Source organism: Cupriavidus sp. FW306-01-F10A, assembly GCF_058782785.1.
This window is the reverse complement of sequence record NZ_JBYSYA010000018.1, coordinates 1-110,339: the sequence shown is the minus strand read 5'-3', so window position 1 is coordinate 110,339 and position 110,339 is coordinate 1. Positions and strand designations below refer to the sequence as shown.

At 66.5% G+C, this 110,339-nt stretch carries 113 protein-coding genes and 1 tRNA gene (1 of these 114 running past the window's edge); 63 read left to right on the top strand and 51 right to left on the bottom strand.

What is annotated here, in order from left to right:
* The 14 genes from hisC to AC3WLF_RS23135 all read left to right on the top strand — a co-directional run.
* A protein-coding gene (gene hisC / locus AC3WLF_RS23200) for a histidinol-phosphate transaminase (protein WP_492320411.1) crosses the window boundary here: on the top strand, window positions 1-108 show its 3' portion. The gene continues 993 nt to the left of window position 1, outside the view; the window shows 108 of its 1,101 coding nt (coding positions 994-1,101); its start codon lies off the left edge, out of view; the stop codon is at window positions 106-108.
* Between the two features lie 4 nt (window positions 109-112).
* Window positions 113-700 (top strand): imidazoleglycerol-phosphate dehydratase HisB, encoded by a 588-nt coding sequence (hisB, locus tag AC3WLF_RS23195; protein ID WP_013958203.1) that lies wholly within the window; start codon window positions 113-115, stop codon window positions 698-700.
* Between the two features lie 92 nt (window positions 701-792).
* Window positions 793-1,416 (top strand): YchE family NAAT transporter, encoded by a 624-nt coding sequence (locus tag AC3WLF_RS23190; protein WP_010812329.1) that lies wholly within the window; start codon window positions 793-795, stop codon window positions 1,414-1,416.
* Complete coding sequence (gene hisH / locus AC3WLF_RS23185) at window positions 1,413-2,066, top strand: imidazole glycerol phosphate synthase subunit HisH (protein ID WP_035813874.1); 654 nt, start codon at window positions 1,413-1,415, stop codon at window positions 2,064-2,066. Before AC3WLF_RS23190 ends, hisH begins: the two co-directional genes overlap by 4 nt.
* Before the next feature lie 138 nt (window positions 2,067-2,204).
* On the top strand, window positions 2,205-2,951 hold the full coding sequence (hisA, locus tag AC3WLF_RS23180) for a 1-(5-phosphoribosyl)-5-[(5-phosphoribosylamino)methylideneamino]imidazole-4-carboxamide isomerase (RefSeq protein ID WP_427311601.1): 747 nt from the start codon (window positions 2,205-2,207) through the stop codon (window positions 2,949-2,951).
* 60 nt (window positions 2,952-3,011) lie between these two features.
* A complete protein-coding gene (gene hisF / locus AC3WLF_RS23175) occupies window positions 3,012-3,782 on the top strand; it encodes an imidazole glycerol phosphate synthase subunit HisF (protein ID WP_492320410.1) in 771 nt (256 codons plus the stop codon).
* Window positions 3,783-3,784: 2 nt separating this feature from the next.
* Window positions 3,785-4,189, top strand: coding sequence for a phosphoribosyl-AMP cyclohydrolase (gene hisI, locus AC3WLF_RS23170; protein WP_010812325.1), 405 nt, complete (start codon window positions 3,785-3,787; stop codon window positions 4,187-4,189).
* The gene (locus AC3WLF_RS23165; protein ID WP_492352798.1) at window positions 4,186-4,557 is read left to right on the top strand and encodes a phosphoribosyl-ATP diphosphatase; all 372 of its coding nucleotides are present in this window, start codon (window positions 4,186-4,188) and stop codon (window positions 4,555-4,557) included. Before hisI ends, AC3WLF_RS23165 begins: the two co-directional genes overlap by 4 nt.
* Before the next feature lie 60 nt (window positions 4,558-4,617).
* Window positions 4,618-5,007, top strand: coding sequence for a DUF4870 family protein (locus tag AC3WLF_RS23160; protein ID WP_492320409.1), 390 nt, complete (start codon window positions 4,618-4,620; stop codon window positions 5,005-5,007).
* 64 nt (window positions 5,008-5,071) lie between these two features.
* Window positions 5,072-5,428 (top strand): histidine triad nucleotide-binding protein, encoded by a 357-nt coding sequence (locus AC3WLF_RS23155; RefSeq protein ID WP_492320408.1) that lies wholly within the window; start codon window positions 5,072-5,074, stop codon window positions 5,426-5,428.
* Window positions 5,429-5,577: 149 nt separating this feature from the next.
* Window positions 5,578-5,811, top strand: coding sequence for a Sec-independent protein translocase subunit TatA (gene tatA / locus AC3WLF_RS23150; RefSeq protein ID WP_010812321.1), 234 nt, complete (start codon window positions 5,578-5,580; stop codon window positions 5,809-5,811).
* A gap of 95 nt (window positions 5,812-5,906) precedes the next feature.
* Window positions 5,907-6,419, top strand: a complete 513-nt coding sequence (gene tatB, locus AC3WLF_RS23145; protein WP_492320407.1) for a Sec-independent protein translocase protein TatB — start codon at window positions 5,907-5,909, stop codon at window positions 6,417-6,419.
* A gap of 140 nt (window positions 6,420-6,559) precedes the next feature.
* Complete coding sequence (gene tatC / locus AC3WLF_RS23140) at window positions 6,560-7,357, top strand: twin-arginine translocase subunit TatC (protein ID WP_035826013.1); 798 nt, start codon at window positions 6,560-6,562, stop codon at window positions 7,355-7,357.
* A gap of 242 nt (window positions 7,358-7,599) precedes the next feature.
* Window positions 7,600-8,700: a porin gene (locus AC3WLF_RS23135; RefSeq protein ID WP_492320406.1), complete on the top strand. Its 1,101-nt coding sequence runs from the start codon at window positions 7,600-7,602 to the stop codon at window positions 8,698-8,700.
* 453 nt (window positions 8,701-9,153) lie between these two features.
* Here AC3WLF_RS23135 and AC3WLF_RS23130 read toward each other — a convergent pair whose 3' ends face one another.
* The gene (locus tag AC3WLF_RS23130; RefSeq protein WP_492320405.1) at window positions 9,154-10,347 is read right to left on the bottom strand and encodes a Do family serine endopeptidase; all 1,194 of its coding nucleotides are present in this window, start codon (window positions 10,345-10,347) and stop codon (window positions 9,154-9,156) included.
* A gap of 20 nt (window positions 10,348-10,367) precedes the next feature.
* Here AC3WLF_RS23130 and AC3WLF_RS23125 point away from each other — a divergent pair, with 20 nt between their 5' ends.
* On the top strand, window positions 10,368-11,114 hold the full coding sequence (locus tag AC3WLF_RS23125) for a Nif3-like dinuclear metal center hexameric protein (RefSeq protein ID WP_013958190.1): 747 nt from the start codon (window positions 10,368-10,370) through the stop codon (window positions 11,112-11,114).
* A 72-nt stretch (window positions 11,115-11,186) separates the two neighbouring features.
* Here the strand turns inward: AC3WLF_RS23125 and mscL are convergent, their stop codons facing one another.
* A complete protein-coding gene (gene mscL, locus AC3WLF_RS23120; protein ID WP_492358893.1) occupies window positions 11,187-11,612 on the bottom strand; it encodes a large conductance mechanosensitive channel protein MscL in 426 nt (141 codons plus the stop codon).
* Window positions 11,613-11,826: 214 nt separating this feature from the next.
* Here mscL and petA point away from each other — a divergent pair, with 214 nt between their 5' ends.
* The 7 genes from petA to AC3WLF_RS23085 all read left to right on the top strand — a co-directional run bounded on the left by petA (window position 11,827) and on the right by AC3WLF_RS23085 (window position 16,520).
* Complete coding sequence (gene petA, locus AC3WLF_RS23115; RefSeq protein WP_492320404.1) at window positions 11,827-12,444, top strand: ubiquinol-cytochrome c reductase iron-sulfur subunit; 618 nt, start codon at window positions 11,827-11,829, stop codon at window positions 12,442-12,444.
* Between the two features lie 2 nt (window positions 12,445-12,446).
* Window positions 12,447-13,850, top strand: coding sequence for a cytochrome b (locus tag AC3WLF_RS23110; RefSeq protein ID WP_492352797.1), 1,404 nt, complete (start codon window positions 12,447-12,449; stop codon window positions 13,848-13,850).
* A 36-nt stretch (window positions 13,851-13,886) separates the two neighbouring features.
* Complete coding sequence (locus AC3WLF_RS23105; protein WP_035826002.1) at window positions 13,887-14,630, top strand: cytochrome c1; 744 nt, start codon at window positions 13,887-13,889, stop codon at window positions 14,628-14,630.
* A 220-nt stretch (window positions 14,631-14,850) separates the two neighbouring features.
* The gene (locus AC3WLF_RS23100) at window positions 14,851-15,462 is read left to right on the top strand and encodes a glutathione S-transferase N-terminal domain-containing protein (protein WP_010812311.1); all 612 of its coding nucleotides are present in this window, start codon (window positions 14,851-14,853) and stop codon (window positions 15,460-15,462) included.
* A 57-nt stretch (window positions 15,463-15,519) separates the two neighbouring features.
* Window positions 15,520-16,008, top strand: coding sequence for a ClpXP protease specificity-enhancing factor (locus tag AC3WLF_RS23095; RefSeq protein ID WP_492358892.1), 489 nt, complete (start codon window positions 15,520-15,522; stop codon window positions 16,006-16,008).
* 52 nt (window positions 16,009-16,060) lie between these two features.
* Window positions 16,061-16,136, top strand: a tRNA-Thr gene (locus AC3WLF_RS23090).
* Window positions 16,137-16,286: 150 nt separating this feature from the next.
* Entirely contained in the window at window positions 16,287-16,520 is a 234-nt protein-coding gene (locus AC3WLF_RS23085) for a type II toxin-antitoxin system Phd/YefM family antitoxin (RefSeq protein WP_492320402.1), read from the top strand.
* A gap of 20 nt (window positions 16,521-16,540) precedes the next feature.
* Here the strand turns inward: AC3WLF_RS23085 and AC3WLF_RS23080 are convergent, their stop codons facing one another.
* Window positions 16,541-18,373: a DEAD/DEAH box helicase gene (locus tag AC3WLF_RS23080; protein WP_492357208.1), complete on the bottom strand. Its 1,833-nt coding sequence runs from the start codon at window positions 18,371-18,373 to the stop codon at window positions 16,541-16,543.
* A 316-nt stretch (window positions 18,374-18,689) separates the two neighbouring features.
* On the opposite strand from AC3WLF_RS23080, the gene AC3WLF_RS23075 reads away from it, so the two are divergent.
* Window positions 18,690-19,604 (top strand): sensor histidine kinase, encoded by a 915-nt coding sequence (locus AC3WLF_RS23075; protein ID WP_492320400.1) that lies wholly within the window; start codon window positions 18,690-18,692, stop codon window positions 19,602-19,604.
* 13 nt (window positions 19,605-19,617) lie between these two features.
* Window positions 19,618-20,379, top strand: coding sequence for a LytR/AlgR family response regulator transcription factor (locus AC3WLF_RS23070; protein ID WP_492358891.1), 762 nt, complete (start codon window positions 19,618-19,620; stop codon window positions 20,377-20,379).
* Between the two features lie 38 nt (window positions 20,380-20,417).
* On the opposite strand, the gene AC3WLF_RS23065 is transcribed toward AC3WLF_RS23070, so the two are convergent.
* Window positions 20,418-20,741: a 2TM domain-containing protein gene (locus AC3WLF_RS23065; protein ID WP_492358890.1), complete on the bottom strand. Its 324-nt coding sequence runs from the start codon at window positions 20,739-20,741 to the stop codon at window positions 20,418-20,420.
* Between the two features lie 296 nt (window positions 20,742-21,037).
* On the opposite strand from AC3WLF_RS23065, the gene AC3WLF_RS23060 reads away from it, so the two are divergent.
* The 7 genes from AC3WLF_RS23060 (at window position 21,038) to AC3WLF_RS23030 (ending at window position 26,328) form a co-directional block, all read left to right on the top strand.
* On the top strand, window positions 21,038-21,772 hold the full coding sequence (locus AC3WLF_RS23060) for a FadR/GntR family transcriptional regulator (protein ID WP_436222769.1): 735 nt from the start codon (window positions 21,038-21,040) through the stop codon (window positions 21,770-21,772).
* 105 nt (window positions 21,773-21,877) lie between these two features.
* Entirely contained in the window at window positions 21,878-23,299 is a 1,422-nt protein-coding gene (locus AC3WLF_RS23055) for an amidase family protein (RefSeq protein WP_492358889.1), read from the top strand.
* Window positions 23,300-23,314: 15 nt separating this feature from the next.
* A complete protein-coding gene (locus tag AC3WLF_RS23050) occupies window positions 23,315-24,319 on the top strand; it encodes a Bug family tripartite tricarboxylate transporter substrate binding protein (RefSeq protein WP_492358888.1) in 1,005 nt (334 codons plus the stop codon).
* 263 nt (window positions 24,320-24,582) lie between these two features.
* Window positions 24,583-24,990 (top strand): hypothetical protein, encoded by a 408-nt coding sequence (locus AC3WLF_RS23045; RefSeq protein WP_492320396.1) that lies wholly within the window; start codon window positions 24,583-24,585, stop codon window positions 24,988-24,990.
* Window positions 24,987-25,445: a DUF2846 domain-containing protein gene (locus AC3WLF_RS23040; protein ID WP_010812293.1), complete on the top strand. Its 459-nt coding sequence runs from the start codon at window positions 24,987-24,989 to the stop codon at window positions 25,443-25,445. Before AC3WLF_RS23045 ends, AC3WLF_RS23040 begins: the two co-directional genes overlap by 4 nt.
* Window positions 25,446-25,654: 209 nt before the next feature.
* Entirely contained in the window at window positions 25,655-25,909 is a 255-nt protein-coding gene (locus AC3WLF_RS23035) for a type II toxin-antitoxin system Phd/YefM family antitoxin (protein WP_078198072.1), read from the top strand.
* Window positions 25,906-26,328 (top strand): type II toxin-antitoxin system VapC family toxin, encoded by a 423-nt coding sequence (locus AC3WLF_RS23030; protein ID WP_492320395.1) that lies wholly within the window; start codon window positions 25,906-25,908, stop codon window positions 26,326-26,328. Before AC3WLF_RS23035 ends, AC3WLF_RS23030 begins: the two co-directional genes overlap by 4 nt.
* A gap of 98 nt (window positions 26,329-26,426) precedes the next feature.
* Here the strand turns inward: AC3WLF_RS23030 and AC3WLF_RS23025 are convergent, their stop codons facing one another.
* From AC3WLF_RS23025 to AC3WLF_RS23005, 5 genes are all read right to left on the bottom strand, one after another.
* On the bottom strand, window positions 26,427-26,897 hold the full coding sequence (locus AC3WLF_RS23025) for a hypothetical protein (protein WP_492358887.1): 471 nt from the start codon (window positions 26,895-26,897) through the stop codon (window positions 26,427-26,429).
* A 5-nt stretch (window positions 26,898-26,902) separates the two neighbouring features.
* Entirely contained in the window at window positions 26,903-27,211 is a 309-nt protein-coding gene (locus tag AC3WLF_RS23020; protein WP_492358886.1) for a DUF4258 domain-containing protein, read from the bottom strand.
* A 167-nt stretch (window positions 27,212-27,378) separates the two neighbouring features.
* Window positions 27,379-27,567 (bottom strand): DUF1484 family protein, encoded by a 189-nt coding sequence (locus AC3WLF_RS23015; protein ID WP_316151686.1) that lies wholly within the window; start codon window positions 27,565-27,567, stop codon window positions 27,379-27,381.
* Between the two features lie 352 nt (window positions 27,568-27,919).
* On the bottom strand, window positions 27,920-29,326 hold the full coding sequence (locus AC3WLF_RS23010; protein ID WP_492358885.1) for an amidohydrolase family protein: 1,407 nt from the start codon (window positions 29,324-29,326) through the stop codon (window positions 27,920-27,922).
* Between the two features lie 3 nt (window positions 29,327-29,329).
* Complete coding sequence (locus AC3WLF_RS23005) at window positions 29,330-30,679, bottom strand: nucleobase:cation symporter-2 family protein (RefSeq protein ID WP_492358884.1); 1,350 nt, start codon at window positions 30,677-30,679, stop codon at window positions 29,330-29,332.
* A gap of 384 nt (window positions 30,680-31,063) precedes the next feature.
* Between AC3WLF_RS23005 and AC3WLF_RS23000 the strand changes: the two genes are divergently transcribed.
* Window positions 31,064-32,071 (top strand): AraC family transcriptional regulator, encoded by a 1,008-nt coding sequence (locus tag AC3WLF_RS23000; protein WP_492358883.1) that lies wholly within the window; start codon window positions 31,064-31,066, stop codon window positions 32,069-32,071.
* Window positions 32,072-32,109: 38 nt separating this feature from the next.
* Here the strand turns inward: AC3WLF_RS23000 and AC3WLF_RS22995 are convergent, their stop codons facing one another.
* Window positions 32,110-33,300 carry a CaiB/BaiF CoA transferase family protein gene (locus AC3WLF_RS22995; protein WP_492320391.1) on the bottom strand — a complete coding sequence of 397 codons (1,191 nt, stop codon included), beginning with the start codon at window positions 33,298-33,300 and terminating at the stop codon, window positions 32,110-32,112.
* Window positions 33,301-33,429: 129 nt separating this feature from the next.
* Window positions 33,430-34,332: a LysR family transcriptional regulator gene (locus AC3WLF_RS22990; protein WP_492320390.1), complete on the bottom strand. Its 903-nt coding sequence runs from the start codon at window positions 34,330-34,332 to the stop codon at window positions 33,430-33,432.
* A 161-nt stretch (window positions 34,333-34,493) separates the two neighbouring features.
* On the opposite strand from AC3WLF_RS22990, the gene AC3WLF_RS22985 reads away from it, so the two are divergent.
* Together AC3WLF_RS22985 and AC3WLF_RS22980 are read left to right on the top strand one after the other, a co-directional pair.
* Complete coding sequence (locus AC3WLF_RS22985; protein ID WP_492320389.1) at window positions 34,494-35,477, top strand: tripartite tricarboxylate transporter substrate binding protein; 984 nt, start codon at window positions 34,494-34,496, stop codon at window positions 35,475-35,477.
* 54 nt (window positions 35,478-35,531) lie between these two features.
* Window positions 35,532-36,008, top strand: a complete 477-nt coding sequence (locus tag AC3WLF_RS22980; protein WP_492320388.1) for a MaoC family dehydratase — start codon at window positions 35,532-35,534, stop codon at window positions 36,006-36,008.
* 33 nt (window positions 36,009-36,041) lie between these two features.
* On the opposite strand, the gene AC3WLF_RS22975 is transcribed toward AC3WLF_RS22980, so the two are convergent.
* The 5 genes from AC3WLF_RS22975 to AC3WLF_RS22955 form a co-directional block, all read right to left on the bottom strand.
* Entirely contained in the window at window positions 36,042-37,130 is a 1,089-nt protein-coding gene (locus AC3WLF_RS22975; RefSeq protein ID WP_492358882.1) for a CobW family GTP-binding protein, read from the bottom strand.
* Between the two features lie 72 nt (window positions 37,131-37,202).
* Complete coding sequence (locus AC3WLF_RS22970) at window positions 37,203-37,799, bottom strand: UbiX family flavin prenyltransferase (RefSeq protein ID WP_492353038.1); 597 nt, start codon at window positions 37,797-37,799, stop codon at window positions 37,203-37,205.
* Window positions 37,796-40,084 (bottom strand): xanthine dehydrogenase family protein molybdopterin-binding subunit, encoded by a 2,289-nt coding sequence (locus AC3WLF_RS22965; RefSeq protein ID WP_492358895.1) that lies wholly within the window; start codon window positions 40,082-40,084, stop codon window positions 37,796-37,798. Before AC3WLF_RS22965 ends, AC3WLF_RS22970 begins: the two co-directional genes overlap by 4 nt.
* Window positions 40,084-40,590, bottom strand: a complete 507-nt coding sequence (locus tag AC3WLF_RS22960; RefSeq protein WP_492320385.1) for a (2Fe-2S)-binding protein — start codon at window positions 40,588-40,590, stop codon at window positions 40,084-40,086. The genes AC3WLF_RS22965 and AC3WLF_RS22960 overlap by 1 nt, the downstream gene beginning before the upstream one ends.
* Complete coding sequence (locus AC3WLF_RS22955; protein WP_492320384.1) at window positions 40,578-41,450, bottom strand: FAD binding domain-containing protein; 873 nt, start codon at window positions 41,448-41,450, stop codon at window positions 40,578-40,580. The genes AC3WLF_RS22960 and AC3WLF_RS22955 overlap by 13 nt, the downstream gene beginning before the upstream one ends.
* A 192-nt stretch (window positions 41,451-41,642) precedes the next feature.
* Here AC3WLF_RS22955 and AC3WLF_RS22950 point away from each other — a divergent pair, with 192 nt between their 5' ends.
* Window positions 41,643-42,566, top strand: a complete 924-nt coding sequence (locus tag AC3WLF_RS22950) for a LysR family transcriptional regulator (RefSeq protein WP_492353036.1) — start codon at window positions 41,643-41,645, stop codon at window positions 42,564-42,566.
* Between the two features lie 5 nt (window positions 42,567-42,571).
* Here the strand turns inward: AC3WLF_RS22950 and AC3WLF_RS22945 are convergent, their stop codons facing one another.
* The 4 genes from AC3WLF_RS22945 to AC3WLF_RS22930 form a co-directional block, all read right to left on the bottom strand.
* Entirely contained in the window at window positions 42,572-43,963 is a 1,392-nt protein-coding gene (locus AC3WLF_RS22945; RefSeq protein WP_492320382.1) for a nucleobase:cation symporter-2 family protein, read from the bottom strand.
* 227 nt (window positions 43,964-44,190) lie between these two features.
* Window positions 44,191-45,633, bottom strand: coding sequence for a UbiD family decarboxylase (locus AC3WLF_RS22940; protein WP_492320381.1), 1,443 nt, complete (start codon window positions 45,631-45,633; stop codon window positions 44,191-44,193).
* Between the two features lie 116 nt (window positions 45,634-45,749).
* Window positions 45,750-46,664, bottom strand: coding sequence for an amidohydrolase family protein (locus tag AC3WLF_RS22935; protein ID WP_153955447.1), 915 nt, complete (start codon window positions 46,662-46,664; stop codon window positions 45,750-45,752).
* 47 nt (window positions 46,665-46,711) lie between these two features.
* A complete protein-coding gene (locus AC3WLF_RS22930) occupies window positions 46,712-47,614 on the bottom strand; it encodes an amidohydrolase family protein (protein WP_492320380.1) in 903 nt (300 codons plus the stop codon).
* Between the two features lie 416 nt (window positions 47,615-48,030).
* Between AC3WLF_RS22930 and AC3WLF_RS22925 the strand changes: the two genes are divergently transcribed.
* Window positions 48,031-48,930, top strand: coding sequence for an endo alpha-1,4 polygalactosaminidase (locus AC3WLF_RS22925; protein WP_492320379.1), 900 nt, complete (start codon window positions 48,031-48,033; stop codon window positions 48,928-48,930).
* Here the strand turns inward: AC3WLF_RS22925 and AC3WLF_RS22920 are convergent.
* Both AC3WLF_RS22920 and AC3WLF_RS22915 read right to left on the bottom strand, forming a co-directional pair.
* Window positions 48,912-49,436: a YgjP-like metallopeptidase domain-containing protein gene (locus AC3WLF_RS22920; protein WP_492320447.1), complete on the bottom strand. Its 525-nt coding sequence runs from the start codon at window positions 49,434-49,436 to the stop codon at window positions 48,912-48,914. The two genes, AC3WLF_RS22925 and AC3WLF_RS22920, sit on opposite strands and share 19 nt — an antisense overlap.
* Before the next feature lie 49 nt (window positions 49,437-49,485).
* Window positions 49,486-49,710, bottom strand: a complete 225-nt coding sequence (locus tag AC3WLF_RS22915; protein WP_010812270.1) for a hypothetical protein — start codon at window positions 49,708-49,710, stop codon at window positions 49,486-49,488.
* 138 nt (window positions 49,711-49,848) lie between these two features.
* Here AC3WLF_RS22915 and ettA point away from each other — a divergent pair, with 138 nt between their 5' ends.
* Entirely contained in the window at window positions 49,849-51,516 is a 1,668-nt protein-coding gene (gene ettA / locus AC3WLF_RS22910; RefSeq protein WP_492320378.1) for an energy-dependent translational throttle protein EttA, read from the top strand.
* Between the two features lie 197 nt (window positions 51,517-51,713).
* Here ettA and AC3WLF_RS22905 read toward each other — a convergent pair whose 3' ends face one another.
* Window positions 51,714-52,859, bottom strand: coding sequence for a metallophosphoesterase (locus tag AC3WLF_RS22905; protein WP_492358881.1), 1,146 nt, complete (start codon window positions 52,857-52,859; stop codon window positions 51,714-51,716).
* A 348-nt stretch (window positions 52,860-53,207) separates the two neighbouring features.
* Between AC3WLF_RS22905 and AC3WLF_RS22900 the strand changes: the two genes are divergently transcribed.
* The 4 genes from AC3WLF_RS22900 (at window position 53,208) to AC3WLF_RS22885 (ending at window position 61,668) form a co-directional block, all read left to right on the top strand.
* A complete protein-coding gene (locus tag AC3WLF_RS22900; protein ID WP_492358880.1) occupies window positions 53,208-55,604 on the top strand; it encodes a carbohydrate-binding family V/XII in 2,397 nt (798 codons plus the stop codon).
* Between the two features lie 219 nt (window positions 55,605-55,823).
* Complete coding sequence (locus tag AC3WLF_RS22895) at window positions 55,824-57,068, top strand: efflux RND transporter periplasmic adaptor subunit (protein ID WP_492357591.1); 1,245 nt, start codon at window positions 55,824-55,826, stop codon at window positions 57,066-57,068.
* On the top strand, window positions 57,065-60,223 hold the full coding sequence (locus AC3WLF_RS22890; protein ID WP_492358879.1) for an efflux RND transporter permease subunit: 3,159 nt from the start codon (window positions 57,065-57,067) through the stop codon (window positions 60,221-60,223). Before AC3WLF_RS22895 ends, AC3WLF_RS22890 begins: the two co-directional genes overlap by 4 nt.
* Complete coding sequence (locus tag AC3WLF_RS22885; protein WP_492321483.1) at window positions 60,220-61,668, top strand: efflux transporter outer membrane subunit; 1,449 nt, start codon at window positions 60,220-60,222, stop codon at window positions 61,666-61,668. Before AC3WLF_RS22890 ends, AC3WLF_RS22885 begins: the two co-directional genes overlap by 4 nt.
* 34 nt (window positions 61,669-61,702) lie before the next feature.
* Here AC3WLF_RS22885 and AC3WLF_RS22880 read toward each other — a convergent pair whose 3' ends face one another.
* The 3 genes from AC3WLF_RS22880 to AC3WLF_RS22870 all read right to left on the bottom strand — a co-directional run bounded on the left by AC3WLF_RS22880 (window position 61,703) and on the right by AC3WLF_RS22870 (window position 64,621).
* Entirely contained in the window at window positions 61,703-63,061 is a 1,359-nt protein-coding gene (locus AC3WLF_RS22880; RefSeq protein WP_492321482.1) for an MATE family efflux transporter, read from the bottom strand.
* Window positions 63,054-63,569: a winged helix-turn-helix transcriptional regulator gene (locus AC3WLF_RS22875; RefSeq protein WP_492321481.1), complete on the bottom strand. Its 516-nt coding sequence runs from the start codon at window positions 63,567-63,569 to the stop codon at window positions 63,054-63,056. Before AC3WLF_RS22875 ends, AC3WLF_RS22880 begins: the two co-directional genes overlap by 8 nt.
* 137 nt (window positions 63,570-63,706) lie before the next feature.
* The gene (locus AC3WLF_RS22870; RefSeq protein ID WP_492357561.1) at window positions 63,707-64,621 is read right to left on the bottom strand and encodes a LysR family transcriptional regulator; all 915 of its coding nucleotides are present in this window, start codon (window positions 64,619-64,621) and stop codon (window positions 63,707-63,709) included.
* Between the two features lie 127 nt (window positions 64,622-64,748).
* Between AC3WLF_RS22870 and AC3WLF_RS22865 the strand changes: the two genes are divergently transcribed.
* The 3 genes from AC3WLF_RS22865 to AC3WLF_RS22855 all read left to right on the top strand — a co-directional run bounded on the left by AC3WLF_RS22865 (window position 64,749) and on the right by AC3WLF_RS22855 (window position 68,182).
* Window positions 64,749-66,242 (top strand): acyl-CoA synthetase, encoded by a 1,494-nt coding sequence (locus AC3WLF_RS22865; protein ID WP_492353214.1) that lies wholly within the window; start codon window positions 64,749-64,751, stop codon window positions 66,240-66,242.
* A gap of 52 nt (window positions 66,243-66,294) precedes the next feature.
* Window positions 66,295-67,293, top strand: a complete 999-nt coding sequence (locus tag AC3WLF_RS22860; RefSeq protein WP_010809870.1) for a Bug family tripartite tricarboxylate transporter substrate binding protein — start codon at window positions 66,295-66,297, stop codon at window positions 67,291-67,293.
* Between the two features lie 154 nt (window positions 67,294-67,447).
* On the top strand, window positions 67,448-68,182 hold the full coding sequence (locus AC3WLF_RS22855; RefSeq protein ID WP_492321478.1) for a hypothetical protein: 735 nt from the start codon (window positions 67,448-67,450) through the stop codon (window positions 68,180-68,182).
* Window positions 68,183-68,221: 39 nt separating this feature from the next.
* Here the strand turns inward: AC3WLF_RS22855 and dapB are convergent, their stop codons facing one another.
* Both dapB and AC3WLF_RS22845 read right to left on the bottom strand, forming a co-directional pair.
* Window positions 68,222-69,031 (bottom strand): 4-hydroxy-tetrahydrodipicolinate reductase, encoded by an 810-nt coding sequence (dapB, locus tag AC3WLF_RS22850; protein WP_492321477.1) that lies wholly within the window; start codon window positions 69,029-69,031, stop codon window positions 68,222-68,224.
* A 45-nt stretch (window positions 69,032-69,076) separates the two neighbouring features.
* Window positions 69,077-69,526: an Lrp/AsnC family transcriptional regulator gene (locus AC3WLF_RS22845; RefSeq protein ID WP_010809873.1), complete on the bottom strand. Its 450-nt coding sequence runs from the start codon at window positions 69,524-69,526 to the stop codon at window positions 69,077-69,079.
* Window positions 69,527-69,654: 128 nt separating this feature from the next.
* Between AC3WLF_RS22845 and AC3WLF_RS22840 the strand changes: the two genes are divergently transcribed.
* The 3 genes from AC3WLF_RS22840 to AC3WLF_RS22830 all read left to right on the top strand — a co-directional run bounded on the left by AC3WLF_RS22840 (window position 69,655) and on the right by AC3WLF_RS22830 (window position 72,692).
* Window positions 69,655-70,836 carry a saccharopine dehydrogenase family protein gene (locus AC3WLF_RS22840; protein ID WP_492321476.1) on the top strand — a complete coding sequence of 394 codons (1,182 nt, stop codon included), beginning with the start codon at window positions 69,655-69,657 and terminating at the stop codon, window positions 70,834-70,836.
* Window positions 70,833-72,350, top strand: coding sequence for an L-piperidine-6-carboxylate dehydrogenase (gene amaB, locus AC3WLF_RS22835; RefSeq protein WP_492358878.1), 1,518 nt, complete (start codon window positions 70,833-70,835; stop codon window positions 72,348-72,350). The genes AC3WLF_RS22840 and amaB overlap by 4 nt, the downstream gene beginning before the upstream one ends.
* Window positions 72,351-72,491: 141 nt before the next feature.
* Window positions 72,492-72,692: a hypothetical protein gene (locus tag AC3WLF_RS22830; protein WP_316151651.1), complete on the top strand. Its 201-nt coding sequence runs from the start codon at window positions 72,492-72,494 to the stop codon at window positions 72,690-72,692.
* A 69-nt stretch (window positions 72,693-72,761) separates the two neighbouring features.
* Here the strand turns inward: AC3WLF_RS22830 and AC3WLF_RS22825 are convergent, their stop codons facing one another.
* From AC3WLF_RS22825 to hemA, 6 genes are all read right to left on the bottom strand, one after another.
* On the bottom strand, window positions 72,762-73,385 hold the full coding sequence (locus AC3WLF_RS22825; RefSeq protein ID WP_492358877.1) for a UbiX family flavin prenyltransferase: 624 nt from the start codon (window positions 73,383-73,385) through the stop codon (window positions 72,762-72,764).
* An 8-nt stretch (window positions 73,386-73,393) separates the two neighbouring features.
* Window positions 73,394-73,705 (bottom strand): Grx4 family monothiol glutaredoxin, encoded by a 312-nt coding sequence (gene grxD / locus AC3WLF_RS22820; protein ID WP_035819727.1) that lies wholly within the window; start codon window positions 73,703-73,705, stop codon window positions 73,394-73,396.
* 121 nt (window positions 73,706-73,826) lie between these two features.
* On the bottom strand, window positions 73,827-74,720 hold the full coding sequence (gene prmC / locus AC3WLF_RS22815) for a peptide chain release factor N(5)-glutamine methyltransferase (protein WP_492358876.1): 894 nt from the start codon (window positions 74,718-74,720) through the stop codon (window positions 73,827-73,829).
* Window positions 74,721-74,864: 144 nt separating this feature from the next.
* Window positions 74,865-75,194 carry a hypothetical protein gene (locus AC3WLF_RS22810; protein ID WP_492353210.1) on the bottom strand — a complete coding sequence of 110 codons (330 nt, stop codon included), beginning with the start codon at window positions 75,192-75,194 and terminating at the stop codon, window positions 74,865-74,867.
* 190 nt (window positions 75,195-75,384) lie between these two features.
* Window positions 75,385-76,467: a peptide chain release factor 1 gene (prfA, locus tag AC3WLF_RS22805; protein WP_010809881.1), complete on the bottom strand. Its 1,083-nt coding sequence runs from the start codon at window positions 76,465-76,467 to the stop codon at window positions 75,385-75,387.
* A 100-nt stretch (window positions 76,468-76,567) separates the two neighbouring features.
* Entirely contained in the window at window positions 76,568-77,872 is a 1,305-nt protein-coding gene (gene hemA, locus AC3WLF_RS22800) for a glutamyl-tRNA reductase (RefSeq protein ID WP_010809882.1), read from the bottom strand.
* A 180-nt stretch (window positions 77,873-78,052) separates the two neighbouring features.
* On the opposite strand from hemA, the gene AC3WLF_RS22795 reads away from it, so the two are divergent.
* Window positions 78,053-78,298 (top strand): hypothetical protein, encoded by a 246-nt coding sequence (locus AC3WLF_RS22795; protein WP_010809883.1) that lies wholly within the window; start codon window positions 78,053-78,055, stop codon window positions 78,296-78,298.
* Window positions 78,299-78,347: 49 nt separating this feature from the next.
* Here the strand turns inward: AC3WLF_RS22795 and AC3WLF_RS22790 are convergent, their stop codons facing one another.
* Complete coding sequence (locus AC3WLF_RS22790; RefSeq protein ID WP_010809884.1) at window positions 78,348-79,148, bottom strand: 5'-methylthioadenosine/adenosylhomocysteine nucleosidase; 801 nt, start codon at window positions 79,146-79,148, stop codon at window positions 78,348-78,350.
* 160 nt (window positions 79,149-79,308) lie between these two features.
* Here AC3WLF_RS22790 and AC3WLF_RS22785 point away from each other — a divergent pair, with 160 nt between their 5' ends.
* From AC3WLF_RS22785 to AC3WLF_RS22775, 3 genes are read left to right on the top strand one after another with little or no spacing between them, the layout of a single operon-like run.
* Window positions 79,309-80,334: a DUF2157 domain-containing protein gene (locus tag AC3WLF_RS22785; protein ID WP_492358875.1), complete on the top strand. Its 1,026-nt coding sequence runs from the start codon at window positions 79,309-79,311 to the stop codon at window positions 80,332-80,334.
* Window positions 80,331-81,449 carry a DUF4401 domain-containing protein gene (locus AC3WLF_RS22780; protein WP_492353457.1) on the top strand — a complete coding sequence of 373 codons (1,119 nt, stop codon included), beginning with the start codon at window positions 80,331-80,333 and terminating at the stop codon, window positions 81,447-81,449. Before AC3WLF_RS22785 ends, AC3WLF_RS22780 begins: the two co-directional genes overlap by 4 nt.
* Window positions 81,446-81,943 carry a GDYXXLXY domain-containing protein gene (locus AC3WLF_RS22775; protein ID WP_492321469.1) on the top strand — a complete coding sequence of 166 codons (498 nt, stop codon included), beginning with the start codon at window positions 81,446-81,448 and terminating at the stop codon, window positions 81,941-81,943. Before AC3WLF_RS22780 ends, AC3WLF_RS22775 begins: the two co-directional genes overlap by 4 nt.
* A gap of 87 nt (window positions 81,944-82,030) precedes the next feature.
* Here AC3WLF_RS22775 and ychF read toward each other — a convergent pair whose 3' ends face one another.
* The gene (gene ychF / locus AC3WLF_RS22770; RefSeq protein WP_492321461.1) at window positions 82,031-83,122 is read right to left on the bottom strand and encodes a redox-regulated ATPase YchF; all 1,092 of its coding nucleotides are present in this window, start codon (window positions 83,120-83,122) and stop codon (window positions 82,031-82,033) included.
* Between the two features lie 112 nt (window positions 83,123-83,234).
* Between ychF and AC3WLF_RS22765 the strand changes: the two genes are divergently transcribed.
* From AC3WLF_RS22765 to AC3WLF_RS22745, 5 genes are all read left to right on the top strand, one after another.
* Window positions 83,235-84,530: a UbiH/UbiF family hydroxylase gene (locus AC3WLF_RS22765; protein WP_492358874.1), complete on the top strand. Its 1,296-nt coding sequence runs from the start codon at window positions 83,235-83,237 to the stop codon at window positions 84,528-84,530.
* Between the two features lie 51 nt (window positions 84,531-84,581).
* Complete coding sequence (locus tag AC3WLF_RS22760; RefSeq protein WP_011616111.1) at window positions 84,582-85,340, top strand: DsbC family protein; 759 nt, start codon at window positions 84,582-84,584, stop codon at window positions 85,338-85,340.
* Window positions 85,341-85,452: 112 nt separating this feature from the next.
* Entirely contained in the window at window positions 85,453-86,457 is a 1,005-nt protein-coding gene (gene acuI / locus AC3WLF_RS22755; RefSeq protein ID WP_492358873.1) for an acrylyl-CoA reductase (NADPH), read from the top strand.
* 76 nt (window positions 86,458-86,533) lie between these two features.
* Entirely contained in the window at window positions 86,534-88,348 is a 1,815-nt protein-coding gene (locus AC3WLF_RS22750; RefSeq protein ID WP_492353389.1) for a M61 family metallopeptidase, read from the top strand.
* A gap of 50 nt (window positions 88,349-88,398) precedes the next feature.
* Window positions 88,399-90,804, top strand: a complete 2,406-nt coding sequence (locus tag AC3WLF_RS22745; protein WP_492358872.1) for an FUSC family protein — start codon at window positions 88,399-88,401, stop codon at window positions 90,802-90,804.
* A gap of 10 nt (window positions 90,805-90,814) precedes the next feature.
* On the opposite strand, the gene AC3WLF_RS22740 is transcribed toward AC3WLF_RS22745, so the two are convergent.
* Entirely contained in the window at window positions 90,815-92,146 is a 1,332-nt protein-coding gene (locus AC3WLF_RS22740; protein ID WP_340521860.1) for an ABC transporter ATP-binding protein, read from the bottom strand.
* Between the two features lie 7 nt (window positions 92,147-92,153).
* Window positions 92,154-93,905 carry an ABC transporter permease gene (locus AC3WLF_RS22735; RefSeq protein WP_492321455.1) on the bottom strand — a complete coding sequence of 584 codons (1,752 nt, stop codon included), beginning with the start codon at window positions 93,903-93,905 and terminating at the stop codon, window positions 92,154-92,156.
* A 211-nt stretch (window positions 93,906-94,116) separates the two neighbouring features.
* On the opposite strand from AC3WLF_RS22735, the gene AC3WLF_RS22730 reads away from it, so the two are divergent.
* Window positions 94,117-94,395, top strand: a complete 279-nt coding sequence (locus AC3WLF_RS22730; protein WP_010809896.1) for an acylphosphatase — start codon at window positions 94,117-94,119, stop codon at window positions 94,393-94,395.
* A gap of 4 nt (window positions 94,396-94,399) precedes the next feature.
* Here the strand turns inward: AC3WLF_RS22730 and AC3WLF_RS22725 are convergent, their stop codons facing one another.
* The 8 genes from AC3WLF_RS22725 to rpe all read right to left on the bottom strand — a co-directional run bounded on the left by AC3WLF_RS22725 (window position 94,400) and on the right by rpe (window position 101,714).
* Entirely contained in the window at window positions 94,400-95,176 is a 777-nt protein-coding gene (locus AC3WLF_RS22725) for a uracil-DNA glycosylase (RefSeq protein ID WP_492321454.1), read from the bottom strand.
* Window positions 95,177-95,207: 31 nt separating this feature from the next.
* Window positions 95,208-95,837: a CYTH domain-containing protein gene (locus tag AC3WLF_RS22720; protein ID WP_492357543.1), complete on the bottom strand. Its 630-nt coding sequence runs from the start codon at window positions 95,835-95,837 to the stop codon at window positions 95,208-95,210.
* 3 nt (window positions 95,838-95,840) lie between these two features.
* A complete protein-coding gene (trpC, locus tag AC3WLF_RS22715; RefSeq protein ID WP_492358871.1) occupies window positions 95,841-96,644 on the bottom strand; it encodes an indole-3-glycerol phosphate synthase TrpC in 804 nt (267 codons plus the stop codon).
* Between the two features lie 11 nt (window positions 96,645-96,655).
* Window positions 96,656-97,681, bottom strand: a complete 1,026-nt coding sequence (gene trpD, locus AC3WLF_RS22710; protein WP_492353337.1) for an anthranilate phosphoribosyltransferase — start codon at window positions 97,679-97,681, stop codon at window positions 96,656-96,658.
* A gap of 62 nt (window positions 97,682-97,743) precedes the next feature.
* On the bottom strand, window positions 97,744-98,313 hold the full coding sequence (locus tag AC3WLF_RS22705; protein ID WP_010809901.1) for an aminodeoxychorismate/anthranilate synthase component II: 570 nt from the start codon (window positions 98,311-98,313) through the stop codon (window positions 97,744-97,746).
* Window positions 98,314-98,333: 20 nt separating this feature from the next.
* A complete protein-coding gene (gene trpE / locus AC3WLF_RS22700) occupies window positions 98,334-99,851 on the bottom strand; it encodes an anthranilate synthase component I (protein WP_010809902.1) in 1,518 nt (505 codons plus the stop codon).
* Between the two features lie 421 nt (window positions 99,852-100,272).
* Window positions 100,273-101,016: a phosphoglycolate phosphatase gene (gene gph / locus AC3WLF_RS22695; protein ID WP_492321451.1), complete on the bottom strand. Its 744-nt coding sequence runs from the start codon at window positions 101,014-101,016 to the stop codon at window positions 100,273-100,275.
* A complete protein-coding gene (gene rpe, locus AC3WLF_RS22690; protein WP_010809904.1) occupies window positions 101,013-101,714 on the bottom strand; it encodes a ribulose-phosphate 3-epimerase in 702 nt (233 codons plus the stop codon). The genes gph and rpe overlap by 4 nt, the downstream gene beginning before the upstream one ends.
* Before the next feature lie 239 nt (window positions 101,715-101,953).
* On the opposite strand from rpe, the gene apaG reads away from it, so the two are divergent.
* Window positions 101,954-102,328 carry a Co2+/Mg2+ efflux protein ApaG gene (gene apaG, locus AC3WLF_RS22685; RefSeq protein WP_010809905.1) on the top strand — a complete coding sequence of 125 codons (375 nt, stop codon included), beginning with the start codon at window positions 101,954-101,956 and terminating at the stop codon, window positions 102,326-102,328.
* 13 nt (window positions 102,329-102,341) lie between these two features.
* Here the strand turns inward: apaG and AC3WLF_RS22680 are convergent, their stop codons facing one another.
* Window positions 102,342-102,557 carry a hypothetical protein gene (locus tag AC3WLF_RS22680; RefSeq protein WP_439671014.1) on the bottom strand — a complete coding sequence of 72 codons (216 nt, stop codon included), beginning with the start codon at window positions 102,555-102,557 and terminating at the stop codon, window positions 102,342-102,344.
* A 115-nt stretch (window positions 102,558-102,672) separates the two neighbouring features.
* Here AC3WLF_RS22680 and mltA point away from each other — a divergent pair, with 115 nt between their 5' ends.
* The gene (gene mltA, locus AC3WLF_RS22675; protein ID WP_492321450.1) at window positions 102,673-103,818 is read left to right on the top strand and encodes a murein transglycosylase A; all 1,146 of its coding nucleotides are present in this window, start codon (window positions 102,673-102,675) and stop codon (window positions 103,816-103,818) included.
* A 57-nt stretch (window positions 103,819-103,875) separates the two neighbouring features.
* Here mltA and paaK read toward each other — a convergent pair whose 3' ends face one another.
* The 3 genes from paaK to paaG are packed head-to-tail and all read right to left on the bottom strand — an operon-like array spanning window position 103,876 to window position 106,547.
* Window positions 103,876-105,180: a phenylacetate--CoA ligase PaaK gene (paaK, locus tag AC3WLF_RS22670; protein WP_492321449.1), complete on the bottom strand. Its 1,305-nt coding sequence runs from the start codon at window positions 105,178-105,180 to the stop codon at window positions 103,876-103,878.
* Window positions 105,181-105,229: 49 nt separating this feature from the next.
* Complete coding sequence (gene paaI, locus AC3WLF_RS22665) at window positions 105,230-105,682, bottom strand: hydroxyphenylacetyl-CoA thioesterase PaaI (RefSeq protein ID WP_010809909.1); 453 nt, start codon at window positions 105,680-105,682, stop codon at window positions 105,230-105,232.
* 40 nt (window positions 105,683-105,722) lie between these two features.
* Entirely contained in the window at window positions 105,723-106,547 is an 825-nt protein-coding gene (gene paaG / locus AC3WLF_RS22660; RefSeq protein ID WP_052181647.1) for a 2-(1,2-epoxy-1,2-dihydrophenyl)acetyl-CoA isomerase PaaG, read from the bottom strand.
* A 266-nt stretch (window positions 106,548-106,813) separates the two neighbouring features.
* Here paaG and AC3WLF_RS22655 point away from each other — a divergent pair, with 266 nt between their 5' ends.
* The 4 genes from AC3WLF_RS22655 (at window position 106,814) to AC3WLF_RS22640 (ending at window position 110,024) form a co-directional block, all read left to right on the top strand.
* Complete coding sequence (locus AC3WLF_RS22655; RefSeq protein ID WP_035819783.1) at window positions 106,814-107,599, top strand: amino acid ABC transporter substrate-binding protein; 786 nt, start codon at window positions 106,814-106,816, stop codon at window positions 107,597-107,599.
* Window positions 107,600-107,710: 111 nt separating this feature from the next.
* Window positions 107,711-108,364, top strand: a complete 654-nt coding sequence (locus AC3WLF_RS22650) for an amino acid ABC transporter permease (RefSeq protein WP_010809912.1) — start codon at window positions 107,711-107,713, stop codon at window positions 108,362-108,364.
* 37 nt (window positions 108,365-108,401) lie between these two features.
* Window positions 108,402-109,154 (top strand): amino acid ABC transporter ATP-binding protein, encoded by a 753-nt coding sequence (locus AC3WLF_RS22645; protein ID WP_492321488.1) that lies wholly within the window; start codon window positions 108,402-108,404, stop codon window positions 109,152-109,154.
* A 93-nt stretch (window positions 109,155-109,247) separates the two neighbouring features.
* Entirely contained in the window at window positions 109,248-110,024 is a 777-nt protein-coding gene (locus AC3WLF_RS22640; RefSeq protein ID WP_010809914.1) for an enoyl-CoA hydratase, read from the top strand.
* 91 nt (window positions 110,025-110,115) lie between these two features.
* Here the strand turns inward: AC3WLF_RS22640 and AC3WLF_RS22635 are convergent.
* A partial coding sequence (locus AC3WLF_RS22635) for a hypothetical protein (RefSeq protein WP_492358870.1) occupies window positions 110,116-110,339 on the bottom strand: 224 nt, incomplete at its 5' end.

Below are 110,339 nucleotides of genomic sequence, written 5' to 3'. Positions count from 1 at the left end.
GTGAGTAAAATGCACCCGTTGCTGGCCAATTGTCTGCGCGTCACGGTCAGCACCCCCGAAGAAAACGCGCAGTTCCTTGAGGCATTCGCAGCGTCGCTGCAGGATTAACACCATGCGTGTTGCAGAGGTCACCCGCAATACTTCGGAAACGCAAATTCGCGTTTCCCTGAATCTCGACGGCAGCGGCCGCCAGAAACTGGCGTCCGGCGTGCCGTTCCTTGACCACATGCTGGACCAGATCGCCCGGCATGGCATGTTCGACCTGGAGGTCGAAGCCACCGGCGACACGCATATCGACGACCACCATACGGTGGAAGACGTGGGCATCACGCTCGGCCAGGCGGTGGCAAAGGCCATCGGCGACAAGAAAGGCATCACCCGCTACGGCCACAGCTACGTGCCGCTGGACGAATGCCTGTCGCGCGTGGTGATCGATTTCTCCGGCCGCCCCGGCCTGGAATTCCACGTGCCGTTCACGCGTGCGCGCGTGGGCAGCTTCGACGTGGACCTGACCATCGAATTCTTCCGCGGCTTCGTCAACCATGCGGGCGTGACCCTGCATATCGACAACCTGCGCGGCATCAATGCCCACCATCAGTGCGAAACCGTGTTCAAGGCCTTTGGCCGGGCACTGCGCATGGCGGTGGAGCTGGACCCGCGCGCGGCGAACACGATCCCGTCGACCAAGGGTACGCTCTGACCTTTCCACCACGGTAGGCGTGCCGGCTGGTTGCGGCGCCCGCTGACCTTCCAAGCCTGAACCTGGCCAGCGATGCTGGCGACCCGCAACCGATGGATACGCTCAAGTCGTTTATTTCGCTGCTGGCGCTGATCAACCCGATCGGGGCGATCCCGTTCTTCATCAGCCTGACCAGCCTGCAGACGGAAGCGGAAAAGCTGCGTACCATCAAGATCGCATCGGTTTCGGTGGCGATCGTGGTGGCGGTGTCGGCCTTGCTGGGGCAGCAGATCATCGAGTTCTTCAATATCTCGGTGGCGTCGCTGCAGGTGGGTGGCGGGCTCATCATGATCATGATGGCCATGAACATGCTGAACGCGCAGACCAGCCGCACCAAGGCCACGCCGGAAGAAGAGGACGAGGCCGAGGTAAAGTCCAGCATCGCGGTGGTGCCGCTGGCGCTGCCGCTGCTGACCGGGCCGGGCTCGATCAGCACGGTGATCGTCTATGCCGGCAAGACCCAGCACTGGTACCAGTTGCTGATCCTGGTCGGCCTTGGCGTGGTGATCGGTGCGGTGGTGTACCTGGTGTTCCGCGCGGCCGACCCGATCGCCCGGGTCATCGGCCGCACCGGCATCAATATCGGCACGCGCCTGATGGGGCTGATCCTGTCGGCGCTGGCCGTGGAATTCATTGTGGACGGGCTGAAGACATTGTTGCCTGTTTTGAAATCATGACTACCATAGCAATTGTGGATTACGGCATGGGCAACCTGCGCTCGGTGGCGCAGGCGCTGCGTGCCGCGGCGCCGGAAGCGGACGTGCGTGTGGTGGATGCCCCCGAAGGCATCCGCTCGGCCGACCGCGTGGTGCTGCCCGGCCAGGGCGCGATGCCCGACTGCATGTCGGCGCTGGGCGCGTCCGGGCTGCAGGAGGCGGTGGTGCAGGCCGCCGCCAGCAAGCCGATGCTGGGTGTGTGCGTGGGCGAGCAGATGCTGTTCGAGTTCAGCACCGAAAGCCGGGCCGGCGCGGACCGTACGCCGGCGCTGGGCCTGATGCCCGGCCAGGTGGTGCGCTTTGCGCTGGACGGCATGACGCAGCCCGACGGCTCGCGCTACAAGGTGCCGCAGATGGGTTGGAACCGGGTGCGCCAGGCCAGGCCTCACCCGCTGTGGGACGGTATCCCGGACGACAGCTGGTTCTATTTCGTCCACAGTTACTATGTGCAGGCGCAGGACCCGGCCCATGTTGCCGGTGAAACGGAATACGGAGTCGTATTTACCAGCGCGGTAGCGCGCGATAATATTTTCGCGACGCAGTTCCACCCCGAGAAGAGCGCGGCCCTGGGCCTGCAGCTGTACCGGAACTTCGTCCACTGGAATCCCTGACCCGATTCGTTTTTTTACCGATCATCGACCGCTAACTCGACCCGTCACCCGACCTGTTTCCGATCGACTATCGACCCGACCTGACCGGCAGCGCCGGTCTCGCTCAATCTCTATCACTCAACCACGCTCGTCACGCATATGTTGCTCATTCCGGCCATCGACCTGAAGGACGGTCAGTGTGTACGCCTCAAACAAGGCGACATGGACCAGGCCACCGTCTTTTCCGAAGATCCCGCCGCCATGGCACGCCACTGGGTGGAGCAGGGCGCCCGCCGCCTGCACCTGGTGGACCTGAATGGCGCGTTCGTGGGCAAGCCCCGCAACGAGGAGGCCATCAAGGCCATCATCGCCGAGGTCGGCGACGAGATCCCGGTGCAGCTGGGGGGCGGCATCCGCGACCTGAACACCATCGAACGCTGGCTGGATGACGGGCTGTCGTACGTCATCATCGGCACCGCCGCGGTGAAAAACCCCGGCTTCCTGAAGGACGCCTGCTCGGCCTTCGGCGGCCATATCATCGTCGGCCTGGATGCCAAGGACGGCAAGGTGGCGACCGACGGCTGGAGCAAGCTGACCGGCCACGAGGTGGCGGACCTGGCACGCAAGTATGAAGACTACGGCGTCGAGGCGATCATCTACACCGATATTGGCCGCGACGGCATGCTGCAGGGGATCAATATCGATGCCACCGTCAAGCTGGCGCAATCGATGTCGATCCCGGTGATCGCCAGCGGCGGGCTGTCCAACCTGGCCGACATCGACAACCTCTGCGCGGTCGAGGGCGAAGGTGTCGAAGGCGTCATTTGCGGCCGCGCGATCTACTCCGGGGATCTCAACTTTGCCGCCGCGCAGGCGCTGGCGGACAAGCTGCGCGACGGGCAATAAGGCAACGCGCCGCGGGCGCAGCCGCCGCCAGACTGGAGCTGGCGGCGGACAAGGAATCTCATGCTAGCCAAACGTATCATCCCCTGCCTGGACGTGACCAACGGGCGGGTGGTCAAGGGCGTCAACTTTGTCGAGCTGCGCGACGCGGGCGATCCCGTGGAAATCGCGCGCCGCTATGATGAGCAGGGCGCCGATGAAATCACATTCCTGGACATCACCGCGACCAGCGACGGGCGTGACCTGATGCTGCACATCATCGAGGCTGTGGCTTCGCAGGTCTTTATCCCGCTGACGGTGGGCGGCGGCGTGCGCACGGTCGAAGACGTGCGGCGCCTGCTCAATGCCGGCGCGGACAAGATCAGCGTCAACTCGTCGGCCATCGCCAATCCGCAACTGGTCTCGGACGCCACCGCCAGGTACGGCTCGCAGTGCATCGTGGTGGCGATCGACGCCAAGCGCAGCTCCGCCCCGGGCGAAGCGCCGCGCTGGGAAGTCTTCACCCATGGCGGGCGCAAGGCCACCGGGCTGGACGCGGTCGAATGGGCGCGAGAGATGGCCGCGCGCGGCGCCGGCGAGATCCTGCTGACCAGCATGGACCGCGACGGCACCAAGAGCGGTTTCGACCTGGAACTGACCCGCGCCGTCAGCGACGCGGTACCTGTGCCGGTGATCGCCTCGGGCGGCGTCGGCGGCCTGCAGGACCTGGCCGACGGCATCACCCAGGGCCGCGCCGACGCGGTGCTGGCCGCCAGCATCTTCCACTACGGGCAACACACCGTGGGCGAAGCCAAGGCATTCATGGCCCGCGAGGGCATTCCCGTGCGGATCTGATCATGGCAAAGAAGTGGCTCAACAAGGTCAAATGGGACGATAACGGCCTGGTGCCGGTGATCGTGCAGGAAGTCGGCTCGAACGACGTGCTGATGTTCGCGTTCATGAACCGCGACGCGCTGCAGCGCACCGTGGAGCTGGGCGAGGCCGTGTTCTGGTCGCGCTCGCGCAAGCGCCTGTGGCACAAGGGCGAAGAGTCCGGCCACGTGCAGAAGGTGCATGAGATCCGCCTGGACTGCGATGAAGACGTGGTCCTGCTAAAGGTGACCCAGATCGACAATATCGCCTGCCATACCGGGCGCCATTCCTGCTTCTTCCAGAAGTTCGAGGGTGATGTGGAGGCCGGCGACTGGCAGACGGTCGAGCCGGTGCTGAAGGACCCTGCCCAGATCTACACCAAGCCATGAGCGACACCCAACTCAGCAGCAACGATGTCCTGGCGCGCCTGGCCGAAGTGCTGGAATCGCGCAAGCCCGCCAACGGCGGCGACCCTGACAAGTCCTATGTGGCGCGCCTGTTCAGCAAGGGCGACGACGCCATCCTGAAGAAGATCGGCGAGGAAGCCACCGAGACCGTGATGGCCGCCAAGGACGCGCGCGCCGCCGGGCAGACTGGCGCCGAGGCCGGCAAGGTGGTCTACGAAGTGGCCGACCTGTGGTTCCATTGCATGGTATTGCTGGCCAACTTCGGCCTGACCCCTGCGGATGTGGTCAACGAGCTCGCGCGGCGCGAAGGGCTGTCCGGCCTCGAGGAAAAGGCCCGGCGCAAGGACTAGGTGGCCCGCGCAGGCTGGTCTTCCGCCTGCCCAAGGCAGGCTCTTAATAAAAGGGCGATTATGGCGAACGACTACACCGGGCAAGTCACCACCCCCAGCGGCGAACAGTTGAGCAGCCTGCGCAAGCTGCTGCACATCCTGTATGCCCTGTATGCGATCTTCTGGCTGACCGGCGGCATCACCGCGCTGATTGCAATCGTGATCAACTACGTCAAGCGCGACGACGCTCGCGGCTCGCTGTATGCCTCGCACTTCGCCTGGCAGATCCGTTCGTTCTGGTGGTCAGTAGTGTGGGGCGTGCTTGGCGGGGTGCTGTTCGCGACAGTCGTGCTGATGCCGCTGGCCTTTGCCGTCTGGGGCGTGCTGTCGCTGTGGATGCTGTATCGTATCGTCAAGGGCTGGCTGTACCTGAATGACAGCAAGCCGATGTACCCGGATCAGCAGTTCTGATGCCGGGCAGGCCGGGGCGCACGAAGCTGACAGCGGGTGCCGCGGCCGTCGCAATGAAATCTTCATGAACGCTCAGGATAATTGCATCTTCTGCAAGATCGTGGCCGGCCAGCTACCGTCGCGCAAGGTCTACGAAGACGACGACATGGTGGCCTTCCACGATATCCATCCCAAGGCCCCGGTACACTTTCTGGTCGTTCCCAGGTTGCATGTCGACTCGCTGGCCGATTGCGGCGCCGGCGAAGGGGCGGTGCTTGCTAGAATGATGCTGAAGGTGCCTGAACTGGCGCGCGCGGCAGGTTGTGCCAACGGTTTCCGGACGGTGATCAATACCGGCCCGGACGGTGGGCAAGAGGTCTACCACCTGCACCTGCATGTGCTGGGTGGGCCGCGCCACGAGTGGAAAGGACCGCTGCCCTGACCGGGCAGCCTTGGCATGGGAGCGCCCGCGGCGTTAACGCCTCGGGGCAGAAGCTGCGCCGGCAACCGTCGCCCGGCGCGGCCATAACGGGACGGAACAACGGGTCCGGGCATATCTGATTACGCCCGCGGCTTCATCAGGAGCAAGAAATGGGTTCGTTTAGCATTTGGCACTGGCTGATCGTGCTGGTGATCGTCATGCTCGTGTTCGGCACCAAGAAACTGCGCAATATCGGCCAGGACCTGGGCGGCGCGGTCAAGGGCTTCAAGGATGGCATGAAGGACGGCGAGGGCAAGGCTGCCGCCGATCCCGCCCAGTCCAAGGAACTGCGCGACTCCACCACCATCGACGTCGAAGCCAAGGAAAAGACCCGCCAGCAGTAATCCGGCGGTGTGTCATCCCTTCGACGCAAACCTCGCTGCCTGCGTGTCGTCCCGCGCCTGCGCTTTTCCGCATGTTGTCCGCATGATGTGTCCGCATGATTGATCTCGGCATTTCCAAGCTGGCGCTGATCGGCGCCGTGGCACTGATCGTGATTGGTCCCGAACGGCTGCCCAAGGTTGCGCGCACTGTGGGCGCGCTGGTCGGCCGGGCGCAGCGCTACATCAACGACGTCAAGGCCGAAGTCAGCCGCGAGGTTGAACTGGAAGAACTGCGCAAGATGCGCACGGAATTCGAGGACGCCGCGCGCGATGTCGAGCGCACCATTCACAAGGAAGTCAGCGAGCAGACCCAGGCGCTGAACGAAGCCCTGGGCGGTGCCGAGGGAACCAGCGGCGGCAGTAGCGCCGACGCCGGTGGCGGCTTCGTGCCAAGCTGGGATGCGGCCCACAAGGCGCACAACGGGCGCAAGAGCTGGCGCGTCAAGCAGGGCGCCCGCCCGCTCTGGTTCAAGCGCCAGCACAATGTCCGCGTCTGGGTGCAGTCGGGCGCGGCGCGCGTCAAGCGCCACCGGCCGGTCACCCGGCCATCCCGATCCTTCTTCGAGTGAGCATGCGCCGCGGCAACACCTTGCCGGCCGTCGTTCCGGCCGCTGCCGTCGTGGCCGCAGTCCTGGTTGCATTCGCGCGCCGCCGCGTTGCGGCCCCATCGATCCACCTTGCCAGCCCCCGCGGCTGAGCGGTTCACGCCATGAGCGACACCCGGTCCCCAGATCCCCAAGACCCGCAAGACGAGTCGCAGCAGGAAACCTTTATTTCCCACCTGGTCGAACTGCGCCAACGCCTGGTCAAGGCGGTGGCCGGCATCATCCTGGTCTTCGTCAGCCTGGTCTACTGGGCCCCGGTGATTTTCAACCTGTTTGCCGCGCCGCTGATGGAGTCGCTGCCCAAGGGCGGCAAGATGATCGTGACCGATGTCACCGGCTCGTTCTTCGTGCCGATGAAAGTCACCTTGCTGGTGGCCTTCCTGATCGCGCTGCCGTGGGTGCTGTACCAGGTCTGGCAGTTTGTCGCGCCCGGCCTGTACCAGCATGAGAAGCGCCTGATCCTGCCGCTGGTATCGAGCAGCTATTTCCTGTTCCTGTGCGGCGTGGCGTTCGCGTATTTCCTGGTGTTCCCCACGGTGTTCCATTTCATGGCGCACTACAACGCCCCGCTGGGGGCGGAGATGTCGACTGACATCGACAAATACCTCAGCTTTGCCATGACCACTTTCCTGGCCTTCGGCATCACCTTCGAGGTGCCGGTGGTGGTGATCGTGCTGGTGCGCTTTGGCGTGGTGGAGCTGGAAAAGCTCAAGCAGATCCGCCCCTATGTGATCGTGGGGGCCTTCATCATCGCGGCCATCGTGACCCCTCCCGATGTGCTGTCGCAGCTGCTGCTGGCCGTGCCGCTGGTGGCGCTTTATGAACTGGGACTGCTGCTGGCGCGTTTTGTCGGCCGTCCGTCCCCTGAAGCGGCTGCTTCAGGGGAAACGCAGCCCGACTAATTCGGCTGAGGTAGGCCTTTCAGGCCTGCCTAGCCCCGTTTTGCACCAAAACGGGGATTTCCCCATCCATTCCTGTTGCTCCCCCACAACAAAAACCGCCAGTAAGCATGGTTTACGCCGAAAAAGCCTTCTGACGGCCGGGGGGGCTGGCACATAATACGCAGCAGACGTGAATGTAAATGCGTCGCCCAAGTACTTGGGCAACCAAGATTTCCCAATCAGTTGACAAGGAAAGTGTCGATATGAAGATGAAACTGTTTGCTGCTGCCGTCGCCGCTCTGGCCGCTGGTGGCGCGTATGCCCAATCGAGCGTGACCCTGTACGGCGTGGCTGACGTCGGCCTCGAGTACGTCAACAACGCCAACGCCGCTGGCGACGACCTGTTCCGCATGTCGTCGGGTAACCAGTCCGGTTCGCGCTGGGGCCTGCGTGGCGTGGAAGACCTGGGCGGCGGCCTGAAGGGCGTGTTCGTGCTGGAAAGCGGTTTCGACCTGGACAACGGCACGTCGGCTCAAGGTGGTCGTCTGTTCGGTCGTCAAGCCTACGTCGGTCTGCAAAGCCAATTCGGCTCGCTGCTGCTGGGCCGTCAGCAAACGTCGTTCTATGACTTCGGTCTGCAGTTCGACCCGATGGCCATTTCGTCGCGCTACGGCATCCTGTCGCAAGACGCTCAATTCGCTGCGCGCGCTGATAACACCGTCAAGTACATCGGCAAGTTCGGTGGCCTGACCGCTTCGGCCTTCTACAGCTTCAACAACAACGGCCAGGAAGTCGCCGGCGCATTCCGCCGCGGCCAACAGTACGGCGCCCTGGTGAGCTACGCAGCTGGCCCGTTCGCAGTTGGTGCTGCTTATGACGAAATCCACGGCACCGTGTCGGCTGGTGGCGTTGACCAAAGCGGCCAGCGCACTCGCCGCGCTACCGTTGGCGCCAACTACGCCTTCGGTCCGGCCAAGGTCTATGCCGGCTATCGCTGGGCCAAGGCCTTCGACGGCGCTGCGCTGCCTGGCGGCACGACGGTTGACAACGGTATCCTGACCACGTCGACGGCTTCGAACCTGTACTGGCTGGGTCTGGGTTACCAGCTGACCCCGGCGTTCTCGCTGTCGGGCGCTGCTTACTACCAAGACTTCCGCAAGAGCGAAGCGGATCCGTGGCAGTTCGTGATCACGGCCGACTACGCGCTGTCGAAGCGTACCGACGTGTACACCTCGCTGTCGTACACCCTGAACGACAAGGGCTCGGCCCTGGGCGTGAACGGTTTCAACACCGCCACCACCACCAACGTTCAGGCGAACAAGGATCAGTTCGGTGCTGTGGTTGGTCTGCGCCACAAGTTCTAATCTGACGCGGGCGTAAGCTCGCTTAGGATTGGCTTGAACCAAAAGGCCGGCATCCGTAAGGATGCCGGCCTTTTGTCTTGTGCGGCACCAAGTGCTGGTACAGGCTGTTGCGCTGCTATTGTGCTGTGCCAGCCATGCCGTGCCTGGATAGCCGGCCGGAGAACGGGTGGCGTGGGCGCAGCGCGGTGTGCCGGCATTCTGCTTCGCGGCGATGTGGATCGGGCGCGGCGTTGCTCGTGCCGATCGTGACCGGTATGCACGTCGATCACGCCCCCGGGCGTGAGTTGCGCCTACCAGTGACGACCCCTGGTTCCACCGCCGCGATCCGGCAGCGCGGCGCGGCATTCCGTGATCGTTGCCTCGATGCCAAGGGCAGCAACTGCGCCAGGCATAAAAAAACCCCGCCATCCAGGGCGGGGCTTCTTCTTCAGGGCCGTGTCGTCGTGCCCGGCCTCACTCTTCCTCTTCAAACGGCAGCGAGCGGCGCGGCGGCGGAGGCCGTTTGCCGATGGTCACCGTCAGGTCCGTTGGCTTGCCGCGGCGGATCACGGTCATCTTGATGTCCACGCCCGGCTTGAGCTGGGCAATCGCGTTGAGCAGCGCGGTCGTGTCCGTGATCGACAAGCCATCCACCTTGGTCAGCACATCGCCGGGCTTCACGCCCGCCTTGTCGGCCGGCCCACCCTGGACCACCGCGGCGATCAGTGCGCCTTCCTTGGCATCGAGGCCGAACGATTCGGCGATCTCGGGCGTCATGTCCTGCGGCTCGACCCCGATCCAGCCACGCGTCACGCTGCCGGTGGAAATGATCGATTCCATCACCTGCTTGGCGGTCGACACCGGAATCGCAAAGCCGATCCCCAGCGAGCCGCCCGAACGCGAGTAGATCGCCGTGTTGATGCCCAGCAGGTTGCCCTGCGCATCCACCAGCGCGCCGCCGGAGTTGCCCGGGTTGATGGCCGCGTCGGTCTGGATGAAGTTCTCGAAGGTATTGATGCCCAAGTGGCTGCGGCCCAGCGCCGACACAATGCCCATCGTCACCGTCTGGCCGACGCCGAACGGGTTGCCGATGGCCAGCACCACGTCGCCTACCTTTACGTTCTCGAGCCGGCCCAGCGTGATCGCGGGCAGGTCCTTGAGCGTCACTTTCAGCACGGCCAGGTCGGTTTCCGGGTCGGAGCCTACCACCTTGGCGTTGGCTTTGCGGCCGTCGGTCAGCGCGATCTCGATTTCATCGGCGCCGTCGACCACGTGGTGGTTGGTTAGAATGTAACCCTCGGCGCTGACAATGACGCCGGACCCCAGGCTGGAGACCGGCTCCTGCCGCTCAGGCAGGCGGTCGCCAAAGAAGAAGCGGAACCACGGATCCTCGGCCTGCGGGTTGGGCGAGCGCTTGTTGCCGTTCTTGCTGGTAAAGATATTGACGACGGCCGGCATGGCCATCTGGGCGGCTTCGCTGTAAGACCCTTCGGCCGCAGGACCGGACACGTTGGGCACGACTTCCTTGAGCGCCACGATGGGCGAACCGGACTGGACCGCGACGCGCCCCCTCTGCAGCCAATCAGGCTTGAGCGTTGCCACGACGAACCAGACCGCCAGCACGACGGTGACAGCCTGGGCAAAGAACAGCCAAAAGCGCCGCAACATATTGGAGTTTTGAGCAGAAAATGAAAACAAAAGAGCTTGAATTGTACTTGAATGACCTGTTGGAAGTTTCCCGCTACAAGGACTATTGTCCCAACGGGCTGCAAGTGCAAGGTCGCTCAGAGGTCACACACGTCGTGACAGGAGTGACTGCAAGCCTGGCATTGGTCGATGCCGCGATCGAAGCGGGGGCCGACGCCATCCTCGTCCATCACGGCTACTTCTGGAAAAACGAAGATGCTCGCGTGGTCGGGCAGAAGCACGCGCGTCTGAAGCGCCTGCTTGGCGCGGACGTCAACCTGTTCGCCTTCCACCTGCCCCTGGATAACCACCCGGAGTTCGGCAACAACGCCCAGCTCGGCCTGCAGCTCGGCTTCACCCCGACCGGCCGCTTCAGCGACGACCAGCTCGGCTGGACCGGCACGCTGCCTGCGCCGATGCCGCTCTCTGCGCTGGCCGCGCATGTTGGTGGCGTGCTGGGGCGCGAGCCGCTGGCCATCGGTGAGCCGGACCAGATGATCCGCACCGTCGGCTGGTGCACGGGTGGGGCGCAAGGTTATTTCGATGCCGCGGTGGCCGCGGGTGTCGATGCCTACCTGAGCGGCGAAGTCTCGGAGCAGACCACGCACCTGGCGCGCGAAAGCGGCGTGGCTTACCTTGCCGCCGGCCATCACGCCACCGAGCGCTACGGCATCCGCTCGCTGGGCGAGCATGTGGCCGAACGCTTTGGCCTGCGCCATACGTTTATCGATATTCCTAATCCCGTCTGATCTGACGAAAAACAAAACGGCCCCATCGGGGCCGTTTTATCTTCCGGGGTCGGCGCGCAGACGGCGCACCAATCAGCGGGTCTTCAGGCTGTCCCGGATTTCACGCAGCAGCACGACTTCCTCGGGCGGTGCGGCGGGCGCTGCTTCCGGTTCCGCGGCGCGCATCCTGTTAAAGGCACGCACCATCAGGAAGATGATGAAGGCCAGGATCAGAAAGTTGACAACGATGGTCAGGAAATTGCCGTAGGCAAACACGGGCACGCCGGCCTTCTTCAAGGCATCGAGCGTAGTGGGTGTTCCGGGTGGGGCATCCGCCAGCACGATGAACATGCTGGAGAAGTCCAGCTTGCCGATCACGCGGCCTACCAACGGCATGATCAGGTCGTTGACCACTGAATCCACGATCTTGCCGAAAGCCGCGCCGATGATCACACCGACCGCGAGGTCGATGACGTTGCCGCGTACGGCGAAGGTTCTGAATTCCGAGATCATGCCCATGGGGGGTTCTCCTTCTTGTCGCTAGCGATGAACGGTTTCAAGCTCGAAGCCTGCCGCATCACTCACCGGAAAGCAAGCACCGAAGCCGCTTTCCGGGTTGCACGTCCGATAATCGCGCATGGCCGTGGCATTTTCTGCCTATCTAGTGCGCTGGTGTCTAAGGTACACTTTATGGTTGACGCAAAATCTAAATTGACTTCCCCTGGGGTTTGGAATGAGTGACCAGCAAGACGTGAAGAGCGTGGATAAGGGTCGCCGCAATTGGTTGATCGCGACATCCGTCGCTGGCGGCGTCGGAGGCGTAGCGGTAGCGGTTCCTTTCGTCAGTACTTTTGCACCATCGGAGAAGGCCAAAGCCGCGGGTGCTCCAGTCGAGGCGGATATTGGCGCGCTGAAGCCAGGCGAGATGATGACTGTCGAATGGCGCGGCAAGCCGGTCTGGATCATGCGGCGCACGGACGAACAACTGGCGTCGCTGAAGAAGACGGACGGCGAGGTGGCCGATCCCAATTCCGATGTGGCATTCACCATGCAGACGCCTGAGTACTGCAAGAACGAAACCCGTTCGCGCGCAGACCACAAGGACGTCCTGGTCGTGGTGGGTATCTGTTCCCACCTGGGCTGCTCGCCGTCGGGCCCCTTCGCCGCCGGTGCCAATTCCCAGCTCGGCTCCGATCCCGGTTTCCTTTGCCCCTGCCACGGGTCGACCTTCGACCTCGCCGGGCGCGTCTTCAAGAACAAGCCGGCTCCGCAGAATCTCGATGTTCCCCCCTACCAGTTCCTGACCGACAGCAAGATCGTGATCGGCAAGGACGAGAAAGGAGAAGCCTGATCATGGCGGCCGAAAAACAAGTCAAGACGACCGGCCTGCTGGGCTGGATCGACGCCCGCTTCCCCGCAACCCAACTGTGGGAAGACCACCTCTCCAAGTACTACGCGCCGAAGAACTTCAACTTCTGGTACTTCTTCGGTTCGCTGGCGCTGCTGGTGCTGGTGATCCAGATCGTCACCGGCATCTTCCTGGTGATGAACTACAAGCCGGACGCCACGCTGAACGCCGCCGGCATTCCCGTGGCCTTCGCCAGCGTGGAATACATCATGCGCGAAGTCCCCTGGGGCTGGCTGGTGCGCTACATGCACTCGACCGGCGCCTCGGCCTTCTTCGTGGTGGTCTACCTGCATATGTTCCGGGGCCTGCTGTACGGTTCGTACCGCAAGCCGCGCGAGCTGGTCTGGATCTTCGGCTGCCTGATCTTCCTGTGCCTGATGGCGGAAGCCTTCATGGGCTACCTGTTGCCATGGGGCCAGATGTCGTACTGGGGCGCCCAGGTGATCGTGAACCTGTTCTCGGCGATTCCCGTGATCGGCCAGGACCTGTCGCTGTTCATCCGCGGTGACTACGTCGTGAGCGATGCAACGCTGAACCGCTTCTTCTCGTTCCACGTCATCGCCGTGCCGCTGGTGCTGCTGGCGCTGGTCATTGCCCACATCATCGCGCTGCACGAAGTGGGTTCGAACAACCCGGACGGCGTCGAGATCAAGGCCAAGAAGGACGAAAACGGTATCCCGCTGGACGGCATCCCGTTCCACCCGTACTACTCGGTGCACGACACGCTGGGCGTTGCCGGCTTCCTGCTCCTGTTCTCGGCCGTGATCTTCTTTTTCCCGGAAGTGGGCGGCTACTTCCTGGAGCACAACAACTTCTTCCCGGCTGACCCGCTGAAGACCCCGCCGCATATCGCGCCGGTGTGGTACTTCACGCCGTTCTACTCGATGCTGCGTGCCACCACGTCGAACTTCCTGCCGATCCTGTGGGTGTTCTTCGCGCTGCTGCTCGGCATGGTGTTCCTGCGCAGCAAGGATGCGCGCGTGAAGATCGGTGCCGTCGCCATTGCGGTGATCCTGGCCGTGGGCTTCTACTTCATCGACGCCAAGTTCTGGGGCGTGCTGGTGATGGGCGGCTCGGTGGTGATCCTGTTCTTCCTGCCGTGGCTGGACCACTCGCCGGTCAAGTCCATCCGCTATCGTCCCGCTTTCCACAAGACCATCCTGACCGTCTTCGTGGTGGTGTTCCTGGTGCTCGGCTATCTTGGCGTGCAACCGCCGTCGCCGGTCGGTGAGAAGGTGTCGCAGCTCGGTACGCTGCTGTACTTCGCCTTCTTCCTGACCATGCCGCTGTGGAGCCGTGTCGGCGAGTTCAAGCCGGTCCCGGAGCGTGTCACGTTCCACCCGCACTGAGCGAAGCGAACCCCGACAAGAGCACAAGGACACAAGATGAAAAAGCTGCTTTCGATCCTCGCGCTGGCCGGCGCCTGCTTTGCCGGCGCGCCTGCCATGGCATCCGAGGGGGGCTTCCCCCTTGAGCCGGCACCGGTGAACACTGCTGACCTGTCGTCGCTGCAGCGCGGCGCCAAGCTGTTCGTCAACTACTGCCTGAACTGCCACGGCGCATCGATGATGCGTTACAACCGGCTCAAGGACATCGGCCTGACCGACGACCAGATCCGCGAGAACCTGCTGTTCAGCGCGGACAAGGTCGGCGAGACCATGACCATCGCCATGCAGCCGAAGGAAGCCAAGGCCTTCTTCGGTGCGCAGCCGCCGGACCTGTCGGTGATCGCCCGCGCCCGCGGCGACGACTGGCTCTACACCTACCTGCGCACGTTCTACCGTGACGACAGCCGCGCCACCGGCTGGAACAACCTGGTGTTCCCGAGCGTCGGCATGCCGCACGTGCTGTGGGAACTGCAGGGCCAGCGCGCCGCCAAGTTCACGGAAGTGGAAGAGCACGGCGAGAAGGTGCACAAGTTTGCCGGCTTCGAGCAACTGAGCCCGGGCAAGCTGAGCAAGGTCGAGTACGACCAGGCCAGCGCTGACCTGGTCGGCTTTCTGGACTGGATGGCCGAGCCCGCGCAGAACCACCGCAAGCGCCTGGGCGTCTGGGTGCTGCTGTTCCTGGGCGTGTTCACCGTCTTTGCCTGGCGCCTCAACGCCGCGTACTGGAAGGACGTGAAGTAAAGGCATGCCAGGGGCCCGAATCCGGGCCCGGACAAGGCAAAGGCCAGGGGTGGCCGCTGCGAAAGCAGCACCGCCCCTGGCCTTTTCTCTTGGAAAACCTGCCGAAGCGCGCCAATAAAGTGCGCCATTTTCCACAAATTTGCTTTCTGATGGTCGACTTTGGCAGAATGACAGACCTTACTGTCCGACCCTGCTTCGGCTAAGCCCAAGGAATCCAACCATGATGGTGTTGTATTCGGGTACGACTTGCCCGTTTTCCCAACGTTGCCGCCTTGTCCTGTTTGAAAAGGGCATGGATTTTGAAATCCGCGACGTCGACCTGTTCAACAAGCCCGAAGATATTTCGGTGATGAACCCGTACGGCCAGGTGCCCATCCTGGTCGAGCGCGACCTCATCCTGTATGAGTCGAACATCATCAACGAATACATCGACGAGCGCTTCCCGCACCCGCAGCTGATGCCGGCTGACCCGGTGCAGCGCGCCCGCGCCCGCCTGTTCCTGTTCAACTTCGAAAAGGAACTGTTCACCCACGTCTACACGCTGGAGAACGAAAAAGGCAAGGCCGCGGAGAAGAACCACGAACGCGCCCGCGCCGCGATCCGCGACCGCCTGACGCAGCTTGCGCCGATCTTCGTCAAGAACAAGTACATGCTGGGCGAAGAGTTCTCGATGCTCGACGTCGCCATCGCGCCGCTGTTGTGGCGCCTGGACCACTACGGCATTGAGCTGTCGAAGAACGCCGCACCGCTGCTGAAGTATGCTGAACGCATTTTCAGTCGTCCCGCGTACATCGAAGCGCTCACCCCGTCCGAAAAGGTGATGCGCCGCTAACCGGCACCGGCCCGAAGGCATCCGCCCTCGGGCCACCACGGCGCCATTGGAAGCACAATGCCTGAAACCTCCACCAAGCCCTACCTGATCCGCGCCATCTACGAATGGTGCACGGACAACGGCTTCACGCCGTACATCGCCGTCTTCGTCGACGCCAACACTAGCGTGCCGCGCGAGTTCGTCAAGAACAACGAGATCGTGCTCAACGTCAGCTTCGACGCCACCAGCGGCCTGGACATGGGCAACGAGTGGATCACCTTCAGTGCACGCTTTGGCGGCGTCTCGCGCAAGATCGACGTCCCTGTCGAGAACGTGCTGGCCATCTACGCCCGTGAAAACGGGCAAGGCATGGCCTTCCCGGTCGAACGCAGCCTGCCGGAAACCCAGGCCGCCACCGAGCGTGAAAACAACCCGCCGCCCAAGCTGGCCCCGGTGGAAGCCGAGACCTCGGCAACTACCACCGACACTGGCCCCGGCGACGACGACACGCCGCCCCCGGTGCCCCGCATCGGCAGCAAGAAGCCCGCACTGAAAGTGGTGAAGTAAGCCATCCCAAAGCGGACCGCAATGCAGTAGAATCGCGGTCTGCACCAGACATGCCGGCTTAGCTCATCAGGTAGAGCAGTTGATTTGTAATCATCAGGTGGCGGGTTCGAGTCCTGCAGCCGGCACCAGAATTTGAAAACGGGCTACGCAAGATTGCGTAGCCCGTTTTGTTTTTGTGGCAAGGGCGCACAGCCGCATCAATGCCGAAAAAAATGACTTATTCATCTAGTCGTTGTGGCGTAGATTTCTGACTAGTAGCAATGACTAGAAGGCAATCCATGGCTGGCAGCCTGATTTCCAAGACCGAGTTCAAGGCGTGCGCCCTCGAGTATTTCCGCCAGATCGAAGCCTCGGGCGAGCCGGTCATTGTCACGGACCACGGCAAGCCCACACTCGAGGTGCGTCCCTATCGCGGGCTGGAGCGTGACCCCCTTCAGGTATTACGCGGCACCGTGGTGCGCTACGACGCGCCGACGGAGCCAGTGGACGTTGAGTGGGAGGCCGAGCGGTGATCGTGCTGGATAAGCGTGCCTTATTCCCTTACTGCACCGAGCGCAGCACCCAGCTTTCCAGCAAACCTCGACCCGTCCCCAAACGTCATCACCAACTGCCGCGTAGCCCGCGTCATCGCCACATACATCAGCCGCGCTTCGTCTTCATCCGCCTCATCATGCTTATGCGGCATCCCCGTGGCCGGAATGCATACCAGCGGAAACTCCAATCCTTTGCTGCTATGCATGGTGATCACCTTGACGCTGTCCGCGCCGGGTGTAAATCGCTTGGTGATTTGGGGACATTCGAACGGAATGCCCTTGCGCGTGAGCGCGCTGGTGACGTGTCCGACCGTGTCCCAATGGCGATAGAGCACCGCCATTTCTGACCAGGGCGTACCAGCCCGATTCTCGTCAGTCAGGATCTGCGCAATGCGCTCAGCTTCCGCCTCTACGTTTGGCAATTCGATCAGCAGCGGTTTGTTGCCGCGGCGCCCGGCACCGACAGGTTGCACGGTAGGCGCTTCGTCTTCGGCTGCCTCGGTCGGCCGCAGCAACTCATCCGCAAAGCTGCGCGCGACGGCCAGTATCTCCTGCGTATTGCGGTAGTTAAGCTTGAGGATGGTCGTACGGCCCCGGGCCTGGATGCCCACGCTGGCAAAGGTCATCCCGCGCTTCCTAGCGCCGCCATAAATGGACTGCGCATCGTCGTAGAGCACCAATAGGGAATTGCTCTCCGGATTCACCATCTGCACGACCAGCTTGAACCACTCCGGCCGGAAGTCATGCCCCTCATCGATCAGCACGGCGTCGTACTGGCCGGCCGGGATCGCTTTCCGGTCCACGCCCTGGATGACGCGATTTACCATTTCCTCAAAGAGCGCATCGCTGGGGCGCCCCTTCGGCCTGTCAATGTTGTAAGTCTCTAGTTGGCGCGAGCACCACGCATGGAAGTTGTGGACGTGGACCTTCTCTTCGATGCCTTTCTCGATCATCGTCGCCGCCAGCTTGGCGGCGAGGGTCTTGTTGTAGCAAAGCACGAGGACTGGCCGTGTGACGATCTTTGCAAGATGCTCAGCCCGGTAGCCGAGGATCATCGTCTTGCCAGAGCCGGCGACGCCATGAATGACCCGGTGGCCTTCGCCGAGGCTGCGTGCCAACTGCTCCTGCTGGAGATCCATGACGCGAAGGATGTCAGGCATATTCAGCGGCTCCGCGGCATCCTCCGGAAAGAGCGCGCGTTGCTCCGGCATGCGGATCTGCGGGAACAGGTGCCAGCGAATCCGCTCGATTTGCGGCAGGGAAAGCTTGAAGGTGAACTTGACCGGGAACATCTCCCACAGGCGCTGCTGGAAGCGTTCCGCGTCGACCGCCTCATACATCTCGTCCTGGCAGATCACCAGGTGCGGGGGCAGGACGTCACCGAGGTTGGTCTTGTCGAACTGGGCACGCGTGATGTTGGACAGGACGACGCCGCAGCCGTAGGGAAAGAAGGGTTTGCCTTTCAACGAGCCGCTAGGCCAGACCAACTGCGGATCGCGCTGCAGCAGGTTGGTGACATAGAACATGTACTGGCGGGCTTGCTCGAGGGGATTCATCTCCCGCACCAGCCCGCGATCCGTCAGCAGCGTGACATCGCGCTGGTCGATTTCCCGGATGGTATCCAGCCTCCAGTCTTTCACCTCCAACACCAACAGACCCCGGCTGGGATGGAAGACGATGAAATCCGGATGCCTGGTTTTCTCTCCGATGGCGACGTCATACCAACACAGGTAGTCGTCCTCCAGCTTTGTCTCCAGACGCTCGGCGAAGCGTCTCTCTCCACTGGTCATGCGCGAAGTGACCGAACCCAGCGCGGGAATCAGCGTGGCCATGCGTTGTTGCTCTTCTTATTGCCCGTTCAGGAACTGCGCTGACCACGGTAGGTGTCGCGGACCCGGTGCGACGGCGGTCAGGCAGGTTTGTTATGCGGCAATTGTAGGCACAAAACGGTAACGGTGGCTATTTCGGTAGTTTTGGTGATTTGCCGGTTGGCGACACTGGCGAGCCGGCGGCTCCGGGGGCTGTCAAGCGGTCTGCGCCGGCTTTCCGGCGATCCGCGCCGCCGATCCGTCGATTCCCGCCACCCCCATATCAGAGCCCGGATCGCAGTGGTAACCTCCCGCTATCTCCGCCCCCAGCCACCCGCCCGTGCACTCCCCAGACTCCCGCATCTGGCGATCCGCCCCCGAGCAGCGCGCCTACGAAGACGCCCGCCGCCGCGTGCGCGCGCTGCGCTTCTTCTACATGCACGCCATGGTCTACGTGGCGGTCAATGCATTGCTGATCGGCTTCCATCTGGTGGGATCGCCGCATCGGCCGTGGTCCGGTGGGCCGCTCATGGGCTGGGGTATCGGCCTGGCGATACATGGCGTGATGACGTGGAGTCGCGTCGGCCTGCTCGGGCGGCAGTGGGAAGAGCGCAAGATCGCGCAATACATGGCGCAGGAACAGGTGCGCACGCTGTCGACGGAGAAGCAGCTGGTCGAAGCCCGCATGCGCCTGCTGCAGGCCCAGATCGAACCGCACTTCCTGTTCAACACCCTGGCCAACGTGGTCAGCCTGATCGAGCCCGCGCCGCAGAAGGCCACGCTGATGCTGGAGCATTTCATCGCCTACCTGCGCGCATCGCTTGCAGCCAGCCGCGCCACGCAAGGCACGGTGGCGCAGGAGGCCAAGCTGCTGCGTGACTATCTGGCGCTGATCCGGATCCGCATGGGGGACCGGCTGCATTACTCGGTCGATGTCGACCCCGAACTCGAATCGATGCCGCTGGCGCCGATGCTGCTGCAGCCCGTGGTCGAGAATGCGATCAAGCATGGGCTGGAGCCAAAGATCGAAGGCGGGCGGCTGCTGGTCCGGCTGGAGCGGCGCGGCCCGCGCATGCTGGCGACCATCGAGGACGATGGCATGGGCTTTCGCCCCTCGGCCGGCGCCGGGGTCGGGCTTTCTAACCTGCGTGAACGGCTGGCTGTGCTGTATGACGGTGACGCCCACGTACGCATTGAAGAACGCTCGCCCGGCACTGCCGTGCTGATCGAAATCCCGCTGCCGCGTACATCCTGAAACGGAGACGCCCATGACGCCCACCGCCCTGATTGCCGACGACGAAGAGCACCTGCGCGCATATCTGCGCAGCAAGTTGCAACGCCTTTGGCCGGAGCTGCAGATCGTTGCCGAGGCGACCAACGGCATCGAAGCCGCCGACGCCATCGCACGGTTGTCGCCGAGCGTAGCCTTCCTCGACATCAAGATGCCCGGCCTGTCCGGCCTGGAGGTGGCGCAAGGGATTGAAACCGATACGCGGCTGGTGTTCGTCACGGCCTATGACGAATTCGCGCTCGATGCGTTCGAGCGCGCGGCCGTCGATTACCTGGTCAAGCCGGTCAGCGAGGAACGGCTCGGCCGCACCATCGAGCGGCTGCGCAAGGCGTTGCAGGAAGCGGCACCCTTGCCGGAACTGGCCCAGCTACTGAGCCAGCTCACACGCGCCCAGCCGCGCGCGGAAAGCGGCGGCCAGCTGCGCTGGGTACGCGCCAGCCGCGGCAATACCACCAGCCACGTGCCGATCCAGGAAGTGATGTACTTCCAGAGCGACGACAAGTACGTGGTCGTGCATACCCGCGATGGCGAGCACCTGATCCGCACGCCGCTGGCGGAGCTGATTGCCGGCCTCGATCCCGAGGTGTTCTGGCAGATCCACCGCTCGTCCATCGTCAACATGGAATACGTGGCCGGAACGCGCCGCGATGAGGCAGGGCGGCTCTTTGTCCGGATGCGCGACAGCGAAGCCGAACTGCCGGTATCGCGCGCGTACATGCACCGCTTCCGGCAGATGTAAGGCGGTCGGCGGCGCCACTGCGCCGCCGGCCGAGGGATTCACTTGCGATCCATGAATTCCTGGATCTTGCGCTGTTCCCAGTCACGCCCGCGGCGCGACAGCCGCATCCATACCAGCAACCCATGCACGGTCAGCGCCAGGCCCCAGGCCAGGGTCGTGGTCAGCGGCCATGGCCAGCCGGTGGCGGCGTAATGCGACCACCGCGGCGACGGAAAGTAGAAGAAGCGGAACCACAGCCAGCCATTGACGACAGCGTAGACCAGCAGGTGGATGTACCAGCCGCGCAGGGCGTGCACCATGCGGCGCGCGCGCCAGTAGGCCATGGCCTTGGGGTCGTCGTTGGGAGGGAAGGCGTGGTGCATGGGATACCTCGTGATCAAGATGGTTGGCTTGCGTCAGGTATAGGCCATCGCCAAGCGCCGCTCCAGGCCCATGGGCCGAATCGACGGATTTCGTTCGCCGGTGGGCGCGCGGACAGCGCGAATGTCGGCGGGTCCGACCCCTCCATGCCCCCCGACTTCTTGCTGCTCTTGACCCGTCTCGCCGGGAATACCCGCATAGGAAAAGTCCAGCCCTTCACCATAATCATAGTAATTATGATCATAAATACGAAGCGATGGATTCCAAGCCGACCCCGCAGATAGAGGGCAGCAGACGCGTGAAGCGTTCGGACCAGGTGGTCAACGATATCAAGCGCTGGATCGTGCAGACGCACCAGAAGGTCGGAGACAAGCTGCCGCAGGAAGCAGCGTTGATCGAACAGATGGGCGTCGCACGCGGGACGGTGCGTGAGGCGCTTGCCTCGCTGCAGGCGCAGGGGCTGATCAAGGTCAGCACGGGGCCGAACGGCGGTGCCACGCTGACGCAGCCGCCTTATGAGCGATGCCTGGAGGCAGTGTCCAACTTCCTGTACTTCCAGTCGGTCGACATCGTCACGCTTTACGCCCTGCGCCGCGCGGTTGAGCCGGAGCTGGCAGCCAACGCCGCCTTGCGCCTGACCGATGCCGACATCGCCGATCTCGAAGCGCTGGTCGGGCTGAGCCACCCGGAACACGGCGGCAGCACGGACTGGAACGAGCGGCGCGAAGCCGACCTGCTGTTCCACGACCGCCTGGCCGATGCCTGCAGCAGCCCGATGCTGGCGTTGTTCTGCCGCCTGCTCAACGACATCATCCGCCGCGTCATCGTGGTGCGTAATGCGCAGGATGATTTCGACGACTTTGATGAAGAGATCTTCCACAGCCACAACGCGCTGATCGAAGCCTTCCGGTCGCGCGACCCGGAGCGTGCGCGTGCCCTGATGCAGGAGCACATGGAGCATGCCGAATCCTTGGCCCTGGAGGCCGAGTCCCGGGTGGACCGCGGGAGCTTGCTGATGAGCCCGGTCGACTGATCCCCTGACGCGCTAGCGTCCCCCTTTTTCTGCACACCCAACCGCCATCGTGGCATCCGACACGGCGGGTGGGATTCCTATTGCCTGAATCCTGGGAGCCTTGACGTGAAACCTGCTGAATTGCTTTGGCGCTGGAGCGCTGTCGATATTGCCGATGCCGTGCGGCGGCGCGAGATTTCCTGCCGCGAGGTCACGGCCAGCGTGCTGGCTCGCATCGATGACCTTAACCCTCGCCTGAATGCGTTGCCGGAGGTGCTGGCAGAAGGGGCGCTGGCCAGCGCGGATGCCGCGGACCGCCAGGTCGCTGAGGGCGCAGAGCTGGGGCCGCTCCATGGCGTGCCGGTCACGATCAAGATCAATGTCGACCAGGCAGGCCATGCCACCACCAACGGCGTGATTCCGCTGAAGCACAACATCGCGCGTGAGGATGCCCCCGTGGTCGCGAACCTGCGCAGTGCCGGGGCCATCATCGTCGGGCGCAGCAATACGGCTACCTATTCCTCGCGCTGGTTTACCGACAACGGCCTGCACGGGCGCACGCTGAACCCGTGGGATGCGGATATCACCCCCGGCGGCTCCAGCGGCGGTGCCGCGTCCGCGGTCGCTTCCGGCATGGGGGCGCTGGCGCATGGCAATGACATCGGCGGCTCCATTCGCTATCCGGCCTATGCCTGCGGTGTCGCCGGCTTGCGGCCGACGACGGGGCGGGTGCCCGCGTACAACCCGTCGGCCACTGCCGAGCGCAGCATCACGCCACAACTCATGTCCGTGCAAGGGCCGCTTGCGCGCAGCATTGCCGACCTGCGGCTCGGCTACCACGCCATGGCCCGTTATGACGGGCGCGACCCGGCCTGGGTGCCGGTGCCGCTGGAACTGCCGCTGCCGCCGGGACCGATCCGCGTGGCGCTGTTCCGGCGTTGTCCGGGCATTCCCGTCGATCCCGCGGTCAGCGCAGCGCTGGACAGTGCCGCGCAATGGCTGCAGCAAGCGGGCTACGCCGTCGAGGAAGCCAGCCTGCCTGATTTCATGGAAGCGGCAGCGCTGTGGCGCACGCTGACGGTCGACGACAGCCGCCGCAACATCATCGCGGGCGTTGACCAGCATGGCGACGAGGCCATGCGGCAAAGCCAGCGCAACATGCTGGACGGGATGCAGGAAACCGACCGCGATGGTTTTCTGGATGCCCTGGCACGGCGCCAGGCGATTGCACGAAGCTGGTCGGTGTTCATGCAAACCTATCCGCTGGTGCTGATGCCGGTGTCGTGGCGGCGCCCGAGCGTGCAAGACGCGGATATCCGCACGCCAGAAGAGAACCGGGCCTTGCTGGACGCACAGAGCCCCATGCTGGCAACAGCGATGCTCGGCATGCCGGGGCTGTCCGTGCCGACGGGCATGGCCGGCGGCGTTCCGGTCGGCGTGCAGCTGATGGCATGGCGCTTCCGCGAAGACCTGTTGCTGCGCGCCGGCCAGGCGATTGAAGACGCGGCGCGTTTTACCCCTTACACCGACGTGCAAACCGGCATCTAGACCCAGGAGCTTCCCATGAACGAACGCAAACCTGCTTACGCCCCACGGCTGTCGCGCCGCGCCATGCTGGCCGGAACCGCTGCCGCCCTGTGTACCGGTGGCCTGCTCTCCAGGGCCGCATGGGGGCAGACCGTATCGCGCATCATCGTGCCGTTTCCGCCGGGCGGTCCGGCCGACTACATGGGCCGCCTGCTGTCCGAGAAGCTGAAGGACGCCATGGGCCGCACCGTCATCGTCGACAACCGGCCCGGCGCCGGGACGCGCGTGGCGGCCGAAGGGCTGAAGAACGCCCCGGCCGACGGCACCACCGTGCTGCTGGCACCTGTCGATCCGATGTTCATCGGGCCGCTGATCTACAGCAATATGCGTTTCAATCCCGCCACCGACTTCACGGCGATCACCGATGTGACGGGCGTCCAGTTCGGCATTGCAGTCAGCGCCAGCTCACCCATCAAGACACTGGCCGACTTCGTCAAGGCCGCCAGGGCCAAGCCGGCTGACTATTCGATCGGCATCAGCACGGTTGGCACGCTGCTGCATTTCCTTGCCGTGGAGTTCGTCAGCCAGTCCCGCGCCGGCAGTACGCTGGTACCGTATCGCGGTGGCGCGGCGATGGCAACGGAAATGATGGGCAACCAGATCGCGGCAGGCATGGACGCCATCACGACTTTTACCGAACTGCATCGCGGCGGCAAGCTCCGCGTGCTGGCCGTGGCAGGGGAAAAGCGCGCCGATGCCTTGCCGGATGTGCCTACGTTTGCGGAGTCTGGCTTTCCCAACCTTGTGACCTCGTCGCGCTACCTGCTTTATGTCCGCGCCAACACGCCGCCCGACGTGACCGCGCAGTGGTATCAGGCCGTGCGCAAGGTGCTGGCCATGCCGGACGTGCGCGAGAAGCTGGCGCGCGCTGGCTATGACATCTTGCCGGGCGGCACTTCTGATGAGGTTGCCAGGTATGCGAGCGCGCTTTCGGCACGGTGGACGCCGGTGATCAAGGCGTCGGGTTTCAAGGGGGATTGAGAGGAATTTCGTAGCCGCAGCCAAACTCGGCTGGAGACGATTTCCATTTGTGCCAGCTAGCTGGGGATTTCCTGCGGCACCCTCCTCCTGTAGGGTGCCGCTTTGTATTAAGCATGTCTGTCCCAGTGTCGTAATTAGCCTCAGAAGACAACCTGGGCGGCGCCAAGGGAAAGTGCCAATGGCGCCGCATCGTGCCGACTGGCGCAATTGCTGTGGGGCGCAGCCGCTCAGGCTGTGAGCCATACACCCGAGCGTATCCAGCCATGACCTCCTCCTCTTTCCGCGCCCGCCGCCTGTGGCTCGCCACAGGCGTTAGCCTGGCACTCTCCGCCTGCGCCCCGATGATCGCGACCACCCCGGCAACAGTGGAGCTCATGCAGCCAGCTGCCACGGCCAAGCGCGTCCAGCTTCTGGCGCCGGCGCAGGTCAAGCTCGACACCGGCTATTCCCGAGACCTCGCTGCCAAGTCGACCTGGTCGCAGGTCGGGCGCCTCCCGCAAGGCGATGTCTACCGCCCCGTCGGCACCATTCTCACAATCGAGGGCCGCCACGTTCATGAGGCCTACCTGGTCGTCCGCAACAAGACGCTGGTGGGCTTCTATCTGCCTGGGGAGCAGAACTACTCCCCGCTAACGACAGCAGTACCTTTGAACTTGGGAGAATCGGAATGAAACGGGTTGCGCGCATGCTGATCGCCGGACTGGCGGTGTCATCGCTGCTGGCGGGATGCGCTTCGGGCGTGAAGCACGCCGAGATGGCGGCTTCGATGCCCACGCTGAAGCCGGGCGAGGGTCGGATTTATTTCCTGCGTTCGGCGTCGATGTTCGGGGCGGCTATCCAGCCGGATATTCGCCTGAATAGCCAGGTCGTTGGCGAATCCAAGCCCGGCGGTTTCTTCTTCGTGGACCGCACGGCCGGCAAGTATGTCGCGGCGGCCTCGACCGAAACCGAGAAGACGCTCAGCTTCGTGCTGGATGCCGGCGAAACCAAGTACGTGCGCAGCTCCCCGTCGCTGGGGCTGATGGTGGGCCGCGTGGTGCTGGAGCTGGAAACGCCGGAGAAGGCGAAGGAGGAACTGGCTTCGCTGAGCTACACCGGGGACCAGGTGAAGACTGCGGCGAAGTAAGTGGATTGACTCAGCCGCGTTGCGGGCTGAGTCGCGTTGACGACGCCGGTGCGTCGTCAATTGACCCATCGGAATTCCGCATGGCTTGCAGCTCAGCGCGGGCATATCAACGTAGGCAAGGCACCTCCTCGTGATCTTGGCAAAGCAGGGTTGCGTCGTCCTTTTCATTGTAGTAACGTAACTACATTGAAGTGGACGGGAGTGCCATCATGACGATCACAACCCTATCGAGCCGAGAACTCAATCAGGACGTGACAAGAGCCAAGAAGGCGACGAAGGACGGTCCGGTCTTCATTACGGACCGCGGCAAACCGGCGCATGTGCTGTTGAGCTTCGAGGAATATCAGAGGCTCACCCAGCAGCGCCGCAACATTGCAGACGCACTCGCGATGCCCGGCGTTGAGGACATCGAGTTCAATCCGCCACGTGCCAACATCAAATTCCGGCCCGCTGATCTCACATGATGTTCGTGCTCGATACCAATGTCGTTTCCGAACTGCGCAAGGTCCGAGCCGGTAAAGCTGATGCAAACGTTGCAGCGTGGTCTGCCAGCGTTGATGCAGCTTGGCTCTTTGTGTCGGCGGTCACCATCATGGAACTGGAAACCGGTGTCTTGCAGATCGAGCGGCGGGATGCCCGCCAAGGTGCGCTGCTGCGGGCGTGGCTGGACCACCATGTATTGCCCGAATTCGCAGGCCGCGTTTTGCCCATTGATACCGCCGTGGCCCTGCGTTGCGCTCGGTTGCACGTACCAGACCGGCAATCGGAGCGGGATGCGTTGATTGCCGCCACAGCAATCGTGCATGGTATGACCGTCGTTACACGAAATGTCGCCGACTTCATGGCAACTGGCGTCAGCATCCTGAACCCTTGGGAGGCCTGATCGTAATTCGCCGTCGTTTCCCAGTTGCCGAAACTATAGAAGTTCTCGCCCCTGAGTCGGCAGCCGGCGGTGAAGGCGCTTTTCGCGCGCACCGCTTCTTATGCCGCAATGCCTTCGCCACTGCCCTGTGACTCGACCTTAGACGCCCACCCGGACTTCGCCGCGCGTAGCACGATCTTCTGCTTCTCCGCGCGCTCGACTGCGTTGATGCGTTCGATGACTGAGGCAATAGGGGCACTGCCTTCTGCGCGCGCAAGGTAAAGCAGGCGTACCAGTTTGTCGGCCCACCTTGGCAACTTGCCAGTCTTCTCCCAACGAGCGACGGCCTGCTCATTGTTCCCAAGCAGTTTTGCCAGACCGGCTTGCGATTGCATCAAGCCTGCGCTGCGGATGTAGCGGAATTCGGTACCGGTGAGAGGGGATGGCTTCTTGGCCAGGGCGAGGCAGATGGCGACGCAAAGACCATCCAGGTCTTCGATCGATACGCCTTCACCGTAGGGCGTGCTCTGGATCTTGTATCCATTGACCAGCCACACGTTTTTGAGACCGCCGTCTGTGTAGTGGTACATCTTCCTTACCCTTTGGTCACTTCCATTACCGTAATGACCGTCAAATCGGGGGCTGGGTGATCGACCAGCACAACGACGCCAACATTGACCCCTGAAACATAGCGCTCCATCACGCAGCGAAGTCCGGATGCTCGCATGTCGGGCTCCGGTTCGCGCAAGATGACGCCCTTGCGGAGGGCTTCGAGCACCATCGGGTCATTGATCTTTCGTAACCGCATTCGGTCGCGCGCATGAGCCACGAACACAATGTTCGACGTTTCCTGTGCGCATGCGTGGATATGCTTTTCCAGCTGACGTGTTGACGGGTGCCTCACCAGGTCACCTATTATTTTGATAGGTTGAAGTGTACCGAGTTGGCTTGCTGCCGTCCAATGAGTGATGTATGCGGCATATATGTGGTCCGCAATGTGCGAGGCAAGACGGGTAAGAGAGGCTTCCCGACGTTACAGTCATCAACGCGTTTACCGGGAAGCCATCCTCGTTAAGACGCAGGCAGCTCATCCGCCAACACACTCTCCAGCTGCGCTTTCACCAGCCCCAACAAGCAAAATGCACTAAAGCAGCCCTCGAATTGCACACTCTGCTGTTCCAGCAGGGTAAGCACACCATCCATACCAGCCGAAACTGACTGAAGACTGTACCGCGCCGTGGATAGATCGATTTCCGACATAGGACCTCCTATCGTTGAGTGAAGGTCCGCCGCACGACGTTAGGGGAGGGCGGCGGGCCTGACGACGAGGGTGGAAAACCGGTGCTTCACCCAATCCCGGTCAGCCTTGCGGCTGCCTCGTCCGGCCCGCCATATGGAGAAATGGCGCGTACGCGGAAGAGGGCAATCGCATGCAGCGATCGCCCTGGATGAAGCTGTCGAGTTTCCACACTCGGTCACCGTTGTTCGATGACAGCCCCAGTCTCCCGCGTCATGGCGCTCGACTCGATAAGACACTTCGCATTCCCACACGGACGCCGCATCCTGCCCGACCCCCGCACGCCGGCAAATAGCCAAACGCCTAAACCCCTCCTCAATCCACCAGCGTCGCCAATGCCTCCCGCGCCGCCCGGCGCAGCTTCTCCAGATCCAGCCCCACAATTTCGCCATTGCGCACCACCTGACGCCCGCGCACCAGCACATCCCGCACCGGCGTAGGCTCGCCAGCCGCCACCGGCGCCGTACCGATGTCATGGAACCCATGGAACCGCAGCCCGCTCACGTCATAGATCGCGAGGTCGGCCGACTGCCCGGTCGCGAGCGTGCCGATCCCCGGCAGCCCCAGCACCTGCGCACCGCCTGCGGTGCCCCAGTGGATGACCTCTTCCACGCGCGTTTGCGCGGCGCCGCCCAGCGCCCGGTGCACCAGCCAGGCGAAGTTGGCTTCATGCACCATGCTGCCCGATTCATTGGACGCCACCCCATCCACGCCCAGCGAGATCGGCACGCCCGCATCCGCCATCGCGCGCACCGGCGCGATACCGCTGCCGAGCCGCGCATTGCTGACGGGGCAGTGAGCCATGCCGGTGTTGGTCACGGCGAGCATGCGAATTTCTTCGGGATTCACGGTGACCAGGTGGGCGAACCAGACATCGGGCCCCAGCCAGTCGTGGTCGGCCACGAACTGCACCGGCGTGCACTGGTACTTCTCCCGGCAGAACTTCACGTAGTTGTCGGTCTCGGACAGGTGCGAATGCAGCCGCAGGTCCATGCCGCGACCGAAGGCGGCCAGCTCGCGCAGCAGGGCGGGCGGCAGGGAGAAGGTCGGCGTAGTCGGCGCGACCACCACGCGGCGCAGGCCATCTGCTGAGGCATCGTGGTAGCGGGCCTTGAGCCGTTCGATATCGGCAAGCATCTCGTCCAGCGTCTCCGGCACCAGTGCAGTCGCGCGCATGCCGGGGTGATCTGAGGCTGACTGGATGGCGCCGCCGCGGCACAGCACCAGGCGCATGCCAAGCTCCTCCGCTACCTCGAACAGCACGTCGCCGGTCTCCGCCCCATGGCCGTGGTGATACAGGTAGTGGTGATCGGCGCAGGTGGTGGTGCCGGACAGCAGCAGTTCGGCCATGCCCAGTCGCACGGCGGTACGAAAGATCTCCGGCGTGAAGCGCGCCAGGCGCGGGTAGGCGACGGAGGCCAGCCATTGTTCCAGCCCCACGTTCATGCCGCTGGGCACGGCCTTGAGCAGGTTCTGGAACAGGTGGTGGTGGGTGTTGACCCAGCCCGGGTAGACCACGCAACCGGTGGCGTCCAGCACAGCCTCGCCGTCGTGGCGCGGCAGGGCTGCACCGATCTCGGCGATGCGGCCGTCGCAGATGCGGATGTCGGCGGCGCCCGCTCGCGCGGCATTGCCGGTGCGGCCGGTCATCACGGCGGCGGCGTTGCGGATCAGCAGGTCGCCGGCGGGCGCGGCGCTGGTGGTGTTGGTGTTCTGCACCATGTTTCAGACCCCTTGGACGTTGTCGGCACTGGCGGGCAGCTCGTCGGCTTCACGGGCGGGCACGCCATTGAGAATCAGGTTGAGCAGCACGGAGACCACGCAGGCGATGATCACGCTGCTGTGGACAAAGGGCTGCAGGAAGCCGGGCAGCTTCTCCAGCATGCCGGGCAGCATCACGGGCATCATCGCGCAGCCGAGCGTGATGGAGACGATGGAGAGGTTGTTGGGATTGCGCTCGTATTCGACCTCTCCCAGCGTCTTGATGCCGGCGGCCACGACTACGCCGAACATGACCATGGTTGCACCGCCCAGCGCCGCGGCCGGGATCGAGGCAAACAGCGCGCCGATCTTGGGCACCAGCGCCACGGCGCACAGCATCGCGCCGCAGGTGGCCACTACCCAGCGGCTGCGCACGCCGGTGACGATGACCAGGCCCACGTTCTCCATGAAGGCGATATACGGGAACGCCGCGAACATGCCGCCGATGGCGCTGGCCAGGCCGTTGGCACGCAGGCCGCGGGTGGCATCGCGCTCGGTCAGGGGGCGCTTGACGATATCGCCGACGGCGATGAACAGGCCCATCGATTCCACCATCTGCACCACCATCACGATCACCATGGTGGTGATGGCGCCCACGTTGAAGGTGGGCATGCCGAAGGCGAACGGCGTCACCATGGTGAACCACGGCGCGCGCGCGACTTCATCGAAGCTGCCCATGCCCAGCATCCACGCCACCGCGCCGCCGACCAGCAGGCCGATCACCACGGACAGGTTTCGGATCAGCTCGCCGCCGTGCCGGTTGATAAACAGGATCAGTGCCACTACGCCGAAGGCAACGATGAAAAAGATGGGAGCGCCGAAATCCGACGCGCCCCTTCCGCCTCCAAACCAGTGAAACGAAACCGGGAACAGCGACAGGCCCACCGCGGTGATGGTGCAACCGCTGACAACCGGCGGGAAGAAGCGCTTGAGCTTGCCAATGATCGGCGCAAGGAACATCGCGATCACGCCCGCGGCGATGATGGCGCCGCAGACGCCGTTGAAGCCCAGCGACGGATCGGTGCCGATGGCGATGACGGGGCCCACGGAGCTGAACGCCACGCCCTGCATCAGCGGCAGGCGCACGCCGAACTTCCAGAAGCCGACGGTCTGCAGCAGTGTGGCGATGCCGGAGGTGAACAGCGCGGTGCTGATCAGCATGGTGGTCTGCGCCGGCGTCATCTTGAGCGCGCCGGCCACGATCATCGGCACCGCGATGGCACCGAGATAACTGACCAGCATGTGCTGGAAGCCGAGCGTCGCCATGGCGCGTGCCGGCAGGACCTGGTCGACGGGGTGAACCGCTGCTTGCATGATGTTGTCTCCTGCCGCGTGCTGGGGGAAAGTGCGCCATGCCGGCGGCGGCTGGCCCGGTCTGTTGGTTGCCGGGCTCGGTCCGTCACGGTGCCATGCGCGGCGCATGGCCGACGCATGCCTTGCACAGTAGTGATGCGTGGCAGGCCGTCATAGCGTTATTGCGAAGACACTGGCACCGGGCCGCAATCGCGCTTGCAAAATGCGCGCCCGGGGCATCAGGGGTTTCCCTTGGGTTGCGTGAGGGCGGGGGTGGCCATAGGATGGATGCGCTTGCCACGGCCGCTGGTTTGCTCCCCTCTCCCGCGCGCGGGAGAGGGGAGAACGCCGCCGGATGTTGATGCGTCGGTCGCGGTTGATCCTTTCACTTCTTTCTCCAACGCCATGTCACCCACCGCAGGATGGTTAGCTGCTGCCTCCCGCTCGCCATTCAGCCGCGGCGGTGACCTCGACCGCATCCAGTCGCTGTCCGGCCGCGTGTTCGGCCCTACGCGGCTGCGCGCGACCGAGGCCGATGCGGCGCTCGATGCCCGTATCGACACCAGCACCATCGGCCGGCTGACGCTGGTCACCATTGCCTATAACCAGGCAGTGCAGATCGAGCCGCAGCCCAACAAGGATGAGTTCGTGATCCAGACCGTGCTGGCGGGTACGTGCCGCGTGGAGACCCCGCGCGGTGCGATGCTGATGCCGCCGGGGGCGACCTTTGTGTTTTCGCCCACCGTGCCGGCCACGTTGTCGCTGGATCCGGGCTGCGAGCGCTTCAGCGTGGTGATCCGCCGGCAGCTGATCGACGAGGCGTTCCGCCAGCAGTTCAGCTTCGAGCCGCCGGTGCCGATTGAATTCGACATGCAGCCGGTGGCGGACGATGGCCGTGCCGCGCGCTGGCAGGCGCTGGTGAGCTACCTGCGCGCGGAAACGCGGGTGCGGCGCGAAGGCAGCGGCGTGCCGGCGGTGGATGGCGGCATTGAGCGCATCGTGCTGTCGACACTGCTGCTGGACCGCTTTGCCGCGGATGGCAATATGCTGCCGCGCCGGTTCGAGGCTGTGCTGCCTGACTATGTGCGCAATGCCATCGCCCACCTGCGCGCCAATCTTGACCAGCCGCTGACGCTGGAGCAGATCGCCGCGCATTGCGGCGTATCGGCACGCACCTTGCAGCTGGGTTTTCGCAAGAGCAAGAACACCACGCCGATGGAGTACCTGCGTCTGCTGCGCCTGCATGGGGCGCGCGCCGATCTGCAACGGGCACGGCAAGAGAAGGGGATGGTCAGCGCGATTGCGCTGCGGCACGGCTTTACCCACCTGAGCCTGTTCTCGCGCGAGTACCGGCGCCAGTTTGGCGAGCTGCCGTCACAGACCTTGCGGGCGGCAGCGCAGCAGGGGGGCTGACGGCGAGCCAGGCCCCTGTTGCTCAGGACCTTCAGCACTCAGATCGTGCCCGCGGCCGCCAGGGCTTCGATCTCTGCCTCGTTCATGCCGAGCGACTTCAGGACAGAAGCAGAGTGCTCGCCGACTGCCGGCACATTCCCCATGGCAGCCGGTACGCCCGACAGCGTTGCCGGCGGCAGGAGTGCCTGGATGGCGCCACCCGGCGTCTGGACTTCCCGCCAGCGATTGCGTGCGGCAAATTGCGCGTGCTGCCACACATCATGCATGTCGTTCAGGGGCGAGTTGGCAATACCCCCGCGATCGAGACGCTTGACCAGCTGCTCCCGGGTCATGGAGCGGAGATGACTGGCGATCTCCTGGTCCAGCGCAGCGCGATTGGCGACGCGTTGGAGATTGGAGTTGAAGCGGGCATCCGCCGCCAGGGCCGGGTCCTCCAGCACCTCGGTGCAGAAGCGCTGCCATTCCCGTTCATTCTGCAGCCCGAAGATGACGCTGGCCCCATCGCCGGTCTGGTACTGGCCATAGGGGGCGATACCCGGATGCGCAACACCGTTGCGTGCGGGCGGCGTGCCGCCATAGTGAGCGAAGTTCAGCGGATATGACATCCATTCGCTCAACGCCTCGAGCATGGTGACTTCAACCCTGAGGCCGGCGCCAGTCCGTGCGCGCTGCAGCAAGGCGGACAGGATGCCGGTATAGGCGTACATGCCAGCGGCAATATCCGCGATGGAAATGCCGGTGCGCGACGGCGCAGGGTCCGTACCGGTTACCGAAATCAGCCCTGCAGCGGCCTGGATCAAGAGGTCATAGGCCTTCTTGTTGCGGTATGGCCCGCTGTCGCCATACCCCGAGATATCGCAAACGATCAGCTCAGGATAGTCGGCATGCAATGACTCGAAGTCCAGCCCCATGCGTTGGGCGGCGCCTGGCGCCAGGTTCTGGATGAATACGTCCGTTTCGGCGAGCAGCTTGTGCACGATCGTCTTGGCCTCGGGCTTCTTGAGATCCAGTGTAAGGCTTTCCTTGCCGCGATTTGCCCAGACAAAGAACGACGACTGGCCGTGCACGGAATGATCATAGTCGCGGGCGAAATCGCCAACGACCGGGCGTTCCACCTTGATGACGCGGGCGCCGAGATCGGCGAGCTGGCGGCTGGCAAAGGGCGCCGCTACAGCGTGCTCGAGCGCCAGAACGGTGATGCCATCAAGGGGGCGTAGGCTGGGTTTCATGGAGGGGAGTGAAGAGACCTGGCGGCACATGGGCCGGACGACAAAGTATAGGAACGGTCCTCTTCCCCCGAACAGTCGAGAATTCCTAAGGCGGCTTCGAAGTCTTCGAAACCGGCCGCATGCTTAGCCTTACGGTGCAGCGTCCGGTGCGCCCCATTCAGCGACATAGCGGATAAAGTCGCGCGTATAGGCCGGGAGCGCCTTCTGGCTCCGCACGACGATCCGCTGCTCGCGCCGGGCCCACGGCTCGTCCAGGGCCACCCCTTCCACCACCCCTTGCTCGATCAGGGGACCCGCTACCGAACGTGGCACGAGCGAAATGCCGGCGCCTTCCTGTACGCAACGCATGGCCGCGGCAAAGTCGGGTGCATGCACGCGAACGCGTGGCTTGATGCCGGCACGCGCTGCCATGTCATTGAGGAAGAGGAAATTGCTGCTCTTGCTGCCGACGGATACCAGGTCGTACACCAACGCCTGTGCAAGGGACATCTTGTCGAGCAACCCGGACGGGTGGCGTGCCGGAACCACGAACATCAGCTCATCGACGCCATATCGAATGAATTCCAGGCCCCGCATGTCGATCGCGCCGGCCACCAGTCCGACGTCCGCACGGTCTTCGATCACTGCCCGCACGCTGTCCTCGCTGAGGTGCTCCTCCAGGTCGACATTGACATTCGGGTACGCCGCCAGGAACCGGCTAAGCGCGGCGGGCAGGCTGGCCATGGTGCTGCTGTTCGCGTAGACGCGGATATGCCCTTCAATACCGTCGGTATGGCGCCGCATCTCCGACTGCAGGCGTTCGACGTTCTCCATGATCGCCTCGGCGTAGCGCAGTACCGTATCGCCCGCCGGCGTCAGGGCCATGCCCTTCTGTGTCCTGTTGAACAACGGAACGCCCATTGCCTGTTCGAGGTTCTTGAGGCGGTAGCTGGCCGAAGGCGCTGTCAAATGCATATCTGACGCTCCTGCCGTCACACTCTTGGCCTGCGCAATGGCGAGGAATACTCGCAGATCGGTGAGTTCGAAACGCACGCTTGTCTCCGTTGCTTGCCCGACAGTTCCCGGGGGTGTTTAGAAAAATTCTAACGACACCCCAGGAGCTTTCGACTGGTGTCCTTGTAGGGTCCGATTCTATATTTCGGCTCGTCACCGCAGCTATCGCTGTGCTGCGCGAAAAAGAATCGGAGACCAACATGACCATACTCTTCCGCAGGATCGCCAGTGCGTTGGGCAGCGCCGCGACACTCCTGGCCTGTGCGTCCCCTTCAGTGGCGCAGACCGACTACCCGGTGCGGCCTGTCCGACTCATCGTTCCGTATGCCGCTGGCGGGCCGACGGACACCTTCGCCCGATCGCTGGCTGCGAGCTGGAGCCGCAAGCTGAACACCTCGGTGGTTGTCGAGAACAAGTCGGGGGCCGGCACGATAGTCGGCACCGAGCTCGCGGCGAAAGCCGCACCGGACGGCTATACGTTGCTGCTGACCACTGTAGCGCATGCCGTGAACCCAAGCATTCACGCCGGCCTGCCGTATCGCACGATCGAGGACTTTGCGCCAGTCGGGCTGGCGGCTCGTGCGCCGCTGGTGCTGGTCGTGAACAAGAGCGTTCCGGCGAAAACACTGCCGGAATTCATCGCTTATCTGAAGTCGCGTCCCGGCCAGGTCAACTATGGCTCAGCGGGAGTTGGCAGTGCCCCGCATCTCGCCGGGGAACTGCTGAACTACACGGCAGGAACGAAAGCGGTCCATGTCCCGTATCGGGGGAGCGCGCCTGCCATGGCCGATCTTATCGGTGGCCATGTCGAATTCATGATCGACAGCGCACCGACAGGGCTGGCGCAGGTGCGGGCAGGAACGGTGCGCTTGCTGGGAACGTCGATGGAAAAACGCCTGCCGCAGACCAGGGAGACGCCGGCGATTGCGGAAGCCGTATCCGGCTATGAAGCATACACCTGGAATGCGGTATTCGTGCCAGCCCGAACACCTTCGACAGTTGTCCAGAAGCTGGTCTCGACACTTGGCGATGCACTCAGCGATCCCGCCCTGCAAAGCAAGGCCTTCGAGCTCGGGTTGCAGCTGGAGACCCAGCCTACACCAGCGGGGCTCGACAAATTCCTGCGCGCGGAACTGGAGAAGTGGAAGCGGGTGGCCGTCGCCACGAATATGAAAGCCGACTGAGCGAAACCCGCGCAGGCCAGCGCCGGAACCAACCATCAGGCATACGGAGAAGCCATGAACGCCTATCAACTTTGTCCGCAGCGCTACTTTGAGGATTTCGAACTCGGAGAGCACTTCAACCTGCCGTCCCGCACCATGACCGACGCGCTGTTCGCGGCGTTCCAGCTGGCAAGCGGGGACAACCATCCGGTTCACTACGACGTCGAGTACTGCCGTGCTCACGGCATGCCGCACATGCTGGCGCACGGATTCCAGGTCGTGATCCAGACTGCCGCGGGGGCGGGCCTGTTTCCCCATATGGTCGAGGAGTCCCTGAAGGGCTTCATCGAGCAGAGCAGCCGCTTCCTCGCGCCTGTCTACGTCGGCGATACGTTGTACTGCCGCCTCACCGTCACCGAGCTGGTTCCCGGCCGTACGACCGGCGTGCTGGCGATGCGGTCGGAGGTGCGCAACCAGAACGACGTTTGCGTCATGGAGGGGACGCAAAGGTACTTGCTGCGCAAGCGCGTGCCGGGCAGCAACGGGGACTGACGGGAGGTCAGCCTCCGCTGCCGGCCAGGACCGTCAGGCTGCCTGAGCCACGGGCAGGCAGACCTTCAGCAGCGTCTGCAAGCGCAGCTTGTCGAGGTGCCGGCCGATAAACACGAACTTGCTTTGCGCGGCTTCCGGCCCCCAGGCGTCGGCGGGATGAAAATCCATCAGCCGGTGCACGGCTTGCAGCACGTAGCGGCGGTCATCGCCCTCCACGGCCACGATCCCCTTCATCCGGAACACATCGTCCCCTTGCGCCGCGAGCAGTGCCTTCAGGCCGTGCTCCAGGCGCTGGCGGTCGAACGGCTGGTCGAACACCAGCGATACGGACGTGACCGACGGATCGTGGCGGTGGCCATGCGCGTCGTCATCGTGCACGTGGTCGCAATGCTCGTCGCACACGTGGTCGTGATGGTCGTGGTCGTGCGCATGTTCGTGGTGGTCATCGTGCGCGTCCGCCTGGATCGTGCCCGTGGTAAAGCCGCCGATGCCGAGGATCTTGCCCAGGTCCACCTGGGCAAAGTTTGAGCGCAGGATCTGCGCGCCCTCGTTCAGCCGGTGGATGCGTGCCTCCAGCCTGTCGAGCTGCGCGGCGTTCACCAGGTCGGTCTTGTTGAGGATCACGCGGTCGGCCGCCACGATCTGGTCGACGGCCTGGTTGTCGAAGCCGGTCAGCTGAGGGTCATCGAGGTGGCTTTCGATATGCACCGCGTCCACCAGCGTCAGGATGCCGTCGAGCGTGACCTGCTTGGCGACTTCATTGTCCATGAAGAAGGTGGCCGCCACCGGCGTGGGATCGGCCAGGCCGCTGGTCTCGACCAGGATATGGTCGAAGCGCTCGGGCTGCTCCAGCAGCTTCTGCAGGATGCGCACGAGGTCGGTGCGCACATCGACCACGCAGCAGATGCAGCCGTTGGTCATCTGGTAGATCTCCTCGTCGGAGGTCATCACCAGGTCGGAATCGACATCGACCTCGCCGAACTCGTTTTCGATCACGGCGATGCGGTGGCCGTGCTTCTGCGTCAGGATGTGGTTGAGCAGCGTCGTCTTGCCCGAGCCGAGGAAGCCGGTAAGGATGGTGACCGGGACGGGCGGCTGTTGTGCGACGGCAGGTGCGTTCATGTTGTCTCCTGATTTGTACCAGTTGGGTACTGCGTTCCCCGCAATCGCGGGGCGAAAGTTCTCGTGTTCTCTTCAGGCGGTGGCCACGTTGGGGCGCAAGCCTTGCCAGCGTTCCACCAGCCCGTCGTGCGGCACGTCGAACAGGTCCAGCACGCGCCCCACGGTGTGGTTGACGATGTCGTCCACTGACTGCGGATGTGTGTAGAAGGCCGGCACCGGCGGCAGCACGATGGCGCCCATCTCGGTCACCGTGGTCATGTTGCGCAGGTGCACCAGGTGAAAGGGCGTCTCGCGCGCCAGCAGCACCAGCCGGCGGCGCTCCTTGAGCATCACGTCGGCGGCGCGGGTGACGAGGTTGTCGGCAAGCCCGGTGGCGATGGCGGCCAGCGTGCGCATGGAGCACGGCGCCACCACCATGCCGTCGCAGCGGAACGAGCCGCTGGCGATGGTGGCGCCGATATCGCGCACGTTGTGCACCACGTCGGCCATGGCTTCGATCTGCGGGCGCTGCAGGCCCAGCTCATGGTGCGCGGTCAGCAGGCCGGACGGGGAGCAGACCAGGTGGGTCTCCCAGCCGTCCAGCGCCGACAGTGCCTGCAGCAAGCGCACGCCGTACACCGCGCCGCTGGCGCCGGTGATGGCGACCACCAGGCGTTGCTTGCGGGTCATGGGGTGGCGCCTTCCTTCGCTGCCTTCTCCGCCAGTGCCTGCAGCACTTGCTCTGGCTTGATCGGGTAGTGCCGGAAGCGCACGCCGATGGCATCGAACACCGCATTGGCAATCGCCGGTCCGATCGCGACGATCGGGTCCTCGCCCACGCCCTTGGCGCCGAACGGGCCGCCGGGGTCGGGCGCCGCCTCCAGGATCACCGTGTGGATGGGCGGCATGTCCATCGCCAGCGGCATCTTGTAGTCGACGAAGTTGGCGTTGAGCGAGCGCCCGGTGCGCATGTCGATCTGGTAGTCCTCATACAGCGTATGGCCGATGCCTTGCTGGATGCCGCCTTCGATCTGCCCTGCGGCAGCCACCGGGTGGATCACCTTGCCGACGTCATGCACCGGCACCACCTGCTGCACGGTGATGAAGCCGGTTTCGGTATCGACCGCCACCTCGACGAAATGCGCGGCGAATGAATACGACTTGGTCGGGTGATAGGTGGCGGTGCCCACCAGCTGCGCGGCGGGGATGCCCTTGCGCGGCATCACGGCCTCGCGCACGGTCAGGGTCGGGCCGTCGCGGTCGCGCACGGCGATCACGCCGGCGGTGAGCGTCAGGGCCTCGGGCTCGCATTCCATCAGCTTGGCCGCGCGATCGAACAGCTGGCGCTTGATCTCGCCCGCCGCCATCTGCGCGGCCTTGCCGACCATATAGGTGGTGTGGCTGGCAAAGGCGCCGATGTCCCAGGGCACCACGTCGGTATCGCCGTGCACGACCGCCACCGCTTCGAACGGCAGGGTCAGTTCTTCTGCCACGATCTGGGCGAGGGCGGTATGCGCACCGGTACCCAGCCCGGCCGCGCCGGTCAGCAGCACCACGGTGCCATCCTCATTCATCTTGATGATGGCGTTGCCCTGTTCCTTGATGCCGGGATAGGCGCTGCTGCCGTGCATCTCGCAGCCCAGGCCCCAGCCGGTGCGGATCGGGCCGCTGGTGTCGCGCGGGCGGCGGCGCAGCGCGGGCCAGTCGACCAGTTCCATGCCCTTCTCGATGCAGGCCTCCAGGCCGTGCCCGATCAGCGGATGGTTGGACGGCGCAATGTCGCCTTCGCGCACGGCGTTCTTCAGCTTCAGCCCGGCGGGGTCCAGGCCCAGGTGCTCGGCGGCCTCGTCCATCTGCACGTCGAGCGCGTAATAGGTCTGCACCACGCCATAGCCGCGGAAGGCGCCGGCGATGGGGCTGTTGGTGTAGACGCAGCGGCCTTCGAGCAGCACGTTGTCGCAGCGGTACAGCGAGACCATGGCGGCAGTGCCGACATTGGTCACGCCCGGGCCGTGCGAGCCATAGGCGCCGGAGTTGAACACCACCTTGGCCTGGCGCGCGGTGATGGTGCCGTCGTTGCGGAAGCCTTGCTTGAGCCAGATCTTCGCCGGATGGCGCGTGCGGCCGCCGAGGAAGGTTTCCTCGCGCGTGTATTCCATGCGCACCGGGCGGCGCGTCTCGCGCGCCAGCAGCGCGCACAGGAACTCCTGCTGGAACAGGTCCTGCTTGGCGCCGAAGCCGCCGCCCATGTGGTCGACCAGCACGCGCACCTTGTGCAGCGGCAGGCCCAGCACCTCGGCCATGATGCCGCGCACCATGAAGGCGGTCTGGGTGGAGATCCACACCGTCAGGTTGCCGTTGCCGTCCCAGCTGGTGGTGCAGACGTTGGGCTCCATGTAGGCGGGGGTGGGACGGCCGCCTTCGTAGATGCCTTCGAGGATGAAGTCCGCCTCGGCAAAGCCCGCTTCCACGTCGCCGCGTTTGATGATCACCGGCGGCAGCACCAGGTTGCCGCCGGGTTCGCGGTCGTGGATGCGCGGGGCGTCGGAGCGCTCGGCGTCCTCGGTGGTGAAGACGGCGGGCAGCGTTTCGTATTCGACTTCGATCAGCTCGACCGCGCGCTCCGCGATCTCTTCGCTGATGGCGGCCACCGCGGCCACGCCTTCGCCCCAGTAGCGCACCTTGTCGTCCAGGATGTACTGATCGCAGGTCACCGAGGCGGAGCGCGGGTGGGGCGAGCCGGCGTGCAGCACGCGCGGCACGTTCTCATGGGTCAGCACGGCCTTGACACCTGGCAATGCCAGCGCACGCGAGGTGTCGATGCGGCGGATTTTCGCGTGCGCGAGGTTGCAGCGCTTCATCTTGCCGAACAGCAGGCCGGGGAAGGGCATGTCGGCAACGTATCTGGCGTTGCCGGTGACCTTGTCGAGCAGGTCGGTGCGCTTGACGCTGTGTCCGATCACGGCGTGGGTCATCATGCCTCCTCGCTGGCGCGGGCCTTGCAGCCCGCGAATTCCATGGCCTCGGCGGTCCTCTCGATGGCCTCGATGATCTTGGTGTAGCCGGTGCAGCGGCAGATATTGCCAGCAATGGCAAAGCGGATTTCGTCGCGCGTGGGACGCGGGTTCTCGTCCAGCAGCGCCTTGGCCATCACCACGAAGCCCGGCGTGCAGAAGCCGCACTGCGCGGCGCCGCACTGCATGAACTGCTCCTGGATCGGGTGCACGGTGTCGGGCGCGGGCTGCACGCCTTCGATGGTGGTGATGTGGCAGCCGTGCGCTTCGGGCGCCAGCACCAGGCAGGAATTCATCGGCTGGCCGTCGATGATGACGGTGCATGAACCGCATTCGCCCACGTCGCAGCCCTTCTTGGTGCCGGTCAGGCAGGCGTCGTTGCGCAGGGCGTCGAGCAGCGTGCCGTGCGGCTCCACCGCCAGTTCGCGCGGCTCGCCGTTGATGACGAGTTCGATCATTTTTCGCATGTTGCGGCCTCCAGGGCTTGTTCCAGGGCGCGGCGGGTCAGCACGCCGACCATCTGCCGCCGGTAGGCTTCGCTGGCGCGCACGTCGCTGATGGGGCGGGCTTCGCCCATGGCGGCGTGCGCGGCCTGCAGGATCAGGGCATCCGTCACGCGCTGGCCGCGCAGCACCTGCTCGGCACGCACGGCGCGTACCGGGGTCGGGCCGACCGCTGCCAGCACAATGCCGACCTCGGCGCAGTGGCCGTTCTCGACTGTCAGCGATACCGCCACGCCGACGGTGGCCAGTTCCATCTGCACGCGGCGGCCATGCTTGAGGTAGACCTTGCCGGTGTGGGCGCGCGGCGCCGGCACGGTGATGCGGGTGACGATCTCGTCCGGCGCGATGGCGGTCTTGCCGACGCCGGTGACGAAGTCCTCGACGCGCAGCTCGCGCGAGCCGGACAGGCCATACAGGTGCACCGAAGCACCGTCCGCCACCAGCGGCGCGATCGAATCGGCCGACGGTGACGCGCGGCAGACGTTGCCCACCACGGTGGCGCGATGGCGCACCTGGATCGAGGCGAAGTCCGTCACGGCTTTCGCCAGGCTGGCGTAGTGGCGCTGCACGAAGCCCGAGGTCTCCACCGCGCGCGTGGTCACCAGCGCGCCGATGCGCAGGCCGTTGACGGGGTCGAACGTCAGCACGTCCATGCCCGGGATCTTCTTGATGTTGATCACCTGCTCGGGCTTGCGCACGGACTCCTTGATCTGGACCAGCAGGTCCGTGCCGCCGGCCAGCACGCTGGCCTTGCCGCCGCACCGGTGCAGCATGGCCGAGGCTTCCGCCAGCGTTGCCGGTTCGAAATATTCAAACGCTCTCATTGCTCCTCCTGGTCTGTGCCATCGGCGTCTGCCTGTCGTGTGGGGCGCGCACCGTTGAAGTCATCATGGGCGGATGGGCTTCATCGGTAAAGGCCCGGAAACGGATTAATTGATCGTGTTACCCTCTGAATCAGACGCGCCGGCCAACCTGGCAAAACAAGCGCGCACCCCGACATCCCGGAGGTAGACAACGTGCCCAACATCAGCAACATGAACGTGTCGCTGCGCCAGCTGCGCGCGTTCATCGCCGTGGCGCAGGAGCGCCACTTCACCCGCGCGGCCGAGAAGCTGGACCTGTCGCAGTCGTCGGTCAGCGCGCTGATCCACGAGCTGGAAGGCAACCTCGGCCTGAAGCTGTTTGACCGCCACACGCGCCAGCTGCACATCACACAGGCGGGCGCGGAGCTGTTGCCGCTGGTGAAGAAGGCGGTGGCCGATATCGACAGCGTGATCGAGAACTCCAGCGAGCTGCGCACGCTGGGTCGCGGGCGCGTGTCGATCTCGGCGTCGTCGATCCAGGCGGCGCTGATGCTGCCGCGCGTGATCCGCGAGTTCTGCGTGAGCCATCCCGGCGTGAAGGTGGAACTGCACGACGTGTCCGAGCATGAGGTGACCAAGATGGTCAGCTCGGGCGAGGTGGATTTCGGCATCGGCACCATCCCAGAGGGCCAGCCCGACCTGAGCGCGCAGCGGCTGATGTCCGATCCCTTCGTGATCGTGATGCCGGCGCATCATCCGTTGCGCCGGCGCAAGACGCTGCGCTGGGAAGACGTGGCGGGCCTGCCCGTGATCGGGCCGCACAAGGGCAACCCGATCCGCGACTGCCTGGATACCGCGCTGGCCGCGCGCGGCATTTCGCTGCAGCGGGTGCACGAGGTGTTCCTGCCGCTGACCATGGTGGGCATGGTGGATGCCGGGCTGGGCATCGCGGTGATGAGCGCGGCGGTCACGCGGCTGACTTCCGCGCTGGGGCTGGCCACGGTGATGCCGACCGATCCGGTGATCCACCGCGAGATCTCGCTGCTGGTGCACGCGGACCGGTCGCTGTCACCGCCGGCCCAGGCTTTCCGCGATCTGCTGATGCGCTATCGCGCCAAGCTGGCCGACGCAGGCTGACTACTTCATGCCGGTTCCTTCGCCAGCCCGTGGGCCTGGGGGACCGGCGAGCGGGCGTTGAACAGCAGGTTCAGCAGCACCGCGGTCAGCGTGCCGAGCAGGATGCCGTTCTGGCAGAACTTGGCCAGCAGCTCCGGCATCTGCGCGAAGAACTTGTCCGACACCAGCGGGATCATGCCCAGCGCCACGCTGACGGCGACGATATAGGCGTTCTTCTTGTTCTCGACAAAGTCCACATGGCCGAGGATGCGCACGCCCGTGGCAGCCACCATGCCGAACATCACCAGCGCCGCGCCGCCCAGCACATATTGCGGGATCGAGGCGGCAAAGAAGGCGAGCTTGGGCAGGCAGCCCAGCACGATCAGAATGCCGCCGGCGGTGGCGCAGACCCAGCGGCTGCGCACGCCGGTGACCTGCACCAGCCCCACGTTCTGCGCGTACGAGGTGTAGGTGAAGGTGTTGAACACCGCTCCCACCAGCGCGCCCACGCCGTCGGCACGCAGGCCGCGCGCGAGGTCGTCGCTGCCCACCGGGCGGCCCACGATTTCGCCCAGCGCCAGGAACTGGCCCACGCCCTCGATCATGATCACGATCATCACCACGCACAGCGTGACCGCGGTCATGGCATCGAAGGTGGGCCAGCCGAAGTGGAAGGGCGTGATGAACTCCACCCAGTGCGCGTTGTGCAGGCCGTCGAAGTTGACCTTGCCCAGCGACAGCGCGATCACGAAGCCCACCGCGATGCCGATCAGCACCGCCACGTTGCACAGGAAACCCCTGGCAAAGGCCACCAGCGCCAGCACCGTGCACAGCACCGCGGTGGCGATGGCGATGTTCACCGGCAGGCCGAAGTTGGGATTGGGCACGGGGCCGGCCGCCGTGTTGATGGTCGGGTTGCCGCCCGCCGCCCAGTTGATGCCGACGCGCATCAGCGAGACGCCGATCACCAGCACCACCGTGCCGGTCACTACCGGCGGGAACCAGCGCACCATCTTGCCGACATAGGGCGCGGCAATGTAGGTGAAGATGCCCGCCACCATCACCGCGCCGAACACGGCCGGCAGGCCCAGCGACGGATTGGAGCCGGTGGCGATGATCGGCGCGATGGCGGTGAAGGTGACGCCCATCATCACCGGCAGGCGGATGCCGACCTTCCAGATGCCGATGCTCTGGATCATCGTCACCAGGCCGCAGCAGAACAGGTCCGCGGCGATCAGGAAGGCCACCTGGTCCTTGGGCAGCTTGAGGGCGCCGCCGATGATCATCGGCACGGCAATGGCGCCGGCATACATCACCAGCACGTGCTGCAGGCCAAGGGCCAGCAGGCGGGGCGGGGGCAGGACCTCGTCGACGGGATGCACGGGGGCATTCCCTTGCGTAGGCAGGGTGGGGTTCATGCTGTCTCCTTTGGTCGGTATCACGCCGGTTGCGCATTGCGCTAACGTGTCGCCAAGGTCGCCGGCGTTTCCTCTTCGGGATGGTCAGTTGCCATCCTCTCGTGCGAAGCCCGCGCCTGTCCTGTCTTATAAGTCAGCATGACAGCGGCGGCGGGAAGGTACAACGTTTGGGGCGGATTTATCGATCGGGTGAAACGATGAATCCGCCAGTTTCAGCGGGTTATCCCTTACGGCATGTGGGAGCCCGCGCGTTCCAGCCGCTTCAGCAGTGCTGCCGCGCGCGCCATCGCGGCAGGGTCGATGCGCGCGCGGATACCGTCGAAGGCAGGTCCGCGCGTGGCGTCCAGCCCCATGCGTGACGTGGTGCCCACACCCGAGGCCGAGGGGTCGAGTGCGCTGCCAGGCAGGCCGTCGACCACCACCACGTCCAGGTGCGGTTGCAGGTGTGTGGCCATCGCCCACAGCACTTCTTCATCGCGGGTGATGTCGACGTCCTCATCCACCGCGACCACCGTCTTCAGGTACGGATCCCAGCCGAGCAGGCCCAGCATCACCTGGCGCGCCTCGCCTGGGCGGCTCTGGCGCAACGCCACGTAGGCGTGGAAGTGCGTACCGGAGCTGGGGTAGTGCACGGCGGTGACGCCGGGAAAGCGCTCCCTGAGCTTTTCGACCATCTCCGATTCACGCGGGATGCGGCCCAGGTTCAGGTGTTCGGCCGAGTTGCCGCCGACCACGTCGACCAGCCATGCATCGGTGCGGCGCATCACGCTTTCCACGCGCAACAGGTTGTTGGTTGAACGGTCCGACGAATAGCCGGTGAATTCACCGAAGGGGCCTTCGTCGACGCGCGCTTCGGGATCGATCACGCCTTCAAGCACGATCTCCGCATGCGCTGGCACCAGGATGCCGTGGCGCGGTGTGCGTACCGCTTCCAGCGGCGCGCCGAACAGGCCGCCGGCAACGTGGCGCTCGTCCACGCCGTAGGGCAGCCGCGTGGCGCCGGCCAGCATGAACAGCGGATGCGCGCCGATCACCATGGCCACCGGCAGGGGCCGGCCCAGTTCGGTGGCGCGCTGCTGCATGCGCCACAGGTGCCCGCGCGAATGGAGGCTGGTGGCGATCTCGGTGGGCGAGTGCAGCATCGAGCGGTGGTAGCTGGCGTTGCCGATACCGGTGTCGGGATCTTCCGCGATCAGGATCGCGTTGGTGATGTAGGGGCCGCGGTCGCTGGCGAAGTGCTTGATCGCCGGGATCGTGCGCAGGTCGATGTGTTCAGTCTCGACATGGCCGGTGACGGCGCCGCTGTCCAGCACGCGCGGCGCCACCATGCGGCGGCTGCGGGCCTGGTATTCGGCATGGATGCCGGCGGGCGCCACGCCGCCCAGCATGCGCCCCACGCGCTCGCGCGAGGCAAAGAGGTTGGTCGCCAGCGACGTGCCCAGCCCTTCGACGTGGTCGAACAGCAAGGCCGGATGGCGGCCCTGCGCGGCCAGCGCCCACACCAGTGCGGTCGGGTCCTGGTCGGCGCCGACCGGCTCGCGGATATGCAGCACGTCTTCGGGAAAGGCCTCGCGGTAGGCGGCCAGGAACTGGTGGAAGTCCTGCGAGGTGTCGTGAAACGGCTTGCGCGCCGATGCCGCTGAGGCGAAGGGCGCTGAGGGTGAGTTCATGGATCGGCTCCTGTGGTCAGGGTTGGCCAGGGCGAAGGCTGCCCCGGCGGCCGGGAATGGTCCCGGCCGCCGTGCCGTGCCTGCCTGCCGAACAGCTATCGGCTAGCGACTACGTGTCAGCGCGTGCTGGCGTACGTATCCTTCAGCCGCGCCAATGCCTCTTGCTGCGTCTTGGGCGGCGCCGTGGTCTCGATGCCGACCAGCCGGGCGATGTTGTTGCCCATGTAGTCCTCCAGCCCGTCCTCGTCCAGGTCCATGCCCTGCGGCGCGGGGCCGCACAGCATCTCCAGCTCGCGCAGCCACATGCCGGGCTCGTTGGGCGGGGTGTCGGTGCCGAACACGATCTTGTCGCGCGGCAGCTGGCGCGCGAACTCGACGATGCGCGACTGGAAGCACCAACCAGATTCGCAATACACGTTGGGCGTGTCCATTGCCATCCAGAAGGCCTCGAACGAGTAGTTGCCGCCGGTCTGGATGCCGAAGTGGCCGATGATGAAATTGACCATCGGGAATTCGCGGATGATCGGGTAGAACATCGTCGGGATGGTGTACGGGCCGTCGCCGGTGTGGATCAGCACCACCACGTTGTACTTGGCGCAGACCTTCATCGCCGGGCGCAGCCAGTCCAGCGCGCGGTCGGGGCGGTAGCCGTGCATGTTGGCATGCAGCTTGAGCATCTTGAAGCCGTATTCCTTGACGTGGAATTCCAGCTCCTGCGCGCCTTCTTCCGGGCCCCAGCGCGGGTTGAAGGTGAAGTTGCCGATAAAGCGGTCGGGGTACTTCTGGCAGAGCTCCGCGATATAGGCCATGTAGTCGCGGATGCCTTCGCGCCCGCGGCGGTTGCCGTCGCGGTAGCCGGTGTTGCCCGGCGGCGGCTGGATAAAGCCCATGTCGATGCGGCGCGGCTTGCCGTTGATCATGTAGGGGCCGTCCATCATCTTGAGCATGCGCTCGCCGTTGAAGGGCTCGCCGGTGTGGCGCCAGGCCTCGTCGACGAGATTGGTCGGGTGCAGATGGGTATCGATAATCATGTTGTGTGCTCCGGAGTCCGTTGTCGGTGGCGCGGGCTTGTGTGCGCTTACGCGGCCAGGCGTGCTTTCGCTTCTTCGAGCGTGCGCGGGACCGGCGTCGGTTCCAGGCCGATCATCCGGGCGACGTTGTTGCCGAGGTAGTCCTCCAGCGTGTCTTCATCCAGGTTCAGGCCCTGGGGCGGCTCGAAGCACAGCACTTCCAGCAGGCGCAGCCACATGCCGGGCTCGTTGGGCGGGGTGTCGGAGCCGAACAGGATCTTGTGCTTGGGCAGCACCTTGGCGAACTCGACGATGCGCGACTGCAGGCACCAGCCCGATTCGCAGTACACGTTGGGCATGTCCATGGCCATCTGGAACGGCTCGAAGCAATACACGCCGCCGGTCTGCACGCCGAAGTGGGCCATGATGAAGTTCACCGTCGGGAACTCCTTCATCATCGGCACCCATTCGGTCGGGATGCTGTAGGGGCCGTCGCCGGTATGCAGCTTGACCAGCACGCCCAGCTCGGCGCACTTCTGCAGCGCCGGGCGCAGCCAGTCGAGGGCACGGTCCGGGCGGTAGGCATGCATGTTGGCCTGGAACTGGACCATCTTGAAGCCCAGCTTCCTGACGTAGTGCTCCATGGCATTGACGCCGTTCTCGACGCCGCAGCGCGGGTTGTAGACGAAGCAGCCGATAAAGCGTTCCGGGTACTTATTCACCATCTCCGCGGTGTAGGCCATGTACGCGTCGATAGACTCGCTGCCTGACTTCACGCCGTCGGTGTAGGTGTAGATGGTGTTGCCCTGCGGGGGCTGGATAAAGGCTTTATCGATGCGGCGCGGCTTGCCGTTGATGGTGAACGGGCCGTCCATCATCTGGATCAGGCGCTCGCCGGTGAACGGGTCGCCGTCGTGGCGCCAGGCCAGGTCCACCAGGTTGGTCGGATAACAGCTGGTGTCGATGATCATGGGAGATCCCCTAACAATGACTAGGTTGGACACGCATGCGGCGGGCGTGCGCGAACAACGCCGCGGGGCCGGCCTTGCATGCTGCTATCGGGAGTCTTTGTCAGGGGAGCTGTTGGACCACTGCGCCACCGACGAAACACTCCGTCAGTGAGCAATCTCCAGTTGAACCTCGCGGCATTGCACCGCTGCTGTCCAATCGACCGCTTCTACCCACGCGCTCTTTATACATAGCGCCCGAGCGTTGCGTCAAGCGCATCATGTGTTGCGCCGCACGAACAGCGGGTGCACGTGCATTCCAACCATGGTACGAATCCGCTACATTGCAAGAACCGTGGTGGCAGGCCCGCCGGCGCGGGGCAGGGAGAACTCGGGCCGATTGCTTTGAACGGGGTTTATCACGGGGAAGGGGTGAAAACATGCACGGCAACTTTGCGGTGATGGCGGGGGCCATGCTGTCTGTTGCGCTGTCAATGGCGCTGGGCGGCTGCGGCGGGGATGGGGGCCAGACGGAAATGGTGTCGCCGACTGCGACGACCACGGCGGCCACGACAACGAAATACGGGGTAACGGCAACCACCACCAGCGCCACCACGCGCTGGGCACCGGCGCTCACCGACACCTGGCAGATCCAGCTGACCGGCAAGCTCAACACCAGCTATGCGGTGACCGCCTACGACTTCGACCTGTTCGATACGCCGCAGGCCACCATCGCCGCGCTCAAGGCCCAGGGCCGGCGCGTGATCTGCTATTTCTCCGCGGGCAGCTCCGAGGACTGGCGCCCCGACTACAACCAGTTTGCCGCCGCCGACATGGGCGCGCCGCTGTCAGGCTGGGCGGGCGAGCGCTGGCTGGACACGCGCTCGGCCAACGTGCGCCGCATCATGCAGGCGCGCATGGACCTGGCGGTCAGCAAGGGCTGCGACGCGGTCGATCCGGACAATGTCGATGGCTATACCAACAGCACCGGCCTGCCGCTGACGGCCGAGACCCAGCTCGACTACAACCGCTTCCTGGCGGCCGAGGCGCATGCGCGCGGGCTGGCGGTGGGGCTGAAGAACGATGTGGAGCAGGTGGCCGACCTGGCGGCAAGCTTCGATTTCGCCATCAACGAGCAGTGCTTCCAGTACCGGGAGTGCGGCGCCTATACGGCGTTCACGGGGCAGGGCAAGCCGGTGTTCCAGATCGAGTACGCCACCAAGTACAGGGACGCGGCCACGCGCGCCGGGCTGTGCGCCAAGGCGCAGGCCGCCAACCTGCGCACGCTGGTGCTGCCCAAGACGCTGAACGGCTCGTTCCGCTACGCCTGCGACGCCTGAGTGCCTGCGCCGGCGGGGGCAGCGCGTTCCAGCTCCCGCCAGGCCAGGTAGAGCCGGGTATCGAATTCCAGCTGGTGGTAGCGCGGCTCCATGTGTTCACAGAGCCGGTAGAAGGCCTTGTCGTGATCGCTCTCTTTCAGGTGGGCGAGTTCGTGCACGACGATCATGCGCAGGAATTCCGGCGGCGCTTCCTTGAACAGCGACGCCACGCGGATTTCCTTCTTGGCCTTGAGCTTGCCGCCCTGCACGCGCGAGATCGCAGTGTGCAGGCCCAGCGCACGCTGGGCCGAATCGAGGCGCGCATCGAAGCCGACCTTGTGCAGCGGCGGCGCGCTGCGCAGGTATTCCTGCTTGATGTCCGTGGTGTATTCGTACAGCGCGCGGTCGGTCTGCACGGTGTGGCGCCCGGGGTAGCGCCGGGCGATATGGTCCCCGAGCCGGCCGGCGGCGATCAGCTCGCGCACCTGGTCCAGCACGCCGGGCGGGTAGCCGCCCAGAAAGCGCATCGGGTCCTTGCCGGCGGGGCGCCAGGTTTCAGTCACGGCAGTGGCCTGCTCAGTGGTGGTGGTGATGGTGGTGCATCCAGCTGTTGTCCAGCGAGTTGACGAAGGACTCGACCGCATCCTTGTCGCCGGTGGCGTGGCGCATCATCTCGCCGCACTTGCAGAAGCCCTGGTATGGGGTGATGTGCGAGCAGGCCGACGTCTTTTGCAGGTACAGCGTGACGGGTTTGGTGCACTTCTTGCACTTGAACTTCAGGGTCAGGGCGGGTTTGCTCATGGCGATGGCTTGGGAAGTCGGCGAAAAATCGAACCTGTCATTGTACCGGCCAGGGCGGAATCAAGCAGGACCGCCTCAGCGCGCCGCACCTGCCTGATACACTCCCGCCATTCCCGAACAACCCTCCAACACGCACCCATGGCACAGTACGTTTTCACCATGAACCGCGTGGGCAAGATCGTCCCGCCCAAGCGTCACATCCTGAAGGACATCTCGCTGTCGTTCTTTCCCGGCGCCAAGATCGGCGTGCTGGGCCTGAACGGCTCGGGCAAGTCCACGCTGCTCAAGATCATGGCCGGCCTCGACAAGGAAATCGAGGGCGAAGCCACGCCGATGCCCAACCTGAACATCGGCTACCTGCCGCAGGAACCGCAGCTCAATCCCGAGCAGACCGTGCGCGAGTCGGTGGAAGAGGCCCTGGGCGGCGTGTTCGAGGCGCGCAAGAAGCTCGACGAGATCTACGCGGCCTATGCCGAGCCGGACGCCGACTTTGACGCGCTGGCCGCCGACCAGGCCAAGTACGAAGCCATCCTGGCCGCCAGCGACGGCAACAATGTCGAACTGCAGCTGGAAATCGCCGCCGACGCGCTGCGCCTGCCGCCGTGGGAGGCAACGATCGGCAACCTGTCCGGCGGTGAAAAGCGCCGAGTGGCGCTGTGCCGCCTGCTGCTGTCGCGCCCCGACATGCTGCTGCTGGACGAGCCGACCAACCACCTGGATGCGGAATCGGTGGAATGGCTGGAACAGTTCCTGACGCGCTTCCCGGGCACCGTGGTGGCCGTGACCCACGACCGCTACTTCCTCGACAACGCCGCCGAGTGGATCCTGGAACTGGACCGCGGCCAGGGCATCCCCTGGAAGGGCAACTACAGCTCGTGGCTGGACCAGAAGGAAGCGCGCCTGAAGCAGGAAGAGGCCAGCGAATCGGCACGCCAGAAGGCCCTGCACAAGGAACTGGAGTGGGTGCGCCAGAACCCGAAGGGCCGCCAGGCCAAGTCCAAGGCGCGTCTGGCCCGCTTTGACGAACTGAACAGCCAGGACTACCAGAAGCGCAACGAAACCCAGGAAATCTTCATCCCGGTGGGTGAGCGCCTGGGCAACGAGGTGATCGAGTTCGACGGCGTGAGCAAGGGCTACGGCGACCGCCTGCTGATCGACAACCTCAGCTTCAAGGTGCCGCCGGGCGCCATCGTCGGCATCATCGGCCCGAACGGCGCCGGCAAGTCGACCTTCTTCCGCATGCTGACCGGCAAGGAACAGCCCGACAGCGGCGAGATCAGGATCGGGCCGACCGTGAAGATGGCGTTCGTCGACCAGAGCCGCGATGCGCTCGATGGCACCAAGACCGTGTTCGAAGAGATCTCGGGCGGCTCCGACATCCTGACGGTGGGCAGGTACGAAACGCCGTCGCGCGCCTATATCGGCCGCTTCAACTTCAAGGGCGGCGACCAGCAGAAGCAGGTCGGCACGCTGTCGGGCGGCGAACGCGGCCGCCTGCACATGGCCAAGACGCTGATCGCTGGCGGCAACGTGCTGCTGCTGGACGAACCGTCCAACGACCTCGACGTGGAAACGCTGCGGGCGCTGGAAGATGCGCTGCTGGAATTCGCGGGCTGCGTGATGGTGATCTCGCACGATCGCTGGTTCCTGGACCGGATTGCTACCCACATCCTGGCGTTCGAGGGCGACTCGCATGTGGAGTTCTTCCCGGGGAACTACCAGGAGTACGAGGCGGACAAGAAGCGGCGGCTGGGTGAGGAAGGGGCCAAGCCCAAGCGGATTCGATACAAGCCGATTGTGCGGTGATGGGCTCTGTTTGCGATAGAGTGCCGGCCTGCGCGCCTGCACGTTGCTGACAACCTTCACACGCAGCGGGTTTGCTCCCTCTCCCGCTTGCGGGAGAGGGAGCACACAAGTGGCGCTTCGAAACCGAGGCGCCGCCACAAGCAAGGCCCCGACTCAGTTGAGCGGGGCTTTTTGCTTCGCCTCAGCGGCAATCATGCCTACGCCCGCACCAGCCTGACCCGCGTAATCTCCGACGGCGCCCCAAGCCGCTTCGGCGGTCCCCAATACCCGGTGCCACGGCTGATATAGATCCACAGCGAACCATGCCGCACCAGTCCGGCGGTGTATGGCTGCTGCATCGGCACGAACAGGTTCCACGGCCAGAACTGGCCGCCGTGGGTATGGCCGGACAACTGCAGGTCGAAACCGGCTTCCGCCGCGGCGGCAGCGGTGCGTGGCTGGTGGGCCAGCAGCACGCGCGCGCCGGCGTGTGCCGGGGCGCCGGCGATGGCGCGGTGCGGGTCGCTGCGGTGGCTTTCGTGGAAGCGGCCGGCGGAGTAGTCGGTGACGCCGCCGAGTACCAGCACGTCGCCGTCGTGCTGCAGCACCACGTGTTCGTTCATCAGCACGCGCACGCCCAGGCGGCGCAGCTCAATGATCCACGGCTCCGCGCCGGAGTAGTACTCATGGTTGCCGGTGACGAAGTAGGTGCCGTGGCGCGCCTGCAGCCGGGCCAGCGGCGCGGTGTGGGCGGAAAGTTCGCGCACGGTGCCGTCGACCAGGTCGCCGGTGATGGCGATGGCGTCGGCCTGCAGGCTGTTGACGCGGTCGACGATGCGGTCGAGGTAGGGCCGCTTGATGGTGGGCCCGACATGGATGTCGCTGATCTGGGCGATGGTGAAACCATGCAGGGCGTCAGGCAGGCCGGCCACGGGCACGTCGACTTCGACCACGCGTGCCAGCCGGCGGGCATTGATATAGCCGGCCAGCGTGACCAGCAGCGCCAGCAGCGGCACCGCCACCGCACTGCCCGCGGACAGGCCGGGCGCGTGCCAGCCGAGCAGTTGCCCGGCCAGCCAGGCCGCCGCCAGCGCCACGTCGCGTACCAGCGTCAGCACCAGCAGGGATGAGAAGAATCCCATTGCCAGCATGCCGATCCAGGAAACCAGGTCCGACCAGGGCTGGCTGACGCGCCGCGCCAGCAGCCCGGCCGGCAGCAGGGCGCAGGAGAGGGCCAGCCAGATGACGGCCAGTGTCTTGACCGCCATCGGCACCGGCATCGCCGGCAGCAGGCGCAGCCCGATATAGCCGTGCAGCAGGGCTGTCACGAGGGCGGCGGTCAGGATGGTGGTGCGTGGAGGCATGGGGACGGGGGCCAGGGGGAGTCTTTGAAGATGAGGCCGCGGGGGGCGGCTTCAAGGGGCGATGGGGTGGCATCAGGCCAAGCAAGATGCACACCCGCCTCGCCCGCGCGCGTCGCAACGGCGCATTGCGGCTTGACATGGCGGCCCGCCGCCCCGACTCCTACTTGTATGAAGGCCGCTGTCGAGGCCGGCTGATCTGTCTTTTTTCTGGCAGATCCTGAATGTTTTCGAATCAGATTGTTCGCCTTTGCGGCCTAATTTAGATTCGCGGGAAGGGCCGCCTGTTGTGCAGCATCGTGCCCGCGGTGCCGGCCCGCCGGCGCAGGCGGCTTCCTCCCGGAGAAACCCATGTCTTTTCGCCTGAAGCAGACCAGCGCCCTGATCGCCGCGGCGTGGCTTGCACTCGCCCCGCTCAGCCCGCACGCCGCCACGCCGGCCAAGCCAGCCGCGGCTGCCCTGAGCTGGCCGCGCAACTTCGACGCCGCCAACGATCACGTGGAGCTGTACCAGCCCCAGATCGAGACCTGGGACGGCAACCGGCTGTCCGGGCGCGCGGCGGTGGCGGTGGGCGAGAAATCGGGTTCGCCGACCTACGGCGTGGTGCATTTCTCGGCCACCGGCGATATCGACAAGCCTTCCGGGCTGGTGCAGCTGACCCGGATCACGGTGGACAGCGTCGAAGTGCCGACGCGGCCCGACGCCGCCGACCGGGTGCGCCAGGCGCTGGTGTCGCGCCTGCCGGCCAACGGGCTGACGGTGCCGCTGGACCAGCTGCAGGCCAGCTATGCGGTATCGCAGCAACTGGCCAAGGCTGGCCGCGTGGCGGTGCGCAATGACGCGCCCCAGATCCTTTTTGCCACCACGCCGACGCTGCTGGTGCTGGTCGACGGCGACCCGGCCTGGCGCGCCGTGCCGGGCACGCAGTACGAACGGGCGCTGAACAGCCGTGCGCTGCTGCTGCGCGAATCCGGCGGCGAGCTGCACCTGAAGGCGGCCGGCTACTGGTATCGCTCCGAATCGGCCGGCGGCGCCTGGGAAGTGACGACGACGGTGCCCAAGGCGCTGGAGGGCGCGGCCACCAAGGCGGCGGCCGGCATGAAGCCCGACACGATGCTGCCGGCCGACGGCAAGCGGCCGGCCAGGGCGCCGGCGATCCTCTTTGCCACGCAGCCGACCGAGCTGGTCATGACCAGCGGCGCGCCGCAGATGACGCCGGTCAGCGGCGTCAGCCTGCTGACGATGTCCAATGCCGACCACGCGGTCTTTGTCGATCCGGCCGCCAACCAGTATTACGTGCTGGTCTCGGGCCGCTGGTTCCGCGCGCCGATGCTGACCGGGCCGTGGGAGTACGTGCCCGGCAGCCAGCTGCCGGCAGACTTCGCCAGGATCCCGGCGACCGATCCCAAGGCCAACGTGCTGGTCTCGGTGCCCGGCACGCCGCAGGCACGCGAGGCCGAGATCGCCGCCACCATCCCGCAGACCGCCACGGTGTCGCGCAGCAAGGCCAGCCTGGCGGTGGCGTATGACGGCGCGCCGCGCTTCACGCCGATCACCGGCACCTCGCTCAGCTACGCGGTCAACAGCGGCACGCCGGTGATCGAGGTCGACAGCAGCCACTACTACGCGGTCGCCAACGGCGTCTGGTTCACGGCGCCGGCACCGTCCGGCCCGTGGCATGTGGCCACCGAGGTGCCGTCGGCGATCTACACCATCCCGCCGACTTCGCCGGTGTACTACGTGACCTACGTGCGCATCTATTCGGTCACGCCGGAGACCGTGGCGGTGGGCTACACCCCCGGCTACATGGGCGTGGTGGTCAGCGCCGACGGCACGGTGGTGTACGGCACCGGCTATGTCTATCCGCCCTATGTGGGCGCGGTCTACTACGGCTACCCGGCCACCTATGGCTACGGCGCCGGCTTTGGCATCGGCATGGCCGAGGGCTTTGCCTTCGGCTTCGCCGCGGGCGCGTTCTGGGGCGCGGCCTCGCCGTACTGGGGCCCTTATTGGTGGGGCGGCGCGTACAACTGGAACTACGTCAACGTGAACCAGGCCAATTTCTACGGCCGCTGGGGCCAGGGTACCGTGACCCACGCCCAGGGCTGGAACGCCTGGACCGGCACCGAATGGCGGGGCACCGCCGGCGCCGGCTACAACCCCGCCACCGGGGCGCGCTACCAGGGCAGCCGCGGTGCGGCGTTCAATCCCTATTCCGGCAACTATGCGGCGGGCCGCCAGGGCTCGTTCGCCAATCCGTCGACCGGGCGCGAGGGCGCCGCGCGCGGCGGCGTGGCCGGCAACACTTACACCGGCAACTATGCCGCCGGCCGCCAGGCGGCGGGCTACAACGCGCAGACCGGCCGCGTCGGCGCGGCCGAGGCGGGCATTGCCGGCAATACGCAGACCGGCCAGCACACTGCCGGCAGCCGTGGCTTTGTCGCCAATCCGGACAAGAACAATGCGGTGGTGTGGAACAACGGCAACGTGTATGCCGGCCACGACGGCTCGGTGTACCAGCACACCGACGACGGCTGGCAGAAGCACACCCCCAGCGGCTGGCAGCCGGTGCAGTCCGGCAACGATGCCACGGCACGGCTGGAGCAGCAGCGCCAAGCGCGCGAGGTTGGCCAGCAGCGCTTCCAGGGCACGGCCCAGCAGTGGCAGGGGCGCGGCGGCGGTGGCGGCTTTGGCGGCCGTGCCGGTGGTTTCCGCGGCGGCGGCTTCCATGGCGGGTTCCGCCGCTGAGCCAGGGCCCTGGCAGCCCGCGCGGGCACCTGCGCGGGTGCGGGCGAAAGCAAGTCGAAAGCAGTAAAGACGCCTACAAAAGAATTGAATTGGCGCCCGCAGGGCCGAGCCTTACCCTGCCGGTAAAGAGGCGAGTGCGGCCACCGGTCCGGCGCGACGGAAGGTCGCCAGCGTGCGCGCGCGGCAATCGCGTGCATAACCATGGCGGGAGAGGGATCCGTGAACACTGCTTTCCATTGGCGCGGCGCGCTCTGGCTGGCCTGCGCGATGACGCTGGCCGCCTGCGGCAAGGACAAACCGGCGCCCAGCGCACCGCCCGCGGCCGAGGTCGGCACGATGACGGTGGCGCTGCGCGATGTGCCGATCGTCTATGACTTCGTCGGCCAGACCCAGAGCTCGCAGCAGGTGGAGATCCGCGCGCGCGTCAATGGCTTCCTGGACCGGCGCGTCTATACCGAGGGCGCGGTGGTCAAGGCCGGCGAGACCATGTTCCTGATGGATCCCAAGCCGTTCGCCGCGGCGCTGGATGCGGCCAATGCCGAAATGGCGCAGCAGGTGGCGCGGCTCAAGACCGCCAATGCCGACCTGGCGCGGGTGCGCCCGCTGGCCGAGCGCAACGCGCTGAGCCAGCGCGACCTGGACGACGCCGTTGGCAAGCAGCAGGCCGCCGCGGCCTCGGTCGAGGCGGCCCGGGCCAATGTCACCAATGCCAGGCTGAACCTGGGCTATACCACGATCAAGTCACCGGTCACCGGCGTGTCGAGCTTTGCCAAGAAGCAGGCGGGCAGCTATATCGATCCGTCGAACAGCCTGCTCACCTACGTGGCCAAGCTCGACCCGATGTGGGTCAATTTCAGCCTGTCCGAGAACGAGGTGCTGTCGTCACGCTCGGAGCAGGAGTCCGGCGCGCTCAAGTTCCCGCCCAAGGGCGCCTTTGACGTGGTGATCGTGATGGCCGATGGCAGCCAGTTCCCGCATCACGGCAAGATCACCTTTGCCGATGCCTCGTTCAGCGCCGAGACCGGCACCTACATGATCCGCGCCGAGGTCGCCAACCCTGACGGCACGCTGCGCCCCGGCCAGTTCGTGCGCGTGAAGCTGCATGGCGCCGAGCGCACCAAGGCCGTGGCGGTGCCGCAGGAAGCCGTCATCCAGGGCCCGCGCGGGCAGATGGTGTGGGTGGTCGGCGCGGACAACAAGGCCCAGCAGCGCGTGGTCGACGTGGGCCAGTGGACCGGCGACAACTGGGTGATCCGCTCCGGCCTGAAGCCGGGCGAGCGCGTGGTCGTCAGCGGCGGGCTGCGGCTGGCGCCCGACGCGCCGGTCAAGGCCACCGAGGTCGCGTCCGGCCAGAAGCCCCCGGCGGGTGCGGCGCCCGCCAGCGCACCGGGCGCACCGGGTGCGCCAGGCGCGTCATCCCCCGTCCAGGCCGAGAGCACGCAGAGCGCAGGGAGCAAGCCATGAAGCTTGCCCACTTCTTTATCGACCGACCCATCTTTGCGTCGGTCCTGTCCATCATCATCGTGGTGGGCGGCCTGGTCGCGCTGACCAAACTGCCGATTGCCCAGTTCCCGGACGTCACGCCGCCGTCGATCACGGTGACGACTCGATACCCGGGAGCCAGCGCGGAAGTGGTTGCGCAGAACGTCGCGGCGCCGATCGAGCAGCAGGTCAACGGCGCGGACCGGATGATGTACATGAACTCGACGAGTTCCTCGACGGGTGACCTGACCCTGACGGCGTATTTCGAGATCGGGACCGATCCGCAACTGGCGCAGGTGGATGTGCAGAACCGGGTCAACCTGGCGCTGCCGACCCTGCCTGAAGCGGTCACGGCGCAGGGCGTTTCCGTGCAGAAGCGCTCGTCCGCGTTCATGATGGTGATTGCCATCTTTTCGCCGGACAACAGCTACGACCAGACCTTTGTCGGCAACTACGCCAACATCTATGTGCTGGATGCGCTCAAGCGCATTCCCGGCGCCAACCAGTCGGCGATCTTCGGCAATCCGGACTACGCCATGCGGCTCTGGCTGCGGCCGGACCGGATGGCGTCGCTGGGCATTACCACGGAAGACGTCAAGAACGCTGTCAGCGCGCAGAACCAGCAGTTCTCCGCCGGCCGTATCGGACAGTCGCCGACCACGGATCCCGTGCTGCAGACGTTCCCGATTGCGACCAAGGGCCAGATGACCGAGCCCGCCGAGTTCGAGAACATGATCCTGCGCGCGCAGTCGGGCGACGCCGCGCTGGTGCGGCTCAAGGACATCGGCAGGGCCGAACTCGGCGTCAAGGACTATTCGCTGCGCAGCCGCTACAAGGGCAAGACCGCCACGCTGCTGGCGGTCTACCAGCAGCCGGGCGCCAATGCGCTGGACGTGGCCAAGCAGGTGCGCGGCACGCTGGCGGAACTGAAGAAGTCGTTCCCGCCGGGGCTGGAATATGAAGTTGCGCTCGACACTACCGAGTTCGTGAACGAATCGATCGACGAGGTGGTGCACACACTGCGCGATGCGGTGATCCTCGTGATCCTGGTGGTCTACCTGTTCCTGCAGAGCCTGCGCGCAACCATCGTGCCGATCCTGGCCGTGCCGGTGTCGATCATCGGCGCCTTCGTCGGCATGAGCATGTTCGGCTTCTCGGTCAACATGCTGACCTTGTTCGGGATGGTGCTGGCCATCGGCATTGTGGTTGACGACGCGATCGTGGTGATAGAGAACGTCGAGCGCAATATGGTGGAGTTCAAGCTGCCACCAAAGGAGGCGGCCAAGCGTGCCATGGACGAGGTGAGCGGCCCCGTGGTTGCGATCGTGCTGGTGCTGCTGGCGGTGTTCATCCCGGTGGCGTTCCTGTCAGGCATTACCGGCCAGCTCTACAAGCAGTTTGCCGTCACTATCGCGGTGTCGGTGGTGCTGTCCGGGGTGGTGGCGCTGACATTGTCGCCGGCGCTTGCGGCAATCCTGCTCAAGCCCGGCGAGCACAAGAAGAACCGGTTCTTCCAGTGGTTCAACAATTCGTTCGATCGCCTGATCCAGGGGTACGACAAGTCGCTGCAGGTCGTGATCAGGCGGACCGTGATCTCCATCGTCATCATCCTTGTCATGATCGGGGTGAGCGTGCTGATGTTCGTGCGGATACCGTCGTCGTTCCTGCCGGTGGAGGACCAGGGCTATCTGTTCGGTGCCGTGGTCATGCCGGATGCGGCCAGCCTGGACCGCACCGGCAACCTCTCCTCCCGTGCCGAGGCCTGGTACGCCAAGCAGCCCGGCGTCAGCTCGGTGGCGTCCGTGGACGGGTACAGCCTGATCGATTCGCAGAACAAGGCCAATGCTTCCACCCTGTTCATCACGCTGAAGGGCTTCCATGACCGCAAGGAGGGCGAGAGCGCGGTGGATCTGATCGCCAAGGCGAAGAAGGAGTTTGCGGGCTACCAGGACGGTGTAAGCATTCCGATCAACCCGCCCTCAATCCCGGGCCTGGGAACCACCGGTGGTTTTGAGTTCTGGCTCCAGAGCACGGCGGACGGCACCTACCAGCAGCTGGAGGAGCGGGTGCATGCCTTTATCGCCAAGGCCCGGCAGCGGCCAGAGCTGACCGGGATCAATTCCACTATCAACACGCGCTCGCGCCAGTTGCTGGTGGAGGTGGATCGCGAACGTTCCGAAACCCAGGGCGTGCCCGTCGAGCAGGTCTATTCCGCGCTGCAGACCATGTTCGGTTCGCTCTTCGTCAGCCAGTTCCCGAAGAACAGCCGGCTGTTCCAGGTGATCCTGCAGGCCGAGGCCGACTACCGCTCGCGTCCGGAGGATCTCGACAAGGTCTACGTGCGCAACCGCACTGGCGAAATGGTGCCGATCAAGGCGGTGACGACATCCCGGTATGTCCCGGGCGCCGATATCATGACCCGTTTCAACAATTTCCCGGCCGCCAAGATCATGGGCGATGCCGCGCCGGGCTACAGCTCCGGCCAGGCGCTTGCGGCCATGGAGGACGTGGCGCGGGAAGTGCTTGGCCAGGGCTACAGTTTTGCCTGGAGCGGACAGGCGTACGAGGAGAAGACCGCCGGATCGACGGCAGCGATGGTCTTTGCCTTTGCCTTGCTGATGGTGTTCCTGATCCTTGCGGCGCAGTACGAAAAATGGACGCTGCCGTTCGGTGTGCTGCTGGCGGTACCGTTTGCGCTGTTCGGCGCACTGGTTGCCATCCTGTTGCGTGGCATGCAGAACGACGTCTACTTCCAGATCGGGCTGACGGTGCTGATTGCATTGGCGGCGAAGAATGCCATCCTGATCTTCGAGTTCGCGGTGGAAATCCGGCACAAGGAAGGCCTCAGTGCCTACGACGCGGCCTTGCATGCGGCCAAGCTGCGCCTGCGTCCGATCATCATGACCTCGCTTGCCTTTATCCTCGGCTGCGTGCCGCTGGCGATCGCGAGCGGCGCGTCGGCGGCCAGCCGACAGTCGCTGGGCACCGGCGTGATTGGCGGGATGCTCGGCGCCACGGTGATTGCGCTGTTCTTCATCCCGATGTTCTTCTGGGGGCTGGAGGTAATGTCCGAGCGCAAGCCGAAGCCCAAGGTCGGGGCCGCAACCACCACGCCACCGGCCGGAGAACCGTCATGAGCGCACGCCACCGGCTGGCCGGTGCCTGTCTGGCCGCAGCGCTGGGCGGCTGTGCCATCGGCCCGAACTATGAGCGCCCGGCCACGCCCGAGCCGGCCCAGTACCGTATCGATACCGGGGTGCTGTCCGTGGCTGCGGACAGCGCCTGGTGGGACAGCTTCGGCGACCCGGTGCTGAACACGCTGGTCGAGACGGCGCTGCGCAACAGCTACGACGTGCGCATCGCCGCGGTCCGCATCGATGAGTTCCGCGGCCAGCTGATGGTGGTGCGCTCGGGATTCTTCCCGCAGGTGAACCTGTCTGCGGCGGCCACGCGCCAGCGCGCCGGCACCTTCAACGGCACGCCGTTCGCGTCGCTCGATGGCCCGCGCAACTCGTACCAGCTGCTCGCCAATGCCAGCTGGGAGATCGACCTGTGGGGCCGCATCCGGCGCCAGGCGGAGTCCGCCGAGGCCAGCCTGTGGAACGCCGAGTACGCGCGCCGTGGCGTGGTGCTGTCACTGGCGGCATCGGTGGTGCAGGGCTATGCCACGCTGCGCGGGCTGGACGCGCAGCTGGAGATCGCGCAGCAGACACTGAAGGCGCGCGGGGCTGGACTGGATATCTTCCGGCAGCGCTATGAGGGCGGGGTGATCTCGCAGGTTGAGCTGTCGCAGGCCGAGAACGATTTCTACGTGACCGAGGCGACGATCCCGGTGCTGCGCAGCGGCATCGCGCAGACCGAGAACGCGCTGTCGGTGCTGCTGGGCCGCGAGCCCGGGCCGATCGAGCGCGGCAAGCCGGTCAATGAACTGCAGCCTCCGCCGGTGGGTGCGGACCTGCCAGCGGCGCTGCTGTCGCGCCGGCCGGACGTGCTGCAGGCCGAGCAGTCCGCCATCGCCGCCAATGCGCAGCTGGGCGCCGCGCAGGCGTTGTACCTGCCGGCCGTCAACCTGAGCGGGCTGTTCGGCGCCATTGCCAGTTCGCCGGCCGGGTTGTGGCACAGTGCCTCGCAGGTGTGGGGCATCGGTGCCGGCCTGACCCAGCCGATCTTCCAGGGCGGCGCCATCCGTGGCCAGGTGCAGACTGCCTCGGCGCAGCGCGACCAGGCCATGCTGGCCTACCAGGGCACCGTGCTGTCGGCCCTGGCCGACGTCAACAGTGCACTGTCCAACGGCATCGAGACCCGCAACCGCCTGGTCAGCCTGCGCCAGCAGGAGAAGAGCCTGGTGGTCTATGCCGACCAGTCGAGCGCGCGCTACGAGGGCGGCTATTCCAGCTACCTGGAGGTGACCACGGCGCAGGAGAAGCTGTTCGCCGCGCAGCTGTCGGCGGTGCAGGGGCAGGTGGACGTGCTGACCGGCACCGCGGCGTTGTACAAGTCGCTCGGCGGCGGCTGGCCGTCGGTGCCGCAGGATGTGCGCGACGCGGGGATGCAGGGGGATGCGAAGGTGTTGAGGCGGTAGCAGGGGCGGCTGGCGCCTGCCAGCCGCATCGCACTTACCGCGCCGACCATTCCCCTTGCCGCACCCCCAGCGCCGTGACCACGCCATAGGCCGTAATCCCCAGCGCCACCCCCAGGAAGTGTCCGTCAAGCCCCATCCCGAACACGTTCGCCAGCAGCCAGCCCCCGCCCACCGCCAGCGCGATACGGCACAGCCCCGCGGCCACCGGCCAGCGCATGCGGCCCGCGCCCATCGAGGCAAAGTACAGCGCCATGCCCAGGCCGAAGCCGCCGAAGGCCGGCCCTACCCATGACAGCGCGCGCGCGGCGATGGTGATCACTTCGGCGTCATGGGTGAACAGGCCGGCAAAGCGCACCGGCGCCAGGCCCACGGCGGTGCCGGCGGTGCCGGCGATAGCCAGCGCCAGGAACGCGCCGACCCATGCCGTGCGGCGGGCGGTATGCCAGTCGCCGGCGCCCACGGCGCGGCCGACCAGCGCGGTCAGCGCCGAACCCACGCCAAAGGCCAGCGGGATCATCAGGAATTCCAGCCGCGCCGAGATGCCATAGGCCGCCACTGCCGCAGTGCCGTGGTGGCGCAATTGCGCGGTGACCAGGATGGTGGTCAGGTTGGCCACCGAGGCCAGCGCGCACGCCACCAGCCCGACCGACAGGATGCGCGCGAACAGCTCCCACGACGGCCGCACCCGCAGCACCGGCACGAAGCCCGCGCCGCCGCGCGCCACCACGATCGCCATGGCCAGCGCCGCGGCCCACGACACCGCCGCCAGCGCGGCGCCGATGCCGGCCAGCCCCATGCCGGCAGGCTCGGCCAGCAGCCACGACAGTGCGGGGAAAGCGACCCACATCAGCGCCAGCACGCGTGCGGCCAGCGCATGGCGGCCGCCGCCGCGCAGCACCGAGGCCAGCGTATTGGCCAGCCACGCCGGAATCGCGCCGGCACCGAACAACCAGATCGCATAGTTGGCAGCGGCCTCCGCCGCCGTGGCGCCGGCCACCGCGCCCAGCACGCTGCGCGGGAAGCCCGCCAGCACCACCGCAAAGGCCAGCCCGGCGGTCACTGCGATCAGCAGCGCGTGCATGACCAGCGAAGATGCTTCCTCGCGCTTGTTGGCGCCGAGCGCGCGGGCGATGGCCGCGACCACGCCGCCGCCCATCGCTCCGGTCGACATCTGCTGCAGCAGCAGCGCAAACGGCAGCACCACCGCCCAGCCGGCCAGCGCCGCCGTGCCCTGGCGCGCGGCCAGCCAGGTTTCGATCAACTGGGCCGCGGCCTGCAGCACGGCGATCAGCGCGGTCGGTCCGGCCAGCTTGCCGATGCGGCGCGCAATTTCAGTGGCCGGTACCGCCTCGGCGGGCAGGGCGCCCGCGGGCAATGCGCGCGTGTCAGTCATGGCGGGCCTCCCCTGGCTCGCCAACGGTCCCGGCCTCGCCAAAGCGCTGCCGCAGGAAGCGGCCGGCACCCGGGCCGGGCAGGACACGCACATCGTCCAGCGTGATCGCGCTGCCGTCGGCGCGCGCCAGCGCCGGCTCGGCAATCTCGGCGCCGGTGCGGCGGTCCTGCAGCAGCGTCAGCGGACCCTTTTCATCGGTCATCCAGCGGTCGGCCCAGGCCTTGAGCGCGACATAGGCCGGAAAGAAGTCGCGGCCCTTGTCGGTCAGCTGATAGATGTGGCGAGCACCGCCCTCGGGCGTGACGCGGGCCAGCAGCCCGTGCGCCACCAGCGTCTTCAGGCGCGCGCTGAGGATATTGGGGGCGATGCCAAGGTTGCGTTCGAACTCGTCGAAGCGCGTGCTGCCGTAGAAGGCCTCGCGCAGCACAAGGATGGCCCAGCGTTCGCCCAGCACGGCCATGGAGCGGGCCACGGGGCAGGGCATCGAGGTGAAATCGGTAGGGGGCATGGTCTCCGCCGTTCTGGTCCTGTCGGTTTGCTTGCAAAGTGCAAGTTTTCTGGAGCATAGCTTGCAAAACGAAAGTTTGCAGGGCGGGCTGCCACCCTAGGTCCGGAAAGCGTTCGTTCACCGGCCGGCGGTGCCGGCTACGCCACTGCGTCGCGGAACACCTCAAGCTTGTCCAGTTCCTCGCGCAGGAACCCGATCAGCGCGCGGGTGGCCATCGACGGGTGCAGGTTGGGCGTGGTGATGATGAAGAGCTTGTTGCCCAGCCCCTCCGGGCGCCAGTCGGGCAGCACCGGCACCAGCCGGCCGGCGCGCACTTCCTCCCAGCCGATGTAGACCGGCAGCATGCCGATGCCGTGGCCCTCGCGCACGGCGCGCGCCAGGAACAGGAAGTGTTCGGACTGCAGCTTTGGCGTCAGGGCCACGTCCACGCGCTGGCCGTCGCGGTACAGCGACAGCGGGAACTGGCGCGGCGGGTACGGCGGGCACAGGAAGTTGCAGCCGGTCAGGTCGGGCGGCGCTTGTACCGGCGGGATGCCTGCGAGGTACTCCGGCGATGCATACAGTTGCCAGCGGATGTCGCAGATTTCACGTGCCACATGATCCAGCGGCGGCGCCGAGGTGACCTTCAGCGCGACATCGATCTCGGCCGCGATCAGGTCGTTGACGCGGTTGGCGAAGAACACGCGCAACGTAATGCCGGGGTGCTTCCGCGCAAACTGCAGCAGAAGCGGCGCGATATAGGCATCGCCCAGCCCGGTGGGCACGCTCACGCGCACATGGCCGCGCAGGGTCCGGCCCAGGCTGTCGATCTCGGCCTGCGCCGAGGCCACTTCCTGCAGGATGCGCACGCCATGCTGGTACAGCGCATGGCCGGGCCCGGTCAACTCCAGCCGGCGCGTGGTCCGGCGCAGCAGCTGGGCGCCGGCCTGGTGCTCCAGCTCACGCAGCTGGCGGCTGACCTGCGAGCGCGTCACGCCGCGGCGCCGGCCGGCTTCGGCCAGGTTGCCCGCGTCGACGATGTCGACGAAGGCCTGGATCAGGTTGAGGTCCATCGGGGATTGCCTGCAGGATTGTCGCGTCTGGTGCAACATTGTGATTCCGATGCGCGTGATTGTCGATGCACGGCTACGCCGATACAGTGGTCGGCTGACAGAACGGATCGCATACAGGAGACAACAGATGGCCACGGACCTCTGGTTTGAAGACATGCACCGCAGCGGCGAAGAACTGCTGGCGCGCGGCGCCCGCCTGGCCGGCGGCCTGCGCGCGCTGGGCGTGCAGGAGGGCGACGTGGTCGCCGTGCTGCTGCGCAACGATCCGGCCTATGCCGACGTGGTCCATGCCTGCCGCACCGCGGGCTGCTACTACTGCCCGATCAACTGGCACTTCACCGCCGAGGAGGTGCGCTTCCTGCTGACCGACAGCGGCGCCAGGGTGCTGCTGGTGCAGGCCGACCTGCTGCCCGTCGTGCGCGACGCCGTTCCGGCCGGCATGACGGTGTTGTCGGTGGGCGGCCCCGCCGAAGGCGCCATCGACTATGAAAGCTGGCTGGCGCAGCAGCCGGCCTACGACGGCCCGCGCGTGGCGCCGCGCGGCCATATGGCCTACACCTCCGGCACCACCGGCCGGCCCAAGGGCGTGGTGCGCCAGCCGCTGCCGCTGGACCGGCTGGAGGAACAGCTCGCGCGCATGCGCTCGGTGGTGAGGCAGACCTATGGCATCGAGCCGGGCTGCCGCACGCTGATGTCGGCGCCGCTGTACCACAGCGCGCCGGGCTCGTTTATCCAGAACGCGCTGCAGATGGCCGAACGCCTGGTGCTCACGCCGCGCTTTGACGCCGAGCAGGTGCTGGCGCTGGTGGAAAAGCACCGCATCGACGTGCTCTACCTGGTGCCGATCATGTACGTGCGCCTGCTCAAGCTGCCGCCCGAGGTGCGCGCGAAGTACGACCTGTCTTCGATCCGCTTCGTCGCCTCCACCGGCTCGCCGTGCTCGCCCGAAGTAAAGCGCGCGATGCTGGAATGGCTGGGCCCGGTCATCCATGAAACCTACGCCTCCAGCGAAGCCGGCATGATCACCGTGGCCACGCCGGCCGATGCCGCCGCGCGCCCGGGGACCGCCGGCAAGCCGGTCGATGACGCCCAGCTGCGCATCCTCGACGAGAACGGCCGCCCGTGCGCGCCGGGCGAGGTCGGCCTGGTCTACGTGCGCCAGCCGGCTTACCCCGACTTCAGCTACCGCAACAATGACGCCGCGCGCGCCGCCATCGACCGCGACGGGCTGGTGACGCTGGGCGACATGGGCTATGTCGATGCCGACGGCTACCTGTTTATCTGCGACCGCGCCTCGGACATGGTGATCTCCGGCGGCGTGAACATCTACCCGGCCGAGATCGAGCATGAGCTGGTGCGCTACCCCGGCGTGGCCGACTGCGTGGTGTTCGGCATCCCCGACGACGAGTACGGCGAGCGCCTGCTGGGCATGGTGCAGCCGATGCCGGGCGTGGAGATCCGCGAGGCCGAGGTGATCGACTGGCTGCGCCAGCGGCTGTCGGGCTTCAAGGTGCCGCGCAGCATCGTGGTCGAGGCGCAGCTGCCGCGCGATGAAACCGGCAAGCTCGCCAAGCGCCGGCTGCGTGACCGATACTGGGAAGGCCGCCAGCGCCGCGTCTGAGCGCGTGCCCGGCCTGGATCGATCACGACCGATAACAACAGGAGGAGACGCGATGCAGAACAAACCAAGCGGACGGCGCGCCTGGCTCGCCGCGATGGCAGCCGGCGCGGGGTGTGCGCTGGCCATGTGGGGCGGGGCCGCGCAGGCCGCCTATCCCGATCGTCCGATCAAGCTGGTCGTGCCCTACACCCCCGGCGGCTCGACCGACCAGTTCGGCCGCGCGCTGGCCGACGGCATGTCGCGCCAGCTGGGCCAGACCGTGGTGGTGGAAAACCGCCCCGGCGCGGCCACCATGATCGGGACCACCAGCGTGGCGCGTGCGCCCGCAGACGGTTACACCATGGTGCTGGCCACCAACGGCAGCATGGTGCTCAACCCGATGCTGTACAAGAAGATCAACTACGATCCGCCCAAGGACTTCAAGATCTTCAGCATCGGCGCCGAGGTGCCGCTGGTGGTGGTGACCAACAGCAAGGTGCCGGCCAGCAATATCCGCGAGTTCGCGGCCTACGCCAAGGCCGCGGGCGGCAAGCTCAACTATGGCTCGGTCGGCCTGGGCAACGCGCTCCAGCTGGCCACCGAAATGCTCAAGACCGAGCTGGGCATCAGCGTCACCCACGTGCCCTACAACGGCAGCGCCCCGGCGCTGTCGGCGCTGCTGGCCAACGACGTGCAGCTGATGGTGGATGTGGTCAGCACCTCGCTGCCACATATCAAGGCAGGCAAGCTCAAGGCGCTGGCGGTCACCGGCCGCACCCGGCTGGACGTGCTGCCCGACGTGCCGACCGTGGCGGAAGGCGGCTATCCCAACTTCCAGGCCGCCACCTGGTTCGGCCTGGCCGTGCCCGCGCAGACGCCGCCCGATGCGGTGGCCAGGCTGCAGGCCGCCGCTGCCCACGTGCTCAAGGACGCGCAGTTCCGTTCCACCTTCAGCGCGCTGGGCTTGGTCGTGCAGGCCCCGCGCACGCAGGCCGAGATCGACCGATATATCGAAGCCGACCGCGAGCATTGGGGCAAGGTCATCAAGGCCAATAACATTTCGTTGGACTGACTGGAAGTGCGGGAGCCGCCAGGGCCATGGGGTAAGCTACTGCTCGCCCCTGGCCCGGCAGGCCGCCGGTGACTTTCCCGTCACCGCCTGCGCCCAGCAGGAACAACCCGGCCGGGGCGGGCTCCAACCCGGAGCCGTTCATCAGGAGTCCGATTTGAAATTCCCCGTTGCCGGGCTGGCGTTTGCCGGCCTGCTGGGCGCCGCTGCCGGCGCCATTGCCGCGCCCGCTTCCGCCCCTGCCGCCAAACCAGCCCCCGCACCGGCCAAGGCCCAGGCCAAGGTCGAGAACAGCGCGCTGTCGCCGCTGCTGGCCATGCTGGAAATCGGCAACCCGCTGCCGGCCTTGCCGGATTGCGCCGACAAGCGCACGCCCGATGGCCGCGACGTCACCGGATTCTGTGTCGAACTGAAGGGCGATGGCCTGATGCGCCAGGTCGGCGTGCCGCGCGCGCAGCGCCCGTCATTCATGGACGGCCCCTTTGTGCTGGCCTTTGTCGACCGCAATGCGCTGGTCGGCCTGGTAGTGCCGACCGCCGGCGCCAACTCGCAGCAGGCCGCGGCCGACAGCGTCAGCGCGCTGTACGGCAAGCCGTTCCGGCAGGAGCAGGTCGACATGCCCGACAAGGCTGGCAAGAGCGTCAAGACGCTGCACGCCGGCTGGATGCACAAGCCGCTGACGGTTGAGCTCTACGCCATGCCGGAGGACCCCAACACCGGCACCATCGAAATGCTGCTGCCGCAGGCGCGCGTGCTGATGGCGGACAAGGATGCCGAGGTGGACAAGCAGCTCAATCCGGCCTCGGCACCCGCGGCCAAGGGCGGCAAGGCTGCCGCCGCCAAGCCCGCGCCGAAGCCAGCCGCCAAGCCGGAGAAGCCTGGCAGCTGGTAACACCCGCAGCAGGCGGCCTGGCCGCCTGCGCACCTGGCCTCAGAGCCCTTCCATCACCTTGTCCAGCCCCCGCACCACGCCGCGCACGGTGTTGACCTTGCGGATCGCCAGCAGCGCGCCGGCGACATAGGGCGTGGAGCCGTCGCCGGCCTCGTGCTTCAGGTGCAGGCGCTGGCCGTCGGCGCCGAAGATCACTTCCACGCCAAGCTGGTAGCCCGGCAGCCGCACCGCGTGCACCTGCGTGCCCGACATGGTGGCGCCGCGGGTTTCCTTCGGGCCCTTGACCTGGTCGACCGGCACCGCCTGCGCGGCGGCCTTGACCTGGCCGAGCCGGTAGGCCAGCTCGCGCACGGTGCCGGAGGGCACGTCGATCTTGCCGGCCTTGGCGTAGTCGATGATCTCCCAGTGCTCCAGGTGGCGCGCGGCCATCTCGGCAAACTTCTGCAGCAGCACCACCGTGATGGCGAAATTGCCGCAGGCGAGCACGCCGCGGTCGGCCTGGCGCGCGGCCGCGTCGATCTCGGCATAGTCCTCGTCGGTCAGCCCCGAGGTGCCCACCACCACGTGCGCGCCGTGCGCCAGCGCCTGCAGGATGTTGTGCTTGGCGATGCCCGGCTTGGTGTATTCGACATAGACGTCGTAGGGCGTTTCCCCCAGGGCCTCGATGCTGGCGGCCGCCACGCCCGGCGTATCGGCATGGCCGGTCAGCTGCGCCAGAGGTTGCCCGGCGGCGCCGCGCGACAGGCCGGCCACCAGGGTCATGTCGGCCGCATGGGCCACGCCGCGCGCCAGTTCGCCGCCGGCCCAGCCGGTCACGCCGCCCACGGCGACACGGATCGGGTTGTTCATGTTCTGTTTCTCCGCAAAGGCTGATGGGTTTGGCAGCATACCGCGTCAGCCGGCGGCGCGCCGGCGGTCGAGCTTGCGCGCCAGCACGATCGAGGTGGTGGTGTGGTTGACGCCGTCGAGCATGCCGATCTCGTCGAGCAGCCGGTCCAGCCGGTCATGCGTGTCGCAGCGGATCGCCACCAGGTAGTCGACCGGGCCGCTGACGGAATTGACCTCTTCGATCTCGGGCAGGCGCTGCAGCGCGCGCAGGATGGCGGGCGCGGCCTTGGGCTGCACCGACAGGCCGCAGTAGGCCAGGATGGCGTTGTCTTCCATGCGCTGCCCCAGCCGCACGCCGTAGCCGGCGATCACCCCGCTGCGCTCCAGCCGCGCAATGCGCGCGACCACGGTGGTGCGGGCGATACCCAGGTGCCGGGCGAGGTTGGCGGCGCTTTCACGGGCATTGGCCTGCAGCAGCGACAGCAGGTGCCGGTCGGTGGTGTCGAGTTCGGTCATTGCGTCGGGATGATTCGTCGTTTCGTTCGATTATGGCGGTTTTTCGTCGTTATTGCGGCTTCATTGTGTCGCGCGCGCTATCCATACTCCAGTCAACGGGACAACCTTTTCTTGTGGACGGAGACACCATGCAAGCCTCGAACCTGGGCCGGCAGGCCCCGCGCGACCTGCCCAAGGCGACCCGCCCGCTGCACGTGGCGGTACTGGGCGCGGGCAAGATCGGGCGCACCATTGCCACCATGCTGCATGACAGCGGCGACTACCGCGTCAGCGTGGTCGACCATGACGCACGCCGCCTCGACGGCCTGCCGCGCGGCGTGCTGGCGCGCGCCGGCGACCCCACCGAGCCCGGCACCTGCGCCGCGCTGCTGGCCGGCGCCGATGCCGTGCTCAACGCGCTGCCGTTCCATGCCGCGATCAGCGTGGCTTCGGTGGCGGCGCGCCTGGGCGTGCATTACTTCGACCTGACCGAGGACGTGGCCGCGACCCAGGCCATCCGCCAGCTGGCGCAAAGCGCGCGCTCGGTGCTGATGCCGCAGTGCGGGCTGGCGCCGGGCTTTATCGGCGTGGTCGGGCATGACCTGGCGCAGCGCTTCCTGCGCGGCGGGGGGGAACTGCTGGACCTGCAGATGCGGGTCGGCGCGCTGCCGCGCTACCCCAGCAATGCGCTCAAGTACAACCTGACCTGGAGCACCGAGGGACTGATCAACGAGTACTGCAACCCGTGCGAGGCCATCGTCGATGGCCGTCGCGTGGAACTGACGGCGCTGGAGGGGCTGGAAAGCTTTGCGCTGGACGGCATCGAATACGAAGCCTTTAATACATCTGGCGGCCTGGGCACGCTGCCCGAGACGCTGGCCGGCCGCGCGCGCCATGTCGACTACAAGTCCATCCGCTATCCCGGCCATTGCGCGCTGATGAAACTGCTGCTCAACGACCTGCGCCTGCGCGAACGCCGCGAATGGCTGCGCGATATCTTTGATCGCGCCATTCCGGTGACCGACCAGGACGTGGTGATCGTGTTCGCCACCGCCACCGGCTACCCGGCCGGGGGCGAACGCGGGCGCGGGCCGCTGACGCAGGCTTCGTTCTCGGCGCGCATCGGCGGGGTGGATGGCAAGGGTGGCCATGTCAACGCGATCCAGCTGACCACTGCCGCGGGCATCTGCACCGCGCTGGACCTGGTGGCCACCGGCGCGCTGCCGCAATCCGGCTTCGTGCGGCAGGAGTCGATGCCGCTGGACGCCTTCCTTGCCAATCGCTTCGGCCGCCATTACACGCAGCATCCGCTCCAGGAGACCGTCATATGAAAGCGCAAGAGTTCGCTGCCTGCTGGGATTCGCTGGGTCTGCCGCGGCCGTGGCGGGAGGGCACGCCGGCCGGCGCCGTGACGGTCCGCTCGCCGGTCGATGGCGAGGCCATCGGCCATGTCACGGCCTGCACGCCGGCGCAGGCCGATGCGCTGATCGCCCGCGCCCACGCGGCCCAGACCACCTGGGCGCTGCTGCCCGCGCCCGCGCGCGGCGAGATCGTGCGGCGCTTCGGCGAGGTGCTGCGCGAACACAAGCCGGCGCTGGGCCGGCTGGTCTCGCTGGAGTCCGGCAAGATCCTGCAGGAAGGCCTGGGCGAGGTGCAGGAGATGATCGACATCTGCGACTTCGCGGTCGGGCTGTCGCGCCAGCTGCACGGACTGACCATTGCCTCCGAGCGCCCGCAGCATGCGATGCGCGAGACCTGGCATCCGTATGGGCTGTGCGGCGTGATCTCGGCCTTCAACTTCCCGGTGGCGGTGTGGGCGTGGAATGCGGCGCTGGCGCTGGTGTGCGGCAACGGCGTGATCTGGAAACCCTCGGAAAAGGTCTCCCTGTGCGCGCTGGCCGCGCATAGTCTGCTGGAGCGCGTGCTGGCCGCGGCGGCGCCGCAGCACGCCGGCATCTCGGCGGTGCTGCCGGGCGGGCGCATGCTTGGCACCCACCTGGTGTCGCACCCGGCGGTGCGGCTGGTCAGCGCCACCGGCTCGACCCGCATGGGGCGCGAGGTCGGCATTGCCTGCGCCGGGCACTTCAAGCGCAGCATCCTGGAGCTGGGCGGCAACAATGCCGCCATCGTCGCACCCTCGGCCGACATCGAGCTGGCGGTGCGCGCCATCACCTTTGCCGCGGCCGGCACGGCGGGCCAGCGCTGCACCACGCTGCGTCGCTGCTTTATCCACGCCGACCTGATGGACACCATGGCGAGCCGGCTGATCACGGTGTTCGACCGCCTGCCCGTCGGCGACCCGCTCGCCGACGGCACCCTGGTCGGCCCGCTGATCGACACCGCCGCGGGCGATGCCATGGCCAATGCGCTGGCCGCCTGCCGCGCCCAGGGCAATATCGTCACCGGCGGCGAACGGCTGCTGGCCGACCGCTACCCGCATGCCTGTTACGTGCGGCCCGCGCTGGTGATGACCGACGCCCAGCACGACACCATGCTGACCGAGACCTTCGCGCCGATCCTGTACCTGATGCCGTACACCACGCTGGATGAGGCCATCGCGCTGAACAATGCCGCGGCGCACGGGCTATCGTCGTGCATCTTCACGGAATCGATGCGCGAGGCCGAGCGCTTCCTGTCCTCGGCAGGCAGCGACTGCGGCATTGCCAACGTCAACATCGGCACCAGCGGCGCGGAGATCGGCGGCGCCTTCGGCGGGGAAAAGGCAACCGGCGGGGGCCGCGAGTCGGGATCGGATGCGTGGAAGGGCTATATGCGCCGCGCCACCAACACCATCAACTATGGCGATTCGCTGCCGCTGGCGCAGGGGATACGGTTCGAGATCTGATGGCATCCCTGGATGTGTTACAGGGCGCGTAGGGAACGGTAACAAGCCTTACACGCCTTTGACGCCGTATTACGGCTTCTGCCCGTATAACGTCAGCAGGGCAGGCACATGCCCGTTCCGACCCAAGGACGAAAGATGAGAATGCTGACGATTGGACTGGCTGCCGCTGCGGCATCCGTCACCCTGCTGGGCGGCTGCGCCGTCTATCCCACGCCTGCCGGCCCCGCGGTCGGCCCTGCGCCGGTGTACGTGGCGCCCGCGCCGGTGGTGGTGGCGCCGCGGCCGTATTACTACGGTGGCTATGGCTATGGCTATTACGGGCGGGGCTACCGCCGCTGGTAATGAGCGCGGTTGGCACGACAATGCGGGAGGATGCCGGCGCGTAGAGAGAGGCCGCGCGCCGGCCGCAGTTCAGTTGCCGGCCGCGTCGCCGGTGCGGGTATTCAGCCCGCCCCAGCTGGGCGCGAGCGTCTGCCCGATCTCCGGCAAATCCACCAGGTCGAGCACGCGCCCGACCGTATGGTCGACCAGTTCGGCAATGCTTTGTGGCTTCTGGTAGAAGCCCGGCACCGGCGGGAACACGATCCCGCCCATTTCCGTCACCGCCGTCATATTGCGCAGGTGCGCAAGGTTCAGCGGCGTTTCCCGCACCATCAGCACCAGCTTGCGCCGCTCCTTGAGCGTGACGTCGGCCGCGCGCGTGATCAGGTTCTCTGACAGGCCGTGCGCAATCGCCGCCAGCGTGCGCATGGAGCAGGGGGCCACCACCATTGCCTGTGCGCGGAACGAGCCGCTGGCGATGGTCGCGCCAATGTCGCGCACGTTGTGCACGACGCTGGCAAGCGCCTCCACCTCGGCACGGCTGATGTCCAGCTCGTGCTGCAGGTTCATCACGCCAGCCGGCGAAATCAGCAGATGGGTTTCCACCGAAGGCGCCGCGCGCAGCACCTGCAGCAGGCGCACGCCGTAGATGGCGCCGGTGGCGCCCGTGATGGCGACGATCAGCCGTTTGGGTGTGCCGCCAGTCACGGACATAAAGGAACTCAGCCCTTCAGCAGGGTTTGCAGTTCGCCGTTCTGGTACATCTCCATCATGATGTCCGAGCCGCCGATGAACTCGCCGTTCACGTAGAGCTGCGGGATGGTCGGCCAGTTGGCGTATTCCTTGATGCCCTGGCGGATGCCTTCGTCATCCAGCACGTTGACCGTGGTCGGCGCGTCCACGCCGCAGGCCTTCAGGATCTGGATGGCGCGGCCCGAGAAGCCGCACATCGGGAATTGCGCGGAGCCCTTCATGAACAGGACTACCGGGTTGCCCTTGACGATCTGATCGATCTTTTGCTGCACGTCGCTCATGGTTTGCTTTTCAGTGGGGCGATGCCGTGTCGCGGGCGCCGCCTGGGGAGAATGGGACACCACGCGGCCTGGCCGCGTGGCGGGGATCTGACGGCGATTTTACCGGAATCGCCGCCGGGCTTCAGTGAGCGGCAGTGGTGCCGCCGGGCCGGGCGCCTGGCCAGCGTCCGCCGGTGCAGCGTTCCAGGCCGGCCAGGTCGCGGGCGGTGAAGACCTCGGTGAAACCGGCGGCTTCCAGCAACTGGCGGGTGGCCTGTGCCTGGTCGTAGCCATGCTCCATCAGCAGCCAGCCGCCAGGCAGCAGCCGGGCGCCAGCACCGCCGACGATGGCCCGCAGGTCGGACAGGCCGTCGTCGTGGTCAGTCAGCGCATCGATCGGTTCGAAGCGCAGGTCGCCTTCGGTCAGGTGCGGATCGCCCGCGGCGATGTAGGGCGGATTGCTGACGACCAGGTGAAAGCGCAGGCCCGGCGGCAGCGCCGCGTACCAGTCAGACACCAGGAAGTGGATGCGGTCGGCGCCGAGCGCGCTGGCGTTGTCCTGCGCCACCATCAGCGCGCCGGGCGAGATGTCGGTGGCCCAGACTTGCGCATCCCGGCGCTCGCGCGCCAGCGTCACGGCCAGGATGCCCGAGCCCGTGCCCAGGTCCAGCACGTTCGGCTGCGGCACCTCGGCCAGCCGCGCCAGCGAGGCTTCGGCGGCGACCTCGGTATCGGGTCGCGGGATCAGCACATCAGGCGTGACCCGGAACTTGCGGCCGAAGAACTCGCGCTCGCCGATCAGGTAGGCCATCGGCTCGCCCGCCAGCCGCCGTGCCAGCAGCGTGGCATAGGCGTCGCGCTGGGCGATGGTGAGGGTGTCGGTGTCGCGCGTGATCAGCTGGGTGCGGCTCAGGCCGGTGACATGCGTCAGCAGCATGCGCACTTCCAGGGCAGGCAGCCCGGCCATGGCGGCGAGGGTCTGGGCTTCGCGCAGCGTGGGGGTCGCCGGCAGCGCGGCAGAGTTTGGGGAAGACATCGAAAGGGCGGGGACGGTTCTTTTGCCGGCTACAAAAAACCCCACCGGCGCAAAGGCCTGGCGGGGCTTTGGGGCGGGACTTCCAGCTTGCCGCCAGTGTACCGCTCATCGACAGCGGGCGGCGCAATGCCCCCGCCGGGACGATTACTTATTGACGGCGTCCTTGGCCTTGTCGGCACCCGTGTTGACGGCATCCTTGGCGGCCTGCTTGGCATTTGCCATGGCACTGGCGGCGTCTTCCTTGGCCTTGTCGGCGGCAGCCGAGACGTCGGCCGCAGCACCGCTGGCGGCGGACTTGGCGGCGTCTGCGGCGCTGCTGGCGGCAGCGGCGGCATCGCTCGCGGCGGCCTTGGCGGATTCAGCGGCGCTTTGCATGGCGCTCTCGGCGTTCGAGGCGGCAGGCGGGGCTTCTTCCTTCTTGCTGCACGCGGCCATGGCCGCGGTGATCATCAACAGCGCGAGCAGTTTTTTCATGATTTCGTCCTAGGTATGTTCTCGGGAGTGACTACCCGGCACCATTCTCCGTTTGCCGGTCGAAATCGATTATAGACAGCGGGCTTACCCCTACCAGTGCTGTTTCAAGCATTTACAAGAAATACAAAGATATCGGCGACTTTACGCGGTGTTCGGGGCGGAAGGCCGGCTGCATGACATTTTGTGGTGCTTACGACTCTTCGCCAAGTGCGGCAAGCTGATCAGCCTGGTGTTCTGAGGCCAGCGCCGACAGCAGCTCATCCATGTCGCCGTCCATGATCATGTCGATCTTGTACAGCGTCAGGTTGATGCGGTGGTCGGTGACCCGCCCTTGCGGGAAGTTGTAGGTGCGGATGCGGTCGCTGCGGTCCCCCGAGCCGATCAGGTTGCGCCGCGTGCTGGCCTCCTTGGCCTGGGCGGCGCGCGTCTGCATGTCCTTGATGCGGGCCGCCAGCACCTTCATCGCCTTGTCCTTGTTGCGGTGCTGGCTGCGGTCGTCCTGGCACTCGACCACGATGCCGGTCGGCAGGTGGGTCAGGCGCACCGCGGAATCGGTCTTGTTGACGTGCTGCCCGCCCGCGCCCGAGGCGCGGAAGGTGTCGATGCGCAGGTCGGCCGGGTTGATCTCGACCTCGCCCACTTCATCGGCTTCTGGCATCACCGCGACCGTGCAGGCCGAAGTGTGGATGCGCCCCTGTGCCTCGGTCGCCGGCACGCGCTGCACGCGGTGGCCGCCGGATTCGAACTTCAGCCTGGAAAATGCAGCATCGCCGGCGATGCGCACGATCACTTCCTTGTAGCCCCCCAGGTCTGATTCCGATTCGCTCATCACTTCGACCTGCCAGCGCTGGCGTTCGGCGTAGCGCGTGTACATGCGCAGCAGGTCGCCGGCGAACAGCGCGCTCTCCTCGCCGCCGGTGCCGGCACGGATTTCCAGCAGCAGGTTGCGGTCGTCGTTGGGGTCCTTGGGCAGCAGCAGGCGCTGCAGGCTGGCTTCCAGGGCTTCCAGCCGCGCGCGCGCGCTGGCGATCTCGTCGGCGGCAAAGTCCTTCATCTCCGGATCGTCCAGCAGCGCCTGCGCGGTGGCCAGGTCGTCCTGCGCCTGGCGGTACTGGCCGTACTGCTCGGCCACCGGCGACAACTCGGCATGTTCGCGGCTGAGCTTGCGGTACTGGTCGATCTTCGCGGTCGCGTCTTCGCGCGCGAGCAGGGCGTTGACTTCATCGAGTCGCTCGGCCAGTTGGTCGAGCTTGGCAAGCATGCTGGCTTTCATCGGGTGCGGGGGAAAGAGGTGGGCCAGGGGCCGGGGCTACCCGCGGGCGGGCGGCGGCGTGCCGGCGCGGCAGGGCGCGCGCGGCGCAAGGGCAGAGCGGCTAGCGCTCGGAGTGGCTGCTGTGGCGGAACAGGCCCGGCACCAGGCGCAGCAGCGCCTCGCGGTCCTCGCCCTGGGTGTGGTTCAGTGCGTGGGTGGGGCCATGCAGGAACTTGCGGGTCAGCGCACCGGAGAGGGCCTCCAATACGGCTTCGGGGTCGTCGCCGCGTGCCAGCATGCGGCGCGCGCGTTCCAGTTCAGCCTGGCGGATGGCTTCGCCGCTGGTCTGCAGTTCGCGGATGACCGGCACCACGCTGCGGGTTTCCAGCCAGTGCATGAAGTTCTGCACCCGGCTTTCGATGATGGCCTCGGCCTGCGCCACCGCGGCCTGGCGCATCGCATTGCCTTCACGCACGATCGCGCCGAGATCGTCGACGGTGTACAGGAAGACGTCGTCCAGGCGCGCGACTTCGGGCTCGACGTCGCGCGGCACGGCCAGGTCGACCATCATGATGGGGCGGTGCTTGCGGCGCTTGACCGCGCGCTCCACCGCGCCCAGGCCGATGATCGGCAGCGAGCTGGCGGTGCAGGACACCACGATATCGAATTCATGCAGGCGCTCGCCCAGGTCGGTCAGGCGGATCGCGTTGGCGGTCAGGCCCTGGCCGGAGAGCTGCTCGGCGAGCTTTTCGCCGCGCTCGACGGTGCGGTTGGCCACCACGATCTGGCGCGGCTGCTGCGCGGCGAAGTGCGTGGCGCACAGTTCGATCATCTCGCCCGCGCCGATAAACAGCACGCGCTGGGTCGAGACGCTTTCAAAGATCCGCTGCGCCAGCCGCACCGCGGCCGCGGCCATCGATACCGAATGCGCGCCGATCTCGGTCTGGCCGCGCACTTCCTTGGCCACCGCGAAGGTGCGCTGGAACAGCTGGTTCAGGTACGTGCCCAGCGAGCCGGCCTCGCCGGCGGTGCGCACGGCGTCCTTGAGCTGGCCCAGGATCTGGGTCTCGCCCAGCACCATCGAATCCAGGCCGCTGGCCACGCGGAAGGCATGGCGCACGGCTTCGGACTGCGGCAGCGCGTACAGGTGCGGCGCCAGTTCGCCGGCGGGCACGTTGTGGTGCTGCGACAGCCAGCGCAGGGTGTGCTCGAAACCATCCGTGCCCGGCGTCAGGACGTCGGTCGCGCAGTAGATCTCGGTGCGGTTGCAGGTGGACAGGATGGCGGCTTCGGTGCCGCTGCGCCCCGACAGGTGGGAGCGCAGCGCACCCAGCGCGGGCTTGATCTGCTCGAGCGGAAACGCCACCCGCTCGCGCAGCGAGACGGGTGCCGTTGTGTGATTGATGCCGATCGCGAGCAGTTGCATTTGTAGGGGACGGGTACGGTCCGGAGCGTGGCCGGACCGGATGCCATTATACCGCCGGGATCGCTAATTGCAGGGTGCTGGGCCATCCGGGCCGGGCGGGGGCATGGCAGCGGCCCCGGATTGCAGTATCGTTACGCCGCAGCCCTTGCGGCTGTGATGCTGACAACACAGGAGAAGCGGATGCTGGGCACCTTGATCGTGGGTTTGCTGGTGGGGCTGGCGGCGCGCCGGCTGCATCCGGCAGGGCGCGTGGTGACCCTGCCGGCCGCGCTGGTGCTGGGTGCGGCGGGTGCGGCGGGCGCTTTCTACGGCGGCCGGGCCTTGCACCTGTTTATCGACGGGCAGCTCAGCAGCTGGCTGGCGGTGATCGCCGGCTCGGCGCTGCTGGTGGGGGCCTGGGGCGCGCTGCGGCCGCGCGGGCGGTAAGAACAGAACTGACCGCGGCGGCGGGAATCCGCTCGCCGCTTGACTTCGATCAGAAGCGGACCGGCGTTTGAACAGTGTCGGCCTTGGCTCTTCCCGCCAGCAGCCGGCGCAGCACGCCGCTGGAATAGTGACTGGCCACATCCTTCAGGAATGCCGCGAAGTCCACATGGGCGCTATCGTCGGCCCGGTCCGAAATGGTCCGCATCACGGCATACGGCACGCCGTATTCGTGGCAGACCTGCGCCACCGCGGCGCCTTCCATTTCCACCGCCAGCAATCCGGGCAGCCGCTCACGCAACTCCGTCACCGCCGCCGGTGAGCCGATGAACTGGTCGCCGCTGGCGATCATGCCGTGGTGCAGCGCCGGCGCGGCCACGCCGAATCGTTCCAGCACCTCGCGCGGCACCTCGGCAGGCAGGTCCAGCTGCAGAAATTCGCGCGCGGCGGCTTCCAGCTCGGCGGTCAGCGCCGGGTCGGCCGGGAACTCGGCACGGTCCAGCAGCGGCACTTCATGGCGGCCGAAGAACGGACGTGCGTCGAGGTCATGCTGGATGGTGCGGTCGGCGATGACGATGTCGCCGACATTGGTGCCGGCGCCAATGCCCCCGGCCAGCCCGGTGAAGACGATCTGCGTCGCGCCGAACTCGCGGATCAGGGTGACCGTGGTCGCCGACGCCGCCACCTTGCCCATGCGCGCCAGCACCAGCACGCACGGCTGCCCGAGCAGCTGGCCGGCATAGTAGTCGCGCATGCCGATGGTACGCACCGTGGCGCGGCTGTCGTCATGGCGCATGGCGGCCACCAGGCCATCGACTTCATCATGGATGGCGGCAAGGATTCCGAGAGTCATGGAGCGGGCGCAGGACGAAAAAACCACAGCATACCGGCCCGCGCAGGCCGGGCATAGATCAGAGCGCGACCGCACCGCACCGCACCCTCCCACGGAACAGGTGCGGCCCCCGCGCCGCTTTGCTAAAGTCCCCGTCATCTCAGCACGTAAGGACACTTACATGCAAGGCACACCCACCGTAGCCACCGGCGAACGGCGCGCCATCCGCCGGGCACTGGCCGACTGGCGCGCACTGGGGCGCCTGGACGCGGCCGGCGTCCCTGCGCCGTGGGCGCGCACCGAGCCCGTCGCCACCGACTGGCGCCGCTGGCTGGACACGGCGCTGATGGCGCTGGGCACCGCGCTGCTGTGCGCGGGCGTGATCGTGTTCTTCGCCTTCAACTGGCAGGATCTCCACAAGTTTTCCAAGTTCGGCCTGCTGGCCGGCGCGCTCACGCTGCTCGCCGCATTTGCCTGGCTGCGCCCGGCTGGCGACACCGCGGGCCGGGCCGCGCTGGGCGGCGCGCAGGTCGTCGCCGGCGTGCTGCTCGCGGTGATCGGGCAGATCTACCAGACCGGCGCCGACGCCTGGCAGCTGTTTGCGCTATGGGCGTTGCTGGCGGTGCCCTGGGCGCTGGCGGCGCGCGCCGCACCGCACTGGTGGCTGGTGATCGTGGTCGGCAACGTGGCGTTGCTGCGCTACTTCAGCATCCGCTTCGGTGTCGAAGGCGTGTTCGCGCTGTTGTTCGATACCCGCCATATGCGCACCGCCACGCTGGCGCTGCTGGGCGCGGTGGTACTGCAACTGGTGCTGTGGCAGCTGCTGTGCGCCCGCGCGCCGGCGCTGGGCTTCCGTGGGCAGACCGGCAGCCGCATGCTGGCCGCGCTGGCCTGCGTGCACGCCGGCTCGCTGGGGCTGGCCAGCCTGCTGGACAGCCATTTCGACGGTGCAGCATTCGCGCTGGCCTTGGTGGTACTAGCCGCCCTGGTCTGGTGGTTCCGCCAGCGTGCCTTCGACATCGTGGTGCTGAGCCTGGCCTGCCTGACCGGCATCGTGCTGGCGGTGGCCGGCATTGCCAAGGTGCTGTTCGAGGGCAAGGACGATTTCGGCGCCTTCCTGCTGCTCGGGCTGGTAACCATCGGCCTTGCCGCCGGCGCGGCCACCTGGCTGATGCGTGCCTGGCGCGGCCAACTGGAGCAGGCATGACGACCGAACTGCAGACCGGGCAACGGCTCTGGCAGGACCTCGCCGCACGCGGCGAGGTACAGGGCGAGCGGCCCGACCATACCCACACCCCCTGGGCCGTGCGCTGCCTGATGGGCGCGGCGGGCTGGCTCGGTGCCTTGTTCTTCCAGCTCTTCCTGGTCGGCACGGTCTTCGTCGCCGCGCGCGAGAACGGCATCGCCATGGCGGTGACCGGCCTGGCCATGATCGCGCTGGCCGCGCTGCTGTACTGGCGTGGCGGCGGCATTGCCGCGGGGCAGTTCGCGCTGGCCGTGAGCCTGAGCGGGCAGGGCATGGCCGTGTTCGGGCTGGTCGAGGCCCTGGGCTTCACGCGCGTCACCGAGAGCGCAGGCTTCTGGGCCGGGCTGGCGCTGTTCGAGGCCGCGCTCGCCTTGCTGGTCCCGAACCGGCTGCACCGGCTGCTGTGCGCGGTGGGCGCATGGATCGGGCTGGCAGGCGCCGTGCATCTCGTCCTGGCCGGCAGCGAGCCGGACGACTGGCTGTTGCTGACGTGGTCCCTCGGCTGGCTGGTGCCGCTCGGCTGCGCGCTGGTGACGGGTTTCGCGCTGGCCGAAGCACGCCTGTGCGCGGCCGGCCGCCACACGCTGCTGGAACCGCTGGCCGACGCGACGCTGCTGTTCACGCTGGCCGTCGCACTGGTCGTCACCGGCATGAGCCATCCGCTGGCCTGGCTGGGCGGCCCGGAAGCCGGACGCATCCCGCTCGCGCACTGGGTCGCGGGCGGGCTGGCCACAGTGGTGCTGGCCGGCTTCGCGCTCGTCGAATGCCGCCGGCTGGCGCTCAGCCCCGCCCTGCAGGGCGCCGTCCTTGCCGGCGTGGCGGCCTTCGGCGCGCTGATGGCGGCCGCGCCCGCGGTCGTGGCAGGAGTTCTCGCGCTCGGCCTGGCGCTGCGCCGCGCGTCGATGCCGTGGCTGGGCCTGGGCATCGCCAGCATCGCTGTCGGCTTTATCTGGTACTACAGCGCGCTGCACTGGACCCTTGTGGCCAAGTCCGCCACGCTCGCCGCGGCCGGCGCACTGTTGCTGGCCGGCCGCTACTGGCTGCTGCGCACCCGCACCGGCAAGGAGGCCGCATGAAACGCTGGATCCTGATTGCCTGGGCCCTGACGCTGGCACTCGCCGCCGCCGGCATCGCCGGCAAGGAGCGCCTGCTGGCACGCGGCGATACCGTCTACCTCAAGCTCGCCCCGGTCGACCCGCGCTCGCTGATGCAGGGCGACTACATGGCGCTGAACTTTGACATCGGCAACCAGATCCGCACCGCTCAGACGCAGGACGACCGGCCATCCCGCGACGGCGTGGCCGTGATCCGCCGCGATGAACAGGGCGTGGCCAGCTTTGTGCGCGTACACGGCGGCGAGCCGCTGGCGGCAGGGGAGCAGCTGCTGCGCTACCAGGTCGCCCGCTCGCGCTGGGGCGGCACGCAGGTGCAGGTGTCGACCGATGCGTATTTCTTCCAGGAGGGGCAGGGCGAGCGGTTTGCACAGGCGCAGTATGGGGAATTTCGCGTAGGGGCGGACGGGCAGGCGCTGCTGCTGGGGTTGCGGGGGAAGGGGATGGAGAGGTTGTGAGGCGAAAGTGATAATCGCCCGGCCCAAAGAAAAAAGCCACCGCATGCGGCACCGCATGCGGTGGCTTTTTCATGACGTCTGGCGGTCTTAGACGTTGAACAGGAAGTTCATCACATCCCCATCCTTCACCACATACTCCTTGCCTTCCGCCCGCATCTTGCCGGCTTCCTTCGCGCCGGTCTCACCCTTGAAGCTGATGAAGTCTTCATAGGCGATGGTCTGCGCGCGGATAAAGCCGCGTTCGAAGTCGGTGTGGATCACGCCGGCTGCCTTGGGGGCGGTGTCGCCGACGTGGATGGTCCAGGCGCGCACTTCCTTGACGCCGGCGGTGAAGTAGGTCTGCAGGCCGAGCAGCTTGAAGCCGGCACGGATCACACGGTCCAGGCCGGGTTCTTCCATGCCCAGGTCGGCCAGGAATTCGGCCTTGTCGGCGTCGTCCAGGTCGGCGATCTCGGCTTCGATGGCGGCGCAGACGGACACCACGGGGGAATTGGTCAGCTTGGCGTGCTCGCGCACGGCGTCCAGGTGCGGGTTGTTCTCGAAGCCGTCTTCACGCACGTTGGCGACGTACATGGTCGGCTTGGCGGTGATCAGGCAGAACGGCCGGATGGCTTCCCACTCTTCGGGCGCCAGGTCCAGGGTGCGCACGGCCTTGGCCTGGTCCAGCACGGCTTGCGCCTTTTCCAGCACGGCGACCAGGCGCAGGGCTTCCTTGTCGCCGGCGCGGGCCGGCTTGATGTAGCGGGCCAGGGCCTTCTCGACGGTGGCCAGGTCGGCCAGCGCGAGTTCGGTGTTGATCACTTCGATGTCCGACAGCGGGTCCACCTTGCCGGCCACGTGGATCACGTTATCGTCCTCGAAGCAGCGCACCACGTGGGTGATGGCGTCGCATTCGCGGATATTGGCCAGGAACTGGTTGCCCAGGCCTTCACCCTTGGAGGCGCCCGCCACCAGGCCGGCGATATCGACGAACTCGACCGTGGCCGGCAGCACGCGCTCCGGCTTGACGATCTCCGCCAGCTTGGCGAGCCTCGGATCCGGCACTTCGACCACGCCCACATTGGGTTCGATGGTGCAGAACGGGTAGTTTTCGGCGGCGATGCCGGCCTTGGTCAGGGCATTGAACAGCGTGGACTTGCCGACGTTGGGCAGGCCGACGATGCCGCATTGGAGGCTCATGGTAGAAGGCGGGAAATTGCAAAACCCGTATTCTAGCGGATGGGGGCCTCGCCATCGGCCGGGTTGAGCCGGCGTGGGGCGGGGCCAGGAGTGACGTGGCTATAATCCAGCCATGACCCGATCCCACGCGTCCGCGCGCCCGTCTGCGCGCAACTCCTCCGCTTTCCAGGTTGCTGTCGTCGGCGGCGGCATCGTCGGCAAGTCCTGCGCGCTGCTGCTGGCCCAGCAGGGCATGGACGTGGCGCTGGTCGCGCCCAGGCCGCCCCGCGCCAGCGGCCGCACGGCGGCGGGGCCGGATGACTGGGACAGCCGCATCTACGCCTTCTCGGCCAGCTCGCAGGCGCTGCTGGAGCGCATGCGGGTGTGGGAGGCGCTGGACCCGGCGCGGATCCAGCCGGTGCGCGACATGCGCGTGTTCGGCGATGTCAGCGCGGCCGAGACCTCGCCCAGCCTGGACGGGGACCTGCATTTCTCGGCCTACGCGGCCGCGGTACCGCAGCTGGCGTGGATCATCGAATCCAGCCACGTCGAGCGCGCACTCGACACGGCGCTGGGCTTCCAGCACCAGGTGACCTGGCACGACGCCACGGCGAGCGCGTTCGAGCGCGATCCTGACGGCGTCACGCTGACCCTGGGCAATGGCGAGAAGCTGCGCACGGCCTGCGTGGTCGGTGCCGACGGGGCGCGCTCCTGGCTGCGCCAGCAATGCCACATCGGCGTCAGCACGCGCAAGTACCGCCAGCTGGGCGTGGTCGCCAATTTCGCCTGCGAGCGCCCGCACCAGGAAACCGCGTGGCAGTGGTTCCTGGGCGCGCCCGAAAAGCTGATGGCCGACGAGGAACCCGCCAACGGAGAAGTGCTGGCGATACTGCCGCTGCCGGACAACCATGTGTCGATGGTCTGGGCCGCCGAAGAGGCCCACGCGCGCGAGCTGCTGGCGCTGTCGCCCGAGGCGCTCGCCGCCACGGTGATGCAGGGCGCCAGCGGCGCGGTCGGCGCGCAGTTCGGCGCGCTGCGCTGCGTGACCCCGGCGCAGGGCTTCCCGCTGGTGCTGCAGCGTGCCGACCAGTTCGTGCAGCCGCACGTGGCGCTGGTGGGCGACGCCGCCCACGTGTTGCATCCGCTGGCCGGCCAGGGCATGAACCTGGGCCTGCGCGATGTCGCGGAACTTGGCCGCGTGATGGCCGACAAAGAACCTTTCCGCAGCGAGGGCGACCTGCGCTTGCTGCGCCGCTACGAGCGCGCCCGCGCCACCGATTTGCTTGCGCTGACCGCGGCCACCGACGGGCTGCACCGGTTGTTCTCGTTGCCGGGCGGCGTCGCGCGCGTGGTGCGCAACACCGGCATGCGCGCGGTCGGCGGCCAGTCCTTGCTCAAGCGCTTCCTGATCGCGCGCGCGCTTGGCTGACCGCGGCCGCACCAACGTTCCGATCCCTTTACCGAATACTCTGGAGTCCACATGTTCCCATTCCTGCGCCGCCGCCCCGCCATGAGCGCCGCGATCACCGCCATTGCCGGCGGGCTGGCCGCGGCGGGCTTCGCGCTGCATGCCATGGCCGCGGGCGAGCCCGGCACCGACCGCATCAAGGAGTCGCTGCAGAAGATGGTGGGCGGCCGTGCTGAGGTGAAGAGCGTGAGCAAGACCCCGGTGCCGGGCCTGTTCGAGGCCAATATCGGCGGGCAGGTGGTCTACACCGACGCCTCGGGCCGCTACATCCTGAACGGCGAGATGATCGACACCCGCACCGGCACCAACCTGACCGAGGAGCGGCTGGCCGAGATCAACCGCATCAAGTGGTCGGACCTGCCGCTGGCGCGCGCGATCAAGTGGACCAAGGGCGATGGCAGCCGCCAGGTGGCGGTGTTCTCCGACCCCAACTGCGGCTATTGCAAGCGCATCGAGCAAACCTTCCAGCAAATGGACAACATCACCGTGTACACCTTCCTGTACCCGGTGCTGTCGCCGGATTCCGAAACCAAGGCCAAGCAGGTCTGGTGCGCGTCCGACCGCACCAAGGCCTGGCGCGACTGGATGCTCAAGCAGGTGGCGCTGACCGGCAACGGCAGCTGCAAGACCCCGCTGGAAGAGAACCTGGCATTGGGCCACAGCATGAACGTGACCGGCACTCCGGCGGTGTTCTTCACCGACGGCACCCGCATCCCCGGCGCGGCAGACGTCGCCACGCTGGAACGCAAGCTCGCCAGCATCAAGAAATAAGCGCGCGCCGGACCTGTACCGGCCCGATCGACGGCCGGACTTGTCCGGCCGTTCTGCTTTCTGCCTATCCCCTTATCCCATGCGATCGCCGACAGGCGACAAAGGAGACACCATGACCTTCCAGGCATTGCTGCTGACCCAGGCCGACGGCGCCACCCAGGCCAGTATCGCCACGCTCGACGACGCGCAGCTGCCCGCCGACGGCGACGTGCTGGTTGCCGTCGACTACTCCACCATCAACTTCAAGGACGGACTGGCGATCACGGGCCGCTCGCCGGTGGTGCGCAAGTGGCCGATGGTGGCGGGCATCGACGGCGCCGGCACGGTGCTGGAATCCGCGCACCCGCGCTGGAAGGCTGGCGACAAGGTAGTGCTCAACGGCTACGGCGTAGGCGAGACGCATTGGGGCTGCCTGGCGCAGCGCGCGCGCCTGAAGGGCGACTGGCTGGTGCGCCTGCCCGACGCCTTCACCACGCGCCAGGCCATGGCGATCGGCACCGCGGGCTATACCGCGATGCTGTCGGTGCTGGCGCTGGAGCGCGGCGGCGTCGACGGCCCGGTGCGCCCCGGCGATGGCGAGGTGCTGGTGACCGGCGCCTCGGGCGGAGTGGGGACGGTGGCGATCTCGCTGCTGAGCAAGCTCGGCTACAAGGTGGTGGCCTCGACCGGCAAGACCCGGGAGGCGGATTTCCTGAAGGCGCTGGGCGCCGATGATGTGATCGACCGTGCTGAGCTGGGCGTACCCGGCAAGCCGCTGCAAAAGGAGCGCTGGGCCGCGGTGGTCGACTCGGTCGGCTCGCACACGCTGGTCAATGCCTGCGCCCAGGTGCGCTACGGCGGCGTGGTGACGGCGTGCGGGCTGGCGCAGGGCCTGGACTTCCCGGGGTCGGTGGCGCCGTTCATCCTGCGCGGCATCACCTTGCACGGCATCGACAGCGTGATGGCGGCGATGCCGCTGCGCGAGCAGGCCTGGCAGCGCCTGGCCGGCGACCTGGAGCCGGACCGGCTCAATGCGCTGACGCGCGAGATCGGCCTGGGCGATGCGATCGAGGCGGGCCGCAAGATCATGGAAGGCGGCATGCGCGGGCGCGTGGTGGTGGATTTGAATCGCGGCTGATCGCGCACCGTCGCCCTGATGCACCACCGCGTAGGCGCTGCATCCGTGTCCTAGCGCCGACGTTACAATCCTGCCCATGACGCCGATCCGCTACGCCATCGCCCCGCTTCAGCCTGAAGCGCACCTGTTTGCCGTCACCGTCACCGTGAGCGAGCCCGATCCCGCCGGCCAGTGTTTCTCGCTGCCGGCCTGGATCCCTGGCAGCTACATGATCCGGGACTTCGCGCGCAATATCGTGCGCATCCGCGCCGATGCGGGCGGGCGCGAGGTCAGGCTGACCAAGCTCGACAAGCAGCGCTGGCAGGCCGCGCCAGTCAGCCTGGCCGACGGCCCGCTGACGCTCAGCTACGAGGTCTATGCCTGGGACCTGTCGGTGCGCGCGGCGCACCTGGACAGCACCCACGGCTTCTTCAACGGCAGCTCGGTGTTCCTGGGCGTGGACGGGCAGGCCGAGCGGCCATGCACCGTCGATATCCATGCGCCCGTGGGCGAGGCCTATCGCGGCTGGCGCGTCGCCACCGCCATGCGCGAAGCGCCGGGCCGCGCAGGCGCCAAGCGCTACGGCTTCGGCCGCTACCAGGTGGCCGACTACGATGAGCTGGTCGACCATCCGGTTGAGATGGGCACCTTCCAGCTGGCCAGCTTCCGCGCCTGCGGCGCGCAGCACGACGTGGTCTTCACCGGGCGCGTGCCGCAACTCGACCTCGAGCGCGTGTGCCGCGACCTGAAGCGCATCTGCGAACAGCAGATCCGGCTGTTCGAGCCCAAGACCGCGCAGGCGCCGTTCCTGGACAGCAACCGCCGCTACGTCTTCATGACGATGGTCACCAGCGACGGCTACGGCGGCCTGGAACACCGCGCCAGCACCGCGCTGATATGCGCGCGCAATGACCTGCCGGTGCGCGGCGACAGCGATACCAGCGAGGGCTACCGCACCTTCCTCGGGCTGTGCAGCCACGAGTATTTCCACACCTGGAACGTCAAGCGCATCAAGCCGGCCGCGTTCGTGCCGTACCGGCTGGCCGAGGAAACCTACACGCCGCTGCTGTGGCTGTTCGAGGGTTTCACCAGCTATTACGACGACCTGGTGCTGGTGCGCTCCGGCTGCATCACCGACGAGCAGTACATCGAGATGCTGGCCAAGACCTGGAACGGCGTGCTGCGCGGCAGCGGCCGCACCAAGCAGAGCGTGGCGGAAAGCTCCTTCGATGCCTGGACCAAGTACTACCGCCAGGACGAGAATGCCCCCAACGCCATCGTCAGCTACTACACCAAGGGTTCGCTGGTGGCGCTGGCGCTGGACCTGACCATTCGCGACAAGACCCGCGGGCGACGCTCGCTGGACGATGTCATGCGCGCGCTGTGGCGCCGCTACGGCCGCGGCTTCTACGCGCCGGGCGCGGTGCAGCGCGGCGTGACCGAGGCCGAGGTCCATGCGCTGTTCGATGAAGTCACCGGCCTGCGCATGGGGCCGCTGCTGCGCTCGCTGACCGAAGGCACCGGCGAGCTGCCGCTGCCGGCGCTGTTCAAGGTGTTCGGCGTCAAGGCCGAGGCGCAGAAGCCGGCGCGCACCGCGGCGCTGGGTATCAAGGTCAAGAGCGATGAGGGCTGGGTGCGCGTGGCGCAGGTGTTCGACGGCGGCGCCGCGCAGGCCGCGGGCCTGTCCGCCGGCGACCTGCTGGTGGCGATCGACGGCCTGCGCGTGGCGCCGGGCCAGATCGACAAGCTGCTGGCGCGCTACCGTAGCGGCGACCGCATCGAGCTGCACGCCTTCCGCCGCGACGAGCTGCAGGTGCTGCCGGTGACGCTGGCACGCGAGCCGGCTGCGCAGTTCAAGGTGAAGCTCGAGAGCGGACGGCACGCGGCGCGCTCGCGCTGGCTAGGCCAATGAACTAGTTTTCCGCTGCCACACCCGCCACCGCACGCCATCGCCCCCGCTGCATGCAATACGCGCACGATCCCCGCACCTTCCTGTATTCGCACTACATCTACCGGGGGCTGCGCTCGGCCACCGGGGTGATCGGCGCCACGCTGATCGCGCTGCACTTCAGCGACCTGCCCACCGCGATGGTGGTGTCGATGGGGGCGCTGTGCACCAGCCTGATGGACCTGCCCAGCCCGCTGAACCACAAGTTCAACGAGATGATGGCCAGCGTTTTGCTGTGCAGCGTGGTCACGCTGGTGGTGGCGCTGGCCACGCCGTTCCCGCGCGTGATGCCGTTCCTGCTGGTGCTGGTGACGTTCCTGGCCGGCATGATGACGGTGTACGGCAACAAGACGCTGCCGCTGCAGTTCGCGGCGCTGTTCGTGATGACGCTGACCATCAACGAAGACTTCCTGGTGCGGCGCGCGCTGGAGCACGCGGCGCTGTTCAGCATCGGCGCGGTCGCTTATCTCGGCTATGCGATGCTGGTGAGCTGGATCACCGAGCGCCGCACCAAGCAGCAGGTGCTGGCCGAATCGTTGTATGAGCTGGCCGGCTATCTCGAGATCAAGGCCGGCTTCTACGATGCCGGCAACGACTACGAGGCCCAGTTCAACCAGCTGGTGCGCCAGCAGATCGTGGTGGCCGAGCGCCAGCAGGCCGCGCGCGACCTGGTGCTGCGCGGCAACCGCACCCCGCACGACGGGCTGCTGGTGCAGGTGCACCTGCGCATGCTCGACCTGTACGAGTACATCCTGTCGACCAACACCGACTATCCGCTGCTGCGCCAGACTTTTGCCGGCACGCCGGTGCTGGACCACCTGCGCGGGCTGGTGCTGCAGATGTGCAAGGACGTGGAAGAGATCGCCTACGAGGTCACGCGCGGCCGCGCCTCGTACGCCACGGTGGAATATCGCCAGGGCCTGCGCGCGGTCGAGGCCGAGATCGAGCAATTTCGCCACCACCATATCAACCCGGCGGCGATGACGGCGCTGGTTGATACGCTCGACATGATGCGCGGCGCGATCACGCTGGTCGGCCAGCTGCACGAAGCGTCGCGCACGCCGGTGGAGCCGGCCAGGGTGCTGCCCGGCTCGGACATGACGCCGTTCCTGACGCGCCAGAAGTATGAGTTCAGCGTGCTGCGCGACAACCTGAAGTGGAGTTCGCCGGCGTTCCGCTTCTCGCTGCGGATCTCGATGGCGGTGTCGCTGGGGCTGTGGATTGCCGAGCACCTGCCCTATGTGTCGCACAGCTATTGGATCCTGCTGACCATCATCGTCATCCTGAAGCCCAACTTCAGCATGACCAAGCAGCGCTACAACGACCGCCTGATCGGCACGCTGATTGGCTGCGTGGTCTCGGTCGCGATCCTGAAGGTGGTGCACCAGCCGCTGATCCTGCTGGGCGTGCTGTTCCTGTCGCTGGTGGCCAGCGCAGCGTTCGTGACCATCAAGTACCGCTACACCGCGATTGCCGCCTGCATCCAGGTGCTGATCCAGATTCACCTGCTGATGCCGGGGAGTCCCACGGTGGCGGGCGAGCGGCTGGTGGATACCGTGATCGGCGGCATCATCGCCTCGCTGTTCAGCTTTGTGCTGCCGAGCTGGGAATACCGCGCCATCCCCAAGCTGGTGGAGGGCGTGCTGCAGGCCAACCGCCGCTATATCGGCGCCACGCGCGACCTGCTGCTGCGCCGGACCAAGGATGACTTTGCCTACCGCGTGCAGCGCAAGCAGTTCATGGACAACCTGTCGGCGCTGATCTCGTCGTTCCAGCGCATGCTGGACGAGCCCAAGAGCCGGCACCGCGCGGTGGACAACCTGAACCGCTTTATCGTGCAGAACTACCTGGTGGCCGCGCACGTGGCGGCGGCGCGCATCCAGGTGCGCCAGCACTATGACGAACTCGATATCCCGGCCGCGGAAGCCGCGATCGAGCAGGCCACCGAGGCCGCCAGCCACAGCCTGCAGGTGGCCAGCGAGCGGCTGCATGCCGATGAGCGGGGCGGCGGCCGTGGCGCGGGCTTTGTCCGCAGCGGGAAGACGCCGGTGGAACGCAAGGAGGCAGCGCCTGCCGCCGCGGACAAGGCGGACGAAACCCCCGCTGAAGCTGTCGCCGGTGCCGAACCAGTGGCGGCCACCGTCAGCGCAGAAGTCGCCGAGGCCGCCGAGGATGCCGAGGATGCCGTTGCCGAACGCCGCGCCCGCCTGGCCGATTCGGCCGACAAGCGCCGCACCGACGTGCTGGTGCACGCGGCCGCCGCCGGCGAATCCAGCCATGAGGCTGGTCCCACCGCCAGCTCCACCGGCCGTCCGGCCAATGCGGTGCTGGACCGCCGCCTGCGCGCGTTGCGCGAGGATGCGGCCAAGATCGCGCTGCGCACGGGGGCCATCGGGCGCGCCATACGGGCGCGCGTCTGAGCCTGGTGGCTTAAGGCGCCTCGGGCAGCTCTTCCTCGGGCAGTGTCAGCATGCCGCTGTTGTAGCGGTACTCGTAGATCTCGCCGTAGCGCCCCCAGCCGATCGCCACGCTGAGCACGCGCTCGGCCTCGGCGGGCTTCAGGAACTGCTCCAGTTCGTGCAGCACCTGTTCCTCGCGGATCTCGCCGGCCTCGCTCGCTACCAGTTCGCGGCGGATATGCGCGGCCAGTGCGACGTTGCCCAGCAACTGCTGGCCGAACATCACCTTGCGTTGCTGCGGCCCGGCGGCGTACCAGGCGCGGCCGGCCTCGGTGGCGGCGATGTCGCCGCGCTCGATCGACACCAGTTGCACCAGCTGCAGCGCTTCGCACGCAGGCAGCAGTTCGTCGTCGGTGAGGCCGGCTTCGTCGGCCAGGTGGGGCAGGTCGGCGCGGCAGTTGAAGGGTGCCTCGCACAGCAGGTCGAGGATGGCTTCCATCTGGCTGATGTCGGCGTCCGGCAGCCGGTAGGCGATCTGGCGCGCGGGCGCTTGCGCGGGCAGGCGCGCTTCCGCCGCGGGGGCGGTCATCAGCGCGTAGATCTCGTCGACCAGCGCGCGCACCTGCGCGCTGTCGCGGTTGCGCGGGCGCGGCAGCGCAACCGGCACTTCGGCGCGGATGCGGCCCGGGTCGCTCGACAGGATCACGATGCGGTCGGCCATCATCACCGCCTCTTCGATATTGTGCGAGACGATCAGGATGCTCCTGATATTGGCACGGCCGCTTTCCCACAGCGCCAGCATCTCGTCGCGCAGGGTCTCGCCGGTCAGCACGTCCAGGGCTGAGAAGGCTTCGTCCATCAGCAGCAGGTCCGGCTCGGTCACCAGCGCGCGCGCAATGCCCACGCGCTGGCGCATGCCGCCCGACAGCTCGCGCGGCAGCGCGCTGTTGAAGCCGGCCAGCCCGATCATGTCGATCGCGGCCTCGGCGCGGCGCTCGCGCTCGGCCCTGGGCACGCCCTGGGCTTCGAGCCCCAGCTCGACGTTCTGCTGCACCGTCAGCCACGGGAACAGCGCGAACGACTGGAACACCATGGCGATGCCCTCGGCGGTGCCGGCCAGCCGTTCGCCGCGAAAGTGCACCTCGCCGCGGTCGGCGCCGACCAGCCCGGCCATGATGCGCAACAGCGTGGACTTGCCCGAGCCGGACTTGCCCAGCATGGCGACGATCTCGCCCTCGCGCAGCGTCAGGTCCACGCCTTCGAGCACGGCGCGGTCGCTCTGGCTGGCGGTGCGGAAGATCTTGCCGACGCCGCGCAGCTCGATCACGGCGGGGGCGGCGGTGGATGCAATGTTCTCTGCCATCGTTGCCTTACAAGCGAGTGCGCTCTTGCGCGAGTTGATACAGGCGGTTCCACAGCAGCCGGTTGAAGCCGACCACGAACAGCGCCATCACGACTATGCCCAGCGCAATGCGCGGGAAGTCGCCGCGCGCGGTGGTCTCGGCGATATAGCTGCCGAGCCCGGTGGCAACGATGGTGCGGTCGCCCCAGGTCACGTACTCAGACACGATGCTGGCGTTCCACGAGCCGCCGGCGGCCGTCACCAGCCCGGTCAGCAGGCTCGGGAACACCGCGGGGATCAGGAAGCGCTTCCACAGCAGCCAGCCACGCAGGCCGAGATTGCGCGCGGCGAGCTTCAGTTCGGTGGGAATGCCCGACGCCCCCGCGACCACGTTGAACAGGATGTACCACTGCGTGCCGAAGATCAGCAGCGGGCTCAGCCAGATCTCCGGGTTCAGCCCGAAGCGCACGATCAGCATCACCGCCAGCGGGAACATCAGGTTGGCCGGGAAGGCGGCCAGGAACTGCGCAATCGGCTGGGCAATGCGCGCCAGTTCCGGGTTCAGGCCGATGCGGATGCCGATCGGCACCCACACCAGCGCCGCCAGCGCGATCAGCACCACCACGCGCACCATCGTGATCGTGCCGAGCCACAGCACATGGCCGACTTCGGCCCAGCCCACCTCGCTGTGCACGAAGTAGCCCACGCGCAGCAACGCGGCCAATGCCACCAGCACGATCACGGCGTCGCGCACGCGGCAGAACCACAGCGCGCGCCGCGGATTGTCCGGCTGTGCCGGGGCCTGCCCGCGGCGCGCGCCCCACGCCAGCGTGCGCCCGGCCAGCGCCGCCGTCTGTGCCAGCACTGCACCCACCCACGCCGAGCGGCGCAGCAGGTCCAGCAGCCACGACTGCGGCAGCTTGTCCTGCGCCAGGGTCTCGAAGCGGAAGCGGTCGGCCCATGCCACCAGCGGGCGGAACAGCAGCTGGTCGTACAGCAGGATGCCCGCCAGCATCGCCAGGATGGCCCAGCCGATCGCGGCCAGGTCCTGCTGCTGGATCGCCAGCGCGATATAGGAGCCGATCCCAGGCAGGCGGATGTCGTGGCCCGATACCGAGATCGCCTCGGACGCCACCACGAAGAACCAGCCGCCGGACATCGACATCATCATGTTCCACAGCAGCCCCGGCATGGCGAACGGCACTTCCAGGCGCCAGAAGCGCTGCCACGGCGACAGCCGGAACATGGCCGCCGCTTCCAGCAAATCGCCCGGGATGGTGCGGAACGACTGGTACAGGCTGAACGCCATGTTCCACGCCTGCGAGGTGAAGATGGCGAAGATGGCCGCGCACTCCACCCCTGCGATATTGCCGGGAAAGAGGGCGATAAAGCCGGTCACGGTGATCGACAGGAAGCCCAGCACGGGTATCGACTGCAGGATGTCCAGCGCCGGCACCAGCACCTTCTCCGCTGTGCGGCTCTTTGACGCCAGCGCGGCAAACGCCAGCGAGAACAGCAGCGACGCCGCCAGCGCCGCCAGCATGCGGATGCTGGTGCGCATCAGGTAGTAGGGCAGGTAGGCCACGTCCAGGTGCACCGCCAGCTGCTGGTCGGGCTGGAACGGGGCGTTCATCTGCTGCGCGGCGAACGCGATCATCACGATCACGGCCAGGATGATCGGCAGCAGGGCCAGGTCGAAGCGGTTGGGCGGGGCGCGCAGCAGCTGGCTGTCAAAGCCAGGGGCGGGCGGGGCCGCGCGGCGGTCGGCGGGTGGCATCATGGGCGCTTCTCGGGCTGTATCGAGCTTGGATGGCAAGGCTTGTGGCCCAGCCCTGATTCGCGGCCCCGGTGGACAATGGCAAAGCCCGCATGCCGCCGGCTTCACGCCGGGCGGCGCGCATCCCTTTGTAACGCCCGGCATGGCGGTCTAGTTTACTTGGTGTGGATGACAGATCGCGCACGCTGCAGGCGTGCGCCCAAAGGGAAAAGCCATGAAGAAGGAAACCTGGCGCCTGGTCGCGCATGGGCGCGTGCAAGGCGTGGGCTACCGCGCCGCCTGCGCCGACGCGGCGGACGACCTTGAGCTTGGCGGCTGGGTGCGCAACCGGCTCGACGGCACCGTCGAGGTGATGGCGCACGGCACGGTCAGGCAGCTCGAAGCCCTGCAGGCGTGGATGGAACAGGGCCCGCCGGCCGCGCAGGTGACGCTGGTCGAGGTCGGGCCTGGGGAAGGGGAGTTTGCCGGTTTCGAATTCCGGCCGACGATCTGACGGACTAGGCCGCGGTCCAGTCGACCGGCGTGCGGCCGTTCGCTTCCAGCCAGCGGTTGGCCTCGCGGAAGTGCCCGCAGCCCAGGAAGCCCCGGTGCGCCGACAGCGGCGACGGATGCGGCGCTTCCAGCACGCAGTGGCCGGCGCCCAGCAACGGCTTCTTGGCCTGCGCGTGGCTGCCCCACAGCATGAACACAAGACTCGGGCGGCTGGCGGCGAGGTTCTGGATCAGGCAATCGGTGACGGCTTCCCAGCCTCGCCGCGCATGGCTGGCGGCCTGGCCCTGTTCCACCGTCAGCACGGTGTTGAGCAGCAGCACGCCCTGGCGCGCCCAGCCTTCCAGGTTGCCGGAGGTGCGCGGCGCGCCGTTGCCGTTGGCGCCGAACTCGGCGGCGATTTCCTTGAAGATGTTGCGCAGGCTGGGTGGCACCTTGATGCCTTCCGGCACCGAGAACGCCAGCCCGTGCGCCTGCGGCAGCTCAACGCCGCCGACCGTGCCGGTGCCGTGGTAGGGGTCCTGGCCCAGGATCACCACCTTGACCGCGTCGGGCGGGGTCAGGTGCAGCGCGTGGAAGACATGGTGCGGGAATACCGGCTTGCCGGCGGCACGTTCGCCGTCGACAAAGGCGGCCAGGTCCTGCCACGCCGGCACGCGGATGCACGGATCCATCAAGGTGCGCCAGGCGGCGGGCAGGGCGTCGGCCTGGGCCTGCAGGCTGGCGGCAGGGGACGGTTCGCCGGGGGCGCGGGGGGCTTCGGCGGCGAAGAGATCGGCTTGCATGCGTGAGGAAAGCTCGGCGGGAAAACCGCGATTATGAGGCCTTGCCTTCGGCGATTCCCGCCAGGCGGTAGCCGCGGGCGGCTTTGCTGAGGTCCGAGGGTGCCAGCGCGGCAACGGTGGCCAGCCGCGCGGCAAAGGCGCGCAGGGCATCGGCCGCGTGCGCGGCGTCGCCATCGAGCCATTCCAGTTCGAGTTCCTGGATGGGTTCCTGCGCGGCGCTGGCCGGCGCGGTGATGGTGCCGGTGTCGAGCGCGGCCTCGATGCGGGCGCCGTCCTGCGTGACCAGCCAGGTGCGGCGGACGAAGTCGGTGCGGAACACCGGTGCCAGCCGGCCGATCAGTGGCGCGAGCACGGTTTGCGCTTCCGCGGGAAAGGTTTGCAGCTCGATGGCCTCGCCGGCGATCTCTGTCTCCCATTCATGGCGCGTGGCCAGGCCGCCCTGGCTGCTGCCGGCGGTCTTCAGCGTCTGCAGCCATTGCGCGCCTTTGCGGCGCAGCCGCAGCGCGGCGCGCGCCTGTGCCAGGTCGCATTCCGGGGTATCGAGGTAGACGTTGAGCAGCGTGGCTTCGCCCTGCGGGGCGCCGTTGGCGTCGAGCCAGGCGGCCAGCGGGGCCAGGGCGTCGTCGGGGATGGCCAGCTTGAGTTCGATTTCCTGGGCCATGGCTCAGGCAAACAGCCGTGCCAGCTCCACCCCTGGATCCGGTGCACGCATAAACGCCTCACCCACCAGGAACGCATGCACGTTGGCATCGCGCATGCGCTTTACGTCCGCCTGGCCGAGGATGCCGGACTCGGTCACCACCAGCTTGTCGGCCGGCATATGCGGCAGCAGGTCCAGCGTGTTGTCCAGCGACACCTCGAAGGTGCGCAGGTTGCGGTTGTTCACGCCGAGCAGCGGAGTCTTCAGGCGCAGCGCCGCGTCGAGCTCGTCGTCGCCGTGCACTTCCACCAGCACATCCATGCCGAGCTCAAGCGCACAGGCTTCCAGTTCGGCCATCAGGCCCGGGTCCAGCGCGGCGACGATCAGCAGGATGCAGTCGGCGCCCCAGGTGCGCGCTTCATAGACCTGGTACAGGTCGACCATGAAGTCCTTGCGCAGGGCCGGCAGCGGACAGGCGCTACGGGCGCGCTTCAGGTAGTCGGCGTGTCCCTGGAAGAAGTTCACGTCGGTCAGCACCGACAGGCAGGCGGCGCCATGGCTGGCGTAGCTTTCGGCAATGGCCTCGGGCACGAAGCGCTCGCGCAGCACGCCCTTGGACGGCGATGCCTTCTTGACCTCGGCGATCACGCCGGCCTGGCCGGCGGCGATCTTCTCGCGCAGCGCGCGCTCAAAGCCGCGCGGTGCCAGGCCCGGCTCAGTGCGCAGGCTTTCGGCCTCGGCGCGCAGGCTGGGCAGGTCGCGCTTCTTGCGCGCGGCGGCGACTTCGTCGGCCTTTACGGCCAGGATCTTTTGCAGGATGTCGGACATATTCGCGTCTCTTACTTGAACTGCTGGGTGGCGCGCACGAACTGGTCGAGCTTCTCGTGCGCCGTGCCGCTAGCAATCGCCTCGCGCGCGCGGCGGATACCGTCTTCGACGGAGTCGGCCACGTTGGCGGCGTACAGCGCGGTGCCGGCGTTCAGCGAGACGATCTCGCGCGGCGTGCCCGGTACGTTGGTCAGCGCTTCAAGCAGCATTTCCTTCGACTCCGTCGCATCGGCCACCTTCAGGCCGCGGTTGGAGATCATCTGCAGGCCGAAGTCCTCGGGGTGGATCTCATATTCGCGCACCTCGCCGTCCTTCAGTTCGCCCACCAGCGTGGCGGCGCCCAGCGAGACCTCGTCCATGCCGTCCTTGCCGTACACCACGATGGCGTGCTTGGCGCCCAGGCGCTGCATCACGCGCACCTGGATGCCGACCAGGTCGGGGTGGAACACGCCCATCAGGATGTTGGGCGCATCGGCCGGGTTGGTCAGCGGGCCCAGGATATTGAAGATGGTGCGCACGCCCATCTCCTTGCGGATCGGCGCGACGTTCTTCATCGCCGGGTGGTGCGTGGGCGCGAACATGAAGCCGATGCCGGTCTCTTCGATGCACTGGCCGACCTGCTCGGGCGTCAGCATGATGTTCACGCCCAGCGCTTCCAGCACGTCCGCGCTGCCCGACTTGGAACTGACGCCGCGGTTGCCATGCTTGGCGATCCTGGCGCCGGCGGCGGCGGCGACGAACATCGATGCGGTCGAGATATTGAAGGTGTGCGAGCCGTCGCCGCCGGTGCCGACGATATCGACGAAGTTCTCGCGATCGGCCACCGGCACCTTGTTGGCGAACTCGCGCATCACCTGCGCGGCGGCGGAGATCTCGCCGATGGTTTCCTTCTTGACGCGCAGGCCGGTCAGGATCGCGGCGGCCATCACCGGCGAGATCTGCCCCTGCATGATCTGCCGCATCAGGTGCAGCATCTCGTCATGGAAGATTTCGCGGTGCTCGATGCAGCGCGTCAGGGCTTCTTGCGGCGTGATCATGGCGTTCTCGTTGACAGTCTGGATGGCGTGGTGCGGGCTGGAAGGTGCGGAATCGAGCAGTCTCATCGCGGCGCCTTGACGAAGTTGGCCAGCAGCGCATGGCCATGCTCGGACAGGATCGACTCGGGATGGAACTGCACGCCTTCAACGGCGAGCGTCTTGTGGCGCACGCCCATGATCTCGCCGTCCGGGGTCCAGGCGGTGATCTCCAGGCAATCGGGCAGGGTTTCGCGCTCGATCGCCAGTGAATGATAGCGCGTCACGTCGAAGTGCCTGGGCAGTCCGGCGAACACGCCTTGCTGGGTGGTCTCGATGGTGCTGACCTTGCCGTGCATCACCTGCTTGGCGCGGATCACCTTGCCGCCAAAGGCCTCGCCGATGGCCTGGTGGCCCAGGCACACGCCCAGCAGCGGGATCTTGCCGGCAAAGTGCTGCAGCGCCGCCACCGAGATGCCGGCTTCCTTCGGGCTGCACGGCCCGGGCGAGACGCAGATGTGGTCGGGCTTGAGCGCCTCGATCTCCTCGATGGTGATCTCGTCGTTGCGGTAGGTGCGCACGTCTTCGCCCAGTTCGCCGAAATACTGGACCAGGTTATAGGTGAACGAATCGTAGTTGTCGATCATCAGCAGCATGGCGTCTGTCTCCTGTTCTCTCAGATGTCGGAGTCCAGGCCATCCTGGACCTGCTCGGCGGCGCGGATCACGGCGCGCGCCTTGGCTTCGGTTTCCCTCCATTCGGCTTCGGGATCCGAGTCGGCAACGATGCCGGCGGCGGCCTGCACGTAGAGGTTGCCGTCCTTGACGATGCCGGTGCGGATCGCGATCGCCAGGTCCATCTCGCCGCCGAACGACAGGTAGCCCACCGCGCCGCCATAGATGCCACGCTTGCGCGGTTCCAGCTCGTCGATGATCTCCATCGCATGGACCTTGGGCGCGCCCGACAGCGTGCCGGCCGGGAAGGTCGCGCGCAGCACGTCCAGGTTGCTGATGCCCTCGCGCAGCGTGCCTTCGACCGAGCTGACGATGTGCTGCACGTGCGAGTACTTCTCGATCACCATCTTGTCGGTGACCTTGACCGAGCCAGTCTCGGCGATGCGGCCGATATCGTTGCGCGCCAGGTCGATCAGCATCACGTGCTCGGCGATCTCCTTCGGATCCTGCAGCAGCTCGGTGGCCAGCTGGGCGTCCTTCTCCGGCGTATTGCCGCGCGGGCGCGTGCCGGCCAGCGGGCGGATGGTGACGATGTGTTCGCTGCGCATGTCGCCGTTGGTGCCGACCTTGCGCTCTTCCTGGCGCACCAGGATCTCCGGCGAGGCGCCCACCACCTGGAAGTCGCCGAAGTTGTAGAAGTACATGTACGGCGACGGGTTCAGCGAACGCAGCGCGCGGTACAGCGACAGCGGCGCGTCGCGGTAAGGCTTGACCAGGCGCTGGCCGATCTGCACCTGCATCATGTCGCCGGCCATGATGTATTCCTTGGCCTTGTGCACCGCGGCCAGGTAGTCGGCCTTGGCGAATTCGCGGTAGACCTCGGTCTGCACCGACGGGCTGGTGACCGGCACGTCCACCGGCTGGCGCAGCTTCATGCGCAGCTCGCGCAGGCGCTGGCGCGCGCGCGAATAGGCTTCCGGCGTGGTCGGGTCGGCGTAGACGATCAGGTAGAGCTTGCCCGACAGGTTGTCGATGACGGCCAGTTCCTCGCACAGCAGCAGCTGGATGTCCGGCAGGTTCAGGTCATCGGGCTTGTGCGTGTCGGCGAGCTTCTTCTCGATATAGCGCACCGCGTCATAGCCGAAGTAGCCGGCCAGGCCGCCGCAGAAGCGCGGCAGCCCCGGGCGCAGCGCCACCTTGAAGCGCTGTTCGAACTCGGCGATGAAGTCGAGCGGGTTGCCTTCGTGGGTTTCCACCACCTTGCCGTCGGTCACCACCTCGGTGCGGTTGCCGAAGGCGCGCAGCAGGGTGCGGGCATGCAGGCCGATAAACGAAAAGCGCCCGAAGCGCTCGCCGCCCACCACCGATTCCAGCAGGAAGGTGTTGACGCCGCGCGTCTGCGACTGGGCCAGCTTCAGGTACAGCGACAGCGGCGTTTCCAGGTCGGCAAAGGCCTCGGCGATCAGCGGGATGCGGTTGTAGCCCTGGTCGGCCAGCGATTTGAATTCCAGTTCGGTCATGTCGGTCCTCTTGTGCGGCGCGCGCTGCGCGGTGGAGGGGCGCGGCGCCGCTTATCGGCAATCAGGCTGGAGCGAATGGATACCCGCCCCGTTGGCGGGCCGTGGTGCAAGCGGCTTGCGGACAAGACTGCACACGGCCGGGGAAGGGCGTGCGGCGCGTTCTTGAGCTAAACGTAGCACACGAATATGGCGGCTACGCTGGCTTGCGGCGGGTTTTGGTGGGAATGCCCGGCAGCTAGGCCGGTGTGGCGAGGCCCTCGGGTCGAGGGCTCGTCAGCAGACTCGCGAACGCACTTTACGCCTGTTGGGAGGCGCGCCAGCGACGCCAGGGCCAAGCCTGCCGATCACTGCCAGAAGAGATGCGTTTGCGGTTGAGAAACATGAAATGTTTGGGATTTGGTCGGGATCGACGAAATTCGGACTATCGATGACCTGCCCAGTGTGCTGCAAACAGCGCTGCGGCGTGGGCAATGGAGTCGACTATACCATCGGCGTCAACGCCTTGTACAGGGTTGCCATGGTTGTAGCCATAGGGCACCAGCAGCACGCCCATGCCGGCCGCGCGGGCCGCCTGCGCGTCGTTTTCCGAGTCGCCCAGCGCCGCCATTGCCGACGGCTCCAGACCGAAGGCGTCGGCCACTTTCAGCAGCGGGAAGGGGTCGGGCTTGCGCAGCGGGAAGGCGTCGCCACCGTAGACCAACTCGAAGTACTGGGCGAGGCCGGTCTTGGCCAGCAGCGGCTCGGTGAAGCTGTAGGGCTTGTTGGTCACGCAGGCCAGGCGCAGCCCGGCCGCCTTCATCGCCGCCAGGCCTTCGCGCACGCCGGGGTAGACCTGCGAGAACTGGCCGTTGATGCGGATGTACTCGCGGTCGTACAGCGCATAGGCGTCGGCGAACAGGCTGTTGGCGTGCAGTGGCGAGAAGCGCGCGTCCAGCACGCGCCGGATCAGGTTTTCCGAGCCCTTGCCGACATAGCTGACGATCTCCGCCTCCGACATCGGCGCTGCCGGCCCCAGGTTGGGGTGCTGGCGGCCCAGCGCCAGCAGCATGGCGTTGATCGAGGCGTGGAAGTCGCCCGCGGTGTCGACCATGGTGCCGTCGAGGTCGACGATCACGCCTTCGATGCCGCGCCAGTCGTTGCGGCGCAGGAACACGCCCTCGGTCATTGCCCGGCCTTGGCCAGTTCGCCGCGCAGCGCCGAGATGATGCCGCGGTAGCCGCCGTCCGCATCCGGCTTGCCGAACACGGCCGAGCCCGCCACGAAGGTGTCGGCGCCGGCCGCCGCGATCTCGGCGATGTTGTCGACCTTCACGCCGCCGTCCACTTCCAGCAGGATGGTGCGGCCGGTGCGGGCGGTGTACTCATCGATGCGCTGGCGCACGGCGCGCAGCTTGTTGAGCGTCTCGGGGATGAACGACTGGCCGCCGAAGCCCGGGTTGACCGACATCAGCAGGATCACGTCCAGGCGGTCCATCACGTGGTCCAGGTGGTGCAGCGGCGTGGCCGGGTTGAACACCAGGCCGGCCTGGCAGCCGTGGTCGCGGATCAGCGCGAGCGAGCGGTCCACGTGCTCGCTGGCTTCCGGGTGGAAGGTGATGATATTGGCGCCCGCCTTGGCAAAGTCCGGGATGATCCGGTCCACCGGGCGCACCATCAGGTGCACGTCGATCGGCGCGGTCACGTGCGGGCGGATCGCCTCGCACACCAGCGGGCCCACGGTCAGGTTGGGCACGTAATGGTTGTCCATCACGTCGAAGTGGATCCAGTCGGCGCCGGCCTCGGTCACGCGGCGCACTTCCTCGCCCAGGCGGGCAAAGTCGGCGGACAGGATGGACGGGGCGATGCGGTAGGTGGGCGTGCTCATGTCGGCGGCTAGCATGTGGGGTGCTGGGGAATGCTGTTTGCGTCTCCGGCGCGCCCAGGGGCGGGCGCCAGAGGGGATCAGGCGGGGGCGTCCGGCACGGCCCGGCCCTGAAAGGGCTATATTCTACCGCTGCCCCGGCGCGCGGTGATCTTGCCGGTGCTCTTGCCCGTGCCGCGGCCATCCCGCACAATGCGGCTACCCACTTCCCTGCCTGGCGCCTCAAGCCGGCCCTGCCCACGATGAGCGAGTACGCTTTCTCCGTCTCGGTACGCACCCAGTACCTGCCGGACCAGTCAGAACCTGAGCGCGGGCGCCATGCCTTCGCCTACACCATCACCATCCACAATACCGGCGAGGTGGCGGCGCAGCTGATCTCGCGCCACTGGGTCATCACCGACAGCGACAACGGCACGCAGGAAGTGGCGGGCCTGGGCGTGGTCGGCCACCAGCCGCTGCTCAAGCCGGGCGAGCATTTCGAATACACCAGCTGGGCCACCATCTCGACCCCGGTGGGCTCGATGAAGGGCGAATACTTCTGCGTGGCCGAGGACGGCCACCGCTTCGAGGTGCCGATCCCTGAATTCGCGCTGGTGCTGCCGCGCATGCTGCACTGACCCTGCCGGGAACCTATTGGCGCGATGCGCTGTCCTGATCCTGCGGCGGCGCTTCAGCGGCGCCCTGCGCCGGCTGGCGCGACGGATGCCCGGACGGGGCGCGCGTGGGACGCGGGTTCTTTTTCGCCGTGCCCATGGTCCAGACCACGATAAAGATCAGCAGGAACAGCGCCACGCCGGCTTCCAGGGCGAACAGCAGCATGGGATGGGCTTCGAAGAACTTGCTCATGGCGGATGCGGCGCAGGCCCACGGGGGCGCAGGCGGTGGTTGAAGGATGACGGTGGGATTGTAGGGGCAATCGGCCCCGCAAGCTGCGCCGGCCCGGACTTTGAACAATAGCAAGATGGCATACGCAGACTCTTTCCCGATTTCCCGGATTTCCCCGGTTTCCCCCTGGCGCTCGCTGCGCATGCGCGGCTGGCTGGCGCTGTCCGGCGCGGCCGTGCTGCTGGCCGGCTGCATGAGCGGCCCGCCGCCGCGCATCGAGACCGGCCCGGCCGGCACCACGCCGCCGACGGCCTCGTCGCAGAAGGGCAGTCTGCAGGCCGCCAGCTGGACCGAAATCGGCGGTTGGGCCCAGGACGACGTGCGCGCCGCCTGGCCCGCGCTGCAGGCCAGTTGCCAGGCGCTGAAGAAGCGCGCCGAGTGGAGCCGCGCCTGTGCCGCCGGCATGATGGTCGATGCCGGCAACCTCAACGCCATGCGCGCCTATTTCGAAAGCAACTTCCAGCCGTACCGCGTGGTCAACGGCGATGGCACTGACTACGGCCTGATCACCGGCTACTACGAACCGATCCTGCACGGCTCGCGCACGCGCCAGGGCAAGTTCCAGGTGCCGCTGTACCGCAAGCCGGCACAGTTCGGCAACCGCCCGCTGCCGGCCCGCGCCGAGCTGCTGCAGAACCCGGCCATGCGCGGCAGCGAGCTGGTCTGGGTGGATGACGCGGTCGAGGCCGCCTTCCTGCAGATCCAGGGCTCGGGCCGCATCCGCATGGCCGATGGCAGCATCATGCGGGTGGGCTTCGGCGGCACCAACGACCAGCCGTTCCGCTCGTTCGGCAAATGGCTGCTGGACCGCGGCGAGATCACGCCGGCACAGGCCACCATGCAGGGCATCAAGGCGTGGGCGCGCGCCAACCCGGGCCGCGTCGACGAGATGCTCAACATCAACCCGCGCTTTGTCTTCTTCCGCGAGCTGCCGGCCAACAACGACGGCCCGGTGGGCGCGCTGGGCGTGCCGCTGACCGCGGAGCGCTCGATCGCGGTCGACCCGGCCACCATCCCGCTGGGGGTGCCGGTATTCCTGTCGACCACGCGCCCGCTGTCGACCGAGCCGATCCAGCGGCTGATGTTCGCGCAGGACACCGGCAGCGCCATCAAGGGCGGGGTGCGCGCGGACTTCTTCTGGGGTGCGGGCGATGCCGCCGGCGAGACCGCGGGCCGCATGAAGCAGGGCGGCCGCATGTGGGTGCTGATGCCGCGCAGCTGACCTCGGCAACGCAAAAAGGGCGCCATCGCGGCGCCCTTTCTTGATGGTGGACGGCCCTCAGCGCGGGCGCTGGTCGACGATCCGCCGCGCCTTGCCCACCGAGCGCTCGACGCCGCCCTCGGGCAGCACCTCGATGCCGGCGGTGACGCCGATATAGGCCTTGATCTCCTGCGCCAGCCGCGCGCGCGCGCCCAGCGCCAGCGCCGGCTCGCTGCCGTGGGCGCATTCCACGCGCACGGTCAGCGTGTCCATGTGGCCGTCCTTGGTCAGCACGCACTGGTAGTGCGGCGCCAGCTCGGCGTGCTTGAGGATCAGTTCCTCGATCTGCGACGGGAACACGTTGACCCCGCGCACGATCATCATGTCGTCGGTGCGGCCGGTGATCTTCTCCATGCGGCGGAATGCCGGGCGCGCCGTGCCGGGCAGCAGCCTGGTCAGGTCGCGGGTGCGGTAGCGCACCACAGGCATCGCCTCCTTGGTCAGCGAGGTGAACACCAGCTCGCCGAACTCCCCGTCGGGCAGCACTGCGCCGGTGTCGGGATCGATGATCTCGGGGTAGAAATGGTCTTCCCAGATGGTCGGCCCGTCCTTGGTCTCGGCGCACTCATTGGCCACGCCCGGGCCCATCACCTCTGACAGGCCATAGATATCGACTGCCGAGATGCCCATGCGCTTCTCGATCGCCAGCCGCATTTCCGGTGTCCACGGCTCCGCGCCGAAGATGCCCACGCGCAGCGAGCTGCCGGCCGGGTCGATGCCCTGGCGCTCGAACTCGTCGGCGATCGCCAGCATATAGCTGGGCGTCACCATGATGACCTCGGGCTTGAAGTCCTGGATCAGCTGCACCTGGCGCTCGGTCTGGCCGCCGCCGAAGGGGATCGCGGTCAGGCCGGCCTTTTCCACGCCGTAGTGCGCGCCCAGGCCGCCGGTGAAGAGGCCGTAGCCGTAGCTGATGTGCACCTTGTCGCCGCGCCGCGCGCCCGAGGCGCGGATCGAGCGCGCCATCACCGTGGCCCAGTTGTCGATGTCCTGGAGCGTGTAGCCGACCACGGTGGGCTTGCCGGTGGTGCCGGACGAGGCGTGGATGCGCGCCACGCGGTCCTGCGGTACGGCGAACATGCCGAACGGGTAGTTGTCGCGCAGGTCCTGCTTGCTGGTGAACGGGAAGCGCGCCAGGTCGGCCAGCGAATGCAGCTGGTCGGGGTGGACCCCGGCTTCGTCGAACTTGCGGCGGTACACCGGCGAATTGGCGTAGGCGTGGTTGAGCGACCATCTCAGCCGCTCCAGCTGCAAGGCCTGCAGCTCGGCGCGGCTGGCGGTCTCGATCGCATCCAGGGGCAGATCGGTCAGGCGCGTGCTCATGTCGTCTCCTGCACGGGGGCGTTTATCTTAAGTATCTTGCCGGATTTGCTCAGGTGCCTTCCGTCCCTTCCGGCGGCGGCACCACATGTCCCCTGATCTGCGCCGACTTGCCGCGGAACATCGCCACCACCTGGCCCGCGGCGTTGGTCACGCGGATATCGTAGATGCCGTGCCGGCCGGACAGGACCTGCTCGGTGGCCTCGGCGGTCAGCACGTCGCCGCCGTGCACGGGCTTGAGGAACTCGATGCTGCAACCTGCGGCCACAGTGTTGATGTTATGGCTGTTGCAGGCAAAAGCGAAGGTCGAATCGGCCAGCGTGAACATCAGGCCGCCGTGGCAGATGCCGTGGCCGTTGAGGAATTCCTTGCGCACCGGCATGGTCAGCCGGGCATAGCCGGGACGCACGGCCTCGACCGTGATGCCCAGCCAGCGGCTGCAGGTGTCGGCTTCATACATGGCGGCGGCGGCCGCTTCGGCGAGGGCCTGGGGGTCCTGTTTCAAGCTGGTCTCCTATATAGAGTGGCGGGAAGGCCCGCGCGGCTTACTTGCCGGTGAAGTGCGGTGCGCGCTTTTCGAGGAAGGCGTTGACGCCCTCCGCATAGTCGGCGGACTGGCCGAGTTCGCGCTGCAGGTCACGCTCCAGGTCCAGCTGGGCGTCCAGCGTGGCGGTGGCGCTGGCATGCATGGCGCGCTTGATCGCGGCCAGCGCGCGGGTCGGCTGCCCGGCCAGGTGCGTGGCCAGCGCCAGCGCCTGTTCCGGCAGCAGCGGGTCGTCCATGGTCTCCCAGACCAGGCCCCATTTCTCGGCCTCTTCGGCGCTCAGCCGCTCGCCGGTCATGGCCAGGCCCAGCGCGCGCGCCATGCCGATGCGCTTCGGCAGCAGCCAGGTGCCGCCCGAATCCGGCACCAGTCCGATCTTGACGAAGGCCTGGATAAAGCTGGCCGAGCGCGCCGCCAGCACCATGTCGCAGGCCAGCGCCAGGTTGGCGCCGGCACCGGCCGCGGTGCCGTTGACCGCGGCCACCACCGGCAGCGGCAGGGCCTGCAGCCGGCGGATCAGCGGGTTGAACCAGGTATCGATCAGCTCGCCCAGGTCGGTCATGTGCCCGGGCGTGAAATCCAGGTCGGCCAGGTCCTGGCCGGCGCAGAAGCCGCGGCCCGCCCCGGTCAGCAGCAGGGCGCGCGCGCCGCCGGCCTCGACATGGTCGAGCGCCTGCTGCAGCGCCTGGTGCATCGCGCGGGTGAAGCTGTTGAGCTTGTCGGGGCGGTTCAGGGTGATCACGGCAACCGGGCCCTGCCATTGCAGCAAGACCGGGCCGGCGTCGATGCTGACCGGCTGGCCAGCGGAGGTGGACATCGGGGGCATTGGGTTGTCTCCTGCCGGATATTTTGTCGCGGTCGGCGCGGGCGGCTGTTGTCGACGGCGCCTCTTAAATAAACCGACCAGTCGGTCGGCAAATGTTAGCACTATTTTTGGCTGCCGGTTGGGACGTGGCTTCCGATGCCGGCAGGGTCCGCAATGCCGGGCACGGGCGTCGCTCTATAATCGCGCTGCCAACAACAATCTGAAACCTGCCGGCCGACATCTCTGTGCGGATCCCGGCATGCTCGCCTATTCGCATTGGAATTCCTATGAAGAAGATCGCTGCATTACTCCTGATTTCGTCCGTGGCGCTGTTTGCGGCATGCGGCAAGAAAGAAGCGGCCCCCGCTGCCGGCGCCGACACGGCCACCAAGATCATTGTCGGCCTGGACGACAACTTCCCGCCCATGGGTTTTCGCGATAACAACAACGAGCTGGTCGGCTTCGATATCGACATGGCCAAGGAGGCCAGCCGCCGTCTCGGCATGACGGTCGAGTTCAAGCCTATCGACTGGAGCGCCAAGGAGGCGGAACTCAACGGCAAGCGCGTGGATGTGCTGTGGAACGGGCTGACCATCACCGAAGAGCGCAAGAAGAACATCAGCTTCACCGCGCCCTATATGACCAACCACCAGATCGTCATCGTCGGTGCCAGCTCGCCGGTGAAAGCCAAGGCCGACCTGGCCGGCCGCATCGTCGGCGCGCAGGACGGCAGCAGCGCGGTGGATGCGATCAAGAAGGAAAGCCAGGTCGCCGCCAGCCTGAAGGAACTCAAGACCTTCGGCGATAACGTGACGGCGCTGATGGACCTGTCGACCGGCCGCCTCGACGCAATTGTGGTGGATGAAGTGGTGGGCCGCTACCTGATCAGCAAGCGTGCCGGCGAATACAAGGTGCTGGAGGAAAACTTCGGCACGGAAGAATATGGCGTCGGTGTGCGCAAGGATGACGCCGAGCTGCTCGGCAAGCTCGACAAGACCCTGGCCTCGATGAAGCAGGATGGCACGGCAGCCCGCATCGCCACCCAGTGGTTCGGCACTGACATCACCAAGTAATCCAGACGCTGCGTGAGGCCCTGCGCCGTTCAGGCAGGGCGCCGCGCCATGTCCGGATCCCGGGCGCCGTCCCGGCGCCCGGGATCCCACCTCCTTCTGTTTCGCGCGAGCATGGACTACGTCTTATCTCTTCTGGCGCCATTGGCGCAGGGCGCGCAAGTCACGCTCACACTATTCGCCATCACGCTCGCCCTGTCGGTGCCGCTGGGGCTTGCGCTGGCGCTGGCACGCATCTCGTCATGGCCGTGGCTGAGCGGCCTGGTCAATGGCTATATCTGGCTGATGCGCGGCACGCCGCTGATGCTGCAGATGCTGTTTATTTATTTCGCACTGCCGTTCGTGCCCGTCATCGGCGTGCGCCTGCCTGACTTTCCCGCGGCGGTGGTGGCTTTCGCCCTGAACTACGCGGCCTATTTCGCGGAAATCTTCCGCGCCGGGATCAAGTCGGTCGATCGCGGCCAGTATGAGGCCAGCAAGGCGCTGGGCATGACCTATTTCCAGACCATGCGGCGGGTCGTGCTGCCGCAGATGGTCAGCCGGGTGTTGCCGCCGGTCAGCAATGAAACCATTACGCTGATCAAGGACACGTCCCTGATCTACGTGCTGGCCCTCAACGATATTCTTCGCACCGCGCGCGGCATCGTGCAGCGTGATTTCACCACCACGCCTTTCCTGGTCGCCGCGCTCTTCTATCTGGTGATGACGCTGATTCTGACCTGGTTCTTCCAGAATCTCGAAAAACGCTATGCCAAACATGATGACTAGCCCGACCGGCGCCAATTCCCACAATGCGCCCGGCATCATGATCGCGGCGCGGGATCTGTTCAAATCGTTCGGGTCACTGGAGGTCTTGCGCGGTGTCTCCCTGACCTTGCACAAGGGGGATGTCACCGCAGTGATCGGGCCCTCGGGCTCGGGCAAGAGTACCTTGCTGCGCTGCCTGAATCATCTTGAGGTGATTGACCGCGGCACCCTTGAAATCGAAGGCGAGGCGCTGACGGCCGCCGGCCCTGACGGCACAGCCAGATATGTGCCGGACGCGGAAGTGCGGCGCATCTGCCGGAAGATGGGCATGGTGTTCCAGTCGTTCAACCTGTTTCCGCATATGACGGTGCTGCAGAACATCATCGAAGCCCCCATGACCGTCAAGGGACTGGCGCGCGACGCGGTGGTGCCCAAGGCCGAAGAGCTGTTGCGCAAGGTCGGCCTGCTGGCCAAGCGGGACAGCTACCCGGCGCGCCTGTCCGGCGGCCAGAAGCAGCGGGTGGCGATTGCGCGGGCGCTGGCCATGGAGCCCGACATCATGCTGTTCGACGAGCCGACCTCGGCGCTGGACCCGGAACTGACCGGGGAGGTGCTGCGCACCATGCGGCAACTGGCCGAAGAACATATGACCATGCTGGTCGTCACGCATGAGATGGGGTTTGCGCGGGAAGTGGCAAACCACGTCGTGTTCATGGATGAGGGCAGGATTCTTGAGGAAGGGCCGCCTGAGGAAGTGTTCGGGGCACCAGCTCACGCGCGCACCCGCGAATTCCTGGCGCATATGCTCTAGGCGGCGCCGGCGCCGCCACGCCGCAACCGGTGGCAGAATAGCCCGCAGCCGGTGGCGACGGTGCCATCCGCCTGCAAATACATAGGAGAAGACATGCCGTACGAAAACATCCTGGTCGAAACCCGTGGCCGTGTTGGCCTGGTCACGCTGAACCGTCCGAAGGCCCTGAACGCGCTCAATGACGCGCTGATGGACGAGCTTGGCGCCGCGCTGACCGCCTTCGACCAGGATGAGGGCATCGGCGCCATCGTCATTACCGGCAGCGAGCGCGCCTTTGCCGCCGGCGCCGATATCGGCATGATGGCCAAGTATTCCTTCATGGATGTGTACAAGGGCGATTACATCACGCGCAACTGGGAAACCATCCGCAAGATCCGCAAGCCGGTGATTGCCGGCGTGGCCGGCTATGCGCTGGGCGGCGGCTGCGAACTGGCGATGATGTGCGACATCATCATCGCGGCGGATTCGGCCAAGTTCGGCCAGCCCGAGGTGAAGCTGGGCACCATGCCCGGCGCCGGCGGCACCCAGCGCCTGCCGCGCGCGGTGTCCAAGGCCAAGGCCATGGACCTGTGCCTGACCTCGCGCATGATGGACGCCGCCGAAGCCGAGCGCTCGGGCCTGGTATCGCGCGTGGTACCGGCCGACAAGCTGCTGGACGAAGTGCTGGCGGCTGCCGAAACCATCGCCGGGTTCTCGCTGCCGGTGGTCATGATGATCAAGGAGTCGGTCAACGCCGCCTACGAGACCACGCTGGCCGAAGGCGTGCACTTCGAGCGCCGGCTGTTCCATGCCACCTTCGCCAGCGAAGACCAGAAGGAAGGCATGGCGGCTTTCGTCGAGAAGCGCAGCCCGAATTTCCAGCATCGCTGAGGCCGGGATCAGGGAATACCCGAGGGCAGTGCGGGGGTATTATGTTTCTCCCGCACTCGTCTTTCCGGGATTTCCTTTTCCGCTCAACGGCTTACGACATAATGCCCGGAACCCATAGCGGATCGTTGTGACAAAGTTGTTGCAAGGTGCACGAATCCGGCCTACTATTCGCCCCCTCGCAACACACAACGCAGCGCTGCAAAGCAGACGGGGCGCGGGTTGCAGGGTCGACCGGATCGGTTGGCGCAGCGAAGTTGGCGCGCTGGCCGCAGCAAAAAAAGATGCTGAAACGGTTGACGAAACGAGGAAAGCTCT

Bases quoted from the DNA above. Each gene is read 5' to 3' on its own strand.
- hisB (WP_013958203.1), top strand. From the start codon at position 113: ATGCGTGTTGCAGAGGTCACCCGCAATACTTCGGAAACGCAAATTCGC.
- AC3WLF_RS23190 (WP_010812329.1), top strand. From the start codon at position 793: ATGGATACGCTCAAGTCGTTTATTTCGCTGCTGGCGCTGATCAACCCG.
- hisH (WP_035813874.1), top strand. From the start codon at position 1,413: ATGACTACCATAGCAATTGTGGATTACGGCATGGGCAACCTGCGCTCG.
- hisA (WP_427311601.1), top strand. From the start codon at position 2,205: ATGTTGCTCATTCCGGCCATCGACCTGAAGGACGGTCAGTGTGTACGC.
- hisF (WP_492320410.1), top strand. From the start codon at position 3,012: ATGCTAGCCAAACGTATCATCCCCTGCCTGGACGTGACCAACGGGCGG.
- hisI (WP_010812325.1), top strand. From the start codon at position 3,785: ATGGCAAAGAAGTGGCTCAACAAGGTCAAATGGGACGATAACGGCCTG.
- AC3WLF_RS23165 (WP_492352798.1), top strand. From the start codon at position 4,186: ATGAGCGACACCCAACTCAGCAGCAACGATGTCCTGGCGCGCCTGGCC.
- AC3WLF_RS23160 (WP_492320409.1), top strand. From the start codon at position 4,618: ATGGCGAACGACTACACCGGGCAAGTCACCACCCCCAGCGGCGAACAG.
- AC3WLF_RS23155 (WP_492320408.1), top strand. From the start codon at position 5,072: ATGAACGCTCAGGATAATTGCATCTTCTGCAAGATCGTGGCCGGCCAG.
- tatA (WP_010812321.1), top strand. From the start codon at position 5,578: ATGGGTTCGTTTAGCATTTGGCACTGGCTGATCGTGCTGGTGATCGTC.
- tatB (WP_492320407.1), top strand. From the start codon at position 5,907: ATGATTGATCTCGGCATTTCCAAGCTGGCGCTGATCGGCGCCGTGGCA.
- tatC (WP_035826013.1), top strand. From the start codon at position 6,560: ATGAGCGACACCCGGTCCCCAGATCCCCAAGACCCGCAAGACGAGTCG.
- AC3WLF_RS23135 (WP_492320406.1), top strand. From the start codon at position 7,600: ATGAAGATGAAACTGTTTGCTGCTGCCGTCGCCGCTCTGGCCGCTGGT.
- AC3WLF_RS23130 (WP_492320405.1), bottom strand. From the start codon at position 10,347: ATGTTGCGGCGCTTTTGGCTGTTCTTTGCCCAGGCTGTCACCGTCGTG.
- AC3WLF_RS23125 (WP_013958190.1), top strand. From the start codon at position 10,368: ATGAAAACAAAAGAGCTTGAATTGTACTTGAATGACCTGTTGGAAGTT.
- mscL (WP_492358893.1), bottom strand. From the start codon at position 11,612: ATGGGCATGATCTCGGAATTCAGAACCTTCGCCGTACGCGGCAACGTC.
- petA (WP_492320404.1), top strand. From the start codon at position 11,827: ATGAGTGACCAGCAAGACGTGAAGAGCGTGGATAAGGGTCGCCGCAAT.
- AC3WLF_RS23110 (WP_492352797.1), top strand. From the start codon at position 12,447: ATGGCGGCCGAAAAACAAGTCAAGACGACCGGCCTGCTGGGCTGGATC.
- AC3WLF_RS23105 (WP_035826002.1), top strand. From the start codon at position 13,887: ATGAAAAAGCTGCTTTCGATCCTCGCGCTGGCCGGCGCCTGCTTTGCC.
- AC3WLF_RS23100 (WP_010812311.1), top strand. From the start codon at position 14,851: ATGATGGTGTTGTATTCGGGTACGACTTGCCCGTTTTCCCAACGTTGC.
- AC3WLF_RS23095 (WP_492358892.1), top strand. From the start codon at position 15,520: ATGCCTGAAACCTCCACCAAGCCCTACCTGATCCGCGCCATCTACGAA.
- AC3WLF_RS23085 (WP_492320402.1), top strand. From the start codon at position 16,287: ATGGCTGGCAGCCTGATTTCCAAGACCGAGTTCAAGGCGTGCGCCCTC.
- AC3WLF_RS23080 (WP_492357208.1), bottom strand. From the start codon at position 18,373: ATGGCCACGCTGATTCCCGCGCTGGGTTCGGTCACTTCGCGCATGACC.
- AC3WLF_RS23070 (WP_492358891.1), top strand. From the start codon at position 19,618: ATGACGCCCACCGCCCTGATTGCCGACGACGAAGAGCACCTGCGCGCA.
- AC3WLF_RS23065 (WP_492358890.1), bottom strand. From the start codon at position 20,741: ATGCACCACGCCTTCCCTCCCAACGACGACCCCAAGGCCATGGCCTAC.
- AC3WLF_RS23050 (WP_492358888.1), top strand. From the start codon at position 23,315: ATGAACGAACGCAAACCTGCTTACGCCCCACGGCTGTCGCGCCGCGCC.
- AC3WLF_RS23045 (WP_492320396.1), top strand. From the start codon at position 24,583: ATGACCTCCTCCTCTTTCCGCGCCCGCCGCCTGTGGCTCGCCACAGGC.
- AC3WLF_RS23040 (WP_010812293.1), top strand. From the start codon at position 24,987: ATGAAACGGGTTGCGCGCATGCTGATCGCCGGACTGGCGGTGTCATCG.
- AC3WLF_RS23035 (WP_078198072.1), top strand. From the start codon at position 25,655: ATGACGATCACAACCCTATCGAGCCGAGAACTCAATCAGGACGTGACA.
- AC3WLF_RS23030 (WP_492320395.1), top strand. From the start codon at position 25,906: ATGATGTTCGTGCTCGATACCAATGTCGTTTCCGAACTGCGCAAGGTC.
- AC3WLF_RS23025 (WP_492358887.1), bottom strand. From the start codon at position 26,897: ATGTACCACTACACAGACGGCGGTCTCAAAAACGTGTGGCTGGTCAAT.
- AC3WLF_RS23015 (WP_316151686.1), bottom strand. From the start codon at position 27,567: ATGTCGGAAATCGATCTATCCACGGCGCGGTACAGTCTTCAGTCAGTT.
- AC3WLF_RS23010 (WP_492358885.1), bottom strand. From the start codon at position 29,326: ATGGTGCAGAACACCAACACCACCAGCGCCGCGCCCGCCGGCGACCTG.
- AC3WLF_RS23005 (WP_492358884.1), bottom strand. From the start codon at position 30,679: ATGCAAGCAGCGGTTCACCCCGTCGACCAGGTCCTGCCGGCACGCGCC.
- AC3WLF_RS23000 (WP_492358883.1), top strand. From the start codon at position 31,064: ATGTCACCCACCGCAGGATGGTTAGCTGCTGCCTCCCGCTCGCCATTC.
- AC3WLF_RS22995 (WP_492320391.1), bottom strand. From the start codon at position 33,300: ATGAAACCCAGCCTACGCCCCCTTGATGGCATCACCGTTCTGGCGCTC.
- AC3WLF_RS22985 (WP_492320389.1), top strand. From the start codon at position 34,494: ATGACCATACTCTTCCGCAGGATCGCCAGTGCGTTGGGCAGCGCCGCG.
- AC3WLF_RS22980 (WP_492320388.1), top strand. From the start codon at position 35,532: ATGAACGCCTATCAACTTTGTCCGCAGCGCTACTTTGAGGATTTCGAA.
- AC3WLF_RS22975 (WP_492358882.1), bottom strand. From the start codon at position 37,130: ATGAACGCACCTGCCGTCGCACAACAGCCGCCCGTCCCGGTCACCATC.
- AC3WLF_RS22970 (WP_492353038.1), bottom strand. From the start codon at position 37,799: ATGACCCGCAAGCAACGCCTGGTGGTCGCCATCACCGGCGCCAGCGGC.
- AC3WLF_RS22965 (WP_492358895.1), bottom strand. From the start codon at position 40,084: ATGACCCACGCCGTGATCGGACACAGCGTCAAGCGCACCGACCTGCTC.
- AC3WLF_RS22960 (WP_492320385.1), bottom strand. From the start codon at position 40,590: ATGCGAAAAATGATCGAACTCGTCATCAACGGCGAGCCGCGCGAACTG.
- AC3WLF_RS22955 (WP_492320384.1), bottom strand. From the start codon at position 41,450: ATGAGAGCGTTTGAATATTTCGAACCGGCAACGCTGGCGGAAGCCTCG.
- AC3WLF_RS22945 (WP_492320382.1), bottom strand. From the start codon at position 43,963: ATGAACCCCACCCTGCCTACGCAAGGGAATGCCCCCGTGCATCCCGTC.
- AC3WLF_RS22940 (WP_492320381.1), bottom strand. From the start codon at position 45,633: ATGAACTCACCCTCAGCGCCCTTCGCCTCAGCGGCATCGGCGCGCAAG.
- AC3WLF_RS22935 (WP_153955447.1), bottom strand. From the start codon at position 46,664: ATGATTATCGATACCCATCTGCACCCGACCAATCTCGTCGACGAGGCC.
- AC3WLF_RS22930 (WP_492320380.1), bottom strand. From the start codon at position 47,614: ATGATCATCGACACCAGCTGTTATCCGACCAACCTGGTGGACCTGGCC.
- AC3WLF_RS22925 (WP_492320379.1), top strand. From the start codon at position 48,031: ATGCACGGCAACTTTGCGGTGATGGCGGGGGCCATGCTGTCTGTTGCG.
- AC3WLF_RS22920 (WP_492320447.1), bottom strand. From the start codon at position 49,436: ATGCGCTTTCTGGGCGGCTACCCGCCCGGCGTGCTGGACCAGGTGCGC.
- AC3WLF_RS22915 (WP_010812270.1), bottom strand. From the start codon at position 49,710: ATGAGCAAACCCGCCCTGACCCTGAAGTTCAAGTGCAAGAAGTGCACC.
- ettA (WP_492320378.1), top strand. From the start codon at position 49,849: ATGGCACAGTACGTTTTCACCATGAACCGCGTGGGCAAGATCGTCCCG.
- AC3WLF_RS22905 (WP_492358881.1), bottom strand. From the start codon at position 52,859: ATGCCTCCACGCACCACCATCCTGACCGCCGCCCTCGTGACAGCCCTG.
- AC3WLF_RS22900 (WP_492358880.1), top strand. From the start codon at position 53,208: ATGTCTTTTCGCCTGAAGCAGACCAGCGCCCTGATCGCCGCGGCGTGG.
- AC3WLF_RS22890 (WP_492358879.1), top strand. From the start codon at position 57,065: ATGAAGCTTGCCCACTTCTTTATCGACCGACCCATCTTTGCGTCGGTC.
- AC3WLF_RS22885 (WP_492321483.1), top strand. From the start codon at position 60,220: ATGAGCGCACGCCACCGGCTGGCCGGTGCCTGTCTGGCCGCAGCGCTG.
- AC3WLF_RS22880 (WP_492321482.1), bottom strand. From the start codon at position 63,061: ATGACTGACACGCGCGCATTGCCCGCGGGCGCCCTGCCCGCCGAGGCG.
- AC3WLF_RS22875 (WP_492321481.1), bottom strand. From the start codon at position 63,569: ATGCCCCCTACCGATTTCACCTCGATGCCCTGCCCCGTGGCCCGCTCC.
- AC3WLF_RS22870 (WP_492357561.1), bottom strand. From the start codon at position 64,621: ATGGACCTCAACCTGATCCAGGCCTTCGTCGACATCGTCGACGCGGGC.
- AC3WLF_RS22865 (WP_492353214.1), top strand. From the start codon at position 64,749: ATGGCCACGGACCTCTGGTTTGAAGACATGCACCGCAGCGGCGAAGAA.
- AC3WLF_RS22860 (WP_010809870.1), top strand. From the start codon at position 66,295: ATGCAGAACAAACCAAGCGGACGGCGCGCCTGGCTCGCCGCGATGGCA.
- dapB (WP_492321477.1), bottom strand. From the start codon at position 69,031: ATGAACAACCCGATCCGTGTCGCCGTGGGCGGCGTGACCGGCTGGGCC.
- AC3WLF_RS22845 (WP_010809873.1), bottom strand. From the start codon at position 69,526: ATGACCGAACTCGACACCACCGACCGGCACCTGCTGTCGCTGCTGCAG.
- AC3WLF_RS22840 (WP_492321476.1), top strand. From the start codon at position 69,655: ATGCAAGCCTCGAACCTGGGCCGGCAGGCCCCGCGCGACCTGCCCAAG.
- amaB (WP_492358878.1), top strand. From the start codon at position 70,833: ATGAAAGCGCAAGAGTTCGCTGCCTGCTGGGATTCGCTGGGTCTGCCG.
- AC3WLF_RS22830 (WP_316151651.1), top strand. From the start codon at position 72,492: ATGCTGACGATTGGACTGGCTGCCGCTGCGGCATCCGTCACCCTGCTG.
- AC3WLF_RS22825 (WP_492358877.1), bottom strand. From the start codon at position 73,385: ATGTCCGTGACTGGCGGCACACCCAAACGGCTGATCGTCGCCATCACG.
- grxD (WP_035819727.1), bottom strand. From the start codon at position 73,705: ATGAGCGACGTGCAGCAAAAGATCGATCAGATCGTCAAGGGCAACCCG.
- prmC (WP_492358876.1), bottom strand. From the start codon at position 74,720: ATGTCTTCCCCAAACTCTGCCGCGCTGCCGGCGACCCCCACGCTGCGC.
- AC3WLF_RS22810 (WP_492353210.1), bottom strand. From the start codon at position 75,194: ATGAAAAAACTGCTCGCGCTGTTGATGATCACCGCGGCCATGGCCGCG.
- prfA (WP_010809881.1), bottom strand. From the start codon at position 76,467: ATGAAAGCCAGCATGCTTGCCAAGCTCGACCAACTGGCCGAGCGACTC.
- hemA (WP_010809882.1), bottom strand. From the start codon at position 77,872: ATGCAACTGCTCGCGATCGGCATCAATCACACAACGGCACCCGTCTCG.
- AC3WLF_RS22795 (WP_010809883.1), top strand. From the start codon at position 78,053: ATGCTGGGCACCTTGATCGTGGGTTTGCTGGTGGGGCTGGCGGCGCGC.
- AC3WLF_RS22790 (WP_010809884.1), bottom strand. From the start codon at position 79,148: ATGACTCTCGGAATCCTTGCCGCCATCCATGATGAAGTCGATGGCCTG.
- AC3WLF_RS22785 (WP_492358875.1), top strand. From the start codon at position 79,309: ATGCAAGGCACACCCACCGTAGCCACCGGCGAACGGCGCGCCATCCGC.
- AC3WLF_RS22780 (WP_492353457.1), top strand. From the start codon at position 80,331: ATGACGACCGAACTGCAGACCGGGCAACGGCTCTGGCAGGACCTCGCC.
- AC3WLF_RS22775 (WP_492321469.1), top strand. From the start codon at position 81,446: ATGAAACGCTGGATCCTGATTGCCTGGGCCCTGACGCTGGCACTCGCC.
- ychF (WP_492321461.1), bottom strand. From the start codon at position 83,122: ATGAGCCTCCAATGCGGCATCGTCGGCCTGCCCAACGTCGGCAAGTCC.
- AC3WLF_RS22765 (WP_492358874.1), top strand. From the start codon at position 83,235: ATGACCCGATCCCACGCGTCCGCGCGCCCGTCTGCGCGCAACTCCTCC.
- AC3WLF_RS22760 (WP_011616111.1), top strand. From the start codon at position 84,582: ATGTTCCCATTCCTGCGCCGCCGCCCCGCCATGAGCGCCGCGATCACC.
- acuI (WP_492358873.1), top strand. From the start codon at position 85,453: ATGACCTTCCAGGCATTGCTGCTGACCCAGGCCGACGGCGCCACCCAG.
- AC3WLF_RS22750 (WP_492353389.1), top strand. From the start codon at position 86,534: ATGACGCCGATCCGCTACGCCATCGCCCCGCTTCAGCCTGAAGCGCAC.
- AC3WLF_RS22745 (WP_492358872.1), top strand. From the start codon at position 88,399: ATGCAATACGCGCACGATCCCCGCACCTTCCTGTATTCGCACTACATC.
- AC3WLF_RS22740 (WP_340521860.1), bottom strand. From the start codon at position 92,146: ATGGCAGAGAACATTGCATCCACCGCCGCCCCCGCCGTGATCGAGCTG.
- AC3WLF_RS22735 (WP_492321455.1), bottom strand. From the start codon at position 93,905: ATGATGCCACCCGCCGACCGCCGCGCGGCCCCGCCCGCCCCTGGCTTT.
- AC3WLF_RS22730 (WP_010809896.1), top strand. From the start codon at position 94,117: ATGAAGAAGGAAACCTGGCGCCTGGTCGCGCATGGGCGCGTGCAAGGC.
- AC3WLF_RS22725 (WP_492321454.1), bottom strand. From the start codon at position 95,176: ATGCAAGCCGATCTCTTCGCCGCCGAAGCCCCCCGCGCCCCCGGCGAA.
- AC3WLF_RS22720 (WP_492357543.1), bottom strand. From the start codon at position 95,837: ATGGCCCAGGAAATCGAACTCAAGCTGGCCATCCCCGACGACGCCCTG.
- trpC (WP_492358871.1), bottom strand. From the start codon at position 96,644: ATGTCCGACATCCTGCAAAAGATCCTGGCCGTAAAGGCCGACGAAGTC.
- trpD (WP_492353337.1), bottom strand. From the start codon at position 97,681: ATGATCACGCCGCAAGAAGCCCTGACGCGCTGCATCGAGCACCGCGAA.
- AC3WLF_RS22705 (WP_010809901.1), bottom strand. From the start codon at position 98,313: ATGCTGCTGATGATCGACAACTACGATTCGTTCACCTATAACCTGGTC.
- trpE (WP_010809902.1), bottom strand. From the start codon at position 99,851: ATGACCGAACTGGAATTCAAATCGCTGGCCGACCAGGGCTACAACCGC.
- gph (WP_492321451.1), bottom strand. From the start codon at position 101,016: ATGACCGAGGGCGTGTTCCTGCGCCGCAACGACTGGCGCGGCATCGAA.
- rpe (WP_010809904.1), bottom strand. From the start codon at position 101,714: ATGAGCACGCCCACCTACCGCATCGCCCCGTCCATCCTGTCCGCCGAC.
- apaG (WP_010809905.1), top strand. From the start codon at position 101,954: ATGAGCGAGTACGCTTTCTCCGTCTCGGTACGCACCCAGTACCTGCCG.
- AC3WLF_RS22680 (WP_439671014.1), bottom strand. From the start codon at position 102,557: ATGAGCAAGTTCTTCGAAGCCCATCCCATGCTGCTGTTCGCCCTGGAA.
- mltA (WP_492321450.1), top strand. From the start codon at position 102,673: ATGGCATACGCAGACTCTTTCCCGATTTCCCGGATTTCCCCGGTTTCC.
- paaK (WP_492321449.1), bottom strand. From the start codon at position 105,180: ATGAGCACGCGCCTGACCGATCTGCCCCTGGATGCGATCGAGACCGCC.
- paaG (WP_052181647.1), bottom strand. From the start codon at position 106,547: ATGCCCCCGATGTCCACCTCCGCTGGCCAGCCGGTCAGCATCGACGCC.
- AC3WLF_RS22655 (WP_035819783.1), top strand. From the start codon at position 106,814: ATGAAGAAGATCGCTGCATTACTCCTGATTTCGTCCGTGGCGCTGTTT.
- AC3WLF_RS22650 (WP_010809912.1), top strand. From the start codon at position 107,711: ATGGACTACGTCTTATCTCTTCTGGCGCCATTGGCGCAGGGCGCGCAA.
- AC3WLF_RS22645 (WP_492321488.1), top strand. From the start codon at position 108,402: ATGATCGCGGCGCGGGATCTGTTCAAATCGTTCGGGTCACTGGAGGTC.
- AC3WLF_RS22640 (WP_010809914.1), top strand. From the start codon at position 109,248: ATGCCGTACGAAAACATCCTGGTCGAAACCCGTGGCCGTGTTGGCCTG.